The following is a 113,898-nucleotide window of genomic DNA, read 5'->3' as shown; positions in this document are numbered from 1 at the left end:
AGCAACTGGGCGAGGGCCGGGTCCAGACCGCACTCCAGGCCGTCGGGGTCGTACCCGTCGGCGCAGCCGCAGCCGTCGCCGCAGCCGTCCGCGGCGGGAGCGGGCGCGCCGATCTGGATCAGCGGTACGTCCACGGGCGTGGGGCGCGGATTCTCTTCGGGCGTGCTCACGGTTGCGGCTCCTCGGGGGCGTCGGCGTGGTGGTTCGGGGTGCTTGAGCAGTCTGGTGTCTCGGTGGCCCGTACGGGCGGGAATGCGGCGGTCTCCGTACGGCCGACGACCAGCCGCCGGTCGGGGGCGATGCGTACGACGAGGTGGCGGCGCCAGTGCTCGTCGTCCCGGTCGGGCCGGTCCTCGCGCCAGTGGCAGCCGCGCGTCTCCTCGCGCTCACGGGCCGCGGCGACCAGGACCCGCGAGACCAGGAGCAGGTTGGTGGCCTCCCAGGCGTCCACGCCGGGCACGGCCACCTTGGGTTCGGCCGCGTCCGCGTCGTCGGCGGCGGTGCGGTGCAGGGCGTCCAGCTCCTGGGCCGCGGTGGCGAGACTGGCCGCGGAGCGGATGACTCCGGCGCCCCGCGTCATGATCCGCTGGATCGCCGCACGCGATTCGGGGACCAGGAGGGGCGAGGTGCTGCCGCCGACGGGCTCCACCGCCTCCGTACGCTCCGGCCGGTCCCGCACGATGCCGTCCGCGATGCGCTCCGCGAAGACCAGACCTTCGAGAAGGGAGTTGGAGGCCAGCCGGTTCGCGCCGTGCACGCCCGTACAGGCGACCTCGCCGCACGCGTAGAGCCCGGGGACCGTCGTACGGCCGCCGAGGTCGGTGCGGATGCCGCCCGAGGCGTAGTGCGCGGCGGGAGCGACCGGGACCGGTTCGGTGACCGGGTCGATGCCGTGGGCGCGGCAGGCCGCCAGGATGGTGGGGAAGCGGTGCTCCCACATCTCGGCGCCGAAGTGACGGGCGTCCAGATACATGTGCTCGGTGCCGTGCTCGTGCATCCGGCGGGTGATGGCCTTGGCGACGATGTCGCGCGGGGCCAGCTCCGCCAGCTCGTGCTGCCCGAGCATGAAGCGTGTCCCGGACGCGTCGACCAGGTGGGCGCCCTCGCCCCGTACCGCTTCCGATACGAGGGGCTGCTGGCCCTCCGAGTCCGCGCCGAGGAACAGGACCGTCGGGTGGAACTGGACGAACTCCAGGTCGGAGACCTCTGCGCCGGCCCGCAGCGCCAGGGCCACGCCGTCGCCCGTGGACACCGACGGGTTGGTGGTGGCGGAGAAGACCTGGCCCATGCCGCCGGTGGCGAGGACGACCGCGGGGGCACGGACCGCGCCCACACCGTCGTGCTGACCCTCGCCCATGACGTGCAGGGTGACTCCCGCCGTACGGCCTTCGGCGTCGGTGAGGAGGTCCAGTACCAGGGCGTTCTCGATGGTGTGGAGGGCCGCCGAGCGCACCGCCTCGACCAGGGCACGGGAGATCTCGGCGCCCGTCGCGTCGCCGCCCGCGTGCGCGATGCGGCGGCGGTGGTGGCCGCCCTCGCGGGTCAGGGCGATGTCGCCGCTCTCCGTCTTGTCGAAGAGCGCGCCGGTGTCGATCAGCCTGCGCACGGCGTCGGGACCCTCGGTGACCAGGGTGCGCACCGCCGTCTCGTCGCAGAGGCCCGCGCCCGCGACCAGGGTGTCCGCGAGGTGCTGTTCGGGGGTGTCGCCCTCGCCGAGTGCCGCCGCGATGCCGCCCTGCGCCCAGCGGGTGGACCCGTCGTCGAGGCGGGCCTTGGTGACGACGACGGTGGCGAGGCCGGCGGCGGCACAGCGCAGTGCGGTGGTGAGACCGGCCACGCCCGAGCCGACCACGACGACGTCCGCGTCGATGGCCCAGCCGGGGGCGGGGGCGGTCAGCCGTATTCCGGTCACGTGAGGGCTCCGAAGGTCAGCGGGATGTTGTCGATCAGCCGGGTGGCGCCCACCCGGGCCGCCACGGCGAGGATCGCCTCGCCGTGGTCGCGGTCGTCGGGGATCTCGGTGAAGTCCGCCGGATCGACGAGGGCGAGATAGTCCACGGCGAGCGGCGGCTGTTCCCTGGAGGCGTCGTCCAGGACGAGGCGGGCCGCGGCCCGGACCGCCGCGGGGCCGCCGCTGGGCCGGGCCAATGCCACGGCCTGGGTGTCGGCCGCCGCGCGGGACTCACCGAGCGCGGCGAGCCCCGCGACCCGGCTCACGCTCGCCGTGGTGGCCGTCGCGCGCTCGTGCAGTGCCTGCTGGGCGGCCAGCCGGTCGCGGGCCGCGAACAGGGCCCGGGGCAGTGCGAGCGCGGTGTGCCGCTCCTGCGCCGAGAGGAAACGGTTGCGGCTGGAGAGCGCGAGGCCGTCGGGGTCGCGGACGGTGGGTACGCCCGTGATCTCGACGCCGAAGTTGAGATCACGCACCATGCGGCGGATCAGCGCCAGCTGCTGGGCGTCCTTCTGCCCGTAGAGCGCCTCGTCGGGGCGGGTGAGGTGGAGCAGCTTGGCGACGACGGTGAGCATGCCGTCGAAGTGCCCGGGGCGCGCGGCGCCTTCCAGGCGCTCGCCCATGGGGCCCGCGGTGATGCGGACCTGGGGTTCGCCGCCGGGGTAGACCTCGTCGGCCGAGGGTGCGAAGACCACGTCGGCGCCCGCCGCGGCGGCGACCGCGAGGTCGGCGTCGAGCGTGCGCGGGTAGCGGTCGAGGTCGGCCGCCTCACCGAACTGGAGCGGGTTCACGAAGACGGTGACCACGACCTGGCCGGCCGGGCCCGCGGCGGAGCGTGCGGTACGGATCAGGGTGGCGTGGCCTTCGTGGAGTGCGCCCATCGTCATGACGACGACGCGTCGCGCCCCGGCCGGGCGGTGCAGTGCGTGCAGTTCGGACGCGGTGTGCAGGAGGGCGGGAGTGGACTCCGAGGCGGCCTCGGCGCCCGGGTGCGGGGCGCTCATCGGGCCTCCCCCGGTCCGGCGCCTTCGGGGCCGCCCGTGCCGGCGCCCCTGCCGCCGTCGGCCAGGACGTCGAGCAGGTCCTCCGCGAGCTCGGGCTTGAGCATGCCGTGCGCGAGGGCCCGGCCGGCCGTGGCGCGGGCCATCGCGAGGTATCCGGCCACCGTCTCCGGGGCGTGCGCGCGCAGCTCGCCGATGTGCGCCGCGACCGTACCCGCGTCACCGCGGGCGACGGGTCCGGTCAGCGCCGCGTCGCCGGAGCGCAGGGCGTTGTCGAGCGCCGCCCCGAGGAGCGGGCCGAGCATCCGGTCGGGGGCGGAGACCCCGGCCTTCGTCAGCAGTTCCATGGCCTCGGCGACCAGGGTGACCAGGTGGTTCGCACCGAGGGCGAGCGCCGCGTGGTAGAGCGGACGGGACTCCTCCGCGATCCATTCGGGCTCGCCGCCCATCTCGATGACCAGGGCCTCGGCGGCGAGTCTCAGCTCCACGGGGGCTGTGACGCCGAACGAGCAGCCCGCCAGCCGCTGGACGTCGACGGAGCTGCCGGTGAACGTCATCGCCGGGTGCAGGGCGAGGGGCAGCGCCCCGGCCCGCCGGGCGGGGTCGAGCACCTTGGTCCCGTACCGCCCCGACGTGTGGACGATCAGCTGTCCCGGGCGTACGGCGCCGGTCTCGGCAAGTCCCTCGACCAGACCGGGCAGCGCGTCGTCGGGGACGGTCAGCAGCACCAGTTCGGCGCGCGCCAACACCTCGGCGGGCGGCACCAGGGGTACGTCGGGGAGCAGGGCCGCCGCCCGGCGCACCGAGGCGTCGGAGACACCCGACACCGCCACCGGGCGGTGCCCGGCGAGCTGGAGCGCGGCGGCGAGGGCGGGGCCCACCCGGCCGGCGCCGACGACGCCGACCGTGAGGCGGGCGGGGCGGTCCCTCGCGTCGAGGGAGTCCTTCGAAGTTGTCGTATTCACGCGGCGATGGCCTTCCGTTCCAGTCCGCGGGGGGTACCGGACGATATCTCTGCATGCTACGCCAGCGTTTCGCGGTGCCTCACGGCTGTCCACAGCCTGTGGGTAACTCTGCGGCTCCGGCGGAAATCCGGTCGGACGATGTCGGTGGCGCGGGTAATGATCGTCCCATGACGGACACCGATGGGCAGAAGGAGCGGCAGCGCAGGCTGGTCGCGTGGCAGCGGTCCGCGAGGATCCTCTCGCGGTCGTCGGCGGAGGCCACGATCGGCGAGCGGCTGACCGCGCTCGCGGCCGACGCGGGCGCCGTCCACGACCTGGACGACTGGACGGATTTATACGGGGACGGGGTCGTCGGCGAGGTCGAGCGACGGGTTGCCGGACTGCTCGGCATGGAGGCCGCGGCGTTCTTCCCGACCGGGACGATGGCCCAGCAGGTCGCGCTGCGCTGCTGGGCGGGGCGGACCGGCAGCACGGCCGTGGCCCTGCACCCCCTCTCGCACCCCGAGGTGCACGAGCGGGGCGCGCTGAGTGCCGTGAGCGGGCTGCGTACGGTGCATCCGACGTCCGCACCACGGCTGCCCACGGCCGACGAGATCCGGGACTTCCCCGAGCCGTTCGGCACGCTGATGCTGGAACTGCCACTGCGGGACGCCGGTTTCGTCCTGCCCGAGTGGGAGGCGCTGAAGGACGTGGTGGCTGCCGCGCGTGAGCGGGACGCGGTGGTCCACCTGGACGGTGCGCGGCTGTGGGAGTGCGGCCCGCACTTCGGGCGCGAGCTCTCCGAGATCGCCGGTCTGGCGGACAGTGTGTACGTGTCGTTCTACAAGTCCCTCGGCGGTCTCTCCGGGGCCGTGCTCGCCGGTCCCGATGTGCTGGTCGAGGAGGCGCGGACGTGGCGCCACCGGTACGGCGGACAGGTCTTCCAGCAGTACCCGGCGGCGCTCTCCGCGCTGCTGGGCCTCGACCGGGAGCTGCCGAGACTGCCCGCGTACGTGGCGCACGCCAAGGTGGTGGCCGGGGCGCTGGCCGAGGGCTTCACGGAGTCGCGGGTCCCGTGGTTCCGGGTGCATCCGGAGCCCCCGCACACCCACCAGTTCCAGGTCTGGCTGCCGTACGGGGCGGATGTGCTGAACGAGGCCTCGGTGCGGCAGGCGGAGGAGACCGGGGTGGGACTGTTCCGCCGGTGGTTCACCGGGCCGTCGACGCCGCCCGGGGTCTCCTTCACCGAGGTCACGGTGGCCGCGGAGGGTCTGGAGTGGACGGGCCCGGATGTACGGGGCGCGGTGGCGGAGTTCGTGAAGCGGCTGGTGTAGGCAGGCCCTAGGGGCGGGGCTGCGGACGGTTCGCGGCCGTCCGGGTCCGGAGGCGTCTGCGGAGTTCCCTCAGCACCTCCCTGTCGTGCCGGCCGGGTGGCGGCGGAGGCGCTTCACCGTGCTGAGCTGCGCGGTAGCTGTCGAGCATGTGCTGCTGAATGGCGTCCATGACTTCAGGGTGAGCCGGTCGCGGCCGGGCGGCGCGTGGATTGACGAGCACCGTCAAATGGCGCGTGGCCCCGTCCCCGTACCCCGCATCATGGAGGGGTGAGCGTGACCATCGACATCGCGGGCCTGCCCGCCGACCGCATCGTTTTCGAGACCTCGCCCCTCGCCGAGCTGGGGCTGGCCCTGCATGCGCTCTCCGAGCCCGGCCACCATCCGGGACTGCACGGCTGGGCGACCGCGACCTCCGCCGCCCTGGAGCCCGACCTCGCGGACCGGCTGCACGAGGCGGACTTCCTCTGGCGCAACCCCCTCTCGGACATCTTCACTCCGTTCGCCGGGGTGCGCGGCGGTGCCGGCAGGACCGGGGCGAGCCTCGCAGAGGACCTGGACATCCTCGACGAGCTGGACGACGAGCGCTTCGTCGACGCCGCTCTGGAATTCACCTGCGCCAGCCACTACGACATCGGAGCGCGGTCCGCGCTGACGGACGCGACGACGCGGGCCCGCGCACTGGACATGGCCGCCACCCGTGGCCCGCAGCAGCTGCAGTTCGCCCAGCAGCTGCTGGGCGGCCCCGGCTCCGTACGCAGCTGGATCCGGCGCCTCCTGGAGGACTGCGATCAGGCGTTCTTCGAAGACACCTGGCGGCGTGTGCGGGTGCAGCTCGTCGCCGACGCCCGGCACAAGACGGAGCTGCTGCGGCACAAGGGGCTCGACGAGGCGGTGCGCGCGGTCTCCGCCGCCCTTTCGCTGAACGAGAGCGGGACCCGGATCAGTGTCGACAAGCTGACGGAGGACCGGGCCGACGCCACCGACCCTGCCGTCGGCGCCGGGCTGACGCTCATACCGACCGCGTTCGGCTGGCCGCATCTCATGGTGCTGCACGCCCCGGGCTGGCGCCCGGTGATCCACTACCCGGTGCACCGCCCCGAGCTGCCGTCCCCCGCCTCCGTGGAACTGCTCCAGCTCCGGATGGAGGCACTGGCCCACCCGATGCGGATGCGCCTGTGCCGCCACCTCGCCCGTTCCCCGTACTCCACCGGCGAACTCGCCGACTCGCACGGAATCACGGCCCCCGAGGTCTCCCGCCATCTCTCGGTACTGAAGAAGGCCGGTCTCCTCACCACCAGGCGACGCGGCCGGTACGCCCTGCACCAGCTGGACCTGACCGCGGTGAGCCGGCTCGGCAGCGACTTCCTGGAGGGGGTCCTGCGTTAGGGCCTGCCCGCCACGTGCGGATCAGGCGGTTCCGCCGCCGCCGGCCCGGACCAGGCCCGTCTCGTACGCGAGGACGACGACCTGCACCCGGTCACGCAGGTTCAGCTTCGTCAGGATGCGGCCGACATGGGTCTTCACGGTCGCCTCGGACAGCACCAGCCGCGCCGCGATCTCGCCGTTCGACAGGCCCTGGGCGACCAGCATCATCACTTCGCGTTCCCGCTCGGTGAGCTTCTCGATGTGCTTGTGCTTGGGGTCCTTGCCGCTGCTGGGCAGCATCGAGGAGAAGCGGTCCAGCAGCCGGCGGGTGGTGGACGGGGCGACGACCGCGTCACCGCTGTGCACGGCACGGATCGCGGCGAGCAGTTCGCCGGGCGGCACGTCCTTGAGCATGAAGCCGCTGGCTCCCGCCTTCAGCCCGGAGAACGCGTACTCGTCCAGGTCGAACGTCGTCAGGATGAGCACCTTCGGCGGATCGGGCTGCGCGCAGATGCGGCGGGTCGCCTCGACACCGTCCAGTCTCGGCATGCGTACGTCCATCAGCACCACGTCGACGGCGGTGGCGCGCAGCACCTCGATCGCCTCAGCGCCGTCACCGGCCTCGGCCACGACCTCCATGTCCGGCTGGGCGGCGAGCACCATCCGGAACCCGGTGCGCAGCAGCACCTGATCGTCGACGAGCATCACGCGGATCGCCATGAGGTGTCCTGTTCCTGATCAGAGGGTCTGCGGGCTTTTCGGTACGTCTAGTGGCCGGGCTTCAGCGGCAGCAGCGCGCTGATCCGGAATCCGCCGCCGGGACGCGGCCCCGCGTCCAGCGTGCCGCCGACCATGCCGACCCGCTCCCGCATGCCGATCATCCCGTGGCCGGCTCCGTCGGCGCCGCCGTCCTCGTACAGTTCATGCGCCGCGCCGCGGCCGTCGTCCTCGACGAGGAGCCCGAGGCCGTCGTCGAAGTAGACCAGCCGGACGCTGGCACCGGCATCCGGGCCGCCGTGCTTGCGGGTGTTGGTGAGGGCTTCCTGCACGATGCGGTACGCGGTCAGCTCCACCCCGCTGGGCAGGGAGCGCGGAGTGCCCTCGATCTTGAAGTCCACCGCCAGGCCGGTCTGCCTGACCTGCTCGATCAGGTCCTCGATCTGCCCGACATCGGGCTGCGGCACGTACTCCCCGCTCTCCGGGGCGTCACCGGTGCGCAGCACCCCGAGCAGCCTGCGCATCTCGGCGAGCGCCTGGCGGCCGGTGCTCGAAATGGTCTCCAGCGCCTGCCTCGCCTGATCCGGTGTCGCGTCCATGACGTACGCGGCGCCGTCGGCCTGGACCACCATCACCGAGACGTTGTGGGCGACCACATCGTGCAGTTCACGGGCGATCCGGGCGCGCTCCGCGGCCACCGCGACCTTCGACTGCGCCTCGCGCTCCCGCTCCAGCCGGGCGGCGCGCTCCTCCAGCTGGTCGAAGTAGGCGCGCCGGGTGCGCATCGAGTCGCCGAGCACCCAGGCGAGCACGAAGGGCACCGTCATGACGACCACGACGAAGACCGCCTGCACCCAGCTGCCGTTGCTGCTTTCCTCCGGCCAGCGCAGCCGCGAGAGACCGGCCGCGCCGAGACTGCAGACCAGGGCGAGCCGGGACGCCCAGCGCTCCCCGACGCAGGCCACGGTGAAGATGATCACGAGCATCGCGAAGTCCGCGATACCGGGCGGGACGTCCAGCACCAGCTGTGCGATGCCCATCGCGAGGGTGAGCAGCAGCATCTTCTCGGGAGCCCGCCGGCGCAGCGCGACGACGGTGCAGAGGCCCAGGACGATCGGCACCGAGAGGAGGCGCTCCCGCGCGTCACCGGGCGCTTCGGCCACCATCGACACGCCGGAGAGCCCGAGGAGGAAGACAGCCCAGAAACTGTCGACGCCCGTCGGGTGTCTGCGGATGAAGTCGTAGAGGCGCTGCACGTAACCCAGCGTAGGGATAGCTGATCGGTGCCCGGGTCAGCCGGAGGGCCGATCCAGGTCCTGGGACCGTACTCCCCAAGGTGGAGACTTGCCTACGTGACGGATGACTGGTGCGGATGGCGGGAAGCGGCTGAGACCGCTTTGTACGGGGACGAGGGCTTTTACCGGAGGCCGGAGGGGCCGGCGGGACATTTCCGTACGTCGGTGCACGCCTCTCCGCTCTTCGCCACCGCCGTAGCCCGGCTGCTGGCACAGACCGCGCGGGAGCTGGGCACGGACGAGGTCTCCCTGGTGGATGTGGGCGCGGGCCGGGGCGAGCTGCTGACGGGTGTGCTGGCGGCCGTGCCCGCCGGGTTGCAGGTGCGGGCGTACGCGGTGGAGATCGCAGCGCGCCCGCCCGGCCTCGATCCCCGGATCGAGTGGTGCGCGGAGATTCCGCGCGGGGTCACCGGGCTGCTGTTCGCCAACGAATGGCTGGACAACGTCCCGACGGAGATCGCCGAGGCCGACGCCGACGGGGTGGCGCGCTATGTCCACGTCCGGCGGGCGGACGGTGCCGAGCGACTGGGCGAGGCAGTGACCGGGGCGGACGCGGAGTGGCTGCGCCGCTGGTGGCCGCTGACCGATCCCGGCGACCGGGCGGAGATCGGGCTGCCGCGTGACGAGGCGTGGGCGCGGGCGGTCGCTTCACTGGCCGGGGGCCTGGCGGTGGCGGCCGACTACGCGCATGTACGGGAGGCGAGGCCGCCGTACGGAACGCTGACCGGGTTCCGCGCGGGCCGCGAGGTGCCTCCGGTGCCGGACGGCAGCTGCGACCTCACGTCCCATGTGGCGCTGGACGCGTGCGCCGAGGCGGGGAGCGCAGTGGCCGGGGTACCCGCCGAGGTGCGTGATCAGCGTGCGGCGCTCCGGGAACTGGGTGTCAGCGGTGAACGGCCGCCGCTCTCCATGGCGTCGACCGACCCCACCGGCTACGTCCGGGCGCTCTCCGCGTCGGGCGAGGCCGCGGAGCTCACGGCACGCGGCGGACTGGGCGATTTCGGGTGGCTGCTGCAACGCGTGCGGACACCTGTGGGCCCCTCCGGCGTCTGAGGCGCGGGTCAGGGGCGGGGTCCGGGACGGCGCCCCGCGTACCCGGGGGATACTGTCCGGCATGACGGAGACGACGGTCGGCATCGGCGGCGCGGCAGAGAGCACCGACATGGTGCTCAACATCGGCCCGCAGCATCCCTCGACACACGGCGTGCTCCGCCTGCGTCTCGTCATCGACGGCGAGCGGATCCAGCACGCCGAGCCGGTCATCGGCTATATGCACCGGGGCGCGGAGAAGCTTTTCGAGGCCCGGGACTACCGGCAGATCGTGATGCTCGCCAACCGCCACGACTGGCTGTCGGCGTTCTCCAACGAGCTGGGTGTCGTCATGGCCGTCGAGCGCATGCTCGGCATGGAGGTCCCCGAGCGCGCCGTGTGGACCCGGACGCTGCTCGCCGAGCTGAACCGGGTGCTCAACCACCTGATGTTCCTCGGCTCCTACCCTCTCGAACTGGGCGGGATCACCCCGATGTTCCACGCGTTCCGGGAACGCGAGGAGCTCCAGGCCGTGATGGAGGAGATCTCCGGCGGCCGGATGCACTACATGTTCAACCGGGTCGGCGGCCTCAAGGAGGACCTTCCCGCGGGCTGGCTCGGCCGTGCACGGCACTCGATCGCCTCGGTGCGGTCGCGGATGGACGTGTACGACAAGCTGGTGCTCGGCAACGAGATCTTCCGGGGCCGTACCCGCGGGGTGGGTGTCCTCTCCGCCGAGGCCGTGCACGCGTACGGGGTGTCCGGACCGATCGCCCGTGCCTCGGGCGTCGACTTCGATCTGCGGCGCGACGAGCCGTACCTCGCGTACGGGGAGCTCCAGGACACGCTCAAGGTGGTCACCGCCTCCGAGGGGGACTGCCTGGCACGGTTCGAGTGCCTGCTGGGGCAGACGCACAACTCCCTGGATCTCGCGGACGCCTGCCTGGACCGGATGGGCGACCTGGCGCCGGGGCCGATCAACCAGCGGCTGCCCAAGGTGCTGAAGGCCCCGGAGGGCCACACCTACGCGTGGACCGAGAACCCGCTCGGCATCAACGGCTACTACCTGGTGTCCAAGGGCGAGAAGACCCCGTACCGGCTGAAGCTCCGCTCCGCCTCGTTCAACAACATCCAGGCGCTCACCGAGCTGCTGCCGGGCACCCTGGTCGCCGACATGGTGGCCATTCTGGGATCGCTCTTCTTCGTCGTCGGCGACATCGACAAGTAGCCGCCCCCGCAGGACCGGCTGCTACGACGAGACGGCGCTGCGCAGCCCGGCGACGTCCAGCTGCTCGGTCTCGTCGTGGGCGGTGAGGTCGATGACCTTGCCCACGGCACGGTTCTCCGCCGCCCCCGTGCGGTGGGCGGCGAGGACTTCCTCGCCCACCACGTCGGCCAGGTCCTCGTTCTGCACGGACTCGATCGCGGCGTTCGTCTTCTGCGTACCGAAGAAGTCGAAGCTGCCCTGCGGGACGAGGTGGCGGCGGGAGGCCGCGTACGGGACGACGGCCGAAGCGGCCGGGACCGGGCGCGGTGTCTGTACGGGTACGGGCTTGAGCTGCGGGGCGGACAGGGCGGCCGACGGGCGACGGTGCTGGTGGTCGCCCGTCCCGACGGCCGCCGCGTGCTTCCCCTTCGGGCCCTCCGCCTCCGCGTCCCGCGTCCGGGCGCGCTCGGCGAGGTCGCGCTCCCTGGCCTGTTCGGCGGTGTGGCGCGCCTCCTGAAGGGCGGCGTTGCGCGTGAGGTCCCGCAGCGCCTGGGCGGCACGGAGGTACGCGGCCGGGGTGGGCGTGGAACGGGCGGCGGGCAACTCCCTTGGAGCGGTGGCCGCTTCGAGCGCGAGCTGCCTGCGGCCCTCCAGCGCGCTGGCCCGCTCGGTCTCGGCGTTCGCGTACCGGCGCAGCAGCGCGGCGTGTTCGCCCCGCAGCCCTGCGAGCTCCACCCGCTTGCGGCGCAGCTTCGTCTCCAGCCGGGTGCGCAGCTCCCTGGATTCCTCGAGATCGGCCTCGAGCTCGGCTATGCGCTCCTCGGTCTTCCACTCGTCGCTGGCGCGGGCGCGCGTCAGTTCCGCGACTCGCAGTCCAGCGGCCCGGTCCCAGCTGCGCATCAGATACGCGCCGGTGACGGCGGCTGCCGCCGCCGCGGCCACCAGGCCGCGCAGGGCGAGAGGTTCCGCGAGCACCCAGGCGCCGGCGGCACAGACGACCGACACTCCGGCCACCAGGGAAGGGGGCAGGATTCTGTGCAGGGGTGGCGAATGGCGGTGACGTCCACGTGGCATGGCTCGAAATTTACCGTGTGTACGGGTTACTTGGGAGACCGCCCGGCAATCTGTTCCCCGCCGGTTACCTGACGGCCTCCCGAAGCACCCGATTCATCACGCCCTACTTCTTGAGCAAGCCTTTCGCCAGGAGATACTCCTTGGCCACATCGGTGGGCTTGGCGCGCTCGGCGTCGACCTTGCGGTTCAGTTCCGCGAGGTCCTGCGTGGTGAGTACCTTGGTGACCTTGTTGAGCGCGTCGGCAATGTCCGGTGCGCCAGCGTCCTTGGCATTGAGGACCGGCAGGACGTTGTCGGCGTTCTGCAGCTTCTTGTCGTCCTCCAGGAACACCAGGCCGTAACTGTCCAGCACCGCGTCCGTGGTGGTCGTCAGAACCAGCTGGTCCTTGCCGTCCTTGACGGCCTGCTTCGACTGCGGAGTGCCGACGCCCTTGGGGTCGATACCCGTGACATCAATGCCGTACGTCTTCTTCAGACCAGGTGCGCAGAACGGCCGGACCTCGCACTCGTCACCGGCGGCGATCTTCACCTCGATCTTCGACCTGCCGAGGTCGGAAAGGGTCTTGAGGTTGTTCTTCTCGGCGAATTCCTTCGTCACCGCGAAGGCGTTCTGGTCGACGGCGTCGCCCGAGGGGAGCACCTTCAGCCCGAGCGGTTCGGCGAGCCCCGTCAGTGCGCTGACCGTGGCGACGGCGTCTCCGGAGGCGACCGGCTTCTTCTCCGCCTCGCTCGCCCCGTTCACCTTGGCGTTGAGGAATTCGGCGAGCGTCGCCGCGTATTCCGGTACGACGTCGATCTCGCCCTTCTCCAGCGAGGGTTCGTACAGCTCACGGTTCTTCACGGTGGTGATGGATGTGCTGTATCCGGCGTCGCCGAGAACCTGTGCGTACAGCTCGGCGAGCACCTTGGACTCGGTGAACGCCGCGGCGCCCACGACGAGCGAGCCCTTCTTGGAGCCCGAGCCCGACGCGGTGTCCGAACCGCTCTTCTCCTTCTCCAGGCTCTCGCCGCCGCAAGCGGCGAGCGACCCGGCGAGCGCGGCCATTCCGATGACCGCACCCGCTATGCGCGAGGTCCTGCTCATGATGTTCTCCGTCCACAGCGAAAAGGTGACAAAAGCTGCACGGCGTCAGGCACTCCGCCGGCGGCGCAGGGGGGACAGCAGCCGGTCCAGCGCGATCAGCGTCCCCTCCACCACCAGGGCGAGCGCGGCGACCAGCACCGCGCCCGCGAAGACCTGCGCGGTGTCGTACGTGTTGAATCCGGCGGTGATGATCCGGCCGAGGCCGCCGAGACCGACCATCGCCGCGATGGAGGCGGTGGCCACCACCTGGACGGCGGCGGAGCGCAGTCCGGTCATGATCATGGGGTAGGCGAGCGGGAGCTCGACCCGTGCGAAGAGCTGCCCGCCCGACATCCCCATGCCCCTGGCGGCCTCGACCACGGACCGGTCGACCTCGGTCATCCCGACGTAGGCGTTGGTGAGCAGCGGCGGCACGGCGAACAGCACCAGCGCGATGATCGTGGGCCAGTACCCGGAGTTGCGCAGCGGCGTGAGCATGAACAGGGCCAGGACCGCGAAGACCGGCACGGCGCGCCCCACATTGGAGATGTTGACCGCGAGCGCACCTCCCTTGCCGAGGTGTCCCAGATACAGCGCGAGCGGCAGGGCGATCACGCAGGCCAGCGCGAGCGCCACCCCGCTGACGTACAGATGCTCGCCGAGCCGGTGCGCCGCGCCGCTCTCCCCCGACCAGTTGGCCCCGGTGGTGAGCCAGGTCCAGGCGTCGCCGATGACTCCCACGGATCAGCCCGCCTCCACCTTCGCGACCAGTGGCCCGGCCTCGGGGCGGGCCGTCGCGCGTATTCGGGTCCAGGGCGTCAGCAGTCGCTGCACGCCGAGCAGCAGCAGGTCGGCGGCGACCGCCAGCAGCACACAGAGCACCGAGGCGGTCAGCACCTGGGCCTTGAAGAGGCTCGGCAGCGCGTCCTCGATGAGATTGCCGAGGCCGCCCTTGCCGACGAGCGAACCCACGGTCGTCAGCGCGACCGTCGACACCGTGGCTATCCGCAGGCCGGCCATCAGCGCGGGCAGCGCCAAGGGAAGCTCGACCTCCCACAGCAGCCGCGCCGGGCCGTACCCCATGCCCTTCGCGGCGTCCTTCGCCTCCTGCGGCACCGCTTCGAGGCCCGCCAGGATGTTCCGTACGAGAATGGTCAGCGAGTAGAGCACCAGACCGGTGACGACCAGGGCGGCGGACAGCCCGAACAGCGGCAGCAGCAGCGAGAACATCGCCAGTGACGGCACGGTGTAGAGCACGGTCGTCAGACCCAGCACCGGTCCCGCGAAGTGCCGGCCGCGGCGGGCCAGGAGCGCCAGCGGAAAGGCCACGGCCAGCCCGATCAGCACCGAAACGGCGGTGATCCAGATGTGCTGGACGGTCGCATCGGTCAACTCCTGACTGCGGGAGCGCAGATACTCGCCGCAGATCCAGTCGTTCGCCACGAGGCAGTTCTCTCCGGCCACCCGTCCCACCCCCTGATTACCGTCGCGTTCTCCCGAACTGATGTCTGGCGACCCTATCCTCGACCACTGACAATCGCCGAGGCCGTCGCATTCCGGCAACACGGCCTTCACAGAACGCGCGTCACAATGGGGACCCATGATCCGTTTCGAGCACGTCACCAAGCGGTACGCCGATGGCACCACCGCCGTCGACGACCTTTCCTTCGAGGTCGGCGAGGGTGAACTGGTCACGCTCGTCGGACCTTCCGGCTGCGGCAAGACGACCACCATGAAGATGGTGAACAGGCTGATCGAACCCACCGAGGGACGGATATTCCTCGACGGGGAGGACATATCCGCCATCGACCCCGTCCAACTCCGGCGCCGGATCGGCTATGTGATCCAGCAGGTCGGCCTCTTCCCGCACCGGACGGTCCTGGAGAACACCGCCACCGTCCCGCATCTCCTGGGCTGGAAACGCGGAAAGGGACGCGAGCGCGCGGCCGAACTCCTCGATCTCGTCGGACTCGATCCTTCCGTTTATGGCGACCGCTATCCGGAACAACTCTCCGGCGGCCAGCGCCAACGCGTGGGCGTGGCACGCGCTTTGGCGGCCGACCCTCCCGTACTGCTGATGGATGAACCTTTCGGCGCGGTCGACCCCGTCGTACGGGAACGTCTGCAGAACGAATTCCTGAAGCTCCAGGCGCAGGTCCGCAAAACCGTGCTGTTCGTCACCCACGACATCGAGGAAGCCGTCCGGCTCGGTGACCGGATCGCCGTGTACGGGCAGGGCCGCATCGACCAGTTCGACTCCCCCGCCACCGTCCTCGGCGCCCCCGCGACTCCGTACGTCGCGGACTTCGTCGGCGCCGACCGCGGCCTGAAGCGGCTCTCCGTCACCCCGATCGAGGAGAGCGACCTGGACCAGCCGCCGGTCGTCCACCTCGACGACCCGCTCGCGAAGGCGACCGGGCGGCTGCGGGCCGAGGGCGCGCGCTGGGCCGTCGTGCTCGACGGTGACGACAATCTGCACGGCTGGATCCCGGCCGGCGACGCCGCCACCTCGAAGGGAACGGTCCGCGAACACGCCCGCCGCATGGAGGCATGGCTCCCCATCGGCGCACCGCTCAAGCAGGCGTTCGCCACGATGCTCCAGCACGACGCGGGCTGGATCGCGGTGATCGACAAGGAGAGCACCGGCCGCTTCCTCGGCGTCCTCACCCCCGCCCGCCTCCACGAGGCCCTGCGCCGCTCGATCGACGCGGACGCCCAGGACGTGCCGCGCGCCGAGGTGGCTGTGGAGACGGTGGCGAGCGTCACGACTGCGGCCCCGTGACCGCGCCGGCCCGCTCCCGCCGGGTCCTGGGCGCGGGGGACATGCGGCGCGACGGGTCTCCCGGCGGGCCTACGCTGGGCGTATGAGTACGTTGCGCGGACGCGGCACGGTGCAGGACCTGCCGGAGTGGGACCGCTGTGCGGTCATGGGAGTCGTCAATGTGACGCCCGACTCCTTCTCCGACGGAGGCCGGTGGTTCGACACCACGGCCGCGATCAAGCACGGCCTCGTGCTGGTCGGCGAGGGCGCCGACCTGATCGATGTCGGGGGCGAGTCGACCCGCCCCGGCGCCAGCCGGGTGGACGAGTCCGAGGAACTGCGGCGCGTGGTCCCGGTCGTGCGGGGACTGGCATCCGAGGGGGTCACGGTCTCCGTCGACACCATGCGGGCCCGCGTGGCAGAGCAGGCCGTCGCCGCCGGTGCGGCGCTCGTCAACGACGTGAGCGGCGGCCTCGCCGACCCGGACATGGTGCCGGTCGTCGCCGCTGCGGACGTGCCGTTCGTCGTCATGCACTGGCGCGGCTTCAGCGAGTCCATGAACAGCAGGGCCGTGTACGGGGACGTCGTCGCCGAGGTCGTCGCGGAACTGCGCGAACGCATGGAAGCAGTGATCGCGGGCGGGGTGTCCCCCGAACGGCTGGTGATCGACCCCGGCCTCGGTTTCGCCAAGGACGCCTCGCACGACCTCTCGCTCGTCGCCCACCTCGCGGAGCTGCGCGCCCTGGGACGCCCGCTGCTCGTCGCCGCGTCCCGCAAGCGGTTCCTCGGCCACGTCCTGGCCGGTGAGGGGGCCGCCCCGCCGCCCGCCCGCGAACGCGACGCCGCCACGGCCGCGATCTCCGCCCTCTCCGCCCAGGCGGGCGCCTGGGCCGTACGGGTGCACGAGGTACGGGCCACCGCGGACGCCGTACGGGTCGCCCGCGCCATCGAGGGAGCGGCGTGAGCGGGCAGCACGACGAGCACGCCGGGGCAGCCGCCGACATCGAGGCCGTCGAGCAGGCCAACACCGCGTTCTACGAGGCGATGGAGCGCGGCGACTTCGACACGCTCTCCGGCCTCTGGCTGCCGGGCGAGGACCTCACGATCTCCTGCGTGCACCCGGGATGGCCGGTGCTCACCGGCCGCGGCGAGGTGCTGCGCAGCTATGCGCTGATCATGGCGAACACGGAGTACATCCAGTTCTTCCTGACCGATGTCGGCGTCTCGATGACCGGCGACACCGCGCTCGTGACCTGCACCGAGAACATCCTCAGCGGCGGCCCGGCCGAGGAGGGCAACGCGCTCGGACCGCTGGTCGGCCAGCTCGTCGTCGCGACCAACGTGTTCCGCCGCACACCCGGGGGCTGGAAGCTGTGGTCCCACCACGGCTCACCCGTACTGGCCGAAACCGGCGAGGAAGAGGACGAAGAGACACCCACCTGAGTGGGTACGCCTTCGTTGTGGGTTGGTTTCCCGGGCCCCGGGGTATGGGCGGCTACCAGCCCTCCGGGGTTCTGTCCATAGCCCCACGGGCGAGCACTGTCGGTGCTCGCAGGTAGATTCGAAGAGAGGGCACTTCGCCGCCCGCACGCAGCCGGGTGTCCCAACGACCAACGACAGCAGGAGTGATTCGCGTGGATCGTGTCGCGCTGCGCGGCCTCAAGGCCCGTGGGCACCATGGTGTGTTTCCCAAGGAACGGCAGGAGGGCCAGACGTTCATCGTCGACCTCGTGCTCGGCCTGGACACACGGCCCGCGGCTGCCACCGATGACCTGACGAAGACCGTGCACTACGGCGTGGTCGCGGAGGAAGTCGTCGACGTGGTCAAGGGCGAGCCGGTCGACCTGATCGAGACCCTCGCGGAACGCATCGCCCAGCAGTGCCTCAGGCACGAGGGCGTCCAGGAGGTCGAGGTGGTAGTCCACAAGCCGGACGCCCCGATCACCGTCCCGTTCGACGACGTGACCATCACCATCACCCGGAGCCGAGCATGACTGCATTTTCCACCGAGGGGCAGAGCGACCCGACCGTACAGCCGGTTCCCGCGGCCGTGGTCGAGCAGGTGGACGCCGCGGACATCACCCTCTCCAACCCCAAACGGGCCGTGATCTCCCTGGGCTCCAACCTGGGCAACCGCCTGGAGACCCTCCAGGGCGCCATCGACGCCCTGGAGGACACCCCCGGCCTCCGGGTCAAGGCGGTCTCCCCGGTGTACGAGACGGAGCCCTGGGGCGTCGCTCCCGGCTCCCAGCCCTCGTACTTCAACGCGGTGATCGTCGTGAAGACGACCCTGCCGCCGTCCTCGCTGCTGGAGCGCGGCCAGGCGATCGAGGAGGCCTTCGACCGGGTCCGCGAGGAGCGCTGGGGCCCGCGCACGATCGACGTCGACATCGTCGCGTACGCCGATGTGGTCTCCGACGACCCGCAGCTCACCCTCCCCCACCCCCGCGCCCGCGAGCGGGCCTTCGTGCTCGCCCCCTGGCACGACGTGGACCCCGAGGCCGAGCTGCCCGGCGCCGGTTCGGTCGCCGACCTGCTGACCGGAATCGGCGAGGCCGGCGTACTCCCCCGGGCCGACCTGGAACTCCGTCTGCCCGAGTAGTCGTTAGGCTCGACGGACACCACACAGGAATCCACGGACACCCGGCGGCGAAGGGCGGCTCTCGGTGAGGCAACTACGGCTCGGGGTACTGGCCGGACTCTTCGCCGCCGCCGGCGTGCTGTCCTGGGGCGGGGCCCGTCTCTGGGACTCCCTCGGCACCCTGCCGAGCGTCCCCCTCGCGGCGCCGGTCGTGCTGGCGGCCATCGCCGTCATCCTGCTCGCGACGGCGCTCTCCATCCGCACCCGCCTGCGGGCGCAGCGGGAGCGCCGGCCCGGCGCGAAGGGCGTGGAGCCGCTGATGGCGGCCCGCGCGGTCGTCTTCGGCCAGGCGAGCGCCCTCGTGGCCGCCCTGGTCTCCGGGATGTACGGCGGCACGGGCGTGTTCCTGCTCGGCTCCCTCGACATCCCGCCCCGCCGCGAACAGGCCATCTACGCGGGCTTCGCGGTGCTGGCGGGCATCGCCGTCATCGCCGCCGCCCTGTTCCTGGAGCGCGTCTGCAAGCTCCCGGAGGACAAGGACAACGGGAACGACGACCGGAGCGCGGCGTCCGCCTAGGCGGACGCCTCCGACACTCCCGTCCGGGACGCTCCTGTCCGGCGCCCGTCAGCGCGCCATGATGAGGCTCATGGCCTCGGCGCGGGTCGCGGGGTCGCGGAGCTGGCCGCGGACCGCGGAGGTGATCGTCTTCGCCCCGGGCTTGCGGATGCCCCGCATCGACATGCACATGTGCTCGCACTCGATCACGACGATGACGCCGCGCGGCTCCAGGATCTCCATCAGCGACTCGGCGACCTGCGTGGTCAGCCGCTCCTGGACCTGCGGACGCCGCGCGAAGACGTCGACGAGCCGGGCCAACTTGGAGAGCCCGGTGATCTTGCCGCTGGTCGCCGGGATGTATCCGACGTGAGCGACGCCCCTGAACGGCACCAGGTGGTGCTCACAGGTGCTGAACACCTCGATGTCCTTCACCAGCACCATCTCGTCGTGGCCGAGATCGAACGTCGTCGTCAGGACGTCCTCGGGCTCCTGGTACAGCCCCGCGAATATCTCCTTGTACGCACGCGCCACCCGTCCCGGCGTCTCGCGCAGACCCTCGCGGTCCGGGTCCTCCCCGACCGCGATGAGCAGTTCACGTACGGCGGCCTCGGCCCGCTTCTCGTCGAACTCGCCGATCGTGCCCTCGCCGTCCAGCGTCACCGGGTCGGTCATCTGTCCTCGTTCCTTGTGCTGTCGCATGCGCGTGCTTCGCGCCAACCTCGCAGGCATACAGAAAAAGCCGCGCCCCCACAGGCTAAAACCTGGGGGGCGCGGCATCCATTCCGGGCCCGGTGGGACCCCCGTGACGGGGGACACACCGGTGTCGGTACGGGGTCTAGCTCTCCGGACGCTCCTCCGGAATCGCCTCCGTTGCCGGGGTGATGTCCTTCGGTGCGATCTCCGCCGGGGCGGCCGAACCATTGGCGGTGGTGACGCCGTTGGTGAGGGCCAGCTCCTTGGGAGAGAGGACCGGCGGTCGCGTCGACGGCGTGCGCCGTGCGGAACCGGTCCAGGCCGGGCGGGCCGGACGCTTGACGATAGGAGCGAAGATCTCCGCGATCTGCTCCTTGCCGAGCGTCTCCTTCTCGAGGAGTTCGAGGACCAGGGCGTCGAGAATGTCGCGGTTCTCGACCAGGATCTCCCAGGCCTCGTTGTGCGCGGTCTCGATGAGCTTCTTGACCTCTTCGTCGACCAGCGCGGCGACCTCTTCCGAGTAGTCGCGCTGATGGCCGAGCTCACGGCCCACGAACGGCTCGGTGTTGTCTCCACCGAACTTGATCGCGCCGAGCCGCTCCGTCATTCCGTACTGCGTGACCATCGCGCGGGCCGTGGCACTGGCCTTCTCGATGTCGTTCGCAGCGCCGGTCGTCGGGTCGTGGAAGACCAGCTCCTCGGCCGCGCGCCCGCCCAGCATGTATGCCAGCTGGTCGAGCATCTCGTTGCGCGTCGTGGAGTACTTGTCCTCCTCCGGGAGCACCATCGTGTAACCGAGGGCGCGACCGCGGGAGAGGATCGTGATCTTGTGGACCGGGTCCGACTGGGGAGAAGCCGCCGCGACCAGGGCGTGTCCGCCCTCGTGGTACGCGGTGATCTTCTTTTCCTTCTCGGACATGATCCGGGTCCGCTTCTGCGGACCCGCCACGACGCGGTCGATGGCCTCGTCGAGCATGGAGTTGTCGATCAGCTTCTTGTTGCTGCGCGCCGTGAGGAGCGCCGCTTCGTTCAGCACGTTCGACAGGTCGGCACCGGTGAAGCCGGGGGTACGGCGGGCGACGGCGCTGAGATCGACGTCGTCCGTTACCGGCTTGCCCTTCTTGTGCACCTTGAGGATTTCGAGGCGGCCCAGCATGTCCGGGCGGTCGACCGCGATCTGCCGGTCGAAACGTCCCGGGCGCAGCAGTGCCGGGTCGAGGATGTCCGGGCGGTTCGTGGCGGCGATCAGGATGACGCCGCCCTTCACGTCGAAGCCGTCCATCTCGACGAGCAGCTGGTTGAGGGTCTGCTCGCGCTCGTCGTGACCGCCGCCCATGCCGGCACCGCGGTGCCGGCCCACGGCGTCGATCTCGTCGACGAAGACGATCGCCGGGGCGTTCGCCTTGGCCTGCTCGAAGAGGTCACGCACTCGGGAGGCACCGACACCGACGAACATCTCGACGAAGTCGGAACCGGAGATCGAGTAGAACGGGACGCCCGCTTCGCCGGCGACCGCGCGGGCGAGCAGCGTCTTGCCCGTACCGGGAGGCCCGTACAGCAGGACACCCTTGGGAATCTTGGCGCCGACGGCCTGGAACTTCGCCGGCTCCTGCAGGAACTCCTTGATCTCGTGGAGTTCCTCGACAGCCTCGTCCGACCCCGCCACATCGGCGAACGTCGTCTTCGGCGTGTCCTTGGTGATCAGCTTCGCCTTGGACTTGCCGAACTGCATGACCTTGGAACCGCCGCCCTGCATCTGATTCATCAGAAACAGGAAGACGACCACGATCAGAACGAACGGCAGCAGCGAGAGGAGGATCGAGACGAACGGGGACTGCTTCGACGGCGAGACGGTGTAACCCTTCTCGATGTCACCGCTCTCGAACTTCTCCTGCAGCGTGTCCGCCAGCTCGACGCCCTGGTTGCCGATATAGCTCGCCTGGAACTTGCTGCCGGACTCGCCCTGGAGCTTCTGTCCGTCCTTCAGCTCGATCTTGAGAATCTGTTCGTCACCGGTGGTCAGCTTGGCCTGCTCCACCTGGTCCTTGCTGATCGCCTGGATCACCTTGCCGGTGTCCACCGTCTTGTAGCCGCCAGACGAGCCGACGACCTGCATCAACACGACCACGGCGAGGACGGCCAGCACGATCCACATGACCGGCCCACGGAAGTATCGCTTCACGTCCATCCATACGGAGCGAAGTCGCCCCGTCCCTCCTGCCCGTAGGTAAATGCTGCTGTGAGAAAAGACTGTTCTTCGGACGGTACCCCAGCATTGTCACCCGCGACCGCCGGTGACGTCTGACAAACCCGCCTTCGAAGGCTCCAACGGCGGGAAGTCGGTGAGGGTTCCCGTCAGCCGCCGTAGACGTGCGGGGCGAGCGTGCCGACGAAGGGGAGGTTGCGGTACTTCTCCGCATAGTCCAGCCCATAACCGACGACGAACTCGTTGGGGATGTCGAAGCCGATCCACTTCACGTCGATCGCGACCTTTGCGGCATCCGGCTTGCGCAGCAGGGTGCAGACCTCCAGGGAGGCGGGCTCGCGCGAGCCCAGGTTGGACAGCAGCCAGGACAGCGTCAGACCGGAGTCGATGATGTCCTCGACGATCAGGACGTGCTTGCCCTTGATGTCGGTGTCCAGGTCCTTGAGGATCCGGACGACACCGGAGGACTGGGTACCCGCGCCGTACGAGGAGACGGCCATCCAGTCCATGGTGACGGGGGTGGACAGCGCGCGCGCCAGGTCCGCCATGACCATCACCGCGCCCTTGAGGACGCCCACGAGGAGCAGATCCTTGCCCGCGTACTCCGCGTCGATCTTCGCGGCCAGCTCGACGAGCTTCGCGTCGATCTCTTCCTTGGTGAGAAGCACCGACTGAAGGTCGGTGCCCATGTCCTTCTCGTTCACCCGCGTCTCTTTCTTAGCCTGCCGGTCCCGGAGTGGTGCCCCGGGCCGGCCGGCCGTTTCGCCTGCACTTCAGCCGCTTGCGCTACAGCTCTGCCGAATGACCAGTCTGCCACCCTGCCGCTGGGCTTCGACGCGGCCCGGCAGGTTGATGGCGCGCTGGCCGCGCCAGCCGGTGATGAGACGGTCGACTTCCTCGATGTGACGGGCGAACAGCGAACCGGCGGGGGCCCCGGCCTCGATCAGGGCCCGGCGCAGCACTCTGCGGCGCACGGCGGGCGGCAGGACGTAGAGCTTGGCGCACTCCAGCTGCCCCGCGTCGTCGCGTACGGAGAGGTCGGCCTCGGCGGCCCAGGTGTCGAGGGCGTCGGCATCGTCGCGGGAGAGCTGGGCCGTACGGGCGAGGGCTTCGACGACGCCTTTGCCGAGGGCCTTCTCCAGGGCGGGCAGGCCCTCGTGGCGGAGCCGGGAGCGGGTGTAGGCCGGGTCGATGTTGTGCGGGTCGTCCCAGACGGGCAGCGACTGGACCAGGCATGCCTTGCGGGCGGTCTGCCGGTCGAGCTGGAGGAACGGGCGGCGGTAGCGGCCGGCGGGGCCCGACGCGGCGGCCATCCCCGACAGGGAGCGGATGCCGGAGCCGCGGGCGAGACCGAGCAGGACGGTTTCGGCCTGGTCGTCGCGGGTGTGACCGAGCAGAACGGCGGCGGCGCCGTGGCGCTCGGCCGCGGCGTCCAGGGCCTCGTAGCGCGCGTCGCGGGCGGCGGCTTCGGGGCCGCCCTCACGGCCGACCTGCACGGCGACCGCCTCGACCGGGTCGAGGTCCATGGCGCCGAGCCGCCTGACGACCTCGGCGGCGCGCTGGGCCGAGCCCGGCTGGAGGTTGTGGTCGACGGTGATTCCGCCTGCCCGGACGGCGAGCTTGCGGGACTCGAAGGCGAGGGCGGAGGCGAGCGCCATGGAATCGGCGCCGCCGGAGCATGCCACGAGCACGAGTGGGGTATCGGGTCGTTCGGGAAGTGCGGCGCGCTGCCTGACCGCGCCGGCCTCGGCGAACTCGGCCCTGCCGGTCTTGTCGGTGTGGCGATCGTATTCGGTGAGTACGTCGTGGAGTACGCGGCGAACCGCCAGGCGTATCGCCGCGACCGCAGGATGGGGACCCATGTCCGGTGCCCTTCGTGAAGGTTTTTCGGGGGGTGCCTCGGAGGGACGGAACGGTTGAGTTCCGTCACTCAGAGTGCGTCGATGGTGACAGAGCCAAGCTGTTCATCGAGCATTGCACGCCTTCCCATGCCCCTATGGTCCCTCGGATGGGTGATTGAAGGGGCATTCTCCGGCCGGACAGGAGCTACGGGCGGGGCAAGATCACGACTCTGCCTTACGGTGCACCCTCGCGATCCAGTCCGCCGGTTTGGCGATCTCCGCCTTCGTCGGGAGGGTGTTGGGCGAGGTCCAGACCCGGTTGAAGCCGTCCATACCGACCTCGCCGACGACGGCGCTGACGAAGCGTTCGCCGTCGCGGTACTGACGGAGCTTGGCGTCGAGTCCCAGGAGCTTGCGCAGCGCCATGTCGAGGCGGCCCGCGCCACGCGCCCTGCGCTGCTGGAACTTCTCCCGGATCTCGGCCACGGAGCCGACGACCTCGGGTCCCACACCGTCCATCACGAAGTCCGCGTGCCCTTCGAGCAGGGACATCACCGCGGTGAGGCGGCCGAGGATCTCGCGCTGGGCGGGCGTCTGGACGATCTCGACGAGGCTGCGGCCCTCGTCCTCGCCCTGCTCGCCCTCGGGGCGGGCGGCCCCCGACAGCGACTGGGCGGCCTCGCGGAGGCGCTCCAGGACTGTCATCGGGTCGACATCCGTCTCGTCCAGAAACGACTGGATCTCGCCCTTCAGATGGTCACGCAGCCAGGGCACGCCGGTGAACTGGGTGCGGTGCGTCTCCTCGTGGAGGGCGACCCAGAGCCTGAAGTCGTGGGGGTCGACATCGAGTTCGCGCTCGACGTGGACGATGTTGGGGGCGACGAGCAGCAGCCGCCCGCCGCCCTTGGCGGAGGCGGGGAGTTCGCGGGTGGCGGGGGCGAACGTCTCGTACTGCCCCAGCACCCGGGAGGCCAGGAACGACAGCAGCATGCCCAGCTCCACGCCGGTCACCTTGCCGCCGACCGCGCCGAGCACGACGCCGCCCGCGCCGCCGGGGCGCCGGTCCTGCATCTTCTCCAGCAGGGGGCGGAGCAGTTCGCGGAAGCCCGCGACGTTGGCCCTGATCCAGCCGGCCCGGTCGACCACCAGGACCGGGGTGTCCTCCGGTTCGTGGCCTTCCGGGATCATCCGGGTGAAGGAACGGACGTGCTCCTCCGAGGCCTTGGCATGCCGGCGCAGCTCCGCGACGACGGCGCGGGCCTCCTCGCGGCTGATGTCGGGCCCCGGCCGCACGAGTCGGGTCGCGGTCGCCACCGCGAGATTCCAGTCGACCATCTCGGCACCACCGATGCTCGTCATGCGTCAACCGTACGTGAGGGGGTCGCCCGGTGGAGGGGTGTTGGGCGGCTCATCGCGGGCCGTCGACGAGAGCGGTGGCCAGGGTGTCGAGCGAGGACTGGGCCTCGAACGGGGATGTGGTGCCGGTGGCGAGGAAGGCGAACGCGAGGAGGCGGCCCCGCGTGTCGACGACGGTTCCGGCGAGTGTGTTCACTCCGGTGAGGGTGCCGGTCTTGGCGCGGATCAGGCCGGTGCCGTGGGACTTCTCGTTGTAGCGGCCTTCGAGGGTGCCGCTGAATCCGGCGACCGGGAGGCCCGTGAGGACGGGGCGGAGTTCCGGGTGCGCGGGGTCCGCGGCGCGGGCCAGGAGGCCGGCGAGCAGGGCGGCGGCCACCCGGTCGTTCCGGTCGAGGCCGCTGCCGTCGGCGAGATTCGCACCGGCCACCGGCAGGCCGAGTTTCTTCAGCTGCGCGGTGACGGCCCGTCGGCCGCCCGCGAAGTCGGGCCGTTCGCCCGTCGCCAGCGCGGTCTCGCGGACGAGGGCCTCGGCGATGTCGTTGTCGCTGTTGGTCAGGGCCCGTTCGACGAGCAGGGACAGCGGTTGCGAGCGGTGGGTGGCGACCGTACGGGACTTGGCGGGTGCCCGGTGACGCGTGGGCGCGGCCTCGGTGGCGATCCCGGCCTCGTCGAGCAGTCCTGCGAAGGTGCGCGCGGCGTCTCCGGCCGGGTCGGCGGTGCGCGGGGCGGGTCCGCGGGTGCTGCCGTCGAGCCGGCCCTCGTCGATCATGAGGGCGCTGACGGGGGCGATGTTCTCGTTGGGGCCGATGGGGTGCAGCGGGGGCCCGGTGTAGCGGGAGGTGTCGTACGTGAGCCGGACGGTGCTGATCTCCTGCTCCCGCAGGGCGTCCGCCGCGTCGGCGGCGAGGCGGCGCAGGGCGGCCCTGCTGAGCGTGGGGTCGCCCCCGCCGACGAGGGTGAGGGTTCGCGAGTCCGCCGACGCCCGGACGGTCGTGGCGATGCGGTGGCCGGGGCCGAGGGCGCGGAGCGCGGCGACCGTGGTGGCGATCTTCACCGTGGAGGCGGGTGTCATCGGGGTGCCGGTGCCCTGTCCGTACAGCTGCTTTCCGGTGGCCGTGTCGATGACGGCGCCGGTGGGGCGGGTGCCGAGGGCGGGGCCGTTCAGCAGCGGGCCGAGAGTGGCGGCGAGACCGGCCGCGTCCGCCGGCTCCGTCCGGGCGACGGGGCCGCCCACCGCCGTGAGCACGGCGGGGGCGCTGGGGGCGGGCTTCGGCGCGGCGGGCACCGGGCGCTCGTGATGTGCGCCACCTGTACGTTCCCCGGCGACCACCCGGTCCCGCTCGGCCTTACGCTGACCGGAGTCCCAGGGACCGGCGGCGAAGACGGCGCCGGTGGCGACGACCAGGCCGAGCACGGCGGAGCCTGCGACGAGCTGCCAGTTGTGCGACCCGTACAGCATCTTCCGGTTCCTCGGGCCTTTCAGCCTGTCCCACATGTTCAACGGACGGATCGACGGTCTTTCCACCGGCTCGGCCACCGTTGACCAGCCCCTTTCGCGAGCACCCATCTGCGTGGGGGACACTTAATCACCAGTCGTATGTGTTGATCATGGAGGAGCCACCCGTGGAGTTCGACGTCGTTATCGAGATCCCTAAGGGTTCGCGGAACAAGTACGAGGTGGACCACGAGACCGGCAGGATCCGTCTGGACCGTCGACTCTTCACCTCGACCAGCTACCCGGCCGACTACGGCTTCGTCGAGAACACCCTCGGCGAGGACGGCGACCCGCTGGACGCGCTGGTCATCCTGGAGGAGCCGACCTTCCCCGGTTGCCTCATCAAGTGCCGCGCCATCGGCATGTTCCGCATGACGGACGAGGCCGGCGGCGACGACAAGCTGCTGTGCGTCCCGGCCTCCGACCCCCGGGTGGAGCACCTGCGCGACATCCACCACGTGTCGGAGTTCGACCGCCTGGAGATCCAGCACTTCTTCGAGGTCTACAAGGACCTGGAGCCCGGCAAGTCCGTCGAGGGTGCCGACTGGGTCGGCCGTACCGAGGCGGAGGCCGAGATCGAGGCGTCCTACAAGCGTCTTGAGGCGCAGGGCGGCGCGCACTGACGTAACACTTCGCGAACGGGCGGCACACCTTTGGTGGTGTGCCGCCCGTTTGGCGTCCCGGGCCATGTCCGTGCACATACTGGGCACGAGACAGAGCCCTGGGCACAGCCGAGGAAGCGAGCCGAAGAGGAGCGAGGTCGAGTGGTGGCGGAACAGGGCGGTTCGGAGGACCAGAAGCCCCAGTCCGACGAGGCGCGCAGCGCCTTCGTGCCACCCGCGGGCGTGGACCAGCCCGCCGCGCCCGACGAGGACGACCACCCGACCTCGGAATTCGCTCTTCCGGCCGGTCTGCACACCGATCCTTCGGGGCACCCGGGAACGGGCCCCGGCGCCGGTTCCGGTTCAGGTTCGGACACGCTGACGTCCGCCTTCGTGCCGCCGCGCGGCTACAGCGCCCAGCACGCGCAGCCCGCCTTCACCCCGGCGCACGGCAGTCCGATGGTCCGGCTGACCAAGGAAGCGCCCTGGCAGGACCGGATGCGCACCATGCTGCGGATGCCGGTGACCGAGCGGCCCGCGCCGGAGAGCGTCCAGAAGACCGATGACACCGGCCCCGCCGTACCCCGCGTGCTCGACCTGACGCTGCGTATCGGGGAACTGCTGCTGGCGGGCGGCGAGGGGGCCGAGGACGTCGAGGCCGCCATGTTCGCGGTGACGCGTTCGTACGGTCTGGACCGGTCCGAGCCGACCGTCACCTTCACGCTGCTGTCCATCTCGCACCAGCCGTCGCTGGTCGAGGACCCTGTGACGGCGAGCAGGACCGTACGCCGTCGCGGCACCGACTACACCCGGCTGGCCGCCGTGTTCCGGCTCGTCGACGACATCACGCACGAGGACGTCGAGGTCTCGCTGGAGGACGCGTACGGGCGTCTCGCCGAGATCCGCCGTAACCGGCATCCGTACCCCGGCTGGGTGCTGACGGCCGCCGCCGGTCTGCTGGCAGGTTCGGCGTCGGTGCTCGTCGGCGGTGGTGCGCTGGTCTTCATCGTGGCAGCGGCCGGGGCAATGCTCGGGGACCGGCTGGCGTGGCTCTTCGCGGGCCGCGGGCTGCCGGAGTTCTACCAGTTCCTGGTGGCCGCGATGCCGCCCGCGGCCATGGGCGTCCTGCTGACGCTGACCCATTCCACGGACATCCGCCCGTCCGCGGTGATCACCGGTGGGCTGTTCGCGCTGCTGCCGGGGCGGGCCCTGGTGGCGGGTGTGCAGGACGGTCTGACCGGCTACTACATCACCGCTGCCGCCCGGCTCCTGGAAGTCATGTACTTCTTCATCGGCATCGTCACCGGGGTGCTGCTGATCCTCTATCTGGGGGTGCAGCTGGGGGTGGGGCTGAACCCCGAGGAACGCTTCGAGCCCGTCGACCGGCCCGTGCTCCAGATCCTGGCGTCGATGGCGCTGAGCCTGTGCTTCGCCCTGCTGCTCCAGCAGGAGCGTTCCACCGTGCTCGTGGTCACGCTCAACGGTGGTGTGGCCTGGATCATCTACGGGGCCCTGGCCCGCACGGGCGACATCTCACCGGTTGCGGCGACGGCGGTGGCGGCCGGTCTCGTGGGGCTCTTCGGCCAGTTGTTCTCGCGCTATCAGTACACCTCGTCGCTGCCGTTCATCACGGCGGCGATCGGTCCGCTGCTGCCGGGGTCCGCGACGTACTTCGGTCTGCTGGGTGTGGCGCAGGGGGAGCTGGACGCGGGCCTCGCCTCCCTGTCCACCGCGGTCGCGACGGCGCTGGCCATCGCGATCGGGGTGAACCTGGGAAGCGAGATCTCGCGGCTGTTCATGCGGGTGCCGGGGGCCGTCGGCGGGGCGAACCGCCGCGCGGCCAAGCGGACCCGCGGCTTCTGAGCCGGCGGGGCGCCGGACAGGCCCTGGGGGCGGACGGTCCTGTCAGCGCTTGGCGTGCCGGCCGCGCTGGCCGGAGGAGGGGTTTCCGCCGGAGTGCCCGGGGCCGTCCTGTCCGCGCGCGGCTTCCTTCTTCGACTTGCTGCGGGCGCGCAGGAACTCGATGGCGATCGGAAGCACCGAGACGAGCACGATCAGGATGAGGATCATCTCGATGTGCGCGTGCACGAAGTCGATCTTGCCGAGCATGGCTCCGAGCACGGTGACACCGACGCCCCAGAGGATGCCGCCGATGATGTTGTACGTGATGAACGACCGGTAGTTCATCCGGCTGACACCGGCGATGATCGGCGTGAACGTACGCACCACGGGCACGAAGCGGGCCAGGACCAGGGACTTCGGGCCGTACTTCTCGAAGAACTCGTGGGCCTTCTCGACGTTCTCCTGCTTGAAGAGGCGGGAGTCCGGGCGCTTGAAGAGGGCCGGGCCCACCTTGCGGCCGAAGAGATAGCCGACCTGGTCACCGATGATCGCGGCCAGCGCGACCAGGGTGCAGACCAGCCAGAGCGGGTACTTCAGGTCGCCCGTCGTCACCAGCAGACCCGTGGTGAACAGCAGGGAGTCACCGGGCAGGAAGAAGCCGATCAACAGTCCGGACTCCGCGAAGACGATGGCGAGGAGGCCGGGGAGACCGAAGGTGTTGAGCAGATAGTCCGGGTCCAGCCAGCTCGGGCCGAGCGCAAGCGTATTCAAGGGTCCGGGCTCCAGGATCGATCGATGGCGGCTGCGTGGCCGCCCCAAGCTATCAACGCCACGGAGCGCCTCCGGGTTCCAATGGCGTAGGCGAGAATGCACACGGCGCGAACCGGGGCAAAGCTTTTCCCCAGGAGGTGCCACAACGATGGGCATTGAGGACTACGGCGGCGGACAGACGGCTCATGCCGATGTGCTGGTCGTCACCACGAACGACGTTCCCGGACACCAGGTGACCCAGGTGATCGGTGAGGTGTTCGGCCTCACCGTGCGCTCGCGCCATCTGGGCAGCCAGATCGGCGCCGGGCTGAAGTCGATGATCGGCGGCGAGCTGAAGGGGCTGACCAAGACCCTGGTCGAGACCCGCAACCAGGCGATGGAACGGCTCGTCGAGCAGGCCAGGGCGCGGGGTGCCAACGCGGTGCTGATGATGCGGTTCGACGTGAGCGAGGCAGCCGACGTGGGCACGGAGGTCTGCGCGTACGGGACTGCGGCGGTGATCAACAAGCTGTGAGGGGTACGGGGGTGGGGGCGCCCCCACCCCCGTACGACAGGACGGGCCCTATGCCCGGCGTTCGGCGTTGGCGTCGATGGCGTCCCGGAGGTGCTCGGCCAGGCCGGGCCGCATCGACTCGTAGTGGGCGCGGAACCGCGGGTCCGAGACGTACATCTCGCCCAGGCACCGGTGGATCTCCGGCGTGCACTCGTAGAACCACGTGATGATGTGCTGCCGGTGTGCCTCGGCGAGGTCCATCGCGCGCTCACCGGTGGCCGGCTCGCCCGCCTCCATCAGGGCGTCGTAGCGCTCGCCCCAGTCGGCGACCTCCGCCTGCATCCGCTTCCAGTCGTCCTTGGTGTAGCGGGCGACCCTGCGCTGCGACTCGGCGTAGGTCTCGGTGCCGCCCCAGCGGCTCTCGGCCTCCTCCGCGTACGCCTCGGGGTCCTTGCCCCCGAAGACCTCGAACTTCTCCTCGGGTGTGAGGTTGATGCCCATCTTCTTCGCCTCCATGGCTGTTTCGACGGCGGCGGCCATCTTCCGCAGCTCGGCGATCCGGCCGGACAGCAGCTGGTGCTGGCGGCGCAGGTGTTCCTGCGGGTCCGCGTCCGGGTCGTCGAGCAGGACCGCGATGTCGTCGAGCGGAAAGCCGAGCTCCCGGTAGAACAGGATCTGCTGCAGCCGGTCGAGGTCCCCGTCGTCGTAACGGCGGTGGCCCGCGTGGCTGCGCCCACTGGGCGAGAGCAGGCCGATTCCGTCGTAGTGGTGCAGCGTGCGCACCGTCACTCCGGCGAATGCGGCGACCTGGCCCACGGAGTAGCTCACGGCTCCCCGCTCCCTTCTGTTGCTCGGTACGTCCCTCAGCCTGGGACCTGACGCCACGTGAGGTGCAAGCCGGAAATCGAGTGACCCGATGAACACCTTGAGTGTTATGCGGCTTTTACGCCGTTATGGTGAGCCGGTGGCCTCTGAATCGCCTTCCCCCGCGCTCACCGCACCCACACCGGCCCATCGGCTGCTCCTGGTCATCGTGCCCGCCCTCGTCGTGGGAGTGGCCTCGGCGCTCGTGCTGCTCGGCGTCAGCCTGCTCGCGGAAGAACTCCAGGACGTGCTCTGGAAGACCCTGCCGGACGCACTCGGCGTGGGCCGGTTCTCCTCGCTCTGGATGATCGTCATGCTGACCGCGACCGGCCTCGCGGTCGGACTGGTCGTCCGCACCGTGCACGGACACGGCGGCCCGGACCCGGCCACCACCGGTCTGGTGGACGCCCCGATGGCGCCCGGCGTCATCCCCGGTCTGCTGCTGGTGACCGCGCTGGCGCTGGCCGGCGGGGTGAGCCTCGGGCCCGAGAACCCGATCACGGCCGCGAACATCGCGCTGGCCTTCTGGCTGGGCCGCCGTGCGCTGCCCGGGGCGCCCGCCGAGCTGTGGATCTCGCTCGCGGCGGCCGGCACCATCGGCGCCCTGTTCGGCACGCCCGTGGCGGCGGCGCTGATCCTCTCCGAGACCCTGGCCTCGCGCCCCGCCCCCGGAGCACTCTGGGACCGGCTCTTCGCGCCGCTCGCTGCGGGCGCCGCCGGTGCGCTCACCATGTCGCTGATCGCGCATCCGAGCTTCGATCTGTCGCTGCCCGACTACACGGAGCCGGGCTTCGGCGACCTGCTCTCCTCGGTCGTGATCGCCTCCGCGGGGGCGCTGCTCGGTCTGGTTGCGGTGTACGCGTTCCCGGTGGCGCACCGGCTGTTCGGGTCACTGAGGCGTCCGGTGCTCGCGCTGACCCTGGGCGGGCTGCTGCTCGGCCTGCTGGGGGCGCTGGGCGGGCATCTGACGCTCTTCAAGGGGCTCGACGAGGTGAAGGAGCTCGCCGGGGACCCCGGCAACTGGACGGCCGGGGAGTTCGCCGTCATGGCGGTGGTGAAGACGGCGGCGCTCGTCGTGGCCGCGACCTGCGGCTTCCGGGGCGGGCGGATCTTCCCCGCCGTGTTCACCGGGGTGGCTCTCGGGCTCTGCGCGCACGCCCTGGTCGACGCCGTACCGCCCGCGCTCGCCGTGTCCTGCGCGGTGCTGGGTGTCCTGCTCGCCGTGACCCGGCAGGGCTGGCTGAGCCTGTTCACCGCCGCCGTCCTGGTCAGCGACGCGGCCGTACTGCCCATGCTCTGCATCGCCTCGCTGCCGGCCTGGCTGCTGGTGACCGGGCGCCCGCAGATGCAGTTGCGCGAGGACGGTACGCCGCTGAGGTGAGGGAGCGGGCCGGGGCGATTGGAGGCGTTTCTCCGGCGCGCCGGTTGGGGCGGATATCCGTATTGTCGCTTTCGTTCGGTCCCGTCCGGTCGGCATCCCGTCGGGCGCGGACCCCGACCGCCGCCGAGAGCCGAGAAGGGCTGCCCGCCGATGCCGCTTCACAGAGGTGCCCACGGGCACGAGGACGAACCCCCCGAGGAGCGGCGCAGGCTCGCCCTCAACCCGTTCTTCGGCGAGGCCGATCCGGCTGCGGGGATGACGTCGGCGCCGCCGAGGCACCGGCTGCCGGACGGGCCGATGCCGCCGTCGACCGCGTACGGCCTCGTGCACGACGAGCTGATGCTCGACGGCAACGCCCGGCTGAACCTGGCCACGTTCGTCACCACCTGGATGGAGCCCCAGGCCGGTGTGCTGATGGCGGAGTGCCGGGACAAGAACATGATCGACAAGGACGAGTACCCACGCACGGCCGAGCTGGAGCGGCGCTGTGTCGCGATGCTCGCCGATCTGTGGCACGCGCCCGATCCGAGCGCCGCCGTGGGCTGTTCGACCACGGGGTCCAGCGAGGCGTGCATGCTCGCCGGGATGGCGCTGAAGCGGCGCTGGGCGGCGCGGAACCCCGACCGCTACCCGGCCACCGCCCGGCCCAATCTGGTGATGGGCATCAACGTGCAGGTCTGCTGGGAGAAGTTCTGCACGTTCTGGGAGGTCGAGGCCCGGCAGGTCCCGATGGAGGGTGGCCGCTTCCATCTCGACCCGCAGGCCGCCGCCGAGCTCTGCGACGAGAACACGATCGGGGTGGTCGGGATTCTCGGCTCCACGTTCGACGGTTCGTACGAGCCGATCGCGGAGCTGTGCGCGGCGCTGGACGAACTCCAGGAGCACACCGGCCTGGACATCCCCGTCCATGTGGACGGGGCGTCCGGGGCGATGGTGGCGCCGTTCCTCGACGAGGACCTGGTGTGGGACTTCCGGCTTCCCCGCGTCTCCTCGATCAACACCTCCGGGCACAAGTACGGCCTCGTCTATCCCGGGGTGGGCTGGGCGCTGTGGCGTACGGCCGCGCAACTGCCGGAGGAGCTGGTCTTCCGGGTCAACTATCTGGGCGGCGACATGCCGACGTTCGCGCTGAACTTCTCCCGCCCCGGCGCGCAGGTGGTGGCGCAGTACTACACGTTCCTGCGGCTGGGGCGGGAGGGATACCGGGCGGTGCAGCAGGCGTCACGGGATGTGGCGCGCGGGCTGGCTCTCCGGATCGAGAGCATGGGCGACTTCCAGCTCCTCACGCGTGGTGACGAGCTGCCGGTGTTCGCGTTCACGATGGCGCCCGATGTGACGTCGTACGACGTGTTCGACGTGTCGCGGCGGTTGCGGGAGCGCGGGTGGCTGGTGCCGGCGTACACCTTCCCGGCCCACCGGCAGGATCTGTCCGTGCTGCGGGTGGTGTGCCGCAATGGGTTCTCGTCGGACCTCGCGGAGTTGCTGGTGCAGGATCTCGGGCTGCTGCTGCCCGAGCTTCGGGCGCAGCGGCATCCGTTGAGTCATGACCAGGCGGTGGCTTCGTCGTTCCACCACTGAGCGGGGGCAGCGAAAGGCCGGTTCAGCGGCTCAGGTTCTTGAAACGCCGCACCGCCAGGGGGAAGAACACCGCCGTAATCGCCAGCGGCCAGGCCACCGCCAGGAGTTCGGCGTGGTCCGAGGCCCAGGTGCCGCCCGCTCCTCCCGGGTTGCCGAACAGGTCGCGTACCGCTGTCGCCGTCGCCGACATCGGGTTCCACTCGACCACCGCGCCGAGCCAGCCCGGCATCGACTCCGGGGTCGCGAAGACGTTGGAGAGGAAACCCACGGGCCAGACCAGGATCTGCACCGCCTGCACCATCTCCGGCTTGCCCGCCACCATCGCCAGCTGGATGCCGACCCACAGCATCGCGAACCGGAAGAGCAGCAGGAGGCCCACCGCCCCGAGCGCGGCGGCGAGGCCGTTGTGCCAGCGCCAGCCGACCGCGTAACCGACGCCGATCATCACGGCGAGCGCCGCCACCGACTGGAGCATGTCCGCGACGCTCCGGCCGACCAGCACCGCTCCCGAGACCATCGGCATGGAGCGGAAACGGTCGATGACGCCCTTGCCGAGGTCCTGGGTGACGGCGAGCATCGTCCCCTCCAGGCCGAAGGCCATGGTGAGCGCGAGCATGCCGGGCACCAGGAACTCGGTGTTGTCCCCGTTGACGCCCTGGCCGCCGCCGACCAGGTAGTTGAACATCAGGAGCAGCATCACCGGGAAGACCAGGCCGACGACCACCTGGACGGGCTGCCGTGCCCAGTGCGCGAGTTCGCGCCGGGTCATCGTCCAGGAGTCGGCCAGCGCCCAGCCGATACGGCCCGTCCCCGCGACCTTTGTCGTCGCCTTCACCGTTGCCGTGCCCGCGCTCATGCCGCTGCCTCCGCTTCGTCCGCTTCATCCGGCGTCCGGTCCGTGAGGGACAGGAACACCTCGTCCAGGGTCGGGCGCCGGACCGCGATGTCCTCCGCCACGATGCCCGCGTCCTCCAGCGCCCGTACGGTCCGGGTCAGTGCCGCCATCCGGTCCGGCGCGGGCGCGTTGAGCAGGCGCCGGTCCTCGTCCACGACCACGTCGTCCCCGAGAAGCGCGGCCGCTTCCGCGAGCCGGGCCGTGTCACGCAGGACCACGTCGATCCGGTCGCCGCCCACCATCGCCTTCAGTTCGTCGGCCGTCCCGTCCGCGATGGCCCGGCCCCGGTCGATGACCGAGATACGGTCGGCCAGCTGGTCCGCCTCGTCCAGATACTGCGTCGTCAGCAGTACGGTCGTACCGCCGCCGACCAGGGAACGCACCGCGCTCCACACCTCGGCCCTGCCGCGCGGGTCCAGCCCGGTCGTGGGCTCGTCCAGGAAGAGCACCTCCGGGTCGGTGATCAGCGAGGCGGCCAGATCGAGCCGCCGCCGCATGCCTCCGCTGTACTGCCCGACGGGCTTGCGGCCGGTGTCCGCGAGCCCGAATCGCTCCAGCAGCGCGTCCGCCCGGACGCCCGCCCGGCGTGCGCCCAGGTGGTACAGCCGGCCGAACATCTCCAGGTTCTGCCGGCCGCCCAGTTCCTCGTCCACCGCCGCGTGCTGCCCGAGCAGGCCGATCCGCCGCCGGACCTCGCCCGCCTCGGTGCGCACGTCGAGTCCCGCAACCTCGGCCCGGCCCTCGTCGTGCCGCAGAAGCGTCGACAGGATGCGTACGGCCGTGGTCTTGCCCGCACCGTTGGGGCCGAGCACGCCGTGCACCGTGCCCCGGCCGACGGTGAGGTCCAGCCCGTCCAGGGCGCGCTTCTCCCCGTACCGCTTGTGAACGCCTTCCACGACGATCGCGTCGGTCACAATCTCCACCAGCCCTCATGTAGTCAAACTTGACTAGATGGATGAAGGTAACCTGCCCGAATCCATTCGTCAAACTTGATTAGTGGTTGTCCCCGGGATCGGGGACACCTGTCGCGTAGGGGTTCTCCTCGCCCTCGCCGAGCACCCCGACGAACGGCTCCCCCTCACCCGCGAAGGTGTACGCGCCACCCTCGATCCGGGCGATCAGACCGCGCGTCCACTCGGCACCCGAATCCGCCGAGTACACCCACAGATGCATGATCTCCCCGATGTGCCCGAGCGATTCCGGGCCGTCCGCGGGGGTGTAGTGCTCGGTCACGGAGGCCCGCCACGCCTCGATGGCCCTGACCCGCTGCCGCAGCAGCGCGACCGCCTCGGACCGCTCCAGATCGACGATGAAGCCGATCGCGGCCGAGAGCACGTCCATCTTCTGGTCGTAGGACGTGATCGCCTCGCGCAGCAGCGCCAGGAACTCCCGCGTGCCCTCCGCGGTGATCTCGTACTCGGTGCGCGGCGGGCCGCCGGCCGTCGACGGGGCCACCTCGTGGGCGACCAGCAGGCCCTGCTTCGCCATCTGCTTGAGAGCGTGGTAGATCGATCCGGGTTTCGCGTTGGACCACTCGTGCGCGCCCCAGTACTCCAGGTCGTTGCGGACCTGATAGCCGTGCGCACGACCGTGCTGACGCACGGCTCCGAGGACCAGCAGCCGGATCGCGGACATTCCCACACTCTTTCTATTCAACTTTGACTAGGAGCTCTCCTCAGCGTAGCCCGCGTCCAGGGCGACCAGTTCGAAGGCGGTCTTTCCGTCGAGGGACTCCCGGATGATGTCCGCGTGCCCGGCGTGCCTGCCGATCTCCTCCACGAGATGGATCAGCAGCCAGCGCATCGAGACCCGGCCGTCCTTCGGGAACCAGGGCGCCTCGGGGAGCGGGAAGGTGTCGTTCATGCTGTCGACGGAGGCAATGAACTCCTCGGTCTCCCCGGCGACCTTCGCCCAGAAGGCGAGCATCTCGGGGACCGACTCGCCCTCGACCAGCCGGAAGCTGTCGGCCCAGGTCTCCTGGGTGCGCGCCTTCTCGTTCGGCTGCTGCTGGGCCATCCGGAGCCAGTTCAGCTCGGTCTCGGCCACGTGCTTGAGCAGCCCGGAGAGGGAGAGCTCGCTGGCGCTGGGGTGGCTCGCGGCCTGCCCCTCGGAGAGACCGATGACCGAACGGCGGAGGGCTCCGCGCTGCGCCTCGACGAAGGCGAGGAGTGCGCCGCGCTCGTCGCCGTGCGCCTCGGAGGGAACGTGAGTGACCATGGGGACCGCCTCTGGGGAACCGTGCCGGTGTCTTCTTCCTGACACCGACCACACTACGAACCCTTGCGGTCAACTCCTGTCCTCAACGCCCGGGCGTCAGAGGGGAAATTCGGTTCGCCCGTACTGGATGGAGATCCACTTCTGCGTGGTGAACGCCTCCACGGCCGCCTCGCCGTTCAGCCGGCCCATCCCCGACATCTTCTCGCCGCCGAAGGCCACCAGCGGGTCGTCCTGCACGGTGGAGTCGTTGACGTGGAACATCCCGCTCACGATGCGCCGCGCGAAGCGCACACCGCGCTCCACGTCCTTCGTGTGCACGGCGCCGCTCAGTCCGTAGGGGCTGTCGTTGACGATGCGTACGGCATCGTCCTCGCCGTCGAACGGCACCAGCAGCGCCACCGGGCCGAATATCTCCTGGGCCAGCAGCGGGGAGTCCTCGGGCAGCCCGGCCAGCACGGTCGGCTCGACGAGATTGCCGCGCGTACGACCCCTGACCAGCGCCGTGGCCCCGTCGGCGAGCGCCTGGTCGACCAGGGCCGTCAGGGCGTCCGCCTGGAAGGCGCTGATGACCGGGCCTATGCGGGTCTCCGGATCGCGCGGGTCCCCGGTCCTGAGTCCCGCCACCGCGGCGGTGAACCGCTCGGTGAACCGCGCCTCGACCGACCGGTCCACCAGGATGCGGTTGGCCGCCATGCTGACCTGCCCCTGGTACAGGAAGCGGCTGAAGACGGCGGCCTGGACCGCGTAGTCGATGTCCGCGTCCGCGAGCACCACCAGGGCGCTGTTGCCACTGAGTTCGAGGATGACCCGCTTGAAGAGTCCGGCCGCCGTCGCCGCGACATGGCGGCCGACGCGGTCCGAGCCGGTGAACGAGATCACCTTGGGCACGGGGTGCGCGATGAACGCGTCGCCTATCTCCGCGCTGTCCGTGACCACGATATTGAGCAGCCCGGCGGGGAGCCCCGCGTCCTCGAAGATCTTGGCCACCAGACCTCCGCCGACGACGGGCGCGTTCTGATGGGGTTTCACGACGACCGCGTTGCCGAGCGCCAGGGCGGGAGCCACGGACTTCATCGTCACCAGGAAAGGGAAGTTGAATGCACTGATCACACCGATGACCCCGACGGGCACCCGGTGGACGCGGTTCTCCTTGCCGTCCGTCGGCGACGGCAGCAGCCGGGCCAGGGGGCGCAGCGCCTGACCGGCCGCCTCGCGCAGGAATTCCTGGCAGATGCGGACCTCGTACTCCGCCTTGAGGCGGGTGCCGCCCAGTTCGTCGACGATCGCATCGGCGATATCGTCGGCGCGCTCCTCGATGATGCCCAGGGCGCGGGTCAGCACGGCACGGCGTTCGTACGGACTGGAAGCGGCCCATTCCCGCTGGGCGCGTTCCGCCGCGCGGTAGGCCCTGTCCACCTCCAGCGAGGTGGCGACGGTGATCGAGCCCAGCTTCTCGCCGTTGTAGGGATTGATATCGATGATGTCCCACGAGCCGCTGCCGGTCAGCCACTCGCCGTCGATGTACTGGTGGGCCAGTTCATTGAAGTAGGACATGCAATCCCTTACTGCAGGCGCAGACTCCGGCACGCTCCCGGTTCGGCTGATACGACGTCATCGTACTGATAAATCACGTCAGTTGAAGAAGTCCGCGGAGCAGATCGCGGCTTTCTTCCGGGCCCGGGCTGTCCTCGTGGAGCCGAATCATGGCCTTTTCGTACTGAGCGACTTCCTCTGCCTTGTCCAGATAAAGCGCACTTGTCAGCTGCTCCAAATAGACAATGTCCGACAGATCGGATTCCGGGAATCGCAGCATCGTAAATGCACCGCTCTCACCCGCATGACCGCCGAAACTGAAGGGCATCACTTGAAGGGTGATGTTCGGCTGCTCCGACATGTCGATCAGATGCCGCAACTGCGCGCGCATCACCTCGCGTTCGCCGTACGGACGGCGCAGCGCGGCCTCGTCGAGCACGGCGTGGAAGCGGGGGGCCCGCTCGGACACGAGCGCCTTCTGCCGCTCAAGACGCAGCGCGACCCGGCGGTCGATCTCCGCCGCGGGAGCCCCGCGCATGCCGCGGGAGACCACGGCATGGGCGTACGCCTCGGTCTGCAACAGGCCGTGGACGAACTGGACTTCGTAGATCCGGATGAGCGATGCCGCCCCCTCCAGACCGATATACGTCTGGAACCAGCCAGGCAGCACGTCTCCGAAGCTGTGCCACCAGCCCGCCACGTTGGCCTCACGGGCCAGGCCGAGGAGGGAGTCGCGCTCCACCTCGTCGGCGACACCGTAGAGCGTGAGCAGGTCCTCGACGTCCCTGGCCTTGAAGCTCACCCGTCCCAACTCCATGCGGCTGATCTTCGATTCGGAGGCGCGGATGGAGTAGCCGGCCGCCTCACGGGTGATGCCGCGCGACTCGCGCAGGCGCCTGAGCTGTGAGCCCAGCAGGATGCGCCGCACCACAGATCCACTCGACTCGCCTGCCGGCACTGGTCCAACCCTCCCCATCGCTTCCCGGACACCCGAGGCCCCCCTGAACCCCGAGTGCCGGATTCTGCCACCAAAACGCTTCAGCCCGTACTCATTCGATTACGGAAATGGGAAGACTTGCAGAAAGCTTCGAATCTGCACATGGGAAGAAATGAGTAAGAACCGGCACGCTGTCGGGCAGGTCCGGCGCGTGCACGTGCATCTGCCCTTGCATCTGCCCTGCGCATTCGGAACCATGGTCCTCGCGCACCTGCGTGCTCGTTCGTGTTGTGCCGCTGTACCCCCCGCAGTACCGCTACAGGCAGTGCCGCTACAGCCGCGAATCCCGGGAGTGCCTCGCATGGGGACGAATGGATCGACGATGCTCGAGCCGTTACGGCAGGGGCTTCCACCAACCGACCCCTCAGCGGTCGCCGGGACGGCCTCCTGCACGCTGCCGGCCCGCTACGAGGCGGTGGGCGGCGCACGGCAGTTCACCAGGAAGACGCTCGCCCAGTGGGAGTTGACCGAGCGGTTCGACGACGTCGCCCTGGTCGTGTCCGAACTCGTCACCAACGCGCTGCGCCACGCCCTGCCGGCGGACGTCGCCCGGGACCCGCACGACCCGCCCGTTCGACTGCACCTGATGCACTGGACGTCACGCCTGGTGTGCGCGGTGCGCGATCCCAGCCGGTCGGGTCCGGTGGCCGGTCAGGCCGCGGACTCGGCGGAGTCGGGTCGTGGCCTGTTCCTGGTGGAGTCCTTCAGCGACTCCTGGGGCTGGCACCCCTCCCCCGTACTGGCCGGGGAGAAACTGCCTCCGGGGGCACTGCGCGGCAAGGTGGTCTGGGCCCTGTTCCGGCTTCCCGACGGCACGACCGACGACGGCTCGTAGCGCCCGGGGCTCACAGGAAGGGCCTGCCCGCCGCGGCTCTCGCGGGAAGGGCCGCCCGCCGCGGTCAGCCGCCTGTCGCCAGGTGGTCGAACTCCCCGTCCTTGACGCCGAGCAGCAACGCCTCTATCTCAGCGGGCGTATAGACCAGAGCGGGCCCGTCGGGGTGGCGCGAGTTCCGCATCGCCACATTCCCTCCGGGCAGTTTGGCGAACTCCACACAGGAGCCCTGGGAGTTGCTGTGTCTGCTCTTCTGCCAGACGACTCCGCGAAGCTCTGTGGCCGCCATGCCGTTGTACACGTGGTGCACAGGACGCTCCCCGAGTTGCAAGGTGCAAGTGTCAACTAGCTCGGATCATAGCTCTGTTCATATGCCAATGCATGAGCAGATGCACGTGCACGCGGGGTGTTCCTTTGATTACAGCTTCCCGCCCCACCTGCCCACCCTCTCGGTGAAGAGACGAAGGGCACGTCTATTCGGCTCCCTCTCAAGGGAGTTGCTTCTTCCGCGCTGGTAGTTTGGCGCGGTCTTTCGACCGCAAATCAGCAGGGGGAAGTCCGCATGGACAGGTTCGTACGTACCGGAGCCGTCGTTGCCGCCGGCCTTGTCGCCGCACTCGCACTGACGGCCTGTGGCAGTGACGGCGACAGCGACGGAGGCGGCCGAAAGGGCGGCTCGGGCAAGGATTCCGGTTCTGGTTCCGATTCAGGTTCCGGTTCGGGCTCGGGTTCGGGCTCGGGTTCCGGGTCGGGCGGCGCCGACGCCTCGGCGCTCGAAGGCACCTGGGCGGGACTCACCGACGGGAAGTCCGTCGCACTGTCGGTCGCCTCGGGCAAGGTCGCGCTCGTCGCCGAACAGCACGTCTGCCAGGGCGAGGTGAAGGACCACGGCAAGGTGATGCTGACGCTGAAGTGCACCGACGGCAACACCGACCGGACCATGGGGTCCATCGAGTCCAACGACGGCAAGACGCTCGTCGTCTCGTGGGATGCCGGGGCGATGGACACGCTCACCAAGACCGATGTGAGCGCGCTGCCCACGGAACTGCCGGGCCTGCCCACTCCCTGACGACCGCGGCTCAGCCCTTGGCCTTGCCCGTGTCCAGGCTCCGCGAGAACTCCTCCAGGGCTTCCAGGAGCAGACCGGCACCCTCGCGCACCACGGGGTCGTGCATCGGGGCAGGGACATCCGTACCGGCTTCCGCTCCCGTCACGGCGTGCGAGCCCGACTCGTCGGTGTCCCAGTGGGCCGCCGCTTCCCGTACCGCTTCCCACTCCGGTACGCGGCGTTCCCGCACCGCTTTGGCCCCCTTCTCGGTGGCCTTCCGCAGGGCCGCGGCCAGCTCGGCGGCTCCAGGTACGGGGGCGGCCGAACCCGCGGGCAGATGCGCCTCCAGCACCATCGCGGCCCGGCCGAGCCGCCCCAGTGCGTGCTGGGCGCCGTCGGCGGCCGACCGGGAGATGCCCCGGTGGCGTACGGGCTCGTGCTGAGCCGTCGCCAGCGCCTCCTGCCAGGCGACCCGGGCCTCCCGGGTCGCCAGCAGAGCGGAGCGCACGTCCTCGTTGCTCCTGGCCGCCGGGTCGGCGTACTGGTCGACGACCGTGGCCGCGTACCGGCCGTCCGAGGTCAGCCAGGCGGCGAGGCGGTTGCGCAGCCGGGGAGTCTCCCAGGCCGGATAGATCGCGTACGAGACCATCGCGAGGATGCCGCCGGCGAGGGTCAGGCCGATGCGTTCGGATACGGTCTGCGACCAGTCGTCGCCCGCCATGCCGAGCAGGAAGACGACGTACGCGGAGACGCAGATCTGGCTGATCACGTAACCGGTGCGCATCAGCAGATACATCAGCAGGGCGCAGACCACCGCCAGGACGGCCGAGAGCGTGGCGTCCGGCCGCGCGGTCTGCACGATGGCGCTGGCGAGCCCGACCCCGACGACGGTGCCGCCGAAACGGGCCACGGAACGGGAGTACGTCTGCGAGAAGTCCGGGCGCATCACCATGACGGCCACCATCGGTGCCCAGTACCCGTGGCCGAAGGGCAACGCAACGCCGACCAGATAACCGGCGGCGACGACCGCCGAGACCCGGATGGCATGGCGCAGGATCGGCGAACCGCGCCGCAGCTCGGCGCGCATCGACCTCAGCACGACGGGGACCAGCCGCAGCAGCGTGGGGCGGCGGCGGTGCGGGGTGTCCGCGGCGGCGGTCTCCCCGTCGCCGGTGCCGCCGCCCTCGGCGATCTCGATGACGTCGTCGAGCAGGGCGGTGAGCCGGTCGGCGGCGCGGCGGGGCGGGCCGGTGAAGATCACCTCGGTGTCCGGGGTCCTGAGCGCCGAGAGGGCGGGTGCGGGGAGCCGCACCGGGTCGCCGTGCCGGATCGCGCGGGCCGCGGCGTCGAGCACGGATGCGGCGGCGGCGAGCAGTTCCCGGGCCCGGTCGCGTTCGGGCCCTTCCGCCGGGACGCCCAGGGCGGGGTCCGCGAGGGAGGCCAGCACGGGCCTGATCCGTTCGGCGACCCCGCGGGCGCCGTGCAGTTCGGCCGGCCTGCGGCGGGCCTGCCGGGGCGTGACCGCGGCTGCGCTGCGGGCGGTCATCATCAGCACCGGATCGAAGTCGGCGAGTGGGTCGTGCCGCAGCCTTCGGGCGTAGTCGCCCACGCCTGCGAGTGCGTCGGCGAGCGCGTCCCGCTGGGCGCCCCATCTGCGTACCGGAAACAGGACGATCAGCGCGGCCTGGACCACGCCGCCGACCGCGATCATCGCGGCGTGCACGGCCGCTTCGGCGACGGAGGTGGGCAGGGTGATCGTCACCAGCATGATCGCGACGTTGGACGAGGCGATGATGCCCGCCGTCGGGCCCGCCGCCCAGGCCAGACCGGAGACGAACGTCCAGAGCACGAGCAGGGCGACGAACAGGGCGGTGTGCGAGACGGTGAGGTAGCCGATGAAGGTCGACACGGCCAGGCTGGCACCGGAGACCAGGGCGAGGACGGGCCTGGGCCGCCAGCTGCGCTGGAAGGTGGCGATCGCCGCCTGGTACGCGCCGAACGCGGAACTGGCGGCGATCACGGGTCCGAAGAGCGCCAGGCTCGTCCCGAGGACGAGGGCGAGTCCTGCGGCCCCACGGATCGCGATGAGCGGTTCGAGGCGCCGCCGCTCGAACGTCAGCCCCGAGCGGGCGGTCTCCTTCAGCGCCCGGAGCCAGCTCATGCGCAGAGCCTAGCCGCAATGACGTACAAGACCGACTTGAGCGAACTTAAGGGAACTTAGGTGGCGATTGCGACTTAACGGTCAATCCCCGGTCCGCTTCTTCCCATGCGGGCCCGGTCCGCGGCGGCCGTGCCGTGGGTCCAGCCGTCGAGGTCCGTCGCACCGCGCACCCGTGTGGTGGTCGTCTTCGGGAACATCCGCTCGGCCGTGTCGGTGACCGCTACGTCGCGGGCGGCGAGGACCGGCAGCAGGCTGCCGGGAGCCGCGTGCTCGGTGCCGCCGCCGGTGTGGCCCAGGGTGTCGTCGCCCGCGTCGGCCGCCGCGGTGACCCGGGCGGTGTCGGACGCGAGACGGCTGCCGAGCCGTTGGGCGTACGCCATCAGGAAGGACTGCCTGAACGCCTTGGTCCGCTTGCGTCCGCCGGCGCGCTGACCCGCCTCGGCCTTCGTCATCGCGGACGTGCCCTGGACGAGCAGCGAGGTGAAGAGCAGTTCCACGGCCTCCAGGTCCGGTTCGAAACCGACGACTGTCGTGAAGCCGAAATCGCTGTTCCACACGCCCTGGCAGCGGTTCGCGGAGGCCACGGCGTCGAGGAGGATCGCCTTCGCCGTCTCGTACGGTGCGTCGACCCCGATCCGGCAGGCGCCCGGCGTCTCATCGCTGTGGGTACGGGCGGCGAGCAGGGCCTCGTCGATGCTGTGCCGGGCCATCAGTTCCTGCGCCTTGGTGGTGAGGGCCTCGGCCTCCTCCGGGAAGCCGGTCCCCTCCGCCTTCGCGAGCAGTGCGCGGATCCGCGTGAGCATGCGGGACTCGCCGTGGGCGGGCGGCGCGTGGAGGCGGTCGGCGGCGGTCCCGGGAGCCGGGCCTACGGGCTCGATGACGGGCAGGCGCAGGAGCAGGCGGTACAGGCCGAGGAGGGCGGAGGCGTAGGAGAAACGGTCGGGCCGGTTCCGGGGGGCGGGGGCGGGGAGCGCGGCGAGCTGGTCGGCCCAGCGGGGCGGGAGGTGCGGGTAGCGGGCGGTCTCGGCCGCGATCAGGGCGGCGGCGAGGGCTGCCCCGCCCTCGTCGAGCTCCCGCCGGACGATGCGGACGAGGTCGGCGGGCTGCCAGCCGCGGGCCCAGGCGCGGCGGATGAACTCCTCGCCGCGGGTGTGCGTCTCGTCGTCGGCGGTGGGGGCTGCGGCGAGGAGGGAGGCGCCGGTGTCGAGACCTGTGTCGTCGTCCGAGTACAGGGCCGTCGCGAATGCCTGGTCGATCACCGGTTCCATGAGGTCAGGGTAGGTGCCGGGGGCTTGCGCGGTGCGGGGGGAGGGCGCCTGCGGCGGGCTGTTCCCCTACCCGCCCCTTCCCGAACCTGGGGCTCCGCCCCAGACCCCGCGCCTCAAACGCCGGCGGGGCTGGGAAGCATCAGCACCAGCTTCCCCCGCACATGACCCGCCTCGCTCAGCCCGTGTGCCTTCGCCGCGTCGGACAGTGCGAACGTCTGCGCCACCGGCACCTTGAGCTCCCCCATGGCCGCCAGGCGGGCGTTGTCCTCCAGGAGTTCGCCTCCGGGGACGCCGCCTCCGGAGGAGAACCTCACTCCCAGCTTCCCGGCGTCGGGGTCGGCGATCGTGACGATCCGGTCCGTCGTGCCGCCGCGCAGCTCGATGGAGTCCGGCAGTGCACCACGGCCCGAGGCGTCGAAGACCGCGTCCACGCCCTGCGGGGCGACCTGGTGGACCCGGTCGGTCAGCCCCTCCCCGTACGCCACCGGGACCGCGCCCAGGACCCGCAGGTAGTCGTGGTTGGCCGGGGACGCCGTGCCGATCACCGTCGCGCCCCGGGCCGTCGCCAGCTGGACCGCCGCGGAGCCCACCGCTCCGGCCGCCCCGTGCAGCAGCAGGGTGTCGCCCTCGGTGACCGAGAGTTCGTCCAGTACCCGGGCGGCCGTCGCGGAGGCGACCGGCAGGGCGGCGGCGGCCTCCCAGCTCAGTTCCGCCGGTTTACTGGCGATGGCCCGCACGTCCGCCAGCGCGTGGGTGGCGTACGAGCCGGTGGCGCTCATGCCGAGGACCTCGTCGCCCGGCGCGAAGGCCGTGACCCCCTCGCCCGTCTCGTCGACCACTCCGGCGAACTCGATGCCCGGTGTCGCGGGCAGCGGCGTCGGGAAGACCTGCTCCAGCCAGCCGTGCCGGATCTTGTAGTCGATCGGGTTGACCACGGTCGCCCTGACCTGGACACGGACCTGGCCGGGGCCGGGGTGCACCTCGTCCACCCAGGCCAGGTGCAGCACCTCGGGACCGCCGAACCGCTCGTACACGATCGCTTCCATGCGTCGATCCTCACGGCCCGGATTCGGTCCGGCGACCCGGAGCCGCCGTCCGGGCCGTTGTCAGTGCCGGGTGCCAGACTCGATCCATGACCGATCGTTGGGCTCTGGCCACGGCAGAGGGCGGCGGTGCCCTGCTCGTACCGCTGGACCGGGACGGGCTGCCCGCCGGTCCCGTCCTCGCCGAGCCCGACCTCGTCGAGGCCGTCCGGTCACGGCCCGACGTGGCGCGCTGGGTCTGGCGGTCGACCGCCGAGATCTATCCACGGCTGCTCGCGGCGGGCGTCCGCGTGGAGCGGTGTTACGACGTGGAGTGCGCCGAGCTGCTGCTGCTCGGCCACGAGGGGCGCTTCGGGGAGCCCCGCTCCGCAGCCGCTGCCTGGGCCCGCCTGCGGAACGCACCCGTGCCACCCGACCCGCCGCCCCGGTCCGCGGAGCCCGGATCGCAGTCCTCCCTCTTCGAGCCGCAGTCGGGCACGGACGTGCCCTTCGACGCGCTGCTCGCCGTCTACGCCGAGCAGGTGCGCCGCCATGACAAGGCGCTGCACCCGGACAGGATGCGGCTGCTCACCGCGTCCGAGTCGGCCGGAATGCTCGTCGCCACCGAGATGAACAGGGCGGGCCTGCCCTGGCGTGCGGACGTGCACCGGGACCTGCTGCACGAGCTGCTGGGCGAGCGGTACGCGGGCGGCGGGGAGCCCCGCAGACTGGCCGAGCTGGCGGACGAGGTGTCGGCGGCGTTCGGCAGGCGGGTGCGTCCCGATCTGCCCGCCGACGTACTGAAGGCGTTCGCCCAGGCCGGGCTCAAGGTGAAGTCGACCAGGCGCTGGGAGCTGGAAGAGCTCGACCATCCGGCCGTGGAGCCGCTGATCGCGTACAAGAAGCTGTACCGGATCTGGACGGCGCACGGCTGGAGCTGGCTCCAGGACTGGATCCGAGACGGCCGCTTCAGACCGGAGTACCAGCCGGGCGGCACGGTCAGCGGTCGCTGGACGACCAACGGCGGCGGGGCCCTCCAGATCCCCAAGGTCATACGGCAGGCCGTCGTCGCCGACGAGGGCTGGCGGCTGGTCGTCGCCGACGCCGACCAGATGGAGCCGAGAGTCTTGGCCGCGATCTCCCGCGACCGGGGGCTGATGGAAGTGGCCGGCCATGACGGCGACCTCTACAAGGCGCTGTCCGACCGGGCGTTCCACGGCGACCGCGACCACGCGAAGATCGCCCTGCTGGGCGCGATCTACGGACAGACGTCCGGCGACGGCCTGAAGAATCTGGCCGCGCTGCGCCGGAGGTTCCCGCAGGCCGTGGCCTATGTCGACGATGCGGCGAAGGCCGGTGAGGAAGGCCGTCTCGTACGGACCTGGCTGGGCCGGACGAGCCCTCCGGCAGCCGGGGCCGGGGAGGCCGACGAGGCGGGCATCCCGCAGGAGAGCGAGGAGTTGGCCGGCGGCGCTTCCGGGGACACGGAGTTCACCCCGGGCTACGCCTCGTCGAACGCCCGGGCGCGGGGCCGCTTCACGCGGAACTTCGTGGTGCAGGGCAGCGCCGCGGACTGGGCGCTGCTGCTCCTGGCCGCGCTGCGGCGGACGCTCGCGGCCGGGCATCTGCGCGCCGAGCTGGTCTTCTTCCAGCACGACGAGGTGGTCGTGCACTGCCCGGCCGAGGAGGCCGAGACCGTGGTGGAGGCGATCCGGGCCGCCGGGGAGCTGGCCGGGCGGACCGCCTTCGGCGAGACACCGGTGCGGTTCCCGTTCACCACGGCGGTCGTGGAGCGGTATTCCGATGCCAAGTGAGGCTGTGGAAGGGTCCCGTCCGCGCGGTGGACCGCGTGGACGGGACCCTTCGGGGCGGTGGTGCGCCGCCTGCTGCCGCGTCTACCCGCGTTCCCACAACGCGGGGACCTGGGGCGGTTCCCAGCCGGCCATGGCCAGGTGGCCCTGCAGACAGCGGTAGGCGACCCCGCCGTAGGTGACGCGGTCTCCCGCGCGGTACGAGGTCCCGGCCGACCAGGTCGCGCCGGGAGGGTCGGTGGGCGGATCGGTGGGCGGATCGGTGGGACCTGGTGTCTGGGCGACGTCGAGGACGAAGTCGAAGGTGCCCTGTCTGCCGTTCCCAGCGGTGCGCACATTCATCAGGAGCGCCGGGTCGAAGAGGGAATCGGTGGCGTTGCGCGGCTCGTTCGGGAAGTACAGCTGGGTGGTGAGGACCGGACGGCCCGGAGCCTGGGCCTTCACATGGATGTGCCGGGTGCGTCCGGGATAGAGACCCGCCACGACCGTGGTGAGCGAGAAGGCCCCGTTGGCATCGGTGAACTGGTGGCCTCGGAAGGCGTAGCCCGCCATGTCGTACGCACCGTTGGTGTCGGCCTGCCAGAAGTCGAGGAGCACTCCGGGGACCGGACGGCAGGCCCGGCCGAAGACATAGCCGCTGACGGTCAGCGGTACGCCGGGGGTCCCCGCCGTCACCAGGCTGGTGCGCCGCGGGGAGTTCGGCCGGAAGTACGGGCCCTGCATCTGCGGCGGCGTCGGATCGTCACCGTCGTCGCAGGCGGGTGTGAGGGCGAGCGGCCGGTTGTCGGAGCCGGTGTCGCGGGCGAGCGCGACGCCTCCTCCGGCGAGCAGCGGGGCGGCGCTCGCGACGATCGCGGCCTTGAGAAGGCTCTTGCGGCTGATCCGGCGGTCCCTGGCGGCCTCGGGAAGATCGTCGTTCGGGATGCCGTCGCTTGCTGGTGAGGTCATGACGTACTCCTCGGAACGGGGAGAGGACAGGGCAGGTCAGATCCGCTGCCACAGTGCCGGCACGTTCGGCGGCTGCCAGCCCGCCTGGGCCGTGTGGCCCTGGAGGCAGCGGTAGGTCGCGCCGCCGTACGTGACCGTGGCACCGGCGGCGTACGCCGTGCCCGCGGCCCAGGTCCCGCCCGGCTCGGTCGGCGGGTCCGTCGGATCGGTGGGCGGATCGGTCGGTGTGCCGCTGGTCATCAGGGTCAGCCCGTATACCTGGAGCGCGGCGTTCAGCGGCTGGAAGTACGTCGTACCGCCGGAGGAGCAGTTGCCCGAGCCGCCGGAGGTGACGCCCTGCGCCTGGCTGCCGGAGAGGAACGAGCCACCGGAGTCGCCGGGTTCGGCGCACACGCTGGTGCGGGTCACCGGGGAGATGGTGCCCTCCGGGTAGGTGACGCTGGTGTTGCGCTGCTGGATGGTGCCGCAGTGCCAGCCGGTCGTCGAACCGGAGCGGCAGACCGAGGCGCCTTCGAGCATCTCGGTGGAGCCGGTGACGGTCACGTCTCCCCGGCCGTAGCCGTTCACCAGGGCGCGCGGGGTCCAGTTGGCGTTGGTGGCGACCCAGGCGTAGTCGCGGCCGGGGAAGGTGGACGCCTGGAAGGAGCCCTGGGCCTGCTGGTTGACACCGGTGGTCGTCGTGCCGGCCCGGCCGCAGTGCCCCGCGGTGACGAAGCCGTTCTGCGTACCGCGCTTGACGGGAAAGCCGATGGAGCAGCGGCCCGAGCCGTTCATGTAGTACGCGTCGCCGCCACGCAGGTCCGCGAGGGGCCGGGGCCGCTCGGTGGACCGGTTGACCTCCACCATGGAGCGGGAGACACCGGCGGCGTCGAGGAAGGTGTTCGCGGCAGAGGCGTCCGCCGCGTTGACGACGACCCGGTTGGTGCGCACGTCGACGTACCAGGAGGGCACGTTCCTGGGGGACTTGTTACGCGCCGCGCTGTCCAGCGCGGCCTTGGCAGCTTCGAGGCGGTCCAGGCTGTGGCCGACGACCTCGGCCTCGGCGCCCGCCGCGGTGATGCGCCCGGCCTCCGCGGCGTCGGTGGTGGCGACGGTGAGGGTCGCGCTGTCACCGCTCACCCTCGCTCCGGCGAAGCTGGCGCCGAGGGACTTCTCCAGACCCGCGGCGACGGCCGCGGCCCGGTACTCGTTGCCTATCCGGCTCCTGGCCTCCTTCTCGCTCAGGCCGAGGTCGCGCCGCATGGCCTCGATCAGACCGGGTGACACCTGCTCGGCCGCGACCGCGGAGGGGGTGGCGGTGCCCGTCGGATCGGCCGAAGCGGTTCCGGTCAGACCCGCGAGGGCGAGCGCGCCCACCGCCACGGTGGCGGTACATGCGGCGAGTGCGCGTCTGCGGAGTGCGGTGGTCTCCACGTAACTCTCCTTGGTGTGAGGGGTGCTGGGCTCCGTGGCGGGGAGCCGGGTCGGGGATTGCCCAAAACGTAGCCGCGCGCACGACGCCCGAGGAGATCCCGTCCGCCCCCTCACTTCGCGTTATGGGGTGTCCCCGGCGATGCCCCCAGCGGTGTCCCCGGCGATCTTCCGCGCCGTACCGGAAGCCCGGCCCGAAACCCCGCCCTGAAGGCGCGCTATAGGCTCCGCGCATGGCGACGCACGAGCACGAGATCACCGCACCCGTCGACCTCTGCGGGCCCGATGGCCGGCTGAATCCGGTGGCTGTCGGCTGGTCCAGGCAGCCACTGCACCGCGCCAACCTGCGCGGCTGGGGCCGGACGAAACGGTGGGAGTACTGGTGCGTGACCACGCCCACCCATCTCGTCGCGCTGACCGTGAGCGACCTCGACTTCCTCGGCCTGAACACGGTCTACGTACTTGAGTACGGGCCCGGGGGACGTGAGTTGGAGCGCACCGCGATCGTCCCCGGCGCCCGTGGCATCGCCCTCCCGGAGTCGATCGCCGGAGCACCCGGCTCCGCCGACGTGGTGGTCGGCCCGGCCCGGCCGGTCCGTGGCGCGGTGCGGATCGAGATCCGCGACGAGCCCGGGGGCACCCGGCTGCGCGCCCGTTGCCTCACCCCGGACCGGCTGCCCGTGGAGGTGGACCTGCTGGTCGACCGCCCGGCCGGTCACGAATCGCTGTCCGTCGTCGTGCCCTGGAGCAGCACGCGTTTCCAGTACACGTCCAAGCAGACGGCGCTCCCCGCGACGGGCTCGGTCCGGATCGGCACCGACGTCCTGCCGTTCGATGCGGAGGACACCTGGGCGGTCCTCGACCACGGCCGCGGTCGCTGGCCGCGCTCGGTCGACTGGAACTGGGGCGCGGCCTCGGGCCGTACCGACGGCCGGACCGTGGGCCTCCAGTTCGGCGGGCGCTGGACCGCGGGCACCGGTTCGACGGAGAACGGTCTCTGCGTGGACGGCCGGCTCACCAAGATCGGCGAGGAACTGGAGTGGAACTGGTCCGCCGACGACCTCCTCTCCCCCTGGACCGTCCGGACCCCGTCGTCGGACCAGGTGGATCTGGCCTTCACCCCGTTCCACAACCGGGCCACGCGCACGGAGGCCGGACTGATCGCCAACCGCACCGACCAGTGTTTCGGCCATTACGACGGCCGTATCCGCACCGACGACGGCACCGAGACCGTCGTCGAACGGCTGCTGGGCTGGGCCGAAGACGTGCACATGCGCTGGTGACCCCCCTCCGGCGTGGGTCGAGCCACATGCACCGGTGACTCCCCCTCCGGCGGCGGCCCGGGTAGGTTCCCCTCATGCACACAGGCCAACCGCTGGGCTCAGGACGCACCGCCGATGTGTACGAGATCGACGAGTCCTGGGTCCTGCGCCGCTACCGCGACGGCACCGACGCCACGCCCGAACTGGCCGTCATGGCGTACCTCGCCGCCTCCGGCTTCCCGGTCCCCCGCATAGGCCCGCCCGCCGGACCCACGATGCCGCTCTCCGATCTGGTGCTGCAACGGCTGACAGGACCGACGATGGCCGAGGCCCTGCTCGCGGGCACGCTCAGCGGGCCGGAGGGCGCCGAGACACTCGCGCGGCTCCTGCGCGAACTGCACGCGATCCCGCCCCGGCTCTCCCACGACCCGGACGACCGGATCATCCACCTCGATCTGCATCCCGAGAACGTCATGCTGACGCCCGCCGGGCCGGTCGTGATCGACTGGAGCAACGCCGCCGAGGGGCCGCCGGGCCTCGACCGGGCCATGTCGGCCCTGATCCTGGCGCAGGTCTCGCTCGACCCCGCGTTCCCGGCCGGAGCCGACGTACGCGGACTGCTCGGGGAACTGCTCGACCGGCTCGCCGATGACGGTGGCGTACCCGCCGATGCCCTCGCCCGCGCCAGGACGCTCCGCGCGGCCGACCCGTGCCTGACCGGACACGAGCTGGCGGTACTCGACGAGGCGGCGGAGCTGGTCGCCGCGGCGGCGGGCTGACCCGCCCGCGTAAAACACCCCCCGTAACTACCCGCGCAGGTACGCCAGTACGGCGAGCACCCGGCGGTTCGTCTCATCCGTGACCGAGAGGTCGAGCTTCGTCAGGATGGAGCCGAAGTGCTTGCTGACCGTGCCCTCACTGACCGACATCGCCTGCGCCACCGAGGCATTCGAGCGGCCCTCGGCCATCAGCGCCAGCACCTCCTGTTCCCGGGCGGTGAGCCGGGACAGCGGATCGCGTCGGTGCCTGAGCAATTGGCGTACGACCTCCGGATCGACCACGGTGGCGCCGCCCGCGACCCGCTGGAGCGCGTCGACGAACTCCTCGACGTTGCCGATCCGCTCCTTGAGGAGATAGCCGACACCCGTACCGTCGGACGAGTCCAGCAACTCCTCGGCGTACGCCCGCTGGACGTACTGGCTGAGGACCAGGACAGGCAGCTGCGGCCGCGTCTCGCGCAGGGCGACGGCGGCCCGCAGCCCCTCGTCGGAGAATCCGGGCGGCATCCGCACATCGGTCACGACGATGTCCGGACCGTGTTCGTCGACCGCCGCGGTCAGCTCGTCGGCGGTGCCGACGCCCGCCACGACCTGGTGACCGAACCGCTCCAGCAGACCGACGAGGCCTTCCCGCAGGAGCACGCTGTCCTCGGCCAGCACGATGCGCAACATCAGATCCTCAAGGCGGAATCGGGTACGTCCAGCCGGAACACCGTCGGTCCTCCGGGCGGGCTGGACAGTAGCAGGTGACCGTCCAGCACGGACACCCGGTCGGCCACCCCCTGGAGCCCGGTGCCACCGGCCGTGTCCGCCCCGCCCGCCCCGTCATCGCGCACCTCGACGACCAGCATCCCTTCCGCCACCCGGCCGTTCACCTCCGCCCGGCTCGCCCCGCTGTGCTTGGCGACATTGGCAAGGGCCTCGCAGACCGCGAAGTACACGGCCGTCTCGACGTGTTCGGGGAGGCGGCCCGGCAGCTCGAACTCCACGTCGACGGGCACCGCCGACCGGTCCGCGAGATCCTCGACCGCCGCCTGGAGACCGCGGTCGGTGAGCACCTGCGGATGGATCCCCTGGATCAGTTCCCTGATCTCGACCAGCGCGGCCCGCGCCTCGTCGTGCGCCTTGGCGAGCAGACCGCCCAGCGGCTCGGCCGGGCTCTCCAGCCTGGCCAGGCCCAGCGTCATCGACAGGGCGACGAGCCGCTGCTGCGCGCCGTCGTGCAGATCGCGCTCGATCCTCCGGCGCTCCGCCTCGAAGGCGTCCACCAGCCGCATCCGTGACCGTCCCAGCTCGACGATCCTGGCGTCGGTCCCGCCGCCGCCCGCCGACAGCATCCACCGGGTCAGCGCGCCGCGTGCCGCGGCCACAAGACCCACCGGATAGGCGAACACGGGCAGCAGCACGGCCCCGAGAAGCGCCGCGGCGAATGCCTGCGGGTACGTCTCCGCAAGACCGAGCTTCAGTACGCGTACCTCGTCGCCGCCGGTGACCGCGGCCATCACGACCGGCGTCGAGAGCAGCCCGCCGCAGACCGCGAGCACGGTCCCGATCACCAGCGCCTCCAACGGCCACAGCACCCAGGCGAAGAGCATCGCGAAACCCAGCTCCCGCCAGGTGGCCCGCTCCCTGAGCCGGGTCCGCACCCACGCGGCCAGGCCGGTGCGGTCCGGATCGCGGTGCGGATCGCCGATCGGGGCGGGGTCGATCAGCCGCAGCCGCCGACGCTCCAGCGCGGCCACCGGGATGCCGGTGAGCGCGAGCATCAGGAGCAGCGGAATCCCGATGAGTACGAGGGTCAGCGCACTGCCCACGACCGCGAGCAGCAGTACGCAGCCGAGGACGGCAAGCCCGATGGGAACACTGCTGAGCAGATAGAGCGCCGAACGCCACGGCCACCCGCCGAGGAGGTAGCGGGGCCGTCGAAGTGCCTGACCGATGCTGAGGGAGCGCATGAGCGCACGGTAGAAGGTGCTGGTCACGGGCGACCACCCAGCTGGCTCCACCATCTGCCGGCAACTGAGTGGAGGTGGAGCTACCTCCACCTCCAGGACTCCCCCTCGCTGCGATGTGCGCGGCGCGCGGCGCCGGTTGACTCGTCACCATGAATCAGCGACCAGCCGCCAACCCGCCGGCCGTGCGGCTCAGTTCGGTCACCCGCTCCTTCGGGAAGCGGGCCGACGCCGTCACCGCCCTCGACAACGTGAGCCTCACCATCCCCGGTGGCACCTTCACCGCCGTCATGGGGCCTTCCGGTTCCGGCAAGTCGACGCTGCTCCAGTGCACGGCGGGCCTGGACCGGCCGACCGGCGGGCGGGTGTTCCTCGGGGACACGGACCTGACGGAGCTCAGCGAGCGGAAGCTGACTCTCCTGCGCCGCGACCGCATCGGCTTCGTCTTCCAGGCGTTCAATCTCCTGCCCTCCCTCACGGCGGCGCAGAACGTGGCGCTCCCGTTGCGGCTGGCGGGCCGGCGGCCCAAGCGCTCCGAGGTGCGTGACGTACTGGAACAGGTCGGCCTCGCCGACCGGGCCGGACACCGGCCCAGCGAGATGTCCGGCGGTCAGCAGCAGCGCGTGGCCCTGGCCAGGGCCCTCGTCACCCGCCCCGAGGTGCTGTTCGGCGACGAGCCGACGGGCGCGCTCGATTCGCAGACCGGAAAAGAGGTGCTGACGCTGCTGCGTTCCATGGTCGACCGGGGCCAGACCGTGATCATGGTGACGCACGATCCGGTGGCCGCCTCGTACGCGGACCGGGTGGTGTTCCTGGCCGACGGGTCGGTGCGGGACGAGCTGTACGAGCCGACGGCCGAACAGGTCGCCGCGCGCATGACCGCACCGGCGGTGGTCCCGTGCTGAGCCTGGCACTGCGCTCGATGCGGACCCGCTGGGTCACGTTCATCGGCTCGTTCATCGCTCTCGCCCTGGGCGTCGGCCTGATCGCCACGACCGGCATGGCGCTGGCGGCGACGTTCAGTGCCCCGGAGCGCGGCCCCGAACGGTTCGCCGCGGCCCCGGTCGTGGTGCGGGCCTCCGACACCCTGCGTGTCGGGACGCAGATCGGGGAACGTACGCAACGACTGGCCGACCCCCGCCCGGTGCCGTCGGACCTGGCCACCCGGCTCGCCTCTCTCGGCCGCACGGTGGAGGACCGGACGTTCCCCGTCCGGATCTCCGGAGAGGACGTCGTCGGCCACCCCTGGTCGGTCGCCGCCGCCACCCCGTACCGCCTCTCCGCCGGCCGGGCCCCGCGCGCACCCCACGAGATCGTGGTCACCGCGGACTCCGGCACCGGCCCGGGCGACCGCGTCAGCGTCACCACCGCCGGGACGGTCGTCGTACGCACGGTCGTCGGCACCGTGCCCGCCGCGGACTTCGAGACCGCCGTGTTCTTCAGCGACGCCGAAGCCGCCCGTATCTCCCCGCCCGTCGACGCGGTGGTGGTGCACGCCGACCCGGCCGCCGTCCGCGCAGTGGTCGGGGCGGCTCCCGGCATGACGGTCCTCACCGGCGACGAACGCCGCAGGGCCGACCCCGATCCCGACCGGGACAGCGAGGCGCTGGTCGCCGTCAACGCCATGCTCGGCACGGCGGCGGGCATCACCGGTTTCGTGTCCGTCTTCGTCGTCGCGTCGACGTTCTCCTTCACCGTGGCCCAGCGCAGGCGCGAATTCGGGCTGCTCCGCACGGCGGGGGCGACGCCGGGTCAGGTACGGCGCATGGTCGTCGCCGAGGCGCTTCTCATCGGAGTCCTGGCCTCGGCAGCGGGCTGTCTGCTCGGCAACGCCATGGCCCCCGTACTCGCCTCCTGGATGGTCGACGCGGCGATCGCACCGTCCTGGTTCGCCATCGGCGACGTGACCTGGCCGCTGCACACCGCCTTCTGGACGGGACTGCTCGTCGCGATGGCCGGTGTAGTGGTCTCCTCCCACCGGGCGGGACGCATCGGCCCGACCGAGGCGCTCCGCGAGTCCTCCGTCGACAGCCGGGCCATGCCGCTGAGCCGTCTCCTCGTCGCCTCCGCGGTCCTGCTGACCGGCCTCGGACTGCTGGGCTGGGCCCTGGTCACCGACCCGGGGGACGTACTGAAGCGGAAGACGTACATCCTCCAGCCGATGTGGCTGATCGTCGGCTTCGCACTGTTCGCGCCGCTCCTGGTCCGCCCGCTGACCCGCCTGCTGACCTGGCTGCCCGCCCGCCTCCCCGGCGCCACGGGCCTGCTCGCCCGGCAGAACGCCTCCACTTCGGTACGCCGCACGGCGGCCGTGGCCGCGCCCGTCCTCATCACCGTCGCCCTGGCCGTCTCCCTGCTCGGCACAGTGGCCACCATCAACGGGGCCAAGGCCACCGAGGCGGCGGCGCAGACGAGCGCCGACTACGTGGTGGACGCGGGCGGCAAGGGCCGCACACTGGACCCGCGCTTCGTGGACCGGGCCCGGAGCATCCCGGGAGCGGTGACCAGCGCCTCACGTTCCACCGCCGTCACCGTCCTCGAAGAGGGCACCGCGCTCATCAGGTCCGAGGCCCGAGCCGTCGACCCCGCAGCACTGGCCCGGCTCGCGCGCCTCCCCGTCGTCTCCGGCTCCCTCACCGATCTCGACGACGGCTCCATCGTCGTCAACGAGGAGTGGGAGACCCGGACCGTCGGGCAGCGGGTGAGCGTCTGGCTCGGTGACGGCCGCAAGGTGTCGCTGCGCATCGCCGCGGTCCTGCGTGTCGGCACGGGCTCCAACGGTGTGTACGTGACCCCGAAGAACGCGGCCGGCGCCGGAATCGACCGTATCGACGTCAGACTCCGTACGGGAGCGGACCGTTCGGCCACCGCCGCCCTCCTGGCCGAGGCGGGACGGGCGACAGCCACCCCCGTCCTCACGAAGGACGCCTGGGTGACCGAGCACTACCCGCGCACCAGCGAGAACACCCGCATGGGCCTGTTCCTGATCCTCGGAATCGCCCTGCTGTACACGGGCATCGCCCTGGCCAACACCCTGGTGATGGCCACCTCGGACCGGGTACGCGACCTCGCGGCGCTCCGTCTCACGGGCGCCACGAAACCGCAGGTCCTGCGCCTGATCGCCGTAGAAGCCCTGGTGGTCGTGGCCGTGGGCGCCGTCCTGGGCGGTGCGGTCGCCGCCCTGAACCTCCTGGGCGTCAAGGGCGCCCTGGAACTGCTCTCGGTGAGCTCACCGGTGATCGTGCCCTGGGGCGCCGTGGGCGCGATCCTGGCGGCGAGCGCGGCGCTGGCCACGGTCTCCGCCGTCCTCCCGGCCCTGGCGGCCCTGCGCACACGGCCGGTCGAACTGGCCGGCATGCGCGAATGACACCGCCTCAGCGCTCAGCCCTTCACTCGCCGGTCACCACGGGCCGGTCCGGCGAGGGAAGGCCCCACTCGCTCCAGGACCCGTCGTACACGGACAGCCCGCGATACCCGGCCAGTTCGGCGCCCAGCGCCAGTACGCAGGCGGTGACCCCCGACCCACAACTGAAGACCAGCCTCTCCCGCTCCCCCGCGAGTTCCGCGAAGGCGGCCCGCAGCTCCGCGACCGGCAGCATCCGCCCCTCACGCTGAAGCTCGACGAAGGGCAGGTTCACCGCCCCGGGCATATGGCCGCCGCGCAGCCCGGCACGGGGCTCGGGCGCCGTACCGGAGAACCGCTCCCGGGCGCGGGCGTCGAACACGACGGCGCCCGGGTCGGCGAGCGCCGCCAGGACCTCACCGCTCCCGACCACGAACCCCGCACGCGGCCGGGCGGTGAAGTCCCCCTCCGGCCCGGCCGGCACCGGCCCGCCGCTCTCCAGAGGCAGCCCGGCCTCGGCCCAGGCGGACAGCCCGCCGTCGAGCACGGCGACCCGGTCGAAGCCCATCGCGCGCAGCATCCACCAGGCCCTGGCACTGGAGTAGATCCCCGCAGCGTCGTACACGATCACGGTGTCGGAGTCCCGGACGCCCAGCACCCGCATCTCCCGGGCGAAGTCATCCGCGCCGGGCATGGTGTGCGGCAGCGGCCCGGAGTGATCGGACAGCGCCCCGTCGATATCGAAGACGCGGGCCCCCGAAATCCGCTCCCGCGCGCTCCGGTTGGCGCCCACGGAAGCATCGAGCACCACGATTCCCGGCTGCCCGAGCCGCTCCGCGAGCCACTCGGCACCTACCAGCGGGCCGGGGAGGAACCCCGGCAGCTCCGGCACATCCACGTCTTCTCCCACCCCTGAAAAAGCAGACCCACAGTGATCGCATCGCCGTGTGCCCGCCGCTGCCGCCGAGAGACATTGTGCCTGACCAGCCTCGGTAGCCGAAGCGAAATCGATCACTCTGAGTCACGAGAGAGTGGGCGACTCAAACGCTGTCAAAAAGGAGCCTCTGCTCCCCCGGGAATGGGTGCCCGCGGCCGCATTCCATGACGCACGGAACGACACGCAATCGAAAGCGTGAACAGGAGTCAGAGAGTCGCCCGTACGGACTAAATGCACGTCAACTACCTGCCACCCGCGCCTTATTCAGCTGCAAGCAACGCCGGAAAGGCGTCGCCATTTCCCCCGTCCGTGCGGCCAGGCGGCCTACTTTTCACACTTTCCCCCCTGTGCCAAGCATCACTTAAGCAGCCTTTAGGTATGTTTCTTCTCAGATCGACCGCCCGGTCGATCGCCCCCGAAAACAGGAAGACGTGAGATGAAGAATCGCTCACTCGCAGTGACTGCCGCTGTTGTCGGCGCGGCGGCCCTCACCGCGACCGGCATCAACTACGCCGTTGCCTCCGACCAGGCCGCCCCGACCTCCAAGCGCTCCGCTCCTGTCGCGGCTCCGGCCGCCGGCCCGGCCGCCGCTCCCGCTGCCGCCCCTGCCGCCCCCCGCGGCGGCAGCGGCAAGGACGACTACCACCACGAGGGCAGGATCCACATCAACGAGCGTTCCTACTCCGCGGAGTCGGACGGTTGCACGATCGCTGTCAGCGGTCTGGGTGCCGAGAGCTTCAACGTCCGCAACGACACCAAGAAGACCGTCGAGGTCTTCAGCGGGGCCACCTGTGACAACGGGGCGCCCATCGCCACGGTCGGACCGTTCAGCACCAGCAACGGCGTCTCGCCGGACGAGATCGACGGCGGCCTGTCCGTCGAGGACGGCGTCGTGGGCAGCTTCCGCGTCGTCGACGGCCACCACAACAAGTGGTAACAGCGTCACTTGCACGCCGCCGAGCCCCCGGCCCGCTGGAATCGGGCCGGGGCCTCCGGTACAGGCGTGCACCTGGCCGAAAGCCGGTCAACGGTGGCAGCGGCTACGAGCAAGCCACCCGTGAACGGTTCGGTATTTTCAGCACGATACTAGACGTTCGGCGCATATTACGCGCGTCGACGTAGGTGGTCTGGTACCGGCAGTTGATCCCGACCATGTCCAGGCGGGCCATTTCCTGATGGGAAGGCCCGAGAGGTGATCGGCAGCCGGCGGCGCATACGAGCCGCCGCCGGCTGCCGGGCGTGACCGGCCCCGTCCGATGCGTACTCCTCGAACTGCTCCTCGAACTGCGAGAGTTTCATGAAACTGCACAGCGGATCATTGAGAATGGTTAAAGACCCGAATACCGCAGCGCTTGCGAGGCGGCTTGACGGGTGCATCGAGGATGCGGAGTACTGGGCGAGGAGAATGCCGAGGGAAGTCTCTTTCCTGGTGGATCGGGCCCGGAAGTGCAGTGTCGCCGCGGGAGTGCTCAGCTTCTCCACCAGCCTTCTGGCCTGGCCCCTGGTCGCTCAGTCCGCACCGTTCGCGGCGCAGGTGGTCATCTCCGGACTTTCGGGTCTGGCCGCTCTGGCGATCACCGCCCCCTACGCCAGCGGTCTGAGTGACCGCGGCGATGAATCCATCGAGCTCTGCCACGCATACGGGGTGATGCATCGTGAACTCCTCGACGCAAAGGCCCGGCTGGCCGGTGGGTCCAGGCGGAATGTTTCCCAAGTATCTGACGTCATCGCGAAGTTCGAGTGCGTCCAGGAACGCAGAGATGCGCTTCGGTTGTCAGCCGGACCCCGGCGGGAACGGATCACCTCCGCGGGTCCGGAACAGGTGCCGGTAGTTCCGGCCGCCGGATCTCCGGAGGTGGCACGGCCGTTGCCACCACTGTCGCCGTCGGTGCCGCCAGTAGCGCCAGTGACACCAGTGACGCCAGTGCCATCGGAACCCTCGGTGACGCCAGTGACGCCAGCGCCGTCGGAACCCTCGGTGCCGTCAGGACCCTCAGTGCCCTCCGTGCCGTTGAGCCGCAGCTCCAAAGCAGCCGTCGAAGAGGAGGCGCGCGCCACGCTCGCCCACATGCTGATGAGCCGGTCGGAACCGCAGGGTGTAGCCCTGGGCCCCGAGGCCTGGACACCCGTGGCCGTACTTCACCCGACTCTGCCCGGCCAGTCGTCGCGGAGTCACGGCCGAGGCAGCTGGGGAGAATTCCTTGGAACCCTGGTGGAAACCGGGCACAGCGCGACACTCCTGGGGAAGGACTCCACGAACGCGGTAGCGGCGTATCTGGGCTTCACCGAACGCGCCGCGAAACAGGGCAGCAGCGACCAGGCCAGGTGACGGAACAAGAAAAAGCCCAGGTCAGATATTTCTGACCTGGGCTTTCGATGAGCCGCCTTCGGGATTCGAACCCGAGACCTACGCATTACGAGTGCGTTGCTCTGGCCAACTGAGCTAAGGCGGCACGCCCTGTCGCACCATGGTGCGATCAGCAGCGGGCCCAAGTCTACACAGTTTCCGGGGGTGGTCCGTACCGGCCGCCCCCGGAGCCGTATCCGCAGGTCAGCGGGTGGTCATCGGCCGGTCATGAGCACTTCTTGCCGTCCGTGGGAGGCGTGCCCTCCAAGAGGTACGTGTTGATCGCCGTGTCGATGCAGTCGCTACCCCGGCCGTACGCCGTGTGGCCGTCGCCCTCGTAGGTGAGGAGCGTGCCGGAGGAGAGCTGGTCCGCGAGCGACTGGGACCACTTGTACGGGGTGGCGGGGTCCCGGGTGGTGCCGACCACGACGATCGGCGGTGCGCCCTTCGCCTCGGTGCGGTGGGGGGTGCCGGTGGGGTCGGCGGGCCAGTAGCCGCAGTTCAGGGCCGCCCAGGCGAAGCCCGTGCCGAAGACCGGAGACGCCTGCTCGAAGCTGGGAACGGCCTTCTGGACGGCGGCGGGCGCGTCGAAGGCCGGGGGCAGGTCCAGGCAGTTCACGGCCGCGTTGGCGTACATGAGGTTGGCGTACGTGCCGTTCGGCTCGCGCTCGTAGTAGCTGTCGGCGAGCGCGAGGAGCCCCGAGCCGTCGCTGCGCCCGGCGCCCGCCAGCGCCTCACGGAGCTGCGGCCAGGCCGCCTCGTCGTACATGGCCGCGATCACCCCGGTCGTGGCCAGTGACTCGGTCAGCTTCCGGCTCTCGCCGGTCGGGACCGGCTTGGCGTCCAGATCGGTGAAGAGCTGCTTGAGCGCGGTGGCCGCCGCGTCGGCGGACGTGGTCCCCAGCGGGCAGTCCTCCTGCTTCACGCAGTCCGCCGCGAAGGACTGGAACGCCGCCTCGAAGCCCGCTGTCTGGTCGCGGTTGATGTCGATGGCGGGAAGGGACGGGTCCATCGCACCGTCGAGGACCAGTCGGCCCGCCCGGTCCGGGAACAGCTCCGCGTACGTCGCTCCGAGGAAGGTGCCGTAGGACGCCCCGACGTAGTGCAGCTTCTCGTCGCCCAGCAGGGAGCGCAGGATGTCCATGTCACGGGCAGTCTCGACCGTGGAGACATGCGGGAGGATCCTCGGGGAGCGCTTCTCGCAGCCGCCGGCGAACTTCTCGAAGGCGGCGCTCAGCCTCGTCACCTCGGCCTCGTCGTCGGGGGTCTGGTCGACCTGGGTGTAGGCGTCCATCTCCTTGCCTGTCAGGCACTCGACGGGCTCACTGCGCGCCACTCCGCGCGGGTCGACGGCAACCATGTCGTAGCGGGCGCGGACCGGTGCCGGATAGCCGATGGCCGCGTACCCCTGGAGATAGCCGACGGCCGAACCGCCGGGGCCGCCCGGATTCACCAGGAGCGAGCCGATCCGCTTGCCGGGTCCGGTGGCCTTCTTACGGGATACGGCCAGCTTGATGTCCCCGTCGTCGGGGTTCGCGTAGTCCAGCGGCGCCTTCATGGTGGTGCACTGGAGGCCCTCCACACCGCAGTCCCGCCAGCTCAGCTTCTGCGCGTAGTACGGCTTGAGGTCCTTGGGGGCCGCGGCTCCGGCGGCCGACGCACCCGTCGCCGACGTTCCGCTGCTGCAGCCGGAGACGAGGAGGCCGGCAGTGCCGAGCGCGGTGGCAAAGATTCGGAGCAGGCGCCTGGTGTCCATCCCCGGAGCGTAGCCGCCGGGTGACGACTCGTCCGATTCCCTGCTCATTCGGGTGAATGCCCGCCTCACCTCCCCCGCTGTGGAGCGACGTCAGCCGGCCCGGAGCGCCATCGTCATCGCCTCCACCGCGAGCAGCGGCGCCACATTGCGGTCGAGAGCCCGGCGGCAGGCGATCACCGCCTCGATCCGGCGCAGGGTGCGCTCGGGGGTCGACGACCGGGCGATCCGGTCGAGCGCGTCCCCCGCGTCGGCATTGGCGATCGCGATCCGCGAGCCGAGCTGGAGCGCGAGTACGTCGCGGTAGAAGCCGGTCAGATCGGTGAGCGCCAGATCGAGGCTGTCGCGCTGCGAGCGGGTCTTGCGGCGCTTCTGTCTGTCCTCGAGCTCCTTCATGATCCCCGCGGTCCCCCGGGGCATCCGGCCACCGGCGACCGCGCCGAGAGCCGCCTTCATGTCGTCGGTCTCCTTGACGTCGACCTCGTCCGAGACCTGCTTGGCCTCCTCGGTCGCGGTGTCGATCAGCTCCTGGGCGGCCTTCAGACAGCCGCCGACGTCGTCGATCCGGAGCGGGAGCTTCAGCACGGCGGCACGGCGGGCCCTGGCCCGCTCGTCCGTGGCCAGCCGGCGGGCCCGGCCGATGTGGCCCTGGGTCGCACGGGCGGCGGACGCGGCCCGCTCGGGGTCGATGCCGTCCCGCCGGATCAGCACGTCGGCGACGGCGTCGACCGGCGGTGTGCGGAGCGTGAGATGGCGGCAGCGGGAGCGGATCGTGGGCAGGACGTCCTCCAGGGAGGGCGCGCAGAGCAGCCACACCGTGCGGGGGGCGGGCTCCTCCACCGCCTTCAGCAGGACGTTGCCCGCGCCTTCGGTCAGACGGTCGGCGTCCTCCAGGACGATGACCTGCCAGCGGCCGACGGCCGGGGACAGCTGGGCCCGGCGGACCAGATCTCGGGTCTCCTTCACGCCGATCGACAGCAGGTCGGTGCGGATGACGTCGACGTCGGCGTGCGTACCGATCAGGCTGGTGTGGCAGCCGTCGCAGAATCCGCAGCCCGGAATGCCGCCGAGGGCCCGGTCGGGACTGGTGCACTGGAGCGCGGCGGCGAAGGCACGGGCGGCGGTGGACCGCCCGGACCCGGGCGGTCCGGTGAACAGCCAGGCGTGCGTCATCTTCGAGCCCGGGGGCACGGGCTCACCCGTGGAGATGGCGGTGACCAGCGCATCGGCGTCCCGGGCGGCGGCAGCGAGCTGCTCCTGGACCCGGTCCTGTCCGACGAGGTCGTCCCATACGGTCATGGGTCACCGCCCTTCCGGTGGTGTGGTGGTGCTGCGAGCCGCGGACTCGGGGTGCTCCGCGGCCTGTGGTCGAACCGGATTCCCATTGTGGGGGAAGGGTCTGACAATCCCGGCTTTCCGGCCGTCGGAACGGGCAGCCATGCCATCGGCGGGCCCGGAATTCCGGGCCCGCCGATGGCATGGGACGGATCGGTCAGCCGCGCGGACGGCGGCCCCGGCCGGACGGGCCCGGGTCCTCGTCGTGACCGCCGAGCAGTTCGTCGGCCAGGGACGGCAGGTCGTCCAGCGGCGTCTCCTCGGCCCAGTCGGAACGGGGGCGCTGCTTGCGGGCCTGACGGTCGTAGGCGTCCTGAGTGGCCCGCGGGTCGTCGCTGATCTGTGGCAGCTCGCGCGTGCGCTCGTTCTCGCCCTCCGGGGCGGGCGCGGCGGGTCGCTCGTCACGGAAGATGCCCGGCGGCACCCGGTCGGACGGTGCCTCGTCCCGTACGGGCGGCAGGACCGTCGTCTCGTCCGCGTCCCGCGCCGGACGGCGCCCGGCCGGATCGTCCACGCGAGGCAGCATGGCCGTCTCGGCGTTGTCGCCTGCCGAGGAACCCGGGCGGTCGGCGTGCGGGCCGTCGGAGTGCGGCGCGACCGGCGAAGGCACCGGCTGCGTCACCTCGTTCGCCCCCACGATCGGCGTCGGCACAGTGAGCTCGTTGTCCGCAACGGACGGCTCAGCGGACGGCTTGGACCACGCGGCCCTCTCCGCCTCAGCCGCCGCAGAAGCCGCCGCATCCGCCGCAGCCGCGGCCTCCGCCCTCGACGCGGCCTCCGCCTCAGCCTGACGCCGTGCCTGCTCGGCCCTCAGCAGAGCCTCTTCCGCCTTGCGCTGCTTCTCCAGGCGCCGTTCCTCCGCCTCCTTGCGCAGCCGTGCCTCTTCCTCGGCCTGCCTGCGGAGGCGCTCCTGCTCGGCCGCGCGCACCTGCTCCTCGGCCTCGCGCCTGGCGCGCTCCTCCTCCGCGAGACGGCGGGCTTCCTCGGCCCGCTGCCGGGCCTCCTCGGCCTGCCGTTCGGCCTCGCGCTGCCGCGCCTCCTCCAGCTCGCGGCGCTTGCGCTCCTCCTCCTCGGCACGGAGCTTGGCGAGCTGTTCCTGCCGCTCGCGCTCCAGCCGCTCCTCCTCGGCCTTGCGGGCCGCCTCTTCCTCGGCCTTGCGCCTGGCCTCCTCCTCGGCTGCCTTGCGCGCCTCCTCCTGGGCCTTGATCTCGGCCTCGGAGAGCGGAAGGAGCCGGTCGAGCCGGTGGCGTACGACGGTGGTGATCGATTCCGGTTCCTGGCCGGCGTCCACCACCAGGTAGCGGACCGGATCGGCCGCCGCGAGGGTCAGGAAGCCGGAACGCACCCGGGCGTGGAACTCCGGGGGCTCCGACTCCAGACGGTCCGGCGCCTCCGTGAACCGTTCCCGTGCGGTCTCCGGGTCCACGTCCAGCAGCACGGTCAGATGCGGTACGAGGCCGCTCGTCGCCCACCGCGAGATCCGGGCGATCTCGGTCGGGGACAGGTCGCGGCCCGCGCCCTGGTAGGCGACGGACGAGTCGATGTACCGGTCGGAGATGACGACCGCACCGCGTTCCAGCGCCGGACGGACGACCGAGTCGACGTGCTCGGCGCGGTCGGCGGCGTACAGCAGGGCCTCGGCCCGGTTGGAGAGCCCGGCCGACGACACGTCGAGCAGGATCGACCGCAGCCGCTTGCCGACCGGCGTCGCTCCGGGCTCGCGCGTCACGACGACCTCGTGGCCCTTGGCCCGGATCCACTCGGCGAGTGCCTCGACCTGGGTGGACTTGCCGGCTCCGTCGCCGCCCTCCAGGGCGAGGAAGAAGCCGGTGGCGGCGGGCGCGACCGTCGGGTCGCCGCCGCGCACGGCCTCGCGCAGATCGCGCCGCAGCGGCACACCCGCGCGGTCGTCCGTCTTGGCGAGGACGATCGCGGCGACGGGCAGCAGCAGGGCGCCGACGAGCATCAGCGCGAACGCGGCACCGCCGTGCGCGAAGACGAAGTCACCGGAGACCAGACGGTGCCTGCCGATGGCCGCGGCGAGCAGCGGACCGCCCACGGCGCCGAGCGCGATGAGCACCCGGACGACCGCCTGGAGGTGTTCGGTGGTCCTGGCCTGCCGGAACTCCTCGGTCTCCTGGTCGATGAGCGTGTGCCCCGTGCCGGCGGCGACCCCGGCCGCGTAACCGGCCAGCAGCGCGAGGAGCAGTCCGGTCGCCGTGTCGGGCACCAGCCCGAGTGCGAGGAGCGCGACTCCGGTGACGGCGGTGGAGAAGGCCAGCAGACGGCGCCGCGACAGAGTGGGCAGCACCTTCTGCGCGGTACGGATACCGAGGCCGGTGCCGCCGGTCAGCGCCAGGATCAGCAGCGCGAACGTGGCGGGGCCACCGCCCAGGTCGAGCGCGTGCAGCACGGAGACCGCCGCCGCGGCGGCGATCGCCCCGGCGACCGCGGCGCAGGCGCCGACGACCAGCGGAACCGTGCCGGTGCGGCCCTTGTCGGGTCCCGTGCCGGTCGCCGGACGGCGCAGGCCCTCCAAGGGCGAGCGCGGGCGGGGCGTCGGCGTACCGGGCAGTTCGAGGAAGTACAGGGTCGAGATCGAGGCGGAGAAGAGTCCGGCCGCGACGTACGAGCCGAGTGCCGCCTGGTGGAACGAGAACCAGTCGAGTCCCGCGCCGAGCAGATTGCCGACCAGCGTGGCGATCAGCAGTGCCCCGGCGGCGGCGGGAATCGCGAGGAAGTTGGTACGCAGCGAGAGCCTGCGCAGTGCGTCGAGGTGGTCGGGCAGCGGGCGCACCGCGGCGCCCTCGGCGGGCGGGGCGGGCAGCAGCGCGGGGGCCGCGCTCTCCTTGGCGACCGTCCAGAGCCGCTCACCGACACCGGTGACGAAGACGGTGATCAGGACCATCATGAGCGCCTTGTCGGGCATCCAGTCGATCCACAGCGGGGCGACGACCAGCAGCGCGAGCCGCAGCCCGTCCACCCCGATCATCAGCCAGCGCCGGTCCACCGGTCCGCCCGGTCCCGTGAGCGACGTCAGTGGCCCCAGGAGTACGGCTCCGAAGAGCACCGTGGAAATAATCCGGGTACCGAACACGGCGGCGACGGCGAAGGCCGCCCCCCGGTATCCGGATCCGAATGAGCCCTCCAGGACAGCAGCTTGCAGCGACAGCAGCACCAGCACGAGAAGGGCGAGTGCATCGCCGGTACTGCCGACGAGCTGGGCGCTCCACAACCGCTTCAGCGGGGGAACACGCAACAGTGCTCGTACGGCGCGCTCGCGTGAGTCTGCGGCAAGTGTGTCGGAGGTGGGGCTCACGACCGTTGGCTGCTCGGCTCGCGTCATCCGCCCAGCCTATCCGGAGCGGTGCGGTCGCCGTCGGCCCCATCCGAACATACGGCCGCCGGGCGCGGAGAATCCGGTCCGGCCCAGCGAAACGGAACGGCGGGGCCCGAAGGCCCCGCCGTCCCGTGTGTCCGTTCTGCCCGGACTGTCCGCGTGCGCGGTCTGTCAGTCCTCCGCGGACGCCGAAGAAGTCGCCTTCTTCGCCGCGGTGGCCTTCTTGGCCGGGGCCTTCTTCGCCGCCGTCGTCGTCTTCTTGGCGGCCGTCTTCTTCGCCGTCGTCTTCTTGGCGGCCGTGGCCGTCTTCTTCGTCGCGGTCTTCTTGGCCGGGGCCTTCTTCGCCGTCTTCTTCTTGGCGGGACCCTTGGCACGCTTCTCGGCCAGCAGCTCGTAGCCGCGCTCCGGCGTGATGTCCTCGACGCTGTCGTCGGTCCGCAGCGTCGCGTTCGTCTCGCCGTCCGTGACGTACGCGCCGAAGCGGCCGTCCTTCACGACCACCGGAGCGCCGCTCACCGGGTCGGTGCCCAGTTCCTTGAGCGGCGGCTTGGCCGCGGCCCGGCCGCGCTGCTTGGGCTGGGCGTAGATCGCCAGAGCCTCTTCGAGCGTGATGTCGAAGAGCTGGTCCTCGGAGGTCAGCGACCGCGAGTCCGTGCCCTTCTTCAGGTACGGGCCGTAGCGGCCGTTCTGCGCGGTGATCTCGACACCCTCGGCGTCCTCACCGACCACACGCGGCAGCGACATCAGCTTGAGCGCGTCGGCCAGCGTCACCGTGTCCAGCGCCATCGACTTGAAGAGCGACGCGGTCCGCGGCTTGACCGCGTTCTTGCCGGTCTTCGGAGTGCCCTCGGGCAGCACCTCGGTGACGTACGGACCGTAACGCCCGTCCTTCGCGATGATCTGGTTCCCGCTCACCGGGTCCGCACCGAGCTCGAAGTCGCCGCTCGGCTTCGCCAGCAGCTCCTCCGCGTACTCCACGGACAGCTCGTCGGGTGCCATCTCCTCCGGCACGTCGGCGCGCTGGTGACCCTCGGAGTCCTTCTCGCCGCGCTCGATGTACGGGCCGTAGCGCCCGACGCGCAGCACGATGCCGTCGCCCACGGGGAACGAGGAGATCTCCCGGGCGTCGATCGCACCGAGGTCGGTGACGAGCTCCTTCAGACCGCCGAGGTGGTCGCCGTCGCCGTTGCCGGCGTCGGAGGCCGCACCCGCTCCGGCCGTGTCCTCGCCCGCTCCGAAGTAGAAACGCTTCAGCCACGGCACGGACTTGGCCTCGCCCCGCGCGATGCGGTCGAGGTCGTCCTCCATACGGGCCGTGAAGTCGTAGTCGACCAGCCGGCCGAAGTGCGTCTCCAGCAGGTTGACCACGGCGAAGGAGAGGAACGACGGGACGAGCGCCGTGCCCTTCTTGAAGACGTAGCCGCGGTCCAGGATCGTGCCGATGATCGACGCGTACGTCGACGGGCGGCCGATCTCGCGCTCTTCGAGCTCCTTGACCAGCGAGGCCTCGGTGTAGCGGGCGGGCGGCTTGGTGGCGTGGCCGTCGACCGTGACCTCGTCGGCGGACAGCGCGTCGCCCTCGGCGACCTGCGGCAGGCGCCGCTCGCGGTCGTCGAGCTCCGCGTTCGGGTCGTCGGCGCCTTCGACGTACGCCTTCATGAAGCCGTGGAAGGTGATCGTCTTGCCGGAGGCCGAGAACTCGGCGTCCCGGCCGTCGCTCGCCCGGCCGCCGATCTTGACGGTGACCGAGTTGCCGACCGCGTCCTTCATCTGGGAGGCGACGGTCCGCTTCCAGATCAGCTCGTACAGACGGAACTGGTCGCCGGTGAGGCCGGTCTCGGCAGGGGTACGGAAGCGGTCGCCCGAGGGACGGATCGCCTCGTGCGCCTCCTGCGCGTTCTTGACCTTGCCGGCGTACGTGCGCGGCTTGTCCGGCAGGTAATTGGCTCCGTACAGCTGCGTGACCTGCGCCCGCGCCGCGGAGATCGCGGTGTCGGAGAGGGTCGTGGAGTCCGTACGCATATAGGTGATGAAGCCGTTCTCGTACAGCTTCTGCGCGACCTGCATCGTGGCCTTGGCCCCGAAGCCCAGCTTGCGGCTGGCCTCCTGCTGGAGGGTGGTCGTACGGAACGGGGCGTACGGCGAGCGACGGTACGGCTTCGACTCGACGGAGCGGACCGCGAACGTGGACTCGGCGAGCGCGGCGGCCAGGGCGCGGGCGTTCGTCTCGTCCAGGTGCAGCGTCTGGCCGGAGGCGGACTTGAGCTGTCCGTCGGGACCGAAGTCGCGGCCCTGTGCGATCCGCCGGCCGTCGACCGCGCTGAGGCGGGCGGTGAGGGTCGACGGGTCGGAGGCGTCACCGGTGCGGCCGGTGGCGAAGGTGCCGGTCAGATCCCAGTACTCGGCGGAACGGAAGGCGATGCGCTCGCGCTCCCGCTCGACAACGAGGCGGGTCGCGACGGACTGGACACGGCCCGCCGACAGTCGCGGCATGACCTTCTTCCAGAGGACCGGGGACACCTCGTAGCCGTAGAGGCGGTCGAGGATACGGCGGGTCTCCTGGGCGTCGACCATGCGCTGGTTGAGCTCGCGCGGGTTCTCGACGGCGGCCCGGATCGCGTCCTTGGTGATCTCGTGGAAGACCATCCGGTGGACCGGGACCTTGGGCTTCAGAACTTCCTGGAGGTGCCACGCGATGGCTTCGCCCTCGCGGTCCTCATCGGTGGCGAGGAAGAGTTCGTCGGACTCGGCCAGCAGCTGCTTGAGCTTCCTGACCTGGGCCTTCTTGTCGGCGTTGACGACATAGATGGGCTGGAAGTCGTTCTCGACGTCCACGCCGAGCCGCCGCACCTCACCGGTGTACTCGTCCGGCACCTCGGCGGCGCCGTTCGGGAGGTCGCGGATGTGCCCGACGCTCGCCTCGACGACGTATCCGGGGCCGAGATAGCCCTTGATCGTCTTCGCCTTGGCAGGGGACTCGACGATGACGAGTCGGCGACCGCCCTTTGCGGTCTCGCTGGTCGGGGACAACTTCGCTCTTCTCTCCGGTCGGCACTCAGTGGGCATCCGGGCAGCGCAATGACGCTGCCCGCGGTGCTGTCGCTGCGGAGTGTGACGGTACAACCCGCCCCCGTGTCAAACGGCAAAAGCCCGCAACGGCCACTCGAACGGTAACCCGACTTCCGCCATTCCTGCCGCCCGGACCGCTCGGTCCGCAGTGCGCACGCCTTCTGCCTGCGTGTTTCGCGGCGCCGCCGAGCGGCCTTCGCGGAGAGCGCCGGAGGTGCCCTGTCCGGGATCAGGCCCTGCTGGGGGCGGGAATCAGACGCGGGTGAAACACCAGACGCCGACTACGAGGAACGCCGCGCCGAAGAGCGTGGCGAGAGCGGTGGAGGCGACAGGGCTCACACCGTGAGCCACCGGCGCACGGTGCAGGGTGCGCGCCCCCGTCCAGATCAGGAGTGCGGCGCCGAACAGTGCGAATGCCGTACCGGCGAAGACCGCGGTGACGCTCTCCATGTCCGTACCCCTCAAACTCACTCGTCGTCGTGATGAGGCCCGGCCCACGACCCGGCAGGGGGAGGCTGCCACGCCGGAGCGTCGCCGACACGAACCCCGGGTGAACAGCACTCCCCCGGCCCCTGAGGGCGACTCCGACGACGCTCGGACGCCTTACCCCACCGGCTCCAGGAAACCCTCCTCCACCAGCAGCCGGATCGCCTGCGGGGTGCGGTCGCGCAGCAGTACAGGGTCCTCGGACATCAACTGGGCGATGGCGTCGAGAATCCGGCCCGCGGGAAGCGATCCGTCGCACACACCCGCGAACCCGGCGCCGACGGCGTCGACCTTCGTCGCGCGGCGCATCCCGCGGTGCTGACGCAGCACCACATGCTCGGGGTCCTCCGCACCGGGCAGTCCGACCTGCTCCTGCACGACCTCGGCGGCGAGCGTGAAACGCCCCGCCAGAAGCGCCGCGTCGTCCTGCTCCCTGAGGTAGTCCTGGCGGGCGAAGTGGGCCTCGATCGCGGGGCCGAGGGGCTGCTCCACCGGGTGCGGCCACTCCTCGACGACGATCGACGGCTCGGCCGCGCCGGTCTTCCTGAGCGTGATCCAGCCGAAGCCGACGGCCTTGGTCCCGCGGGCCTCGAACTCGTCGAGCCATGCCTCGTAGCGCGCGCTGTACTCGGCGGGGTCCGAGCGGTGGTCGCCGCTGTCACGCAGCCACAGCTCCGCGTACTGCGTGACGTCCTGCACTTCCCGCTGCACGATCCAGGCATCGCAGCCGCGCGGCACCCAGGTGCGCAGCCGGTCCTGCCACTCCTCGCCCTCCACGTGCTGCCAGTTGGCGAGGAACTGGGCGTAACCCCCCTCGTTCAGCCGGTCACCGGCCTGCTGCACCAGGGTCCGGCACAGGTCGTCGCCGCCCATTCCGCCGTCGCGGTACGTCAGCCGGGCGCCCGGCGAGATCACGAACGGCGGGTTGGAGACGATCAGGTCGAACGTCTCGCCGGAAACCGGTTCGAAGAGGGACCCCTCGCGGAGATCGGCCGGGGCGGCGCCGGACAGGGCGAGGGTGAGCCGGGTGAAGTCCAGGGCCCGCGGGTTGAGGTCCGTGGCCGTGACACGGGTGGCGTGCTGGGCCGCGTGCAGCGCCTGGATGCCGGAACCGGTGCCCAGGTCCAGAGCGGAGGCCACCGGCTCACGGACGGTGATTCCGGCGAGCGTGGTCGACGCCCCGCCGACTCCGAGGACGACACCCTCCTCGTGCGAACCGATACCGCCGGCCCCACCGACCGCGCAGCCGAGGTCGGAGACGATGAACCAGTCCTGGCCCTCCGGTCCGCCGTACGGCCGGACGTCGACGGTCGCCCGCACCTCGTCCCCGTCACGGCTCAGCCAGCCGTCCTCGACGCACTCCTCCACGGGAAGCGCGGCGCGTGCCCGCTCGTAAGGGACGGGACGCTGGAGAAGGAAGAGCCGCACCAGCGTGTCGAGCGGCGATTCACCCCGGGTGGCCCGCAGTGCGGGGACCGTCTCGCTGCGGGCGAGCGCGGCATAGGCGGACGCGCCGAGCCGGTCGAGAAGCCCGTCCGCGGTGAAGGCGGCGGAGAGCAGGGCTTCGCGGAGCGCGGGGATACGGTCGGATGCGGGAAGGCTGGGCGTACTCACCCGCCCATTGTGTCCGCTCCCACCGACAACGGCAGCGGCCCGGCACCCGTAAAGGGCGACCGGGCCGCTGACCGCACGCCGTGTCTAGGCCTTCTTGGTCGCCGAAGCGGACGGCGTCGCCGCCTTCGAGGTCCCGGCGGACGGCGAGGAGGTGGCAGTCGGCTTCTGGCAGCCCTTCTGCTTGGCCATCGCCGTACCGACCTCACCGGACTGGAGCTTCTTCAGCGCCTGGTCACCACTGGTGCTGATCTTGTTCAGCTCGTCGGCGATGTCCTTGAGACCGTCGGCGAACTTCGCCTGGTCCTTCGTGTTGAGGGCGTCGACCTTCGTCTTCAGCTCGGCGTAGGCGGCGGAGGAGGCGTTGAGCTCCTTCACGGCCTCCTTCTGGGTGGTCTCGCCGTCGTCGACGGGCGGCGGGCCCGCCGAGTCCACGGCCGAACCCAGCGCCTTGTACGCCTGCGAGATCTGCTGGAAGGCGGCCGAGTCGGTCGCCTGGACGTCGGCCGGCTTGCTGTTGTCCGCGGTCTGCTGCTGGATGGAGGCGTTGGCGTCCGCGATCTTCTGCAGCTGGGGCTGGACCTGGTCGCAGACCTCCTTGGCCCAGTCGTTGACCTTGTCGTCGCTGTCGTCGCTGCAGCCCGACAGCGTCAGTACGAGTACCGCACCGCCGGACAGTGCGGCTGCAAGCTTCTTGTTCACCGGATTGGGTCCCTTCCAAGGCTCTCGGCCCCGGAACTTACACGCCAAGTGGGCGACATTCTGGCGCCGTGCGTCCGATGTACGGGCTTTTGCAGCCATTTGCACCAAGGGAAATGAGGGAGATACAACTCACCTGAACGCTCGATCACGCGTACGGAAACTCACCGGTACGGATGAAACCCGTGACGCGCGACGGGCGGACGCCCCCTCAGAAGGGTTTGCCCACCCGCCGCTTGACCAGGCACTACGGCCTCAGAACCCTCCAGGTCCGCGAGACCGGCCGGTCCTGATCACGAAATGGCCGCCGGATCGGGCGACTTGGCGGAACGGCCGCCGCCGTCCCCCTCGTCCCCGGACCCGCCTTCGTCGCCCATGGCGATCCCGCGCCGCTTCGACACGTACACCGCACCGACGATGACGGCGATCGCGAACCCCGCCACCACCGCCCGCACACCGGCGCTCGCGTCCTCCCCGTAACTGAACTGCACGACCGCCGGGGCGATGAGCAGCGCCACCAGGTTCATCACCTTGAGGAGCGGGTTGATCGCCGGTCCGGCCGTGTCCTTGAACGGGTCCCCGACCGTGTCACCGATCACGGTCGCGGCATGGGCCTCGCTGCCCTTGCCCCCGTAGTGGCCGTCCTCGACGAGTTTCTTGGCGTTGTCCCACGCGCCACCGGAGTTGGCGAGGAAGACGGCCATGAGCGTGCCCGTCGCGATCGCGCCCGCGAGATACGAGCCGAGCGCCCCGACACCGAGACTGAATCCGACCGCGATCGGCGCCAGCACGGCGAGCAGCCCCGGCGTGGCCAGCTCGCGCAACGCGTCCTTGGTGCAGATGTCGACGACGCGCCCGTACTCCGGCTTCTCCGTGTAGTCCATGATCCCGGGGTGCTCGCGGAACTGCCGCCGCACCTCGTAGACCACGGCCCCGGCGGACCGGGACACCGCGTTGATGGCCAGACCGGAGAAGAGGAAGACGACCGCCGCGCCGAGGATCAGCCCGACCAGGTTGTTGGGCTGGGAGATGTCCAGGCTCAGCCCCAGCTCACTGGTCCTGGCCCCCACGTCGTCGACCGCCGTGGCGATCGCGTCGCGGTACGAACCGAAGAGCGCCGCCGCCGCCAGCACGGCGGTGGCGATGGCGATGCCCTTGGTGATGGCCTTGGTGGTGTTGCCGACGGCGTCCAGGTCGGTGAGCACCTGGGCCCCCGCGCCCGTGACGTCGCCGGACATCTCGGCGATGCCCTGCGCGTTGTCGGACACCGGTCCGAAGGTGTCCATGGCCACGATGACGCCGACGGTGGTGAGCAGGCCGGTGCCTGCGAGGGCCACCGCGAAGAGGGCCAGCATGATCGACGTACCGCCGAGCAGGAACGCTCCGTAGACGCCGAGCCCGATCAGCAGCGCGGTGTAGACGGCGGACTCCAGGCCGATGGAGATACCGGCGAGCACCACGGTCGCGGGACCCGTCAGCGAGGACTTCCCGATGTCCCTGACCGGCCGGCGGTTGGTTTCCGTGAAGTAGCCGGTGAGCTGCTGGATCAGCGCGGCGAGCACGATGCCGATGGCGACGGCGACGAGGGCGAAGATCCGGGGGTCGCCGCCGTGCGAGGAGATGGCGCTGTCGGTGACGCCGTCCAGTTCGGCGTACGAGGACGGGAGGTAGACGAAGACCGCCACGGCCACCAGGGCGAGCGAGATCACCGCGGAGATGAAGAATCCGCGGTTGATGGCGGTCATCCCGCTGCGGTCGGCGCGCCGCGGGGCGACCGCGAAGATGCCGATCATCGCGGTGACCACGCCGATCGCCGGCACGATCAGGGGGAAGGCAAGGCCGGAGTCCCCGAAGGCGGCCGAGCCGAGGATGAGCGCGGCGACGAGCGTCACGGCGTACGACTCGAACAGGTCGGCCGCCATTCCCGCGCAGTCCCCGACGTTGTCGCCCACGTTGTCGGCGATGGTGGCCGCGTTACGCGGATCGTCCTCCGGGATGCCCTGCTCCACTTTGCCGACCAGGTCGGCGCCCACGTCGGCCGCCTTGGTGAAGATGCCACCGCCGACCCTCATGAACATGGCGATGAGCGCGGCACCGAGACCGAACCCTTCCAGGACCTTGGGCGCGTCGGCCGCGTAGACGAGGACGACACAGGAGGCGCCGAGCAGGCCGAGGCCCACCGTGATCATGCCGACCACGCCACCCGTACGGAAAGCGATCTTCATCGCCTTGTGCGAAACGGCGGTGAGATCCTTTTCCGGTTCGCCCTCTTGCGGAGTCGCCTCACGCGCGGCTGCGGCGACGCGCACATTGCTGCGTACGGCGAGACGCATGCCGATGTATCCGGTGGCCGCCGAGAAAAGCGCACCCACCAGGAAGAACAGCGACCGTCCGGCTCGCTGCGACCAGTTGTCGGCCGGCAGCAGCAGAAGCAGGAAGAACACGACGACGGCGAAAATGCCGACGGTACGCAGCTGCCGCGCCAGATACGCATTCGCGCCCTCCTGGACGGCTGCCGCGATTTCCTTCATACGCTCGGTGCCCTCGCCGGCCGCCAGGACCTGGCGTACCAGCAACTGGGCCACGACGAGCGCGGCGACGGCGACGACCGCGACAACGATGATGATCAGCCGGTTGTCATCGGTGAGAACCGCGGCTGCTAGTGAGGTGGGACGGTCGGAAGGTGCGGAAAACTGCGACAGTTCTGCCAGTGGTGTGTTGAAGAACCCCGCCATACGTCCTCCTTGACGCTCAGCGCACAAGACGTGGACGGATTGTAGGGAGCAGAACCTGATCAAAACAGTGGGCGGGTAATGGAATTGACCTTCGTCCCTCAATCGGCAAATGATCTCACCCCCGTTTCGGCGCGAATGCAGTAACGGGGCAGAGGCATTGCAGGGAGATCCCCTGGAGATCGCCGGTCGAGCGGAAATGAAAAAGGCCCTGCTCAGCAGGGCCCAGAAATTCGATCATGCGTACCCGGATGGGTGCAGGTCTCAGGAGAGCAGCGCCGCGGACTTCTTCGGCCAGCTCATCCGGATCACTCCGCCGTCCGCGCCCGATCTGACTTCCACGTCGTCGACCAGACCGCTGATGACCGCGAGACCCATCTCGTCCTCGCCCTCACCGTCGGCCTCGGAATCCGTCCTGTCGGTTTTCCCGCCGGGCGTGGCGTCGGCCGATCCGGGCGTGGCGCGGGCCTCGCTGCCGGGGCCGGGCACCTCGTCGCCGACCTCGATGGAGAAAGCCTTCTCCTCCTCGATCAGCAGGACCGTCACGGGAGCGGTGATGCCATGACTGCGGTGCAGCCCGACAGCACGGCTGCACGCCTCGCCCACGGCGAGTCTGACCTCGTCGAGCAACGCCTCGTCGACGCCGGCCCGGCGCGCCACGGCGGCTGCCACAAGGCGTGCCGTCCTGACATGTTCGGGCTGAGCGCTGAAGCGGAGTTCAACGGTGGCCATGCGATCCCCCTCGAACGTACGGGCGTGCTTCTCAGGGGCCCGGGCGTGTCGCCCGGTACCCCTGCTCTCTGCCTCCGGAAGAGCCGACAAAGCCGGCAGTCGGCCAGAGGCCGACCACCTGCTCGACGCGGCCCGCCTGCTGCCGCGTGCCGGGCTGTTCACTGCCTGCCGGCCGGCCAGATGAGGCCGGCCCGCTCCGACGTCAGTCGGTGGCCGCGACAGCCTCGTCGACCGTGGTGTGAATTGGGAACACCTTGGTCAGGCCCGTGATCCGGAAGATCTTGAGAATGCGCTCCTGGTTACAGACCAGGCGCAGCGAGCCCTCATGGGCACGGACACGCTTCAAGCCACCCACGAGCACGCCGAGGCCGGTGGAGTCGAGGAAGTCGACACCTTCCATGTCGACAACCAGGTGGTAGCTGCCGTCATTCACCAACTCGACCAACTGCTCGCGCAGCTTGGGCGCGGTATACACATCAATCTCGCCACCGACCTCGACGACCGTACGGTCGCCACCAGGGCCGGACACATTGCGAGTCGACAGGGACAGGTCCACGGATCCTCCAGCACCTTGCTATCGAGCGGTCGCCCCTCGGTCTCCCCGACGGAGCCAGGGGACGGATCGCCAGCCGCGATGGCATTCAATCACTTACCAGCAGCCATGCACGACGCCTTGGGACCATTGTCCGCCACGCCAGTGACACACTCGGTCCCGATGGCCAAGAATCACCGCCCCAGTCGACCGCCCGAGAGCGGGGGCTCCCGCCCCTCTCCCGCCATGGTCCTCGACCGGCTCGCCGCAGGGGCGGGCCGGTCCGCGCGCATCACTCATACGGAGCACTTGCCCCCGCGGGAGGGAACCCATGCCATCTGGCCGGATCGCATCCGACCAGAAGTGATCGCGGCAATTCAGCAGGCCGGAATCGACCATCCGTGGGCACATCAGGCCGCCGCGGCCGATTACGCCCTGGACGGCGAGTCCGTCGTGATCGCCACCGGCACCGCGTCCGGCAAGTCGCTCGCCTACCTCGCGCCGGTCCTCAGCACCCTCCTCGACGGCTCGATGGCGCCGAACGGCCGCGGAGCGACCGCCCTGTATCTCGCCCCCACCAAGGCCCTCGCCGCCGACCAGCGACGGTCCGTGAAGGAGCTCGCGGCGCCGCTCGGCCACGCGATCCGCCCCGCCGTGTACGACGGGGACACCCCCGTCGAGGAACGCGAATGGGTGCGTCAGTACGCCAACTACGTCCTGACCAACCCCGACATGCTGCACCGCGGAATCCTGCCCTCCCATCCCCGCTGGTCCTCGTTCCTGCGCGCCCTGCGCTTCGTCGTCATCGACGAGTGCCACACCTACCGGGGCGTCTTCGGCTCCCACGTCGCCCAGGTGCTGAGGCGCCTGCGCCGCCTGTGCGCCCGTTACGGCTCCGATCCGGTCTTCCTCCTCGCCTCCGCCACAGCGGCGGACCCCTCGGTCGCCGCGGGCCGTCTCACCGGCCTCCCCGTCAAGGAGGTCTCCGACGACGCCTCGCCGCGCGGCGAGCTGGTCTTCGCCCTCTGGGAACCCCCGCTGACCGAGCTCCACGGCGAGAAGGGCGCGCCCGTACGCCGTACCGCCACGGCCGAGACCGCCGACCTCCTCACCGACCTGACCCTCCAGGGGGTCCGCTCGGTGGCTTTCGTACGCTCCCGGCGTGGCGCCGAGCTCATCTCCGTGATCGCGAAGGAACGCTTGGCCGAGGTGGACCGCTCGCTGCCCAAGCGGGTCGCCGCGTATCGCGGCGGCTACCTCCCCGAGGAACGCCGCGCCCTGGAACGCGCCCTGCACTCCGGAGAGCTGCTCGGCCTGGCCGCCACCACCGCCCTGGAACTGGGCATCGACGTCTCGGGCCTGGATGCCGTCGTCATCGCCGGCTACCCGGGCACCAGGGCCTCCCTGTGGCAGCAGGCGGGCCGGGCCGGACGCTCCGGGCAGGGTGCGCTCGCCGTCCTGGTCGCCCGGGACGATCCGCTGGACACCTACCTGGTCCACCACCCCGAGGCGCTGTTCCGGCAGCCGGTGGAGTCGACCGTCCTCGACCCGGACAACCCGTACGTCCTCGCCCCCCATCTGTGCGCGGCAGCCGCCGAGCTTCCGCTCACCGAACCCGACCTCGCGCTCTTCGGCCCCGCCGTGCCCGGTCTGCTGCCTCAGCTGGAGGCCGCGAAACTGCTGCGGAAACGGCCTTCTGGCTGGCACTGGACCCGCCGGGAGCGGGCTGCCGACCTCACCGACATCCGGGGCGAGGGCGGCCGTCCGGTCCAGATCGTCGAGGAGGGCACCGGCCGCCTGCTCGGCACGGTCGACGAATCGGCCGCGCACACCGCCGTCCACGAGGGCGCGGTCCACCTCCACCAGGGCCGCACCTACCTGGTGCGGAAACTGGATCTGGAGGACTCGGTGGCCCTCGTCGAGGAGGCGAACCCGCCGTACTCGACCACCGCACGCGACACCACCGCCATCTCCGTCCTGGAGACCGACACCGAGATCCCGTGGGGCGACGGACGGCTCTGTTACGGCTCGGTGGAGGTCACCAACCAGGTCGTCTCCTTCCTGCGCCGCAGGGTGATGACCGGGGAGGTGATGGGCGAGACCAAGCTCGACCTGCCGCCCCGCACCCTGCGCACCCGCGCCGTGTGGTGGACCGTCACCGAGGACCAGCTCGATGCCGCCCGGATCAATCCGGAGATCCTCGGCGGCGCTCTGCACGCCGCCGAGCACGCGTCGATCGGAATGCTCCCGCTCTTCGCCACCTGCGACCGCTGGGACATCGGCGGGGTCTCCGTGCCGCTCCATCCGGACACCCTGCTGCCGACCGTGTTCGTCTACGACGGTCACCCGGGCGGCGCCGGATTCGCCGAGCGCGCCTTCCACACCGCACGGACGTGGCTGACGGCGACCCGTGAGGCCATCGCGTCCTGCGAGTGCGAGGCGGGCTGCCCGTCGTGCATCCAGTCCCCCAAGTGCGGCAACGGAAACGAACCCCTGCACAAGCGCGGCGCCGTACGCCTCCTCACCGAACTCCTGCGAGCCGCTCCCCCGGCGGCCCCGCCCGGGACCTGACCGACGGTTCGTACGGGCCGAAGCGGGCGCGGGCGGTCACATCGGCGATCTCTCCCCGCACCGCGCACCGCACCACCACCGCGTCCTGCGCCCGGGCCACCCGCCCCGCCGCCTCGCAGGCGGCTGCCACGCCCTGGAGGGCACGGTCGGCCGCGGCGAGGGCCGCCAGGTCCGCCGCGCCGCCCGCCCGGTGCCGGGCCTCCACCGCCTGCCCCAGGGCGAGCACCACCGCGAACACCGCGCACAGGGTGGCCGTGGTCATCGCCACCCACACCGTCGCCAGCCCCTGATCCCCGGGACCGGTGCCGGTGCCGGTGGCGGTGCCGGTCACGAGCCGATTCCGTCGGCGCCCCCTCACCGCGCCACCCCCACCGTGTCCTCGGCCAACGCCGCCGCCTCGGCGCTCAAGGTGAGCGCCAGCGGTCCGGGCCCCGGTGCCGGCGCCTCCACACGGACCCGCCACAGCTCCCCCGAGCGCTCCACCTCGACCCGCGCCCGCCCGGGCGCGGCCGACCGCGCCGCCTCCAGGACCGCCGCCGCCGGCTCGGAACGGGCCGCTGCCCGTGCCCCCGCCCGTGCCGCGTCCACGCACCGGATCTGGGATGCGGCGGCCACCAGGGCCCAGACCAGGACCAGCGCGAAGGCGACAAGCGCGGGAATGACCATCGCCGCCTCCGCCGTCACAGCACCCCGGTCCCGGCGGTTCTTGTGGTCCCGCCCGGCCTCAGAACTTCGCATCGAGCGCGTCCTTGATCAACGACTGCATCGCCGAGAGCACGGGCCCACTGGTCACGACCTTGTAGAGCACCGCGGCGAACCCGCAGGCCGCGATCGTCCCCACCGCGTACTCGGAAGTCGTCATCCCACGGTCCGACCGGCCGAACCTGCCCAGCCACCCCCGTCCGCCGGCCCGTACCCGGCGCACCGTCCCGAGCGCCCGCTCCATGAAGTTCCTGTTCATTTCAACCCCCGACGTAGACCCGAAACAGATATGTCGATTTCTTGTGGACCGACTCGCGTCAGCCCGCGTCCAGCAGTCCGGTCGCCAGCCCGATCACCACCGGTGCCACTCCGATCGCCAGGAAGGCCGGCAGAAAGCACAGCCCGACCGGTGCCGTGATCAGCACGCCGGCACGCTGGGCACGGGCCACGGCGGCACTCGACCGTTCGGCACGCATCGCCTCCGCCAGCCGGGCGACCGGTTCCGCCGCCGGCGCTCCGGTCGATCCGGCCCGGTCCAGGCAGCGGGCCAGCGGCCCCGCGCCCGGTATTTCCGCCAACCGCCCCCACGCCTCGGCCGGTTCACCCCCGAGCCGGATCTCCGCGGCCGTCCTGGCCAGCCGGTCACCGACCGGGCCGCCCATGGACTCACCCACCGCCTCCGCCGCCTCCCGTGGACCGGCCCCGGCCGACAGGCAGGCCGCCAGCAGATCGGCGGCAAGAGGAAGTTGCCGCGCCGTCTCAGCGGTCTCCGCAACGGCAGCGCCCGCATCACGGGCCCTCCGCGACCGCTGCCAGCGCCACGTCCCGTACGCAGCGGCGACCGCGGCCACACACCCCGGCAGCCCGCCGACCAGAACCCAGCCGGTCGCCGCGGCCCCCAACGGCGCCGCCCACCTCCGCGCACCGGCACCGACACCGACGCCCGCCCGCCACCGGCGCCGCTTCCCCGCACCGACCGCCAGCAGCAGCGCGCCACGTCCGCGCACCGCCCGCTCCCGCCGCCGTCCCGCCACGGCGAGGGCCAGATACGCGACCGTGCACACCACCGTCCCGACGATCCCCAGGGTGTGGACGGCGCCCCCTGTCACCCCGTTCACACCGCCTCACCGGCCCTGACGATCCGCCGGGCCCACACCAGGCCCGCCGTCTCCAGCAGCCCGCCCGCCGCCAGGCAGGCCAGCCCGCCCGGGCTGTGCAGCAGGACCCGCAACGGGTCGGCCCCGAGTGCGGCACCCAGCCCCAGCCCCGCAACCGGCAGGAGGGCCAGCACAACGACCGTCGACCAGGCGCCCGCCAGCTGGGCCCGCAACTCCTCCCGCCGTCGCCTGTCCGCCCGTAACGCGCCCTCCAGGCGGTCGAGTCCGGCCGCGAGCCCCGCTCCGCCGTCCACCGCGACCCGCCAGCACGCCGCCACCCCGGCAAGCCCGTCACGCCCCGGCGTACCCGCGGCCTGCCGCAGCGCGGCCGGCACATCCCCGCCGAACCGCGCGGCAGCCAGCACGGCGGCCTCGGCCCCGCCCAGCGCCTCCCCCGAGTCACGGGCGGCAACCAGCAACGCCTGCCCGGGCTCACGCCCCGCCCGCAGCTCCCCGACCACCGCACCGCACAGCCCCATCACCGCATCCGCCGCGCGCTCCCGCCCCCGTCGCCGCGACCGCTCGCGCAGCCACCGCCTCACGAGCGGCACCGCCACGACCCCCGCGACCAACGGCAGCACCGACTCGCCCAGCACGGCCAGCAACACCGCCACCGGAGCGCACAGCCACTCGCGCCGCCCACGGAAGAACACCGGCGCCGCCGACCACCACGCCCCCAGCCGATTCGGCTCCGGCGCACCGTCCGCGAACAGCACCCGCGCCCGACGCGGCGCCGGTTCCCGCTGGGCGGCCGTCCAGGCCGCCATCCCCGCGCACACCGCTGACGCGTACATCGCGTACCCCGGCCCCACGCCTGTCACAGCGCACCCCCGATCAGCGAACTCAGCCGCTCCCAGCCCCGCTCCCGTACGAACCCGTCGGCGCCCCAGCGCAGCGCGGGCACGGTCACCACCAGCCCCGCCGCGTCCCGCTCCAGCACATGCACCTCGGCGAGCCGCCGCTGCCCGCCCCGGTCCCGCACCAGGTGGACCACCACCGACAGCGCAGCCGCCAACTGGCTGTGCAGGGCAGTCCGATCGAGACCCGCGGCCGTCCCCAGGGCTTCCAGACGGGCCGGCACGTGTTCGGCGGCGTTGGCGTGCACCGTGCCGCACCCGCCCTCGTGGCCGGTGTTCAGCGCGGCCAGCAACTCCGTCACCTCGGCGCCTCGCACCTCCCCCACCACCAGGCGGTCGGGCCGCATCCGCAACGCCTGCCGCACCAGGTCCCGCAGCGTCACGCGACCCGCGCCCTCCTGGTTGGCGGGGCGCGACTCCAGGCGCACCACGTGAGGATGGTCCGGCCGCAACTCGGCCGAATCCTCGGCGAGCACGATCCGCTCCTGCTCCCCGACAGCCCCCAGGAGGCTCGACAGCAACGTCGTCTTCCCAGCGCCCGTCCCTCCGCTGATCAGATACGAGACCCGCGCCTCCACCAGGGCCCGCAGCACCCGGTCCCCGCCCGGCGGCACCGTCCCCGCCCCGACCAGCTCCGTCAGCGCGAACGCCCTGGGCCGCACGACCCGCAAGGACAGGCAGGTCGAGCCGACGGACACCGGTGGCAGCACCGCGTGCATCCGGGTCCCGTCCGGCAGCCGCGCGTCCACCCAGGGCCTGGCATCGTCCAGACGCCGCCCGGCAACGGCCGCGAGCCGCTGCGCCAGCCTGCGTACGGCAGCCGCGTCCGCGAAGGTGACTCCGGTCAGTTCGAGCCCGCCGCCCCGGTCCACCCAGACCCGGTCAGGCGCGGACACCAGCACATCGGTCACCGCAGGATCGGCGAGCAGCGGCTCCAGCACCCCGGTGCCGATCAGCTCGCCCCGCAACTCCTCGGCCGCGCCGAGCACTTCCGTATCCCCGAGGAGCCGCCCCTGCGCGCGCAGGGCAGCCGCAACCCCGGCCGGAGTCGGCGCCGCACCGCTGCGGGCCAGCCGCTGCCGCACGGCGTCGAGCAGGGCCTCCGTCATGACACACCTCCACCGGGAAGCCCGGCGGCGAGGCTCCCGCCACCGGCGGCGCCCGCCCGCTCCCAGAAGGCCGTACAGAACCGGGCCAGCGGCCCCCGCACCGCGCTGCCCGGCGGCGCACCGTCGTCCTGAGCCGCCGGCAGCCCCGTCTCCCACGGCAGTTCACCGACGAGCGGCAGCCCCAGCGCCCTGGCCACCCACCGCTCGTCCAGGCCCGCCGCGTACGGGCCGCGCGCGACGACCCGCAGGTCCTCCAGAACCATTCCGGCCATCGACGCCACCCGCTGGGCCGCCGCGACCGCCCGCAGTTCGCCGGGCACCACCAGCAGTCCGAGATCCAGCTGGGCCAGCGCCTCGGCCACGCCTTCGTCGACCCTGCGCGGCAGATCCACGACGACCACGCCACCGAGTCTGCGCGCGGCGGCCAGCACGGCCCTTATGGCCTGCGGCGGGATGACCACCTCGTCGTCCCGGCCCCAGCTCAGCACCCGCAGCCCGTGCAGCGCGGGCAGCGAGTCCTCCAGTGCGCCGCCGCCCACCCGCCCTTTGGACTGGGCGAAATCCGGCCACCTCATCCCTTCGGCCCGTTCACCGCCGAGCAGCACGTCGATGCCGCCGCCGAGCGGGTCGCCGTCGATCAGCATGGTCCGCCGGCCGGACCTGGCGGCGGTCACCGCGAGCGCACAGGCCAGCGTGGATGCGCCGGAGCCGCCCCTCCCGCCCATCACTCCGACGGTCAGCGCGGGACGGCCCACGCCCTCCGAAGCGTTGGCGATCTGATCGACCAGCCAGCCTTCCGAATCGGGCAGCCGCAGGACATATTCGGCCCCGATCTCCACCGCCTGACGCCAGACGTCCGGCGCGTCCTGGTCCCGTCCGACGAGCATCACGCCACGCCTGCGGGCGACTCCACGACACCGCGGGGCGGCATCGTCGCCCACCAGAACCATCGGAGCCTGCTCCCAGCCGCCCCTGCGTTCGGGCGGCCCGTAATGAACTTCCGGCTCCGCTCCGGCCGCCGCGCAGAGCCTCAGCAGATCGTCGAGCAACTCCACGTCTTCCGTCACGATCAACGGCCCGCCCCGATGCCCTTCCGAGCTCGGCAGACCTTCTCGTGCGAGGGATCCAGCCACGATCTCCGCCCCCTTCTCACTGCTCCTTCAGTACGGTTCGCGGCGATCTCGGAGCGTTCCGAGATGCGCGATTCCGGAACCCGTGGACTTCACGGGTGGAATCACCGTGCAGCGCTTCGGAAAAACATGTGGATCTTGCTGCAAAACTGTGGACAACTTCAGCGTTGTGAATATCTCGGTAACCCATACCGGCGACTTCCGAGCGCAGCTCTTCCGTAACGCACCGTGACGAGTCAAGCTGAAGGAAGTCTCACGCGGAGCCGGGCCGTCGCGGCCGGGAGAAGGGCGGAGAGCTTGATTCCGGGCGGCAAAAACGCGTCCGGACATGCGACGACCCCCGCCGGGGGGGAGAGCGGGGGTCGTCCCCACGGCCGACTCGGGGGGGGAGGAGTCGGACCGGGTTAGCACGGTCGCGAACGATCCGTGACTTCCATGGTGTACCCGAGAGCCTTCTCAGGCAAACCCACACGCCAGAGTTTACGCCGAATGGTGGGCCCCTATGCTCAGCCTTGTGGAAAACTGCTTCTCGCCGCGCACAGCAGCCTTCTTTGACCTGGACAAGACGGTCATTGCGAAGTCATCGACGCTGACCTTCAGCAAGTCCTTCTACCAAGGCGGACTGATCAACCGCCGTGCCGTACTGCGCACTGCGTACGCACAGTTCGTCTTCCTTGCCGGAGGCGCCGATCACGATCAGATGGAGCGGATGCGCGAATACCTCTCCGCGCTCTGCAAAGGATGGAACGTCGAGCAGGTCAAGGAGATCGTCGCCGAGACCCTTCACGACCTGATCGACCCGATCATCTACGACGAGGCCGCCACGCTCATCGAGGAGCACCACACCGCGGGACGCGATGTGGTCATCGTGTCCACGTCGGGCGCGGAGGTGGTCGAACCGATCGGGGAACTGCTGGGCGCGGACCGGGTCGTCGCCACCAGGATGGTCGTCGGCGACGACGGCTGCTTCACCGGCGAGGTCGAGTACTACGCCTACGGACCGACGAAGGCCGAAGCGGTCAAGGCGCTCGCGGTGTCGGAGGGGTACGACCTGTCGCGCTGCTACGCGTACAGCGACTCCGCGACCGATGTGCCGATGCTGGAGTCGGTCGGACACCCGCACGCGGTCAATCCGGACCGTGCGCTCCGGCGTGAGGCGACCATCCGGGAGTGGCCGATTCTCGTCTTCGACCGGCCGGTCCGGCTCAAGCAGCGACTGCCCGCCTTCTCGATGCCTCCGCGTCCGGCGCTCGTGGCAGCGGCGGCAGTGGGCGCGGCGGCCGTCACCGCGGGACTCGTCTGGTACACCAGCCGCCGCCGCGCGGCCACGCTCGCCACCTGACCCCGGCCCCTCGGCCCCTACGCCCCGGGGCCGCCTCACAACCGCCTGCGACACCAGGCGCCCTACTCGCCCGTATTTGAACCCAAAAGTAAAGAAGTCGAGCCAGCACTTTCCCTTCCTCTCCCAGGGGAGTAGAAAGGACTCAACGGCCCGCGAGACCAAGGACATCCGAGAGGATTACCTTCAACCGCAGGATGGCCCCACGGACCGCGCATGAAAGCCGAGCACCCACGCGACGTCGACCCGTCGATTACGGGCCAGCCGCACCAGGGCACGGGCGAAGTACCCGACCTGATGGGCATTTATCGAGGACGCTTGGTAACCCGGTGGACATGCCAGCGGCGGTACCGATTCCGGTACCGCCGCAACCCTTTCCTGACCCTGCAGCCGCAGTCAGCTCGTCACGCGGCGCCGCGCTGCAGCGCCTCGCACACAGCCGTCGACTCCCGCACACCGAGCTCCACCGCACGACCGCAGTGCGCGATCCAGGCCGCGACGCCCTCCGGCGTCCCCGCCAGATAGCCCTCAAAGGCCGCCACATACGCCGCTCGGCCCTGCTCCGCATGCCCGACCTCGGCCGGGCAGATCGACTTCGGGTCGAGGCCGCTGCCGATCAGCACGATCCGCTCCGCCGTCCGCGCGACCAGGCCGTTGCGGGAGCTGAACGGGCGCAGGGCCAGCAGCTCACCGTGCACGACCGCCGCCGAGACCAGGGCCGGCGCCGCACTCCCCGCGATGATCAGCTGGGAGAGCCCTTCCAGCCGTCCGGCGACCTCGCCGGCGTCCGGCAGCGGAGCCTCGATCAACGGCTCGTCGACGGCTTCACCCGCCAGTCGCGGCCGTCCTACGGCATCGTCGGGAGAGGCGCCACCGGCCGCGACCAGGTGCAGACGCGCCAGGACCCGGAGGGGCGACTGCCGCCAGATGGACAGCAGTTGACCCGCTTCGGCGGTCAGCCGCAGAGCCGCGCCGATCGTCCGGGCCTCGTCGTCACCCCTGAAGTCGGTGCGCCGGCGCACCTCCTCCAGGTTCCAGTCGGCTCCGGAGAGCGCCGCGGAGCCGCGGGCGCCGCGCAGCGCCGCCTCCGCGGTGACCTCGTTGCTCCGGCGACGCATGACACGGTGGCCGTAGACCCGGTCCACGGCCTTGCGTACGGAGTCCACGGCATCGGTGACGCCGGGCAGGGCGGCCAGCGCGGCAAGCGGATCTGAGGCAGTCGTACTCATAGGTAGCGAGGCTACGCGCCCCCTACACCCTTACCGCCTTGGAGTGGTCTTCTTCACGAAGTGTGACAGCGCACTGCGATCGCACCACTACCCTAGGTGAACATGAAGATCGCTTTCGTGGGGAAGGGCGGCAGCGGCAAGACAACGCTGTCCTCGCTCTTCATCCGCCACCTCGCTGCCAATGAAGCCCATGTCGTCGCAGTGGACGCCGACATCAACCAGCACCTGGGAGCCGCGCTCGGCCTCGACGATGAGGAGGCCGCGACCCTGCCCGCCATGGGCGCGCAGCTCCCCCTCATCAAGGACTATCTGCGCGGCAGCAACCCACGGATCGCCTCCGCCGAGACGATGATCAAGACGACGCCGCCCGGCGAGGGCTCGCGGCTCCTGCGTGTCTGCGAGGACAACCCGGTCTACGACGCCTGCGCGCGTACGGTCCTGCTCGACGACGGGGAGATCCGGCTGATGGCCACCGGCCCGTTCACCGAGTCCGACCTGGGCGTGGCCTGCTACCACTCCAAGGTCGGGGCCGTCGAGCTGTGCCTCAACCATCTGGTCGACGGCCCGGACGAGTACGTGGTGGTCGACATGACCGCGGGCTCGGACTCGTTCGCCTCCGGGATGTTCACCCGCTTCGACATGACGTTCCTCGTCGCGGAGCCGACCCGGAAGGGCGTCTCGGTCTACCGCCAGTACAAGGAGTACGCGCGGGACTTCGGTGTCGCACTGAGGGTGGTCGGCAACAAGGTCCAGTGCCAGGACGATCTGGAGTTCCTGCGCGCGGAGGTGGGCGACGACCTGCTGGTGGGTGTCGGCCACTCCGACTGGGTCCGCTCGATGGAGAAGGGCCGGCCATCCCGGTTCGACCTGCTGGAGGCGGACAACCGGATGGCGCTTCAGTCCCTGCAGAACGCCGCGGAGGATTCGTACGCGCAGCGCGACTGGGAGCGTTACACGCGCCAGATGGTGCACTTCCATCTCAAGAACGCGGAGAGCTGGGGCAACGCGAAGACGGGCGCCGACCTGGCAGCCCAGGTCGACCCCGCCTTCGTGCTCGACGAGCGGTTCGCGCAGACGGGCGTCGCTCAGCCCGCGTGACCGTGGCCGGATGAGCTCGGCGTCGGGTGAGGCAGCGGCCTTATCCGGCGTCGGGCCCGGCAGCCGGCTTTCCGGCTGACGCCGGGCCGCCGAGATAGGTGGCCCAGCTCTCCTTGGGTGCCTCGCCGACGCCGAGCGTGCCGAGCTTGGCCAGCGTCGCCGGGTCCTGAGCGTCGAGCCAGTCGGCGAGCTGCCGGAAGGAGACGCAGCGCACGCCCTCCTTGGGGCAGACCGTCTCGATCGTCTCCTCGATGGCGCGCATGTACGTGCCGCCGTTCCAGGACTCGAAGTGGTTGCCGATGATCAGCGGTGCCCGGTTGCCGTCGTACGAGCGGTCGAAGGCCTGGATCAGGCCGTCACGCATCTGGTTGCCCCAGTACTCGTGCTTGGCGGGGTCGCCCTGCGTCGTGCCGGACTGGTTGAACATGAAGTTGTAGTCCATCGAGAGCGTCTCGAAGGCGCGGCCGGGTACGGGGACGAGCTGGAGCGGAATATCCCAGACGCCGCCCTTCTTCTTGGGCCAGACCTGGTTGCCCACGCCGCTGGAGTCGTACCGGAAGCCCATCGTCCGGGCTGCGGCGACCATGTTCTCCTGCCCTTCCAGACAGGGGGTGCGAGCGCCGACGAGTTCCTTGTCGTAGTCGAAGGGCAGCGGCGCCTCGGCCTTGAGGGCCGGAGTGTTGGACTTCCAGCTCTGCACGAAGGACTTCGCCTGGCGGATCTCGCTCTTCCACTCCTCGACGGACCAGGTCCCGACTCCGCCGTCCTTGCCGCAGAAGTGGCCGTTGAAGTGGGTGCCGATCTCGTTGCCGTCCTGCCAGGCGGCGCGCAGCTCGGTGAGGGTGTCGCGAATGCCCTTGGTGTCGTTGAAGCCGATGTCGGAGCGGCCCGCCGAGTGCTGGGGCGGGTTGTAGAGGTGCCGCTTCTCCTCTGGCAGCAGGTACACGCCACTGAGGAAGTACGTCATGGTCGCGTTGTTCTTCTTGGCGACCCCGCGGAAGTGCGAGAACAGCTTCTGGCTGTCCTCACCCGCGCCGTCCCAGGAGAACACCACGAACTGCGGGGGCTTCTGACCGGGCGCCAGACGCTCGGCGGTGGGAAGTTTCGGCTGCACCCCGGTGAAGGCGGTGGAGCCGTCGCCGATGAGCTGGACCTTGTTCTCGGGGGCAGCGGCGGGCACGTCCTCCTTCGGCCCGTGGGCCCCCTTCCCGGCCTTCTCGGGGCCGGAACCGGACGATCCCGTACCGGAGCCGGCGCAGCCTGCCAGACCCGCGGCCAGTGCCGTCGCCATGACACCCATGACGATCCTCTTCGTGGCGGCCATCATCCGCCCACCCTCTTCCTTGCAGGTTATTTGCGTCGAAGTGCCGACACGGCGCGGCCAACGTCGCACGCAGTCCCGAGGAACCAGGACGACAGGCCGAATGAAAAGCTGCATATTCACCCGATTGGGTGGGCTGGAGGGCCATTTGCCCCAGATCAGGGACACATATCTTTACTCTGCATTACGATTCGTTTACTGAGAGTTGAGAAATCCCGCCGCTGCACGCCGTGACCCACGGCCGCGTCCCCCACATTCCGCGACCGCGCTGCCCCGGAGGAGACGGGAACATGTCTGCATGCGTCCCCACCCGCAATGACCACACATCCCGCAGCCCCCGTCCTTCACGGGCCTCGGGAATCAAGCGACCGCACAGCCCGCCGCCACCGCCCGGTGGACGCCGATTCCGTATCGCCGGCGCCGACCTGTCGGCGTCGATCACCGTCTTCCTCATCGCGGTGCCCATGTCGCTCGGCCTCGCCGTCGCCATGGACGCCCCTCTTGAGGCCGGTCTGGTCTCCGCGGCCATCGGCGGCATCGTCGCCGGACTGCTCGGCGGCACCCCTCTTCAGGTCAGCGGCCCCTCCGCCGGACTGACCGTCGTCACCGCCGAGTTGATCCAGATCTACGGCTGGCGGACCACCTGCGCGATCACCATCGGCGCCGGGCTTCTGCAGATCCTGCTGGGCTCGCTCAAAGCGGCCCGCAGCGCGCTCGCCGTCAGTCCCGCCATCGTGCACGGCACACTCGCCGGGATCGGTGTGGCCATCGCCCTGGCCCAGCTGCACATCGTGCTCGGCGGCTCGCCCCAGAGCGCCGCCGTCGACAACGCCCTGGGCCTGCCCGCCCAGTTGGAACGGCTCAGTCCTGCCGCACCGCTCATCGGTTCGCTGACCATCGCCGTCCTCGTACTGTGGCCACGCCTCCCGGGGCGTGCCGGGCACCTGGTGCGGAAGATTCCGGCGGCGCTGGCCTCCGTGGCGATCGCGACCGCGGTGGCCGCACTCGCGACGCCGGGGATCGCCCGGGTCGACCTCCCGTCCTGGCGCTCGCACGCCCTGCCCGAGCTTCCGCAGGGCCCCGTTCTCGCCCTGGCCACCGCCGTGTTCACCGTCATGCTGGTCGCCAGTCTGGAGTCACTGCTCGCGGCGGTCGCCGTGGACAAGATGGCGGCGGACCGGGCGGCCGACTCCCCGGGCGGCGGACCGTCCGGTCACGAGCCGGTCAGGCGCTCCGATCTCGACCGCGAGCTGCGCGGCCAGGGCATCGCCAACTCGCTGGCCGGGCTGCTCGGCGGACTGCCGATCTCCGGTGGCGCCGTGCGCAGTTCGGCGAATGTACGGGCCGGGGCGACCGGCCGCGCCGCCACCGTGCTGCACGGCCTCTGGGTACTGCTGGCCGCCGCCCTGCTGGTCACAGTGCTGGAATGGATCCCGCTGGCCGCGCTCGCCGCGCTGGTCATGATGGTCGGCATCCAGATGGTGAGCTTCGCCCACATCCGTAACGTCCACAGGCACCGCGAATTCCTGGTGTACGGGGCGACGATCACCGGCGTGATCGTCTTCGGCGTACTGAAGGGCGTGGTGCTCGGCATCGCGGTGGCGGTGGCCGTGGCACTGCACCGGCTGGCCCGCACGAGAATCACCGTGACGGAGCAGGACGGCCGCCATCTGGTCACGGTCCGCGGGCAGTTGACCTTCCTGGCCGTGCCGAGGCTCAGCCGGACGCTCGGCCAGCTCCCCCAAGGGGTCGACGCGATCGTCGAGCTGGACGGCTTCTTCATGGATCACGCGGCGTTCGAGGCGATCCAGGACTGGCGCGCCGCACAGGTCGCGCAGGGCGGCCGGGTCGTCTTCACCGGCAGGTCGGGCGGCCGGGTCGCCGAGCCCGCCGCGGCGGCGCACTCCTGCTGCCGCCCCTGGACCCCCTGGCGCAACCACCACTGCCACGACCGGTCCGAGCACACCACCGCGGGCGCCACCGAGTTCACGGCGCAGGACGCCACGGCCCGCGGCGAATCCGGACCCGGCTACCGCGGCAGCAAGAGCGGCGCCGGCGACACCGCCGGTGAGGGTGGGACAGCGGGAGGCGCGCCGCGCCCGGCAGGAGCCCACCGCCTGTTCAACGGCCTCAGCTCGTTCCAGCGCAATACGGCCCCGCTGGTGCGCGAGGAGCTGGCCCGGCTGGCCGCCGAGGGCCAGCGGCCCTCCCAGCTCTTCATCACCTGCGCCGACTCCCGGCTGGTCACCAGCATGATCACGTCGAGCGGCCCGGGTGACCTCTTCACCGTGCGGAACGTCGGCAATCTCGTTCCCCCGCCTGACACGGAGACCACCGAGAGCGGGGACGACTCGGTGGCCGCCGCCATCGAGTACGCGGTGGATGTGCTGAGGGTCGGGTCCATCACCGTCTGCGGACACTCCGGCTGCGGCGCCATGCAGGCGTTGCTGAGCGCCGAGCCCCGCACCACCCCCCGCACGCCTCTGTGGCGCTGGCTGCGGCACGGCCTGCCGAGCCTGGAGCGGATGGGCTCGCGCCACCACTCCTGGGCCCGGATCTCCGGCCGGCTGCCCGCCGATGCGGTGGAGCAGCTCTGCCTCACCAATGTGGTCCAGCAGTTGGACCATCTGCGGGCGCACGAGTCGGTCGCGCGCCGACTGGCGGACGGCACGCTGGAACTGCACGGCATGTACTTCCACGTGGGCGAGGCACAGGCCTATCTGCTGGCCGAGGGAGCCAGCGCGGGTACGGGCCCCGACGAGGTCTTCGACCGGGTCGGCCCGGGCGCCGACCTCAGCACCGCCCTCGACGCCTGAACCGAAACGCCCACCTGAACAACACGCCCACGTGAACAGCACGTCGGCCTGAACCGCACGCCAGCCCGGTCCGTGAGACCTTGTGGTCCCGCTTTCGCGCCGCACAGCGCTGCGTGCGGAAGCGGGGCCGGTGGCCCCATACACGAGAACACAGGTCTAAACCAATTCCCGGCAGACACTTGTCACCCGGCCTTTGGCCTGATGAGCTATGCCCCGGGACACAACGGACACCCTGGGACTGGGAGAAGTCGTGAGCAACGAAAGCCTCGCCAACCTGCTTCGCGAAGAACGGAAGTTCGCGCCGCCTGCCGAGCTGGCCGCCAACGCCAACGTGACATCGCAGGCGTACGAGCAGGCCGAGGCGGACCGGTTGGGCTTCTGGGCCGAGCAGGCCCGCCGCCTGACCTGGGCCACCGAGCCGACCGAGACACTCGACTGGAGCAACCCGCCCTTCGCGAAGTGGTTCGCGGACGGCAAGCTCAACGTCGCGTACAACTGCGTGGACCGCCACGTCGAAGCGGGCAACGGCGACCGGGTCGCCATCCACTTCGAGGGCGAGCCCGGCGACAGCCGCGCCATCACCTACGCGGAGCTGAAGGACGAGGTCTCCCGCGCCGCCAACGCCCTCACCGAGCTCGGTGTGGCCGCGGGCGACCGGGTCGCCGTCTATCTCCCGATGATCCCCGAGGCCGCCGTCGCGATGCTGGCCTGCGCCCGCATCGGCGCCGCGCACTCGGTGGTCTTCGGCGGCTTCTCCGCCGACGCCATCGCCGCCCGCATCCAGGACGCGGACGCCAAGGTCGTCATCACCGCCGACGGCGGATACCGCCGGGGCAAGCCCTCCGCGCTCAAGCCCGCGGTCGACGACGCCGTCTCCCGTATCGAGAGCGTCGAGCACGTCCTCGTGGTGCGGCGCACCGGCCAGGACACGGCGTGGACCGAGGGCCGCGACGTCTGGTGGCACGAGATCACCGCCCGGCAGTCCGCCGAGCACACCCCCGAGGCGTTCGAGGCGGAGCACCCGCTCTTCATCCTCTACACCTCGGGCACGACGGGTAAGCCGAAGGGCATCCTGCACACCTCGGGCGGCTACCTCACCCAGGCGGCCTACACGCACAACGCGGTCTTCGACCTCAAGCCGGAGTCCGACGTCTACTGGTGCACCGCCGACATCGGCTGGGTCACCGGACACTCGTACATCGTCTACGGGCCGCTGGCCAACGGCGCCACCCAGGTCATGTACGAGGGCACGCCCGACACCCCGCACCAGGGGCGCTTCTGGGAGGTCGTGCAGAAGTACGGCGTCACCATCCTCTACACCGCGCCGACCGCGATCCGTACGTTCATGAAGTGGGGTGACGACATCCCCGCCAAGTTCGATCTGTCGTCGCTGCGCGTCCTCGGTTCGGTCGGTGAGCCGATCAACCCCGAGGCGTGGATGTGGTACCGCAAGCACATCGGTGCCGACAAGTGCCCGATCGTGGACACCTGGTGGCAGACCGAGACCGGCGCGATGATGATCTCGCCGCTGCCCGGGGTCACGGCGACCAAGCCCGGTTCCGCGCAGCGCGCGCTGCCCGGCATCGCCGCCACCGTGGTCGACGACGAGGCCCGCGAGGTCCCGGACGGCGGAGGCGGCTACCTCGTCCTCACCGAGCCGTGGCCGTCGATGCTCCGCACCATCTGGGGCGACGACCAGCGCTTCATCGACACCTACTGGACGCGCTTCGAGGGCAAGTACTTCGCGGGCGACGGCGCCAAGAAGGACGAGGACGGCGACATCTGGCTGCTGGGCCGGGTCGACGACGTCATGCTCGTCTCCGGGCACAACATCTCGACCACCGAGGTCGAGTCCGCGCTCGTGTCGCACCCCTCGGTCGCCGAGGCCGCCGTGGTGGGCGCCGCCGACGAGACGACGGGCCAGGCCATCGTGGCCTTCGTGATCCTGCGCGGCACGGCCACCGCATCCGACGAACTGGTGGCGGAACTGCGCAACCACGTCGGGACCACGCTCGGCCCGATCGCCAAGCCCAAGCGGGTCCTGCCGGTCGCCGAACTGCCCAAGACCCGCTCCGGCAAGATCATGCGCCGTCTCCTGCGCGACGTCGCCGAGAACCGCGAGGTCGGCGATGTCACCACGCTGGCCGACTCGACGGTGATGGACCTGATCACGACGCAGCTGCCGTCCTCCTCGTCCGAGGACTGACCGGGGCTGACCGGGGCTGACCGCCGCGGCAACTCCCCTACGCACGTCCCCGAGGGGCATCCGGCAACGCGCCGGGTGCCCCTCGGGCATCTATCGTGAAGATCGTTCGATACGGCTCCGGCGCCCCCGGGTACAGTGATGGCTGCGTCAACAACGTAATAAGAAATCTCCACAAGGTGCGCCGGGAAGTCTGGTCGGCAAGTGCTACAGCCATGCCATCACTGCCGTACCGACCCGGAGGTCTCCACCCGTGGCCGCGCCCACCCCGCCTTCCCCCCGCCGTACCGTCCTCGGCCGTCTTTCCCTGCCCGAGCGGAACTACGTCGCCGAAGCGCTGCGCACCGAGACGGTCGGCGGCATCATCCTGCTGGTCGCCGCGGTCGCCGCGCTGATCTGGGCGAACGCCCTCGGGGGAAGTTACGAGTCGGTCAGCCACTTCCACTTCGGCCCCGAGGCACTGGGACTGAACCTCTCCGTGGCCCACTGGGCCGCCGACGGTCTCCTCGCCATCTTCTTCTTCGTCGCGGGCGTCGAGCTCAAACGTGAGCTGGTCGCAGGCGAACTGAAGGACCCGAAGGCAGCCGCCCTGCCGGTCATCGCCGCACTCTGCGGCATGGCCGTCCCCGCCCTCGTCTACACCGCGACCGTGGTCGTCGGCGACGGCTCCACGGCCGGCTGGGCGGTCCCCACCGCCACCGACATCGCCTTCGCACTGGCCGTCCTCGCGGTCATCGGCACCTCGCTGCCGTCCGCGCTCCGCGCGTTCCTGCTCACCCTCGCCGTGGTCGACGACCTCTTCGCGATCCTGATCATCGCGGTCTTCTTCACCGACAGCATCGACTTCCTGGCACTCGGCGGAGCCTTCGCCGGCCTGGCCGTCTTCTACTTCCTGCTGCGGGCCGGGATCAAGGGCTGGTACGTCTACGTACCGCTGGCCCTGGTCATCTGGGGGCTGATGTACAACAGCGGCGTCCACGCCACCATCGCCGGTGTCGCCATGGGGCTGATGCTGCGCTGCACGAAGCGTGACGGCGAGGCGCACTCCCCCGGCGAGCACATCGAGCACCTGGTCCGCCCTCTGTCCGCCGGGTTCGCCGTACCACTGTTCGCGCTGTTCTCCGCCGGGGTCTCCCTCCAGGGCGGCGCGCTCGCGACTGTCTTCACCCGGCCCGAAACGCTCGGTGTCGTCCTCGGTCTCGTCCTCGGCAAGACCCTCGGCATCTTCGGCGGCACCTGGCTCGCCGCCCGCTTCACCAGGGCGGAGCTCAACAAGGACCTGGCCTGGGCGGACCTCTTCGCCGTCAGCTCGCTCGCCGGAATCGGCTTCACCGTCTCGCTGCTCATCGGGGAACTCGCGTTCGAGGGCCAGGGCGAGACGGTCAACGAGATCAAGGCCGCCGTGCTCATCGGTTCACTGATCGCGGCCGTACTCTCCGGTGTACTGCTCAAACTGCGGGTACGCAGATACCAGGCCCTTTACGACGCCGAGGAGCTCGACGAGGACGAGGACGGGGTCCCCGACATCTACGAGCAGGACAATCCGGAATACCACCTCCGGATGGCCGCGATCCTCGAAAAGAAGGCCGCGGAACATCGCCGCCTGGCCCGCGCGGCGGGGGCAACGAGCAGCGAGACGGACAGTCCGGCATGATCTGACACCGGATGTGTTGAAGAGGAGAGGGAGTCAGGGATGAGCGACCCCGGCAACTACGCGGGCAGTGGCGACCGCAGTCTCGGACAGCTGGTCGCTTCGGCGACGGCCGAGATGTCGGCACTGGTGCACGACGAGATCGCACTGGCCAAGGCCGAAGTACGCCAGGACGTGAAGCGCGGCGTCATCGGCAGTGTGGCGTTCATCGTCACGGGCGTGCTGATTCTGTTCGCGATTCCCGTACTGAGCTTCGCGGCGGCGTACGGAATCCACAATCTGGGCCTCGGCCTCGCCTGGTCGTTCCTGATCGTCGGCGGCGCGTTCATCCTGCTGGGAATCCTGCTGGCGCTGTTCGGCTGGGCCAAGCTCAAGAAGGTCAAGCCGCCGGAGAAGTCCATCGCATCGGCCAAGCAGACCGCCGCGGTCCTCCAGGGCGTCAAGCCCCACCCCCGCCCCGAGGTAGTGCCCGGTGAGGTCCTTCCGGCCATGGGCAGCACGCTGGCGGACAAGGCCATCGAAAGCAGCGCGGTCCGGGACAAGGCGTCCGCTGTGGCACGCTCGTCCACATGACGGTCCCCGATTCCAGCGCGTCCGGTCCGGCAGCAGGCCCTCTGGGCCCGGCCGGTTCCGGCAGTCCCGTACGCCTCGACGGTCCATGGACCCACCGGGATGTGGCGGCCAACGGTGCGCGCTTCCACATCGCCGAGCTGGGCGACGGGCCTCTGGTGCTCCTGCTGCACGGCTTCCCGCAGTTCTGGTGGACGTGGCGCCACCAGATGACCGCGCTGGCCGACGCCGGGTTCCGGGCGGTGGCCATGGACCTGCGAGGGGTCGGCGGCAGCGACCGTACGCCCCGGGGTTACGACCCCGCCAACCTCGCCCTCGACGTCACCGGCGTGATCCGCTCGCTCGGCGAGCCGGACGCGGCGCTGGTCGGCCACGACCTGGGCGGCTATCTCGCCTGGACGGCCGCCGTGATGCGGCCGAAGCTGGTGCGCCGGCTCGTGGTGTCCTCGATGCCGCACCCGCGCCGCTGGCGCTCGGCGATGCTCTCCGACTTCGCGCAGTCCCGGGCGGGTTCGTACATCTGGGGGTTCCAGCAGCCGTGGCTGCCGGAGCGCCGGCTCGTCGCGGACGACGCGGCTCTCGTGGGCCGGCTGATCGCGGACTGGTCGGGTCCGCGGACCTCGGACTTCCCCGACGACGACGCGATGGACGTCTACCGTCGCGCGATGTCGATCCCGTCGACGGCGCACTGCTCGATCGAGCCGTACCGCTGGATGGTGCGGTCCATGGCGCGTCCTGACGGTGTCCAGTTCAACCGGCGGATGAAGCGGCCGGTGCGTGTACCGACGCTGCATCTGCACGGTTCACTCGATCCGGCGGTGCGTACGCGGAGTTCCGCGGGGTCCGGCGAGTACGTGGAAGCGCCGTACCGTTGGCGACTTTTCGACGGTCTGGGGCACTTCCCCCACGAGGAGGACCCGGTGGCGTTCTCGACCGAACTCATCAACTGGCTCAAGGATCCCGAGCCCGACCGCTAGCCCAGGGGCACGCGTGTCCGACGAACAGCCAATTGCCTGCCGCATAGGCCAATTGGCTGACTCCCGCACGATTACCGACCTTGGGTCACGGGCAGACGTCGGGGTATGGGCTGGACGCACGACTTCGGTGACGCAGCACGCAACCGCCGCTCGACCGCAACGGTCGGTCCGAGCACTCATGAGGGGGGCGGCCCGCAGGGCCGGGTGCACGAAGTGCATGATTTTCATGATCCCGAGCTTGGAATTCCGCGCATCCTCCGCCGCCGGGCCCGCTGGTTCTCGGCGCGGCTGCGTCATCCCCGTGGATGACGCAGCCACCTTCTGACGACGGGGCCCAGCAGGGTGTCTCCTAGAGCGCGCAGCTCTGGCTGTCCACCTGCTGGTTGGCACTCCGGCCGCGCTCGATGTCCTGGCGGATCTCGTCGGCCGTCAGGGCGTAGCCGGTGTCCGGGTCGTCGAGGGACTTGGCGAACACCACTCCGTACACCTTTCCGTCCGGAGTGAGCAGCGGGCCACCGGAGTTGCCCTGCCGCACGGTCGCGTAGAGCGAGTAGACATCGCGGCGGACGGTGCCCCGGTGGTAGATGTCCGGACCGTCGGCGTCGATGCGCCCGCGGACCCGCGCGGAGCGTACGTCGTAGGCCCCGTTCTCCGGGAAGCCCGCGACGATGGCGCCGTCGCCCGTCTCCGCGTCGCCCTCGGCGAAGCGCAGGGGCTTGGCTTCGAGGTCCGGCACGTCCAGTACGGCGATGTCGCGCTCCCAGTCGTAGAGGACGACCTTCGCGTCGTACAGCCGTCCCTCGCCGCCGATCTGGACGGTCGGCTCGTCGACTCCGCCGACGACATGGGCGTTGGTCATGACGCGGCGCTCGGAGAACACGAAGCCGGTGCCTTCGAGGACCTTGCCGCAACCGGGTGCCATGCCGACGACCTTGACGATGGACTTCTTGGCGCGGGCGGCGACGGGGCTGCCCGCCAGTGCCGGGTCCGGGGCCTTGACCTCGGTGATGGGCTCGTTGGCGAACGGGCTGAAGACCTGCGGGAAGCCGTTCTGGGCGAGCACCGAGGAGAAGTCGGTGAACCAGGTGGACGCCTGATCGGGCATCACACGTGAGACGCCGAGGAGGACCTTGGAGTTACGGACCTCCTTGCCGAGCGTCGGCAGGGACGTGCCGGCCAGGGCGGAGCCGATCAGCCAGGCGACCAGGAGCATCGCCACCACGTTGACCAGGGAGCCACCGGTGGCGTCCAGGGCGCGCGCGGGCGACCACGTGATGTACCGGCGGAGCCTGTTGCCCAGGTGGGTGGTGAACGCCTGTCCGGCCGAGGCACAGACGATCACGATGATGACCGCGACGATCGCGGCCGTGGAGGAGACCTCGGAGCCGTTGGTCACCTGGTCCCATATGAACGGCAGCAGATACACGGCGACGAGTCCGCCGCCCAGAAAGCCGATCACCGACAGGATGCCGACGACGAAACCCTGGCGGTAGCCGATGACCGCGAACCACACGGCGCCGACCAGCAGCAGGATGTCCAGCACGTTCACCGTCTCTAGCCTCGCAGATTCGTCACCTGGCCCGTCGTCCGTCCGACGGGGTCCGGGCCGGGCCGGAGCAGCGCAGCACGGGATTGAGCAGTCAGCCTGTCATGGGCGCCAGTCGAGCGGCACCTGTCTGGTCGGGTCCCAGGGGCGTTCCCAGCCCGCGTAGTGAAGAATCCGGTCGATCACACCGGCCGTAAAACCCCAGACGAGGGCGGATTCGACCAGGAATGACGGGCCCGGATGACCGCTGGGATAGACGGTGGTCACCCGGTTGGCCGGATCCGTGAGATCCGCCACGGGGACGGTGAAGACCCGGGCGGTCTCGGCCGGGTCCACGACGCCGACCGGGCTCGGAGAACGCCACCAGCCGAGGACGGGCGTCACCACGAAGCCGCTCACCGGGATGTACAGCCGGGGCAGTACGCCGAAGATCTGGACGCCCCGCGGATCGAGTCCCGTCTCCTCCTCCGCCTCCCGCAGCGCGGCCCTGAGCGGTCCCGTGGTCGCCGGGTCGCCGTCCTCGGGGTCCAGGGCGCCGCCGGGGAAGGACGGCTGGCCCGCGTGGGAACGCAGGGAGCTGGAGCGCTTCATGAGGAGCAGTTCCGGGCCGCGCTCGCCCTCGCCGAAGAGGATCAGGACGGCGGACTGGCGGCCCGCGCCGCTTTCGGGCGGCAGGAAGCGGCTGAGCTGCCGGGGCCGGATGTTCCGCGCCGCGGTGGCGACGGGGTCGAGCCACTCGGGAAGCCCCTCCGTGGTGACGGGGACCGGGTAGGCGCCGGGCGTGCCCGTCCCCGCGGTCGGAGCGGACCGTGTGCTCTGTGCGTTCGTCATATGCACCCCCTCCGTTTCACAACGCCTGTCATCGGCCATTTCGTTCCGGGGCCATTTCGCTCGGTTTCCTGCGGCTCGGACCGGGTGCCCGTCCCTCATTCGGCCCCGAGGGGCGGTGCCGGTTCGCCCGGGTAGCCGGGCGGGGGGCTGAGGCGCTGGCCCGGGTAGCCGCCCATCTCGTACTTCAGGAGCTTCCGCGCCTTCTCCGGGTCGGTCTCCCCCTCCCCGTACGAAGGACAGAGCGGGGCGATGGGGCAGGCGCCGCAGGCGGGCTTGCGGGAGTGGCAGATGCGGCGGCCGTGGAAGACGACGCGGTGCGAGAGCATCGTCCACTCGCTCTTGGGGAAGATCGCGGCCACGTCCGCCTCGACCTTCTCCGGGTCCTCCTGGTCGGTCCACTTCCAGCGGCGGACCAGCCGGCCGAAGTGCGTGTCCACCGTGATGCCGGGGACCCCGAAGGCGTTGCCCAGAACCACGTTGGCGGTCTTGCGGCCCACACCGGGCAGCGTCACGAGATCGGCGAGCCTGCCGGGGACCTCACCGCCGAAGTTGTCCCTGAGCGCGGTCGACAGCCCTATCAGCGACCTCGTCTTGGCCCGGAAGAAGCCGGTCGGCCGAATGAGCTCTTCCAGCTTTTCCGGAACGGCCGCCGCCATGTCCTCGGGCGTCGGATAGGCGGCGAACAGCGCGGGAGTGGTCTGGTTGACCCTCAGATCGGTGGTCTGCGCCGAGAGCACGGTGGCGACGAGCAGCTCGAAGGGATTCCGGAAGTCCAGCTCCGGGTGTGCGTACGGATAGATCTCGGCGAGCTCGCGATTGATCCGGCGGGCGCGGCGGACCATGGCGAGGTGCGATTCCGGTTTCGCGGCCTTCGGCACCTTGATCCCGCTCGTCTCGTTCGACTTGTTTGCCGTCTTTGTCGCCTTCGTCGTCTTCACAGCCTTCGTCGCGGGCTTCTCCGCAGTGGTCTCATCCGGGCGTTTTGTGGCATTTTTGGGGCGACGCGCGAACCGTTCGCCCACAGCGGAATCAGGGCCTTCCGACACCCCATCAGCCCCCTCGACCTGCGCTCTCACCGGCGTTCTGGACACCCGGCCAGCCTAGAGCCCGACACTGACATCCGCCCCGGTCACCGCGTATCCGCGCCCAATCGGCCCCCTGCCGTACGGTCCGGTACATCCGTGCGTCAAACTGGTTTGTGATTGATCGCACTGTTTTACCGTCCGGCATCATGGGGACCACGGTTCCCTGAACAGGCCGACAAGGAGAGAACTCGTGGACGACGTTCTGCGGCGCGCCCCGCTTTTCGCGGCGCTCGATGACGAGCAGGCCGCGGAGCTCCGCGCCTCGATGAGTGAGGTGACCCTCGCACGCGGCGACGCGCTGTTCCACGAGGGCGACCCGGGTGACCGCCTGTACGTGGTCACCGAGGGCAAGGTGAAGCTCCACCGCACCTCCCCCGACGGACGCGAGAACATGCTGGCCGTCCTCGGTCCCGGCGAGCTCATCGGAGAGCTGTCGCTCTTCGACCCGGGCCCCCGCACGGCCACGGCGACGGCCCTGACCGAGGTCAAGCTGCTCGGCCTCGGCCACGGCGACCTCCAGCCCTGGCTGAACGCCCGCCCCGAGGTGGCCACCGCGCTCCTGCGCGCTGTCGCCCGGCGGCTGCGCAAGACCAACGACCAGATGTCCGACCTGGTCTTCTCCGACGTACCGGGCCGTGTCGCCCGTGCGCTCCTCGACCTGTCGCGCCGCTTCGGCGTCCAGTCGGAGGAGGGCATCCACGTCGTGCACGACCTGACCCAGGAAGAGCTGGCCCAGCTGGTCGGCGCCTCCCGCGAGACGGTCAACAAGGCACTCGCCGACTTCGCGGGGCGCGGGTGGCTGCGGCTCGAGGCGCGTGCGGTGATCCTGCTGGACGTGGAGCGGCTGGCGAAGCGGTCCCGCTGACCCGACTGACGTAGTGCGAGGGCTCCGCCCGGTGGCGGGGCCCTTCGCGCTCGATCCGGCCCGATCCGAACGACAGGCTCTAGATCAGGCCGTGCTCGCTCAGGTACTCCAGCTGGGCCCGTACCGACAGTTCCGCCGCCGGCCACAGGGAGCGGTCCACCTCCGCGTAGACGTGGGCCACCACCTCCGACGGCTCCCGGTGTCCGGCCTCCACCGCCGTCTCCACCTGCGCGAGGCGGTTCGCGCGGTGGGCGAGGTAGAACTCGACCGCCCCCTGGGCGTCCTCCAGGACCGGGCCGTGGCCCGGCAGGACGGTGTGCACCCCGTCGTCGACCGTCAGCGAGCGCAGCCGCCGCAGCGAGTCGAGATAGTCGCCGAGACGCCCGTCCGGGTGCGCCACCATCGACGTACCGCGCCCCAGGACGGTGTCGCCGGTGAGCACCGCCCGGTCGGCGGGCAGGTGGAAGGAGAGCGAGTCCGCGGTGTGTCCGGGGGTCGGGACCACCCGGAGTTCGAGTCCGCCCGTGGTGATCACATCGCCCGCGCCGAGCCCCTCGTCCCCCAGGCGCAGCGCCGCGTCCAGGGCGCGCACCTTCGTACGGGTCAGTTCGGCGAAGCGCGCCGCGCCCTCCGCGTGGTCGGGGTGGCCGTGGGTGAGAAGGGTGAGCGCGACACGCCGCCCGGCCCGCTCGACGGTGTCGATCACCGCCCGCAGATGGGCCTCGTCGAGCGGGCCCGGGTCGATGACGACCGCCAGGTCCGAACCGGGCTCGGCCACGATCCAGGTGTTGGTGCCGTCCAGGGTCATCGCCGAGGCGTTCGGCGCGAGGACGTTGACCGTACGGGTGGTCGCGGGACCGGAGAGGACTCCGCCCCGCGGCTGCCCGGGAAGTGCCGCCGCGTCGCTCATGCGCCCTCGCCTCCCGTGTCCCCGGCCGGGATGTGCTTGGTGAACTCATCGTGCCCCGGCCAGCTCAGCACCAGCTCGTCACCGTCCAGGCGGGCCTGTGCGAGTACGGGAGCGAGGTCCTGGGCGTCCGCCGCCCTCAGGGCCTCGGCGGCCGTCCCGTACGGCCTGAGCGTCCGCAGCGTGGACACGGTGGGCGGCATCATCAGCAGCTCGCCCCGGTCGTAGCCGTCGGCCGCGTCGCCGGGGGCGATCCACACGGTCCTGTCGGCCTCGGTGGACGCGTTGCGGGTGCGCTGGCCCTCGGGGAGCGCGGCGACGAAGAACCAGGTGTCGTAGCGGCGCGGTTCGAACTCCGGGGTGATCCAGCGCGCCCACGCGCCGAGCAGGTCGGAGCGCAGCAGCAGACCCCGGCGGTCCAGGAACTCGGCGAAGGACAGCTCGCGGGCGACCAGCGCCTCGCGGTCGGCCTCCCAGTCCGCCCCCGTCGTGTCGCTGACGACCGTTCCGGGCGTCGGCCCCGCGAGGAGGACGCCCGCCTCCTCGTACGTCTCGCGGACGGCCGCGCAGACGATGGCCTGCGCCTCGGTGACCGTGTCGACACCGAGCCGCTTCGCCCAGTGCTCCAGCGAGGGACCGGCCCAGCCGACCAGGTGGTCGTCGTCGCGCGGATCGACTCCGCCACCCGGATAGGCGTACGCGCCCCCGGCGAAGGCCATGGAGGCGCGGCGGCGCAGCATGTGCACGGCCGGCCCGCCCCCGGTGTCCGCGGAACGGTCCCGGAGCAGCATCACGGTCGCGGCCCGCCTGGGGGTCGCGGCTGTCAGCTCGCCTGCGGCGAGGGCCCGGATCCGGTCGGGCCATTCCGGTGGGTACCACTGACCATTGGACATGGCCGGAGGCTATCCGGAACCGTGCCGATGTTCGAGGGCCGCGGTGATCCGTACATGCCCCGTACATGGATGATCCCGCCCGGTCACTGGGACCGGACGGGATCGCCCGTCGTGTACGGGGGTCGGATCAGGCTTCGACGAGCTCGACCTGGACCTCGATCTCCACCGGCGCGTCCAGCGGCAGCACCGCCACGCCCACGGCGCTGCGCGCGTGCACGCCCTTGTCACCGAGGACAGCGCCCAGCAGCTCGCTCGCACCGTTGATCACGGCGGGCTGGCCGGTGAAGTCGGCGGCCGAGGCGACGAAGCCCACGACCTTCACGACCCGCGCGATCCGGTCCAGGTCGCCCGCGACCGACTTCACTGCCGCGAGGGCGTTGAGCGCGCACGTCCTGGCGAGCTCCTTCGCCTCGTCGGGCGTGACCTCGGCGCCGACCTTCCCGGTCACCGCGAGCTTGCCGTCCACCATCGGCAGCTGACCGGAGGTGTAGACGTACACCCCGGACTGCACAGCCGGCTGGTACGAGGCCAGCGGAGGCACGACGCCCGGCAGCGTCAGGCCGAGCTCGGCCAGCTTCGCCTCGACGACGCCCGCCATTACGGCTTCTCCCGCTTCAGGTACGCCACGAGCTGCTCGGGGTTGTTCGGGCCGGGGACGACCTGGACGAGCTCCCAGCCGTCCTCGCCCCAGGTGTCCAGAATCTGCTTGGTCGCGTGCACGAGAAGGGGCACGGTCGCGTATTCCCACTTGGTCATAGGGGCGACTGTAATGCCTGGCACGTACGGTCTCGTGCGTAGCCCGGGGCACGACTGGTTAGGCTCCAGGACGTGAGCAGGTTCCAGGTCGTCAGCGGTAAGGGCGGGACCGGTAAGACCACGGTCGCCGCCGCCCTCGCGCTCGCCCTCGCGACCGAGGGGAAGCGCACCCTCCTCGTCGAGGTCGAGGGCAGACAGGGCATCGCCCAGCTCTTCGAGTCGGAGGCCCTTCCCTACGAGGAGCGCAGGATCGCCGTCGCGCCGGGCGGCGGGGAGGTCCACGCCCTGGCGATCGACGCCGAGCGGGCCCTCCTCGACTACCTCCAGATGTTCTACAAACTGGGCAGCGCGGGCCGGGCGCTCAAGAAGCTCGGCGCGATCGACTTCGCCACCACCATCGCGCCCGGGGTCCGGGACGTCCTGCTGACCGGCAAGGCGTGCGAAGCCGTACGCCGCAAGGACAAGGCGGGACGTTTCGTCTACGACCACGTGATCATGGACGCGCCCCCCACCGGACGCATCACCCGCTTCCTCAACGTGAACGACGAGGTGGCGGGGCTGGCGAAGATCGGCCCGATACACAATCAGGCACAGGCCGTGATGCGGGTCCTGAAGTCCCCGGAGACGGCGGTCCACCTCGTGACGCTGCTGGAGGAGATGCCGGTCCAGGAGACCGCCGACGGCATCGCCGAGCTCCGCGCGGCCGAGCTGCCCGTGGGCCGGGTCATCGTGAACATGGTGCGCCCGCATCTGCTGGACGAGGAAGCGCTGCGGACCGCTTCGGGGGGCCGTCGCAAGGAGATCGCGAAGACGCTGACCCGGGCGGGCGTGACCGGTTCCGCCGCACTCGTACGGCCGCTGGTCGCGCAGGCGGCCGAGCACGCGCAGCGGGTCTCGCTGGAGCGCGAGCAGCGCGCCGTGCTGGCGGGTCTGGGACTGCCCACGGACGAACTCCCGCTGGTCGGCGAGGGTGTGGACCTCCCCGCGCTGTACGACCTGGCGGCCGAGCTGCGTAAACAGGGCACAGGGGAAGAGGTGGGGGAATGACGCTCGGCACGGACGTCGCACCGGGGCTGGACACCGATGCGCTCCTGGACGACCCGGAGATCCGGATCGTCGTGTGCTGCGGCTCCGGTGGGGTCGGCAAGACCACGACGGCCGCGGCCCTCGGCGTACGGGCCGCCGAGCGCGGGCGCAAGGCCGTGGTCCTCACCATCGACCCGGCCCGCCGGCTCGCCCAGTCCATGGGCATCGACCAGCTGGACAACATCCCGCGCCGGGTCGAGGACATCGACGGCGAGGGCGGCGGTGAACTCCACGCCATGATGCTCGACATGAAGCGGACCTTCGACGAGACCGTCGAGGCGCACACGGATGCCGCGCGGGCCCGCGCGATCCTGGAGAACCCCTTCTACCAGTCCCTGTCGGCCGGTTTCGCGGGCACGCAGGAGTACATGGCGATGGAGAAGCTGGGGCAGCTCAGGGCCCGCGACGAGTGGGACCTGATCATCGTCGACACGCCGCCCTCGCGCTCCGCACTGGACTTCCTGGACGCGCCGAAGCGCCTCGGTTCGTTCCTGGACGGCAAGTTCATCCGGCTGCTGGTGGCTCCGGCGAAGATCGGCGGCCGGGCCGGGATGAAGTTCCTGAATGTCGGCATGTCGATGATGACCGGGACGCTCGGCAAGCTGCTGGGCGGTCAGTTCCTCCGCGACGTACAGACCTTCGTCGCCGCGATGGACTCGATGTTCGGCGGATTCCGTACCCGGGCCGATGCCACGTACAAGCTGCTCCAGGCCCCCGGGACGGCGTTCCTCGTGGTCGCGACGCCGGAGCGGGACGCGCTGCGCGAGGCCGCGTACTTCGTGGAACGGCTGGCCGCCGAGGAGATGCCCCTGGCCGGTCTGGTGCTCAACCGGGTGCACGGCAGCGAGGCATCCCGGCTGACCGCGGAGCGCGCGCTGGCCGCCGCGGAAAATCTTGAAGAGGGCGGCATTGTGGATCAGACGACCGGGAAGGCTGGCCTAAGTGACCCAGTGGACCCGGCCGGCGCCTCTCCCGAAGCCCCCGAGTCACCGCTGCCCCCTGACGAACACAACGAGCCGCATGAGCCGCATCAGTCGCATGGACAGCACGAGACGCACGAGTCGGCCGACCCGAACACCGTGTCGGCCGAGAACCCGGTCGAGAACTCGGTCGAGCAGTTGACCGCAGGACTGTTGCGGCTGCACGCCGAGCGCATGCAGGTCGTCGCGCGCGAACAGCTCACACGCGACCGCTTCACCGCGCTCCACCCCGAGGTCCCGGTCACCGAAGTGGCCGCGCTGCCCGGCGATGTACATGACCTCACAGGTCTCCGGGCCATCGGGGACCGGCTCGCGGCCGGTTCCGTTTCCGCTCCGGCCGGAGCTGCCTAGGCCCTGCCGCCCGTAACCCCCCTGACGGGGTGCGGGCTCGTGCGCCTACCCCACGGCGGCGTACGTCTCGTGCAGTACGTCGTCCTCCAGGCCGACCGCTACGGGCAGGATGCCCGTCGACTGCTCGTACTCACTGCGAGCGGTCTCCAGCAGTCGACGCCAGGACGTCACGGTCGGTCGTCGGCGCAGCAGTGCGCGGCGCTCCCGCTCCGTCATTCCGCCCCACACGCCGAATTCGACGCGATTGTCCAGCGCATCGGCCAGGCACTCGGTCCGCACCGGACAACCGGTGCACACCGCCTTGGCCCTGTTCTGCGCTGCCCCTTGTACGAACAGTTCATCCGGATCGGTAGTGCGGCAGGCTGCCTGCGCACTCCAGTCGGTTACCCAGCCCATGCCGGCGCCGTCCTCTCCCGAATCGAGGCTCCCCCACGGCGGCGGCGGCATATTCACCGCCACCAGTTGAGGACGTTACGGAAGGCAGCACCAGCACAACACCCCCTTCGGGCCCAATCTTGGATGGCCCGAACGGACTATGCGTACGCGGCAGATCACCCAGAGGAGTGAGGGGAGGACATACGAGACCATCACCCTAAAATCGGGACAGTACACCCAAGTCGCGGTGTGCATTTCGTGACACACGAGGCGAATTCGGGAACGCCCCGGGTCACGGAGACACCGCGTACGGAGATGGCTTGAACTGCACGGGGGTTGAAACGAAACCGGACTGCTGTGACAGTTGAGAGCAGCTTAGGCCAACGCATATACGCCTGTCCGGCGAATGAGAACGTAGGCTGCCCCCATGCCAAAGAAGCGCTCGGGCGGGGGTCTCACGACGACCCAGCAGGCCGCCAAGTTCCTCGGTGTCGCCGCACTATCCGGAGCTGTCCTGGCAGGTATCGCACTGCCGGCAGCCGGAGTGCTCGGCCTCGCGGCCAAGGGGACGGTCGAGGGATTCGACGAAATCCCTTCCAACCTCAAGACGCCACCGCTCAGTCAGCGCACCACGATCCTGGACAGCGACGGCGGTCTCATCGCGACGGACTACTCGCGCGACCGGACCGTCGTACCGCTCAAGGACATCTCCCCGTACATGCAGGACGCGATCATCGCGATCGAGGACTCGCGCTTCTACGAGCACGGGGCCGTGGACCTCAAGGGCATCCTGCGTGCGATGAACCGCAACGTGCAGGCCGGCGGGGCCGCACAGGGTGCGTCGACGCTCACCCAGCAGTACGTGAAGAACGTCTTCGTCGAAGAAGCGGGCGACGACCAGGCGAAGGTCCTGGAGGCCACGCAGCAGACGCTGGGCCGCAAGGTCCGCGAGCTCAAGTACGCGATCCAGGTCGAGGAAGAGCTCGGCAAGAAGAAGATCCTGGAGAACTACCTCAACATCACGTTCTTCGGGCAGCAGGCGTACGGCATCGAGGCCGCGTCCCAGCGCTACTTCTCCAAGCCCGCGAAGAAGCTGAAGGTGGCGGAGGCCGCGCTGCTGGCCGGCATCGTCCAGTCGCCGAGCCGCTACGACCCGGTCAACGACGCGCAGGAGGCGACCAAGCGTCGCAACACCGTGCTGCAGCGCATGGCCGCGACGAAGGCCATCACACAGGCCGAGGCCGACAAGGCCATGGAGAGCTCGCTCGGCCTGAAGGTCAGCAAGCCCCGCAGCGGCTGCATCACCGCCGTCGAGGGCGCCGGCTTCTTCTGCAACTACGTGCGCAAGACCGTCCTGTCCGACCCGGCCTTCGGCGAGACCGAGAAGGACCGGCAGAAGCTGTGGGACCTCGGTGGTCTGACCATCAAGACCACGCTCGACCCCAAGGCGCAGGCCGCGGCCAACAAGGCCGCCACCTCCCGCGTCAACAAGGACGACGGCGTCGCCGCCTCGGTCGTGCAGGTCCAGCCCGGCTCCGGCAAGATCCTCTCGATGGGGCAGTCGCGGCCGTACGGGCTCGACGGCACGAAGAACGAGACCGTGATCAACCTCGCCGTCGGCAGCGAGATGGGCGGCACGACGTACGGGTTCCAGGTCGGCTCGACCTTCAAGCCCATCACCGCGGCGGCTGCCCTGGAGAAGGGCATCAGCCCGACACAGGTCTACGACGACCCGTGGAAGATCACCATGTCGAAGAGCGACTACCGGAACTGCTCCGGCAGTCCGACCGGGTCCGGCCCGTGGCCCGTGCAGAACGAGCTCGAGTCCGAGAAGGGTCCCTACGACCTGACCAGCGCGCTGGGCAAGTCCATCAACACCTACTTCGCGCGGCTGGAGCAGAAGGCCGGTCTGTGCGAGACCGTCACCATGGCGAAGAACCTCGGGTACGAGGCGAGCACCGGCAGGAAGCTGGGCGAGGACGCGTCGATCACCCTCGGGGTCGCTGAGAACACCCCGCTGGGCATGGCTTCCACGTACGCCGCCTTCGCCAACCGCGGCACGTACTGCACCCCGGTCGCGATCGAGTCGGTCACCACCCGGGACGGCAAGTCCCTGCCCGTACCGAAGACCGCCTGCAACCGCGCGATGAGCGAGCTCACCGCCGACATGATCAACCAGATGCTCAAGGGCGTCGTCGAGGACGGAACCGGTACCCAGGCCGGCCTCACCGACCGCGACAACGCGGGCAAGACCGGTACCACCGATGACCGCAAGGACGCCTGGTTCGTCGGCTACACGCCGAACCTGTCCACCGCGGTCTGGGTCGGTGACGACGTCGGCGAGAAGCGCGGCATGTACAACATCACCATCGGCGGCCAGTTCTACGACAAGGTCTGTGGTGGCTGCCTCCCCGGTCCGATCTGGCGGACGGCGATGACCGAGGTGCTCAGCGCCGGCGAGACGCCCTCGTTCAACTACGTCAAGGTCCCGCGCGCCGAGGCCAAGAAGCCCAAGGACGACAAGGAAGACAAGCGCGACGAGAACGACGGGGATCGGGACGACCCCAAGCCCGGTGACGAGATCACCCTTCCGCCGGGCCTCCTCGGCGGCGCGACCGGCGGCGAGGGCGGCTGGCGGGACGGAACCGGCGGCGGCCGGAACTGACCTGACGCGGTAACGCGGTCGAACGAGAAGAGGGTGCCCCGGGATGATCCCGGGGCACCCTCTTTTTGCGATCAGCTCGCGCGGAGCTTTTTGCGATCAGCCCGCGAGGAGCTTCTTCACGGTCGCGGCCACCCGGCCGCCCTCGGCGAGGCCCGCCACCTTCGGGTTCACGATCTTCATGACGGCGCCCATCGCGCGCGGCCCCTCGGCTCCGGCGGCCTTCGCCTCCTCGACCGCGGCGGCGACGATGCCGGTCAGCTCCTCGTCACTGAGCTGCTTGGGGAGGTACGCGTCGAGCAGCTCGCCCTCGGCCTTCTCCCGGTCGGCCTGCTCCTGCCGGCCGCCCTGGGTGAACGCCTCGGCCGCCTCGCGGCGCTTCTTCGCCTCCCGGGCGATCACCTTCTGCACCTCGTCGTCGGAGAGCTCGCGCGCCGTCTTGCCGCTGACCTCCTCCTTCGTGATCGCGGTGAGGGTCAGCCGGAGCGTGGACGAGGTCAGCTCGTCACGCGCCTTCATGGCCGTGAAGAGGTCTTCCTTGAGCTTGGACTTGAGCGTGGTCATGCGGCGATTGTGACAGGTACGGGGCACCTGCCGCCCTCGTGTTTTCCTGTCACGGCACCGTGTCTGCGACGATGGGCACATGCGCGCACGCTACGGAGTACCCCTGAAAGTCACGGCTGTCGGCGCTGCGGTCGGCGTTGCCGGCCTCGCCTACGCCGCAGGATTCGAGGCCCGCTCGTTCCGCCTGCGGCGGATCACCGTCCCCGTACTCCCGCACGGGGCACGCCCGTTGCGCGTGCTCCAGGTCTCCGACATCCACATGGTGTCCGGGCAGCGCAAGAAGCGGGCCTGGCTCCAGTCGCTGGCGGGCCTGCGCCCGGACTTCGTCGTGAACACCGGCGACAACCTCTCGGACCCGGATGCCGTACCGGAGGTGCTCGACGCACTCGGTCCGCTGATGGAGCTCCCCGGGGTCTACGTCTTCGGTTCCAACGACTACTACGGGCCCAAGCTCCGTAACCCCGCCAAGTACCTGTTCGAGAAGATGCAGGGCAACCACGGCCTCAACGGCAACGCCCCGGCGGTCGGCGTCGTCCACAACGACTGGGAGCCGATGCGGGACGCGTTCGACGCGGCCGGCTGGCTCGGGCTGTCCAACACGCGCGGCCGGCTGAAGCTCGACGGCCTGGAGATCGCGTTCACGGGCCTCGACGATCCGCACATCAAGCGCGACCGTTACGCGGAGGTCGCGGGCGGCCCCGAAACCGGCGCGGACCTCTCGATCGGCGTGGTCCACGCCCCGTACCTGCGCTCCCTGGACGCCTTCACAGCCGAGGGCTACCCGCTGGTCCTGGCGGGCCACACCCACGGCGGCCAGCTGTGCATCCCCTTCTACGGGGCGCTCGTCACCAACTGCGACCTGGATACGGACCGGGTCAAGGGCCTCTCCACGCACACGGTCGGGGACCGCCGCTCCTACCTCCACGTCTCGGCCGGCTGCGGCACCAACCGCTACACCCCGGTCCGCTTCGCCTGCCCGCCCGAGGCGACACTGCTGACGCTCACGCCCCGCGACTGAGACAGGGACGACGTCACCGACGCCCCGACGAATCGCGGGGGACGGGCTCCCCGCTTACCGTAAAGATCATGACCTCCCCGCGGACCGCCCTGCTCCCCAGCCCCCGGTCCGCGGAGTCGTTCCCGTACGAGGAACGGTCGGCGCCTTCTCGATGACGGACGCCCCGGGCCACACGATCACCGGCTGGCGCGCGGTCTCCAACCAGCTCCTCCACACGGTCACCCCACTGGCGGCGGCCCTGGACTGGCTCCTGCTGACCACACCCCGAACCCTGCGCCTGCGCTTCGTCCCTCAGTGGCTGCTCCTCCCCCTGGCGTACCTGGCATTCGCCCTGACCCGGGGCGCACTCCTCTCCCCCGGCACGGAGGCCCGCTACCCGTACCCGTTCCTCGATGTGGACACCTACGGCTACGCCGGAGTCCTCACCAACGCCCTGGCCCTCGGCCTCCTCTTCGCCGCCCTGGCCACGCTGCTGATCGGCCTGGACCGTATCCGCCCCCACGTCTGGGGACCCCCCGACCCCCACAGAAACCGGATTTCGCCTCCGGCCGCGGGTGGGCTAAAGTAATCGATGTCGCCGGGAGACCGCGTGACATCGGGGTGTAGCGCAGCTTGGCAGCGCGCTTCGTTCGGGACGAAGAGGTCGTGGGTTCAAATCCCGCCACCCCGACAGCTAAGTAGCAGATCAGAGGGCCCTTACCGAATAGGTAAGGGCCCTCTGGCATTGCTGCGCGTCCATCTGCGTGACTACCGCTCCGGATCGCGCTTGAAGATGGCGTCCATGACCACGGCACCGGTCTGGATCACGGGACGGATCTGCTTGCAACGTTGCGCTTGACCTTGTCCCGGGCCATAGCTCGCTTCACCGAGCGGTTCAGGCACGAGTGGACAGCCTGAAGGGTGCGGGACCCCCCTTGTCGCCGCGCAGGTGGTCCGGGCGGGAGCGGGGACGGCCCGGACCGCGCCACCGGATCCGCAGGCCGGCCAACACCGGGGCGAGTATGGGTCCGTCGCCTCGCTGACCCGGTGTGGTCAGCCTCGTCAGCGGGCTCAGCGCACGTCCACGCAGTCACCGGCGGCGGTGACCGGCGGCGTGGTGGAGGTGCCCTCGAACTTGTAGCGGTAGCAGCGGTCGGTGGTGGCGGTGCGAGTCTTCTTCTCGACGCCCGCCAGGCTGCCGGTGCCGGTGATGTGGCTGCTGGTGGTGGCGTACGAGCCGGTCAGCGAACGCTCCTGGAGGCGGACGGTCTGCTGGGTGTAGCCCGCGTACTTCTGGGTGTCCCAGTTGGCGCGCTCCAGTTTGCCGGTGATCGTGATCGTCTCGCCCTTGGCGACGGGCTCGGGGGCCGCGTTGTTGCTCAGCCGGGACCAGCGCTTGAGGTACCAGGTCCTAGCGTTGTCGGTGTCCACGCTGGTGGCCGCGTCGGTGATCGCCCAGAGGGAGATCTTCCAGGCTCCGGCGTCCTCGTTCGACAGGGCGTATCCGGGGTCGAGCTTGAAGGTGGCCGTGCAGTTGAACCTGGCGTCGCCGGACGAGACGCAGGGGTCGGTGTCCGCATTGAACTGTTCGGAGGTGATGAACTGCTCCGGTCCGCTGTCGAGGTCGGTGCCGCGCCAGATCGACGCGTGGCTGCCGTAGAGCGTCGCTCCGCCGCTGACCGTCCACTTCACGGTGATCGTCTGCGTGCTCGTCGTGCCGACGGCGGCGCTGTTGCCGCCGTTGACGGTGACGCCGGAGACGACCGTGGAGTCGGCAGTGCTCGCGGCCAGAGTCCTGGGCGCGGCGGTCTTCGCCGCCGACGCGTCGGCGGCCGCAGCCTTGCTCTGCTCCAGCGCCTCAGCCGCGCCGGGCCTCCCCGCCATCGCGGACGGTGTGACGAGCAGGCCGACGGCGAGCCCGGATGCGGCCAGTGCGCTGACGCCCAGGATCACCTTCTTGCCGGACGTCAGCTTATTGCGGGAGTGCTGGGACATGAGGAGGCTCCGTTACCGACTATCGACGGGCGGATACGGGTCGCGAACGGGCGGACCCAGATCACGCACGGCCAAAGCGACCGCACAGTCTTGATCGGCGGTGAAGCGAAAGGGTTGTACGCGCGCGGCAGTTGAGTCCTGTGAGGTGCATCACGTGGCGGTGTCGTGTCGTGCAGGGGTTGTATGCGGGCTCGGCCGGTCCGGTCGTCAGAGCCAGTCGCGGC

Annotated in this window: 102 protein-coding genes, 2 tRNA genes and 1 pseudogene (2 of these 105 cut by a window edge); 40 read left to right on the top strand and 65 right to left on the bottom strand. The window is 70.7% G+C overall.

Going from position 1 to position 113,898, the window contains the following annotated elements; all coding sequences use genetic code 11:
- The 4 genes in view from nadC to ACWGO0_RS01565 are tightly spaced (each overlapping or abutting the next) and all read right to left on the bottom strand, a layout consistent with a single transcriptional unit that may run on beyond the window.
- On the bottom strand, positions 1–170 hold the start of the coding sequence (nadC, locus tag ACWGO0_RS01580; protein WP_453526286.1) for a carboxylating nicotinate-nucleotide diphosphorylase. The gene continues 868 nt to the left of window position 1, outside the view; the window shows 170 of its 1,038 coding nt (coding positions 1–170); its start codon is at positions 168–170; its stop codon lies off the left edge, out of view.
- Positions 167–1,912 (bottom strand): L-aspartate oxidase, encoded by a 1,746-nt coding sequence (locus ACWGO0_RS01575; RefSeq protein ID WP_453526283.1) that lies wholly within the window; start codon positions 1,910–1,912, stop codon positions 167–169. Before ACWGO0_RS01575 ends, nadC begins: the two co-directional genes overlap by 4 nt.
- On the bottom strand, positions 1,909–2,952 hold the full coding sequence (gene panC, locus ACWGO0_RS01570) for a pantoate--beta-alanine ligase (RefSeq protein WP_453526280.1): 1,044 nt from the start codon (positions 2,950–2,952) through the stop codon (positions 1,909–1,911). Before panC ends, ACWGO0_RS01575 begins: the two co-directional genes overlap by 4 nt.
- Positions 2,949–3,914: a Rossmann-like and DUF2520 domain-containing protein gene (locus tag ACWGO0_RS01565; RefSeq protein WP_453526277.1), complete on the bottom strand. Its 966-nt coding sequence runs from the start codon at positions 3,912–3,914 to the stop codon at positions 2,949–2,951. The genes panC and ACWGO0_RS01565 overlap by 4 nt, the downstream gene beginning before the upstream one ends.
- A gap of 167 nt (positions 3,915–4,081) precedes the next feature.
- Between ACWGO0_RS01565 and ACWGO0_RS01560 the strand changes: the two genes are divergently transcribed.
- Together ACWGO0_RS01560 and ACWGO0_RS01555 are read left to right on the top strand one after the other, a co-directional pair.
- Positions 4,082–5,227 (top strand): threonine aldolase family protein, encoded by a 1,146-nt coding sequence (locus ACWGO0_RS01560; RefSeq protein ID WP_453526274.1) that lies wholly within the window; start codon positions 4,082–4,084, stop codon positions 5,225–5,227.
- Positions 5,228–5,500: 273 nt separating this feature from the next.
- Positions 5,501–6,613 (top strand): DUF5937 family protein, encoded by a 1,113-nt coding sequence (locus ACWGO0_RS01555; RefSeq protein ID WP_453526272.1) that lies wholly within the window; start codon positions 5,501–5,503, stop codon positions 6,611–6,613.
- 21 nt (positions 6,614–6,634) lie between these two features.
- On the opposite strand, the gene ACWGO0_RS01550 is transcribed toward ACWGO0_RS01555, so the two are convergent.
- Positions 6,635–7,312: a response regulator gene (locus tag ACWGO0_RS01550; protein WP_453526269.1), complete on the bottom strand. Its 678-nt coding sequence runs from the start codon at positions 7,310–7,312 to the stop codon at positions 6,635–6,637.
- A 47-nt stretch (positions 7,313–7,359) separates the two neighbouring features.
- Positions 7,360–8,565, bottom strand: a complete 1,206-nt coding sequence (locus ACWGO0_RS01545) for a sensor histidine kinase (protein ID WP_453526266.1) — start codon at positions 8,563–8,565, stop codon at positions 7,360–7,362.
- Between the two features lie 96 nt (positions 8,566–8,661).
- On the opposite strand from ACWGO0_RS01545, the gene ACWGO0_RS01540 reads away from it, so the two are divergent.
- Together ACWGO0_RS01540 and ACWGO0_RS01535 are read left to right on the top strand one after the other, a co-directional pair.
- The gene (locus tag ACWGO0_RS01540) at positions 8,662–9,657 is read left to right on the top strand and encodes an SAM-dependent methyltransferase (protein WP_453526263.1); all 996 of its coding nucleotides are present in this window, start codon (positions 8,662–8,664) and stop codon (positions 9,655–9,657) included.
- Positions 9,658–9,718: 61 nt separating this feature from the next.
- The gene (locus ACWGO0_RS01535; RefSeq protein ID WP_453526260.1) at positions 9,719–10,861 is read left to right on the top strand and encodes an NADH-quinone oxidoreductase subunit D; all 1,143 of its coding nucleotides are present in this window, start codon (positions 9,719–9,721) and stop codon (positions 10,859–10,861) included.
- A 21-nt stretch (positions 10,862–10,882) separates the two neighbouring features.
- Here the strand turns inward: ACWGO0_RS01535 and ACWGO0_RS01530 are convergent, their stop codons facing one another.
- The 4 genes from ACWGO0_RS01530 to ACWGO0_RS01515 all read right to left on the bottom strand — a co-directional run bounded on the left by ACWGO0_RS01530 (position 10,883) and on the right by ACWGO0_RS01515 (position 14,441).
- Positions 10,883–11,914: a hypothetical protein gene (locus ACWGO0_RS01530; RefSeq protein WP_453526257.1), complete on the bottom strand. Its 1,032-nt coding sequence runs from the start codon at positions 11,912–11,914 to the stop codon at positions 10,883–10,885.
- A gap of 103 nt (positions 11,915–12,017) precedes the next feature.
- The gene (locus ACWGO0_RS01525; RefSeq protein ID WP_453526254.1) at positions 12,018–12,998 is read right to left on the bottom strand and encodes a glycine betaine ABC transporter substrate-binding protein; all 981 of its coding nucleotides are present in this window, start codon (positions 12,996–12,998) and stop codon (positions 12,018–12,020) included.
- Positions 12,999–13,043: 45 nt separating this feature from the next.
- On the bottom strand, positions 13,044–13,718 hold the full coding sequence (locus ACWGO0_RS01520; RefSeq protein WP_453526251.1) for an ABC transporter permease: 675 nt from the start codon (positions 13,716–13,718) through the stop codon (positions 13,044–13,046).
- 3 nt (positions 13,719–13,721) lie between these two features.
- On the bottom strand, positions 13,722–14,441 hold the full coding sequence (locus ACWGO0_RS01515) for an ABC transporter permease (protein WP_453526248.1): 720 nt from the start codon (positions 14,439–14,441) through the stop codon (positions 13,722–13,724).
- Between the two features lie 136 nt (positions 14,442–14,577).
- On the opposite strand from ACWGO0_RS01515, the gene ACWGO0_RS01510 reads away from it, so the two are divergent.
- The 6 genes from ACWGO0_RS01510 (at position 14,578) to ACWGO0_RS01485 (ending at position 18,896) form a co-directional block, all read left to right on the top strand.
- Complete coding sequence (locus ACWGO0_RS01510; RefSeq protein ID WP_453526245.1) at positions 14,578–15,759, top strand: ABC transporter ATP-binding protein; 1,182 nt, start codon at positions 14,578–14,580, stop codon at positions 15,757–15,759.
- A gap of 82 nt (positions 15,760–15,841) precedes the next feature.
- A complete protein-coding gene (gene folP / locus ACWGO0_RS01505) occupies positions 15,842–16,702 on the top strand; it encodes a dihydropteroate synthase (RefSeq protein ID WP_453526242.1) in 861 nt (286 codons plus the stop codon).
- The gene (locus ACWGO0_RS01500) at positions 16,699–17,181 is read left to right on the top strand and encodes a nuclear transport factor 2 family protein (RefSeq protein ID WP_453526239.1); all 483 of its coding nucleotides are present in this window, start codon (positions 16,699–16,701) and stop codon (positions 17,179–17,181) included. The genes folP and ACWGO0_RS01500 overlap by 4 nt, the downstream gene beginning before the upstream one ends.
- 191 nt (positions 17,182–17,372) lie before the next feature.
- On the top strand, positions 17,373–17,732 hold the full coding sequence (gene folB, locus ACWGO0_RS01495; RefSeq protein ID WP_453526236.1) for a dihydroneopterin aldolase: 360 nt from the start codon (positions 17,373–17,375) through the stop codon (positions 17,730–17,732).
- A complete protein-coding gene (folK, locus tag ACWGO0_RS01490) occupies positions 17,729–18,340 on the top strand; it encodes a 2-amino-4-hydroxy-6-hydroxymethyldihydropteridine diphosphokinase (protein WP_453526234.1) in 612 nt (203 codons plus the stop codon). The genes folB and folK overlap by 4 nt, the downstream gene beginning before the upstream one ends.
- 64 nt (positions 18,341–18,404) lie before the next feature.
- Complete coding sequence (locus ACWGO0_RS01485; RefSeq protein WP_453526231.1) at positions 18,405–18,896, top strand: DUF3180 domain-containing protein; 492 nt, start codon at positions 18,405–18,407, stop codon at positions 18,894–18,896.
- A 48-nt stretch (positions 18,897–18,944) separates the two neighbouring features.
- On the opposite strand, the gene folE is transcribed toward ACWGO0_RS01485, so the two are convergent.
- From folE to dacB, 6 genes are all read right to left on the bottom strand, one after another.
- Positions 18,945–19,550, bottom strand: a complete 606-nt coding sequence (folE, locus tag ACWGO0_RS01480) for a GTP cyclohydrolase I FolE (protein WP_453526228.1) — start codon at positions 19,548–19,550, stop codon at positions 18,945–18,947.
- 163 nt (positions 19,551–19,713) lie between these two features.
- On the bottom strand, positions 19,714–21,759 hold the full coding sequence (ftsH, locus tag ACWGO0_RS01475) for an ATP-dependent zinc metalloprotease FtsH (protein WP_453526225.1): 2,046 nt from the start codon (positions 21,757–21,759) through the stop codon (positions 19,714–19,716).
- A 167-nt stretch (positions 21,760–21,926) separates the two neighbouring features.
- On the bottom strand, positions 21,927–22,466 hold the full coding sequence (gene hpt, locus ACWGO0_RS01470) for a hypoxanthine phosphoribosyltransferase (RefSeq protein WP_030593143.1): 540 nt from the start codon (positions 22,464–22,466) through the stop codon (positions 21,927–21,929).
- An 84-nt stretch (positions 22,467–22,550) separates the two neighbouring features.
- Positions 22,551–23,639 carry a tRNA lysidine(34) synthetase TilS gene (gene tilS, locus ACWGO0_RS01465; protein WP_453526222.1) on the bottom strand — a complete coding sequence of 363 codons (1,089 nt, stop codon included), beginning with the start codon at positions 23,637–23,639 and terminating at the stop codon, positions 22,551–22,553.
- 201 nt (positions 23,640–23,840) lie between these two features.
- Positions 23,841–24,977, bottom strand: a complete 1,137-nt coding sequence (locus ACWGO0_RS01460) for a zinc-dependent metalloprotease (protein ID WP_453526219.1) — start codon at positions 24,975–24,977, stop codon at positions 23,841–23,843.
- Between the two features lie 49 nt (positions 24,978–25,026).
- The gene (gene dacB, locus ACWGO0_RS01455; protein WP_453526216.1) at positions 25,027–26,511 is read right to left on the bottom strand and encodes a D-alanyl-D-alanine carboxypeptidase/D-alanyl-D-alanine endopeptidase; all 1,485 of its coding nucleotides are present in this window, start codon (positions 26,509–26,511) and stop codon (positions 25,027–25,029) included.
- 86 nt (positions 26,512–26,597) lie between these two features.
- Here dacB and ACWGO0_RS01450 point away from each other — a divergent pair, with 86 nt between their 5' ends.
- On the top strand, positions 26,598–27,092 hold the full coding sequence (locus ACWGO0_RS01450; RefSeq protein ID WP_014155500.1) for an inorganic diphosphatase: 495 nt from the start codon (positions 26,598–26,600) through the stop codon (positions 27,090–27,092).
- Between the two features lie 141 nt (positions 27,093–27,233).
- On the top strand, positions 27,234–28,934 hold the full coding sequence (locus tag ACWGO0_RS01445) for a threonine/serine ThrE exporter family protein (protein WP_453526212.1): 1,701 nt from the start codon (positions 27,234–27,236) through the stop codon (positions 28,932–28,934).
- Positions 28,935–28,976: 42 nt separating this feature from the next.
- On the opposite strand, the gene ACWGO0_RS01440 is transcribed toward ACWGO0_RS01445, so the two are convergent.
- Positions 28,977–29,684 carry a DedA family protein gene (locus ACWGO0_RS01440; RefSeq protein WP_453526209.1) on the bottom strand — a complete coding sequence of 236 codons (708 nt, stop codon included), beginning with the start codon at positions 29,682–29,684 and terminating at the stop codon, positions 28,977–28,979.
- Between the two features lie 148 nt (positions 29,685–29,832).
- On the opposite strand from ACWGO0_RS01440, the gene ACWGO0_RS01435 reads away from it, so the two are divergent.
- Positions 29,833–30,198, top strand: coding sequence for a YbjQ family protein (locus ACWGO0_RS01435; protein WP_453526206.1), 366 nt, complete (start codon positions 29,833–29,835; stop codon positions 30,196–30,198).
- A 48-nt stretch (positions 30,199–30,246) separates the two neighbouring features.
- On the opposite strand, the gene ACWGO0_RS01430 is transcribed toward ACWGO0_RS01435, so the two are convergent.
- A complete protein-coding gene (locus ACWGO0_RS01430; protein ID WP_453526203.1) occupies positions 30,247–31,005 on the bottom strand; it encodes a MerR family transcriptional regulator in 759 nt (252 codons plus the stop codon).
- A 136-nt stretch (positions 31,006–31,141) separates the two neighbouring features.
- On the opposite strand from ACWGO0_RS01430, the gene ACWGO0_RS01425 reads away from it, so the two are divergent.
- A complete protein-coding gene (locus ACWGO0_RS01425) occupies positions 31,142–32,422 on the top strand; it encodes an ion channel protein (protein ID WP_453526200.1) in 1,281 nt (426 codons plus the stop codon).
- 150 nt (positions 32,423–32,572) lie between these two features.
- Entirely contained in the window at positions 32,573–34,000 is a 1,428-nt protein-coding gene (locus tag ACWGO0_RS01420) for a glutamate decarboxylase (protein ID WP_453526197.1), read from the top strand.
- A gap of 22 nt (positions 34,001–34,022) precedes the next feature.
- On the opposite strand, the gene ACWGO0_RS01415 is transcribed toward ACWGO0_RS01420, so the two are convergent.
- The 6 genes from ACWGO0_RS01415 to ACWGO0_RS01390 form a co-directional block, all read right to left on the bottom strand.
- Complete coding sequence (locus ACWGO0_RS01415; protein ID WP_453526194.1) at positions 34,023–34,856, bottom strand: ABC transporter permease; 834 nt, start codon at positions 34,854–34,856, stop codon at positions 34,023–34,025.
- Entirely contained in the window at positions 34,853–35,809 is a 957-nt protein-coding gene (locus ACWGO0_RS01410; protein ID WP_453526397.1) for an ATP-binding cassette domain-containing protein, read from the bottom strand. Before ACWGO0_RS01410 ends, ACWGO0_RS01415 begins: the two co-directional genes overlap by 4 nt.
- Before the next feature lie 79 nt (positions 35,810–35,888).
- Positions 35,889–36,530, bottom strand: coding sequence for a PadR family transcriptional regulator (locus ACWGO0_RS01405; protein WP_453526191.1), 642 nt, complete (start codon positions 36,528–36,530; stop codon positions 35,889–35,891).
- A gap of 27 nt (positions 36,531–36,557) precedes the next feature.
- Positions 36,558–37,112: a DinB family protein gene (locus ACWGO0_RS01400; protein ID WP_453526188.1), complete on the bottom strand. Its 555-nt coding sequence runs from the start codon at positions 37,110–37,112 to the stop codon at positions 36,558–36,560.
- 96 nt (positions 37,113–37,208) lie between these two features.
- Positions 37,209–38,666, bottom strand: coding sequence for an aldehyde dehydrogenase family protein (locus ACWGO0_RS01395; RefSeq protein WP_453526185.1), 1,458 nt, complete (start codon positions 38,664–38,666; stop codon positions 37,209–37,211).
- A 73-nt stretch (positions 38,667–38,739) separates the two neighbouring features.
- A complete protein-coding gene (locus tag ACWGO0_RS01390; protein WP_453526182.1) occupies positions 38,740–39,621 on the bottom strand; it encodes a helix-turn-helix domain-containing protein in 882 nt (293 codons plus the stop codon).
- 343 nt (positions 39,622–39,964) lie between these two features.
- Here ACWGO0_RS01390 and ACWGO0_RS01385 point away from each other — a divergent pair, with 343 nt between their 5' ends.
- Positions 39,965–40,477, top strand: a complete 513-nt coding sequence (locus tag ACWGO0_RS01385) for an ATP-binding protein (RefSeq protein WP_453526179.1) — start codon at positions 39,965–39,967, stop codon at positions 40,475–40,477.
- A gap of 64 nt (positions 40,478–40,541) precedes the next feature.
- On the opposite strand, the gene ACWGO0_RS01380 is transcribed toward ACWGO0_RS01385, so the two are convergent.
- A complete protein-coding gene (locus ACWGO0_RS01380; protein ID WP_056793446.1) occupies positions 40,542–40,784 on the bottom strand; it encodes a DUF397 domain-containing protein in 243 nt (80 codons plus the stop codon).
- A gap of 252 nt (positions 40,785–41,036) precedes the next feature.
- Here ACWGO0_RS01380 and ACWGO0_RS01375 point away from each other — a divergent pair, with 252 nt between their 5' ends.
- Positions 41,037–41,543 carry a hypothetical protein gene (locus ACWGO0_RS01375; RefSeq protein WP_453526176.1) on the top strand — a complete coding sequence of 169 codons (507 nt, stop codon included), beginning with the start codon at positions 41,037–41,039 and terminating at the stop codon, positions 41,541–41,543.
- A gap of 10 nt (positions 41,544–41,553) precedes the next feature.
- On the opposite strand, the gene ACWGO0_RS01370 is transcribed toward ACWGO0_RS01375, so the two are convergent.
- From ACWGO0_RS01370 to ACWGO0_RS01360, 3 genes are all read right to left on the bottom strand, one after another.
- The gene (locus tag ACWGO0_RS01370; RefSeq protein WP_453526173.1) at positions 41,554–43,683 is read right to left on the bottom strand and encodes an FUSC family protein; all 2,130 of its coding nucleotides are present in this window, start codon (positions 43,681–43,683) and stop codon (positions 41,554–41,556) included.
- 74 nt (positions 43,684–43,757) lie between these two features.
- Entirely contained in the window at positions 43,758–44,951 is a 1,194-nt protein-coding gene (locus ACWGO0_RS01365) for a DUF2786 domain-containing protein (RefSeq protein ID WP_453526170.1), read from the bottom strand.
- A 113-nt stretch (positions 44,952–45,064) separates the two neighbouring features.
- A complete protein-coding gene (locus tag ACWGO0_RS01360) occupies positions 45,065–45,997 on the bottom strand; it encodes an NADP-dependent oxidoreductase (RefSeq protein ID WP_453526167.1) in 933 nt (310 codons plus the stop codon).
- A gap of 86 nt (positions 45,998–46,083) precedes the next feature.
- On the opposite strand from ACWGO0_RS01360, the gene ACWGO0_RS01355 reads away from it, so the two are divergent.
- Positions 46,084–47,787 (top strand): bifunctional 3'-5' exonuclease/DNA polymerase, encoded by a 1,704-nt coding sequence (locus ACWGO0_RS01355; RefSeq protein ID WP_453526164.1) that lies wholly within the window; start codon positions 46,084–46,086, stop codon positions 47,785–47,787.
- A gap of 81 nt (positions 47,788–47,868) precedes the next feature.
- Here ACWGO0_RS01355 and ACWGO0_RS01350 read toward each other — a convergent pair whose 3' ends face one another.
- Entirely contained in the window at positions 47,869–48,732 is an 864-nt protein-coding gene (locus tag ACWGO0_RS01350) for a carbohydrate-binding protein (RefSeq protein WP_453526161.1), read from the bottom strand.
- A 36-nt stretch (positions 48,733–48,768) separates the two neighbouring features.
- Positions 48,769–50,145: an alpha-lytic protease prodomain-containing protein gene (locus tag ACWGO0_RS01345; protein WP_453526158.1), complete on the bottom strand. Its 1,377-nt coding sequence runs from the start codon at positions 50,143–50,145 to the stop codon at positions 48,769–48,771.
- A 230-nt stretch (positions 50,146–50,375) separates the two neighbouring features.
- On the opposite strand from ACWGO0_RS01345, the gene ACWGO0_RS01340 reads away from it, so the two are divergent.
- Together ACWGO0_RS01340 and ACWGO0_RS01335 are read left to right on the top strand one after the other, a co-directional pair.
- Positions 50,376–51,425, top strand: a complete 1,050-nt coding sequence (locus ACWGO0_RS01340; RefSeq protein WP_453526155.1) for a DUF2804 domain-containing protein — start codon at positions 50,376–50,378, stop codon at positions 51,423–51,425.
- 74 nt (positions 51,426–51,499) lie between these two features.
- Complete coding sequence (locus ACWGO0_RS01335; protein ID WP_453526152.1) at positions 51,500–52,183, top strand: phosphotransferase; 684 nt, start codon at positions 51,500–51,502, stop codon at positions 52,181–52,183.
- Between the two features lie 27 nt (positions 52,184–52,210).
- Here the strand turns inward: ACWGO0_RS01335 and ACWGO0_RS01330 are convergent, their stop codons facing one another.
- On the bottom strand, positions 52,211–52,855 hold the full coding sequence (locus tag ACWGO0_RS01330) for a response regulator transcription factor (protein ID WP_453526149.1): 645 nt from the start codon (positions 52,853–52,855) through the stop codon (positions 52,211–52,213).
- A complete protein-coding gene (locus ACWGO0_RS01325; protein WP_453526146.1) occupies positions 52,855–54,138 on the bottom strand; it encodes a sensor histidine kinase in 1,284 nt (427 codons plus the stop codon). The genes ACWGO0_RS01330 and ACWGO0_RS01325 overlap by 1 nt, the downstream gene beginning before the upstream one ends.
- 149 nt (positions 54,139–54,287) lie before the next feature.
- Between ACWGO0_RS01325 and ACWGO0_RS01320 the strand changes: the two genes are divergently transcribed.
- Positions 54,288–55,040, top strand: coding sequence for an ABC transporter ATP-binding protein (locus tag ACWGO0_RS01320; protein WP_453526143.1), 753 nt, complete (start codon positions 54,288–54,290; stop codon positions 55,038–55,040).
- Positions 55,034–57,502: an FtsX-like permease family protein gene (locus ACWGO0_RS01315; protein WP_453526140.1), complete on the top strand. Its 2,469-nt coding sequence runs from the start codon at positions 55,034–55,036 to the stop codon at positions 57,500–57,502. Before ACWGO0_RS01320 ends, ACWGO0_RS01315 begins: the two co-directional genes overlap by 7 nt.
- Positions 57,503–57,524: 22 nt before the next feature.
- Here ACWGO0_RS01315 and ACWGO0_RS01310 read toward each other — a convergent pair whose 3' ends face one another.
- Entirely contained in the window at positions 57,525–58,376 is an 852-nt protein-coding gene (locus ACWGO0_RS01310) for a sulfurtransferase (RefSeq protein WP_453526137.1), read from the bottom strand.
- 475 nt (positions 58,377–58,851) lie between these two features.
- On the opposite strand from ACWGO0_RS01310, the gene ACWGO0_RS01305 reads away from it, so the two are divergent.
- On the top strand, positions 58,852–59,352 hold the full coding sequence (locus tag ACWGO0_RS01305) for a hypothetical protein (RefSeq protein WP_453526134.1): 501 nt from the start codon (positions 58,852–58,854) through the stop codon (positions 59,350–59,352).
- Between the two features lie 1,068 nt (positions 59,353–60,420).
- Positions 60,421–60,744: a hypothetical protein gene (locus tag ACWGO0_RS01300; RefSeq protein ID WP_453526132.1), complete on the top strand. Its 324-nt coding sequence runs from the start codon at positions 60,421–60,423 to the stop codon at positions 60,742–60,744.
- A 50-nt stretch (positions 60,745–60,794) separates the two neighbouring features.
- On the opposite strand, the gene ACWGO0_RS01295 is transcribed toward ACWGO0_RS01300, so the two are convergent.
- The 11 genes from ACWGO0_RS01295 to ACWGO0_RS01245 all read right to left on the bottom strand — a co-directional run bounded on the left by ACWGO0_RS01295 (position 60,795) and on the right by ACWGO0_RS01245 (position 77,075).
- Positions 60,795–60,868, bottom strand: a tRNA-Thr gene (locus ACWGO0_RS01295).
- A 120-nt stretch (positions 60,869–60,988) separates the two neighbouring features.
- Positions 60,989–62,518 (bottom strand): alpha/beta hydrolase, encoded by a 1,530-nt coding sequence (locus ACWGO0_RS01290; protein WP_453526129.1) that lies wholly within the window; start codon positions 62,516–62,518, stop codon positions 60,989–60,991.
- A gap of 90 nt (positions 62,519–62,608) precedes the next feature.
- Positions 62,609–63,814 (bottom strand): DNA polymerase III subunit delta', encoded by a 1,206-nt coding sequence (locus ACWGO0_RS01285; RefSeq protein ID WP_453526127.1) that lies wholly within the window; start codon positions 63,812–63,814, stop codon positions 62,609–62,611.
- A 193-nt stretch (positions 63,815–64,007) separates the two neighbouring features.
- Positions 64,008–67,196: a dTMP kinase gene (gene tmk / locus ACWGO0_RS01280; protein ID WP_453526124.1), complete on the bottom strand. Its 3,189-nt coding sequence runs from the start codon at positions 67,194–67,196 to the stop codon at positions 64,008–64,010.
- A gap of 165 nt (positions 67,197–67,361) precedes the next feature.
- Positions 67,362–70,220, bottom strand: coding sequence for a type I DNA topoisomerase (gene topA / locus ACWGO0_RS01275; protein WP_453526121.1), 2,859 nt, complete (start codon positions 70,218–70,220; stop codon positions 67,362–67,364).
- 291 nt (positions 70,221–70,511) lie between these two features.
- On the bottom strand, positions 70,512–70,709 hold the full coding sequence (locus ACWGO0_RS01270) for a hypothetical protein (protein ID WP_453526119.1): 198 nt from the start codon (positions 70,707–70,709) through the stop codon (positions 70,512–70,514).
- A 153-nt stretch (positions 70,710–70,862) separates the two neighbouring features.
- Positions 70,863–72,359, bottom strand: a complete 1,497-nt coding sequence (locus ACWGO0_RS01265; protein ID WP_453526117.1) for a DUF7059 domain-containing protein — start codon at positions 72,357–72,359, stop codon at positions 70,863–70,865.
- A gap of 84 nt (positions 72,360–72,443) precedes the next feature.
- A complete protein-coding gene (locus ACWGO0_RS01260; RefSeq protein ID WP_453526115.1) occupies positions 72,444–73,058 on the bottom strand; it encodes a small secreted protein in 615 nt (204 codons plus the stop codon).
- A gap of 290 nt (positions 73,059–73,348) precedes the next feature.
- Positions 73,349–75,790, bottom strand: coding sequence for a sodium-translocating pyrophosphatase (locus ACWGO0_RS01255; RefSeq protein ID WP_453526113.1), 2,442 nt, complete (start codon positions 75,788–75,790; stop codon positions 73,349–73,351).
- Between the two features lie 261 nt (positions 75,791–76,051).
- The gene (locus ACWGO0_RS01250; protein ID WP_453526110.1) at positions 76,052–76,519 is read right to left on the bottom strand and encodes an ATP-binding protein; all 468 of its coding nucleotides are present in this window, start codon (positions 76,517–76,519) and stop codon (positions 76,052–76,054) included.
- Positions 76,520–76,721: 202 nt separating this feature from the next.
- Entirely contained in the window at positions 76,722–77,075 is a 354-nt protein-coding gene (locus ACWGO0_RS01245) for an STAS domain-containing protein (RefSeq protein ID WP_003967428.1), read from the bottom strand.
- 78 nt (positions 77,076–77,153) lie between these two features.
- Here ACWGO0_RS01245 and ACWGO0_RS01240 point away from each other — a divergent pair, with 78 nt between their 5' ends.
- The gene (locus ACWGO0_RS01240; RefSeq protein WP_453526107.1) at positions 77,154–79,622 is read left to right on the top strand and encodes a DEAD/DEAH box helicase; all 2,469 of its coding nucleotides are present in this window, start codon (positions 77,154–77,156) and stop codon (positions 79,620–79,622) included.
- Here ACWGO0_RS01240 and ACWGO0_RS01235 read toward each other — a convergent pair.
- Genes ACWGO0_RS01235 through ssd form a run of 7 tightly spaced genes read right to left on the bottom strand, consistent with a single transcriptional unit; the run spans position 79,573 to position 84,580 of the window.
- Positions 79,573–79,953: an Rv3654c family TadE-like protein gene (locus tag ACWGO0_RS01235; RefSeq protein ID WP_453526104.1), complete on the bottom strand. Its 381-nt coding sequence runs from the start codon at positions 79,951–79,953 to the stop codon at positions 79,573–79,575. The two genes, ACWGO0_RS01240 and ACWGO0_RS01235, sit on opposite strands and share 50 nt — an antisense overlap.
- A 23-nt stretch (positions 79,954–79,976) precedes the next feature.
- A complete protein-coding gene (locus ACWGO0_RS01230; protein ID WP_453526101.1) occupies positions 79,977–80,360 on the bottom strand; it encodes a TadE family type IV pilus minor pilin in 384 nt (127 codons plus the stop codon).
- Positions 80,347–80,583, bottom strand: a complete 237-nt coding sequence (locus ACWGO0_RS01225) for a DUF4244 domain-containing protein (RefSeq protein WP_453526098.1) — start codon at positions 80,581–80,583, stop codon at positions 80,347–80,349. Before ACWGO0_RS01225 ends, ACWGO0_RS01230 begins: the two co-directional genes overlap by 14 nt.
- Positions 80,584–80,641: 58 nt before the next feature.
- Positions 80,642–81,442 (bottom strand): type II secretion system F family protein, encoded by an 801-nt coding sequence (locus tag ACWGO0_RS01220; RefSeq protein ID WP_453526095.1) that lies wholly within the window; start codon positions 81,440–81,442, stop codon positions 80,642–80,644.
- Positions 81,439–82,275, bottom strand: coding sequence for a type II secretion system F family protein (locus tag ACWGO0_RS01215; RefSeq protein WP_453526394.1), 837 nt, complete (start codon positions 82,273–82,275; stop codon positions 81,439–81,441). Before ACWGO0_RS01215 ends, ACWGO0_RS01220 begins: the two co-directional genes overlap by 4 nt.
- A gap of 23 nt (positions 82,276–82,298) precedes the next feature.
- Positions 82,299–83,447 carry a TadA family conjugal transfer-associated ATPase gene (locus ACWGO0_RS01210; protein WP_453526092.1) on the bottom strand — a complete coding sequence of 383 codons (1,149 nt, stop codon included), beginning with the start codon at positions 83,445–83,447 and terminating at the stop codon, positions 82,299–82,301.
- Positions 83,444–84,580, bottom strand: a complete 1,137-nt coding sequence (ssd, locus tag ACWGO0_RS01205; protein ID WP_453526089.1) for a septum site-determining protein Ssd — start codon at positions 84,578–84,580, stop codon at positions 83,444–83,446. The genes ACWGO0_RS01210 and ssd overlap by 4 nt, the downstream gene beginning before the upstream one ends.
- A gap of 499 nt (positions 84,581–85,079) precedes the next feature.
- On the opposite strand from ssd, the gene ACWGO0_RS01200 reads away from it, so the two are divergent.
- Positions 85,080–85,919, top strand: a complete 840-nt coding sequence (locus ACWGO0_RS01200; RefSeq protein ID WP_453526086.1) for an HAD family hydrolase — start codon at positions 85,080–85,082, stop codon at positions 85,917–85,919.
- Between the two features lie 401 nt (positions 85,920–86,320).
- Here the strand turns inward: ACWGO0_RS01200 and ACWGO0_RS01195 are convergent, their stop codons facing one another.
- Positions 86,321–87,145, bottom strand: coding sequence for an oxidoreductase (locus ACWGO0_RS01195; protein WP_453526083.1), 825 nt, complete (start codon positions 87,143–87,145; stop codon positions 86,321–86,323).
- Between the two features lie 102 nt (positions 87,146–87,247).
- Between ACWGO0_RS01195 and ACWGO0_RS01190 the strand changes: the two genes are divergently transcribed.
- The gene (locus ACWGO0_RS01190) at positions 87,248–88,243 is read left to right on the top strand and encodes an ATP-binding protein (RefSeq protein WP_453526080.1); all 996 of its coding nucleotides are present in this window, start codon (positions 87,248–87,250) and stop codon (positions 88,241–88,243) included.
- A gap of 40 nt (positions 88,244–88,283) precedes the next feature.
- Here ACWGO0_RS01190 and ACWGO0_RS01185 read toward each other — a convergent pair whose 3' ends face one another.
- On the bottom strand, positions 88,284–89,570 hold the full coding sequence (locus tag ACWGO0_RS01185) for a hypothetical protein (protein ID WP_453526077.1): 1,287 nt from the start codon (positions 89,568–89,570) through the stop codon (positions 88,284–88,286).
- Positions 89,571–89,854: 284 nt separating this feature from the next.
- Here ACWGO0_RS01185 and ACWGO0_RS01180 point away from each other — a divergent pair, with 284 nt between their 5' ends.
- The 6 genes from ACWGO0_RS01180 (at position 89,855) to ACWGO0_RS01155 (ending at position 98,090) form a co-directional block, all read left to right on the top strand.
- Entirely contained in the window at positions 89,855–92,380 is a 2,526-nt protein-coding gene (locus tag ACWGO0_RS01180) for a bifunctional SulP family inorganic anion transporter/carbonic anhydrase (protein WP_453526074.1), read from the top strand.
- A 208-nt stretch (positions 92,381–92,588) separates the two neighbouring features.
- Complete coding sequence (gene acs / locus ACWGO0_RS01175; RefSeq protein WP_453526072.1) at positions 92,589–94,586, top strand: acetate--CoA ligase; 1,998 nt, start codon at positions 92,589–92,591, stop codon at positions 94,584–94,586.
- Positions 94,587–94,836: 250 nt separating this feature from the next.
- Entirely contained in the window at positions 94,837–96,237 is a 1,401-nt protein-coding gene (gene nhaA, locus ACWGO0_RS01170) for a Na+/H+ antiporter NhaA (protein WP_453526069.1), read from the top strand.
- 39 nt (positions 96,238–96,276) lie between these two features.
- Positions 96,277–96,807, top strand: coding sequence for a phage holin family protein (locus ACWGO0_RS01165; protein ID WP_453526065.1), 531 nt, complete (start codon positions 96,277–96,279; stop codon positions 96,805–96,807).
- Entirely contained in the window at positions 96,804–97,781 is a 978-nt protein-coding gene (locus tag ACWGO0_RS01160) for an alpha/beta fold hydrolase (RefSeq protein WP_453526062.1), read from the top strand. Before ACWGO0_RS01165 ends, ACWGO0_RS01160 begins: the two co-directional genes overlap by 4 nt.
- Positions 97,782–97,886: 105 nt before the next feature.
- Positions 97,887–98,090: a hypothetical protein gene (locus tag ACWGO0_RS01155; RefSeq protein ID WP_443037622.1), complete on the top strand. Its 204-nt coding sequence runs from the start codon at positions 97,887–97,889 to the stop codon at positions 98,088–98,090.
- 40 nt (positions 98,091–98,130) lie between these two features.
- Here the strand turns inward: ACWGO0_RS01155 and ACWGO0_RS01150 are convergent, their stop codons facing one another.
- The 3 genes from ACWGO0_RS01150 to nth form a co-directional block, all read right to left on the bottom strand.
- Positions 98,131–99,330 carry a MarP family serine protease gene (locus ACWGO0_RS01150; RefSeq protein ID WP_453526058.1) on the bottom strand — a complete coding sequence of 400 codons (1,200 nt, stop codon included), beginning with the start codon at positions 99,328–99,330 and terminating at the stop codon, positions 98,131–98,133.
- 99 nt (positions 99,331–99,429) lie between these two features.
- Positions 99,430–100,158, bottom strand: a complete 729-nt coding sequence (locus ACWGO0_RS01145; RefSeq protein WP_453526055.1) for an NUDIX hydrolase — start codon at positions 100,156–100,158, stop codon at positions 99,430–99,432.
- 95 nt (positions 100,159–100,253) lie between these two features.
- Positions 100,254–101,042, bottom strand: coding sequence for an endonuclease III (nth, locus tag ACWGO0_RS01140; protein WP_453526391.1), 789 nt, complete (start codon positions 101,040–101,042; stop codon positions 100,254–100,256).
- A 391-nt stretch (positions 101,043–101,433) separates the two neighbouring features.
- Here nth and ACWGO0_RS01135 point away from each other — a divergent pair, with 391 nt between their 5' ends.
- Positions 101,434–102,108 (top strand): Crp/Fnr family transcriptional regulator, encoded by a 675-nt coding sequence (locus tag ACWGO0_RS01135; protein ID WP_014046869.1) that lies wholly within the window; start codon positions 101,434–101,436, stop codon positions 102,106–102,108.
- Between the two features lie 79 nt (positions 102,109–102,187).
- Here ACWGO0_RS01135 and ACWGO0_RS01130 read toward each other — a convergent pair whose 3' ends face one another.
- The 4 genes from ACWGO0_RS01130 to ACWGO0_RS01115 form a co-directional block, all read right to left on the bottom strand.
- Positions 102,188–103,018: an MBL fold metallo-hydrolase gene (locus ACWGO0_RS01130; RefSeq protein ID WP_453526052.1), complete on the bottom strand. Its 831-nt coding sequence runs from the start codon at positions 103,016–103,018 to the stop codon at positions 102,188–102,190.
- Positions 103,015–103,908 (bottom strand): NUDIX hydrolase, encoded by an 894-nt coding sequence (locus ACWGO0_RS01125; protein ID WP_453526049.1) that lies wholly within the window; start codon positions 103,906–103,908, stop codon positions 103,015–103,017. Before ACWGO0_RS01125 ends, ACWGO0_RS01130 begins: the two co-directional genes overlap by 4 nt.
- Before the next feature lie 127 nt (positions 103,909–104,035).
- Positions 104,036–104,506, bottom strand: coding sequence for a RidA family protein (locus ACWGO0_RS01120; RefSeq protein WP_453526046.1), 471 nt, complete (start codon positions 104,504–104,506; stop codon positions 104,036–104,038).
- A complete protein-coding gene (locus ACWGO0_RS01115) occupies positions 104,506–104,664 on the bottom strand; it encodes a DUF4177 domain-containing protein (protein WP_019992579.1) in 159 nt (52 codons plus the stop codon). The genes ACWGO0_RS01120 and ACWGO0_RS01115 overlap by 1 nt, the downstream gene beginning before the upstream one ends.
- A 72-nt stretch (positions 104,665–104,736) precedes the next feature.
- Between ACWGO0_RS01115 and ACWGO0_RS01110 the strand changes: the two genes are divergently transcribed.
- Positions 104,737–105,711 (top strand): ArsA family ATPase, encoded by a 975-nt coding sequence (locus ACWGO0_RS01110; protein WP_453526043.1) that lies wholly within the window; start codon positions 104,737–104,739, stop codon positions 105,709–105,711.
- Positions 105,708–107,081, top strand: a complete 1,374-nt coding sequence (locus tag ACWGO0_RS01105; RefSeq protein ID WP_453526040.1) for an ArsA family ATPase — start codon at positions 105,708–105,710, stop codon at positions 107,079–107,081. Before ACWGO0_RS01110 ends, ACWGO0_RS01105 begins: the two co-directional genes overlap by 4 nt.
- Positions 107,082–107,126: 45 nt before the next feature.
- On the opposite strand, the gene ACWGO0_RS01100 is transcribed toward ACWGO0_RS01105, so the two are convergent.
- Positions 107,127–107,477, bottom strand: a complete 351-nt coding sequence (locus tag ACWGO0_RS01100) for a WhiB family transcriptional regulator (RefSeq protein WP_453526037.1) — start codon at positions 107,475–107,477, stop codon at positions 107,127–107,129.
- A gap of 406 nt (positions 107,478–107,883) precedes the next feature.
- Between ACWGO0_RS01100 and ACWGO0_RS01095 the strand changes: the two genes are divergently transcribed.
- Positions 107,884–110,121, top strand: a complete 2,238-nt coding sequence (locus tag ACWGO0_RS01095; RefSeq protein ID WP_453526034.1) for a transglycosylase domain-containing protein — start codon at positions 107,884–107,886, stop codon at positions 110,119–110,121.
- Positions 110,122–110,217: 96 nt separating this feature from the next.
- Here ACWGO0_RS01095 and ACWGO0_RS01090 read toward each other — a convergent pair whose 3' ends face one another.
- Positions 110,218–110,682 carry a GatB/YqeY domain-containing protein gene (locus tag ACWGO0_RS01090; RefSeq protein ID WP_453526031.1) on the bottom strand — a complete coding sequence of 155 codons (465 nt, stop codon included), beginning with the start codon at positions 110,680–110,682 and terminating at the stop codon, positions 110,218–110,220.
- 79 nt (positions 110,683–110,761) lie between these two features.
- On the opposite strand from ACWGO0_RS01090, the gene ACWGO0_RS01085 reads away from it, so the two are divergent.
- From ACWGO0_RS01085 to ACWGO0_RS01075, 3 genes are all read left to right on the top strand, one after another.
- Positions 110,762–111,700, top strand: a complete 939-nt coding sequence (locus ACWGO0_RS01085; protein ID WP_453526028.1) for a metallophosphoesterase — start codon at positions 110,762–110,764, stop codon at positions 111,698–111,700.
- Between the two features lie 151 nt (positions 111,701–111,851).
- The gene (locus tag ACWGO0_RS01080; protein WP_453526026.1) at positions 111,852–112,268 is read left to right on the top strand and encodes a Pr6Pr family membrane protein; all 417 of its coding nucleotides are present in this window, start codon (positions 111,852–111,854) and stop codon (positions 112,266–112,268) included.
- A gap of 28 nt (positions 112,269–112,296) precedes the next feature.
- A tRNA-Pro gene (locus tag ACWGO0_RS01075) sits at positions 112,297–112,370 on the top strand.
- 136 nt (positions 112,371–112,506) lie between these two features.
- On the opposite strand, the pseudogene ACWGO0_RS01070 reads toward ACWGO0_RS01075, so the two are convergent.
- From ACWGO0_RS01070 to ACWGO0_RS01060, 3 genes and pseudogenes are all read right to left on the bottom strand, one after another.
- A pseudogene (locus ACWGO0_RS01070) lies at positions 112,507–112,608 on the bottom strand (site-specific integrase); the annotation flags it as partial.
- Positions 112,609–112,750: 142 nt separating this feature from the next.
- Positions 112,751–113,674 carry a calcium-binding protein gene (locus ACWGO0_RS01065; protein ID WP_453526023.1) on the bottom strand — a complete coding sequence of 308 codons (924 nt, stop codon included), beginning with the start codon at positions 113,672–113,674 and terminating at the stop codon, positions 112,751–112,753.
- A 207-nt stretch (positions 113,675–113,881) separates the two neighbouring features.
- Positions 113,882–113,898 carry the 3' end of a magnesium and cobalt transport protein CorA gene (locus ACWGO0_RS01060; protein ID WP_453526020.1) on the bottom strand. Its footprint extends 1,132 nt past the window's final position, so 17 of the gene's 1,149 nt are visible here — the last part of the coding sequence; its start codon lies off the right edge, out of view; the stop codon is at positions 113,882–113,884.

The organism is Streptomyces sp. NPDC055749, from assembly GCF_053617235.1.
The sequence above is the reverse complement of the archived record's forward strand: the minus strand, read 5'-3'. Positions and strand labels throughout refer to the sequence as shown.

Coding starts and splice junctions, on each gene's coding strand:
- tilS (WP_453526222.1), bottom strand. CDS start 23,639: ATGGGTCCCCATCCTGCGGTCGCGGCGATACGCCTGGCGGTTCGCCGC.
- ACWGO0_RS01145 (WP_453526055.1), bottom strand. CDS start 100,158: ATGACGAACGCACAGAGCACACGGTCCGCTCCGACCGCGGGGACGGGC.
- ACWGO0_RS01190 (WP_453526080.1), top strand. CDS start 87,248: ATGAAGATCGCTTTCGTGGGGAAGGGCGGCAGCGGCAAGACAACGCTG.
- ACWGO0_RS01125 (WP_453526049.1), bottom strand. CDS start 103,908: ATGTCCAATGGTCAGTGGTACCCACCGGAATGGCCCGACCGGATCCGG.
- ACWGO0_RS01095 (WP_453526034.1), top strand. CDS start 107,884: ATGCCAAAGAAGCGCTCGGGCGGGGGTCTCACGACGACCCAGCAGGCC.
- ACWGO0_RS01375 (WP_453526176.1), top strand. CDS start 41,037: ATGGACAGGTTCGTACGTACCGGAGCCGTCGTTGCCGCCGGCCTTGTC.
- ACWGO0_RS01210 (WP_453526092.1), bottom strand. CDS start 83,447: ATGACGGAGGCCCTGCTCGACGCCGTGCGGCAGCGGCTGGCCCGCAGC.
- ACWGO0_RS01180 (WP_453526074.1), top strand. CDS start 89,855: ATGTCTGCATGCGTCCCCACCCGCAATGACCACACATCCCGCAGCCCC.
- ACWGO0_RS01525 (WP_453526254.1), bottom strand. CDS start 12,998: ATGAGCAGGACCTCGCGCATAGCGGGTGCGGTCATCGGAATGGCCGCG.
- ACWGO0_RS01355 (WP_453526164.1), top strand. CDS start 46,084: ATGACCGATCGTTGGGCTCTGGCCACGGCAGAGGGCGGCGGTGCCCTG.
- ACWGO0_RS01200 (WP_453526086.1), top strand. CDS start 85,080: ATGCTCAGCCTTGTGGAAAACTGCTTCTCGCCGCGCACAGCAGCCTTC.
- ACWGO0_RS01255 (WP_453526113.1), bottom strand. CDS start 75,790: ATGGCGGGGTTCTTCAACACACCACTGGCAGAACTGTCGCAGTTTTCC.
- ACWGO0_RS01460 (WP_453526219.1), bottom strand. CDS start 24,977: ATGACGAGCATCGGTGGTGCCGAGATGGTCGACTGGAATCTCGCGGTG.
- ACWGO0_RS01320 (WP_453526143.1), top strand. CDS start 54,288: ATGAATCAGCGACCAGCCGCCAACCCGCCGGCCGTGCGGCTCAGTTCG.
- ACWGO0_RS01325 (WP_453526146.1), bottom strand. CDS start 54,138: ATGCGCTCCCTCAGCATCGGTCAGGCACTTCGACGGCCCCGCTACCTC.
- ACWGO0_RS01560 (WP_453526274.1), top strand. CDS start 4,082: ATGACGGACACCGATGGGCAGAAGGAGCGGCAGCGCAGGCTGGTCGCG.
- ACWGO0_RS01240 (WP_453526107.1), top strand. CDS start 77,154: ATGGCATTCAATCACTTACCAGCAGCCATGCACGACGCCTTGGGACCA.
- ACWGO0_RS01335 (WP_453526152.1), top strand. CDS start 51,500: ATGCACACAGGCCAACCGCTGGGCTCAGGACGCACCGCCGATGTGTAC.
- ACWGO0_RS01105 (WP_453526040.1), top strand. CDS start 105,708: ATGACGCTCGGCACGGACGTCGCACCGGGGCTGGACACCGATGCGCTC.
- ACWGO0_RS01340 (WP_453526155.1), top strand. CDS start 50,376: ATGGCGACGCACGAGCACGAGATCACCGCACCCGTCGACCTCTGCGGG.
- ACWGO0_RS01395 (WP_453526185.1), bottom strand. CDS start 38,666: ATGTCCTACTTCAATGAACTGGCCCACCAGTACATCGACGGCGAGTGG.
- hpt (WP_030593143.1), bottom strand. CDS start 22,466: ATGGGCACCGACCTTCAGTCGGTGCTTCTCACCAAGGAAGAGATCGAC.
- ACWGO0_RS01405 (WP_453526191.1), bottom strand. CDS start 36,530: ATGTCCGCGATCCGGCTGCTGGTCCTCGGAGCCGTGCGTCAGCACGGT.
- panC (WP_453526280.1), bottom strand. CDS start 2,952: ATGAGCGCCCCGCACCCGGGCGCCGAGGCCGCCTCGGAGTCCACTCCC.
- ACWGO0_RS01350 (WP_453526161.1), bottom strand. CDS start 48,732: ATGACCTCACCAGCAAGCGACGGCATCCCGAACGACGATCTTCCCGAG.
- folK (WP_453526234.1), top strand. CDS start 17,729: ATGACTGCATTTTCCACCGAGGGGCAGAGCGACCCGACCGTACAGCCG.
- ACWGO0_RS01250 (WP_453526110.1), bottom strand. CDS start 76,519: ATGGCCACCGTTGAACTCCGCTTCAGCGCTCAGCCCGAACATGTCAGG.
- ftsH (WP_453526225.1), bottom strand. CDS start 21,759: ATGGACGTGAAGCGATACTTCCGTGGGCCGGTCATGTGGATCGTGCTG.
- acs (WP_453526072.1), top strand. CDS start 92,589: ATGCCCCGGGACACAACGGACACCCTGGGACTGGGAGAAGTCGTGAGC.
- ACWGO0_RS01530 (WP_453526257.1), bottom strand. CDS start 11,914: ATGCCACGTGGACGTCACCGCCATTCGCCACCCCTGCACAGAATCCTG.
- folP (WP_453526242.1), top strand. CDS start 15,842: ATGAGTACGTTGCGCGGACGCGGCACGGTGCAGGACCTGCCGGAGTGG.
- ACWGO0_RS01400 (WP_453526188.1), bottom strand. CDS start 37,112: ATGGTCACTCACGTTCCCTCCGAGGCGCACGGCGACGAGCGCGGCGCA.
- ACWGO0_RS01090 (WP_453526031.1), bottom strand. CDS start 110,682: ATGACCACGCTCAAGTCCAAGCTCAAGGAAGACCTCTTCACGGCCATG.
- ACWGO0_RS01435 (WP_453526206.1), top strand. CDS start 29,833: ATGGGCATTGAGGACTACGGCGGCGGACAGACGGCTCATGCCGATGTG.
- folE (WP_453526228.1), bottom strand. CDS start 19,550: ATGACCGACCCGGTGACGCTGGACGGCGAGGGCACGATCGGCGAGTTC.
- ACWGO0_RS01420 (WP_453526197.1), top strand. CDS start 32,573: ATGCCGCTTCACAGAGGTGCCCACGGGCACGAGGACGAACCCCCCGAG.
- ACWGO0_RS01225 (WP_453526098.1), bottom strand. CDS start 80,583: ATGAACAGGAACTTCATGGAGCGGGCGCTCGGGACGGTGCGCCGGGTA.
- ACWGO0_RS01415 (WP_453526194.1), bottom strand. CDS start 34,856: ATGAGCGCGGGCACGGCAACGGTGAAGGCGACGACAAAGGTCGCGGGG.
- ACWGO0_RS01115 (WP_019992579.1), bottom strand. CDS start 104,664: ATGACCAAGTGGGAATACGCGACCGTGCCCCTTCTCGTGCACGCGACC.
- ACWGO0_RS01130 (WP_453526052.1), bottom strand. CDS start 103,018: ATGAGCGACGCGGCGGCACTTCCCGGGCAGCCGCGGGGCGGAGTCCTC.
- ACWGO0_RS01270 (WP_453526119.1), bottom strand. CDS start 70,709: ATGGAGAGCGTCACCGCGGTCTTCGCCGGTACGGCATTCGCACTGTTC.
- ACWGO0_RS01285 (WP_453526127.1), bottom strand. CDS start 63,814: ATGACCGTATGGGACGACCTCGTCGGACAGGACCGGGTCCAGGAGCAG.
- ACWGO0_RS01065 (WP_453526023.1), bottom strand. CDS start 113,674: ATGTCCCAGCACTCCCGCAATAAGCTGACGTCCGGCAAGAAGGTGATC.
- ACWGO0_RS01305 (WP_453526134.1), top strand. CDS start 58,852: ATGAAGAATCGCTCACTCGCAGTGACTGCCGCTGTTGTCGGCGCGGCG.
- ACWGO0_RS01165 (WP_453526065.1), top strand. CDS start 96,277: ATGAGCGACCCCGGCAACTACGCGGGCAGTGGCGACCGCAGTCTCGGA.
- ACWGO0_RS01290 (WP_453526129.1), bottom strand. CDS start 62,518: ATGGACACCAGGCGCCTGCTCCGAATCTTTGCCACCGCGCTCGGCACT.
- ACWGO0_RS01510 (WP_453526245.1), top strand. CDS start 14,578: ATGATCCGTTTCGAGCACGTCACCAAGCGGTACGCCGATGGCACCACC.
- ACWGO0_RS01120 (WP_453526046.1), bottom strand. CDS start 104,506: ATGGCGGGCGTCGTCGAGGCGAAGCTGGCCGAGCTCGGCCTGACGCTG.
- ACWGO0_RS01365 (WP_453526170.1), bottom strand. CDS start 44,951: ATGGAACCGGTGATCGACCAGGCATTCGCGACGGCCCTGTACTCGGAC.
- ACWGO0_RS01535 (WP_453526260.1), top strand. CDS start 9,719: ATGACGGAGACGACGGTCGGCATCGGCGGCGCGGCAGAGAGCACCGAC.
- tmk (WP_453526124.1), bottom strand. CDS start 67,196: ATGACGCGAGCCGAGCAGCCAACGGTCGTGAGCCCCACCTCCGACACA.
- ACWGO0_RS01360 (WP_453526167.1), bottom strand. CDS start 45,997: ATGGAAGCGATCGTGTACGAGCGGTTCGGCGGTCCCGAGGTGCTGCAC.
- ACWGO0_RS01195 (WP_453526083.1), bottom strand. CDS start 87,145: ATGAGTACGACTGCCTCAGATCCGCTTGCCGCGCTGGCCGCCCTGCCC.
- ACWGO0_RS01370 (WP_453526173.1), bottom strand. CDS start 43,683: ATGAGCTGGCTCCGGGCGCTGAAGGAGACCGCCCGCTCGGGGCTGACG.
- ACWGO0_RS01385 (WP_453526179.1), top strand. CDS start 39,965: ATGCTCGAGCCGTTACGGCAGGGGCTTCCACCAACCGACCCCTCAGCG.
- ACWGO0_RS01550 (WP_453526269.1), bottom strand. CDS start 7,312: ATGGCGATCCGCGTGATGCTCGTCGACGATCAGGTGCTGCTGCGCACC.
- ACWGO0_RS01080 (WP_453526026.1), top strand. CDS start 111,852: ATGACGGACGCCCCGGGCCACACGATCACCGGCTGGCGCGCGGTCTCC.
- ACWGO0_RS01230 (WP_453526101.1), bottom strand. CDS start 80,360: ATGCGAAGTTCTGAGGCCGGGCGGGACCACAAGAACCGCCGGGACCGG.
- ACWGO0_RS01185 (WP_453526077.1), bottom strand. CDS start 89,570: ATGATGGCCGCCACGAAGAGGATCGTCATGGGTGTCATGGCGACGGCA.
- ACWGO0_RS01085 (WP_453526028.1), top strand. CDS start 110,762: ATGCGCGCACGCTACGGAGTACCCCTGAAAGTCACGGCTGTCGGCGCT.
- ACWGO0_RS01100 (WP_453526037.1), bottom strand. CDS start 107,477: ATGGGCTGGGTAACCGACTGGAGTGCGCAGGCAGCCTGCCGCACTACC.
- ACWGO0_RS01215 (WP_453526394.1), bottom strand. CDS start 82,275: ATGTACGCGTCAGCGGTGTGCGCGGGGATGGCGGCCTGGACGGCCGCC.
- ACWGO0_RS01390 (WP_453526182.1), bottom strand. CDS start 39,621: ATGGGGAGGGTTGGACCAGTGCCGGCAGGCGAGTCGAGTGGATCTGTG.
- ACWGO0_RS01160 (WP_453526062.1), top strand. CDS start 96,804: ATGACGGTCCCCGATTCCAGCGCGTCCGGTCCGGCAGCAGGCCCTCTG.
- ACWGO0_RS01155 (WP_443037622.1), top strand. CDS start 97,887: ATGGGCTGGACGCACGACTTCGGTGACGCAGCACGCAACCGCCGCTCG.
- ACWGO0_RS01330 (WP_453526149.1), bottom strand. CDS start 52,855: ATGTTGCGCATCGTGCTGGCCGAGGACAGCGTGCTCCTGCGGGAAGGC.